The following is a 115,343-nucleotide window of genomic DNA, read 5'->3' as shown; positions in this document are numbered from 1 at the left end:
TCAATCGCTGCACGAGCACCTTTAGTAACACCTAAGCCACGAACAGTGAGTGGACGAGTGATCTCGCCAGACAACATGATTTTTGCTGTCTCAATGTTACGTGAAATAAGGTTCGCGTCTTTAAGTGCATGAATATCGACAACATCACCATTGATGCTATTTAGTTCATGTAAACGTACTTCAGCGTGAACTAAAGATTTACGTGACGTAAAACCAAATTTAGGCAAACGTTGTTTTAAAGGCATTTGACCACCTTCAAAACCTGGACGAACACTACCGCCAGAACGTGACTTCTGACCTTTGTGACCACGACCACCTGTTTTACCTAAGCCAGAACCAATACCACGACCACAGCGTTTCTTGGCTTTCTTAGCACCTGGTGCAGGAGATAAAGTATTTAATTGCATTATTAATCCTCCACCTTGATCATGTAATGTACTTGATTAATCATACCACGTACAGAAGGAGTATCTTCTAACTCAACTGTATGATTGATACGACGTAAACCAAGACCTTTCAATGTCGCTCTATGCTTCGGTAAACGACCGATAGAACTTTTTACTTGAGTTACTTTAACTGTTTTAGCCATGTTCAATTACCCCAAGATATCTGCAACGCTTTTACCACGCTTAGCAGCAACAGCTTCTGGCGATTTCATGTTCGCAAGAGCTGATACCGTAGCGCGTACTACGTTGATTGGGTTAGTAGAACCGTATGCTTTTGACAATACGTTCTGTACACCGGCCACTTCAAGTACTGCACGCATCGCGCCACCGGCGATGATACCTGTACCTTCAGATGCAGGCTGCATGTAAACTTTAGAACCAGAATGACGACCCTTGATAGGATGCTGAAGAGTTGTACCCTTCAAATCAATCGTTACTAAGTTACGACGAGCCTTTTCCATTGCTTTTTGGATTGCAGCAGGCACTTCACGTGCTTTACCGTAGCCAAAACCAACGCGACCGTTACCGTCACCAACTACTGTTAATGCGGTGAAACTGAAAATACGACCACCTTTAACCACTTTTGAAACACGGTTAACGGCGATTAGCTTTTCAGCCATATCACTTTGTTGTGAGTTCTCTTGATTATGATTAGCCATCATCAACCCCTAAAACTGAAGACCAGCTTCACGAGCTGCTTCTGCTAACGCTTTAACGCGACCATGATAACGGAAACCTGAGCGATCAAATGCTACAGACTCAATGCCTTTAGCTTTTGCACGTTCAGCGATTGCTTTACCAACAGCTTCTGCTGCGGCAATGTTACCGGTTTTTTCAACTTGTGCTTTCACTTCTTTATCTAAAGTAGATGCTGTTGCAAGTACTTCAGAACCAGTTGGAGCGATCAATTGCGCGTAAATATGGCGAGGAGTACGGTGAACGACTAAACGATTCGCACCCAGCTCGCTGATCTTAGCACGTGCACGTTTGGCACGGCGTAAACGAGATGTTTTCTTATCCATCGTATTACCCTACTTTTTCTTAGCTTCTTTACGGCGTACATACTCATCGCTATAACGGATACCTTTACCTTTATAAGGCTCTGGTTCACGGTAAGCGCGAATGTTCGCTGCTACTTGACCAACCAACTGTTTGTCAGCGCCTTTCAGCACAACTTCAGTTTGGCTAGGAGTTTCAACAGTGACCCCAGCAGGGATCGCGTGGCTAATCGGGTGTGAAAAACCTAGTGATAAATCTAATGATTTACCCGCAGCTTTTGCACGATAACCAACACCGTTTAAAACTAATGTTTTTGTGAAACCGTTACTAACACCTTCAACCATATTATTGATTAAAGCACGTGCCGTACCGGCTTGAGCCCAAGCTTCTTTGCTTTCTTCAGCAACGCCTGTTTTAACTACATTTTCTTCTTGAGAAACTGCAACTAAACCATTGATTGTGCGAGAAAGCTCACCAACTGGGCCTTTTACTGTAATGTCTTGACCTGATAACGTTACGGTAACGCCAGCAGGAACAGAAACGGGTGCTTTTGCAACACGAGACATAATTAGCTCCTTACGCTACGAAACCGATGATTTCGCCACCTAAACCCGCTGAGCGAGCGGCGCGATCTGTCATCAAACCTTTAGAAGTAGAAACAATAGCAATACCCATGCCTGCTAATACTTTAGGAAGCTCAGTAGCTCCTTTGTATACGCGAAGACCTGGACGTGAAACACGTTTGATTGTCTCAATTACTTCTTTACCTTCAAAATATTTCAATTCAACAGCTAACTCAGGTTTAACATCACCTGATACTGAAAAATCTGAAATATAACCTTCTTCTTTAAGTAAGTTAGCAATTGCAACTTTTAACTTAGAAGATGGCATTGTTACTGCAGTTTTTGTTGCAGCTTGACCGTTGCGGATGCGTGTAAACATGTCCGCGATAGGATCAGTCATCATAACCATTTACTCCCGTGAATTACCAACTAGCTTTCTTAAGACCTGGAACTTCACCACGCATCATGTGCTCACGTAATTTAATACGGCTTAAACCGAATTTACGTAAGTAACCATGAGGACGGCCTGTCACGTTACAACGGTTACGTTGACGTGCTGGGCTTGAATCACGTGGTAAACTTTGAAGTTTCAATACTGCATCCCAACGCTCTTCTTCAGAAGAATTAGCATTTGAGATGATTGCTTTTAATGCCGCACGCTTTTCAGCGTATTGTGCAACTAGTTTAGTGCGTTTTGCTTCACGAGCTTTCATTGACGATTTAGCCATAACTCTACACCTTATTTCTTGAACGGAAAGTTAAAGGCAGTAAGCAAAGCATGACCTTCTTCGTTAGACTGCGCAGTAGTAGTGATAGTGATATCCATACCGCGAATCTTATCGATTTTATCATAATCGATTTCTGGGAAGATTATTTGCTCTTTCACGCCCATGCTGTAATTACCACGGCCATCGAACGATTTAGGGTTCAAGCCACGGAAATCGCGAATACGAGGAACTGAAATAGAGATTAAACGCTCTAAAAATTCCCACATTCTTTCGCCGCGTAGAGTTACTTTTGCGCCAATAGGGTAGCCTTCACGAATCTTAAAGCCAGCAACAGATTTGCGTGCTTTAGTGATCAAAGGCTTTTGACCTGAGATTGCAGTAAGATCATTCGTGGCGTTTTCTAATACTTTTTTATCAGCAATAGCTTCACCAACACCCATGTTAAGGGTGATCTTTTCAATCCGAGGGACTTGCATGACACTTTTGTATTCAAACTTCTTTTGAAGCTCTGCAACAACTGTATCTTTATAAAAATCATGCAGTTTCGCCATCGTTTACTCCAATTATTAAACTAATTCGTTATTAGATTTGAAGAAGCGAACTTTCTTGCCGTCTTCATCTCTAAAACCAACACGATCTGCTTTACCCGTTTTAGGGTTAAGGATCGCTACGTTTGAAACGTGTAAAGGTGCTTCTTTTTCAACAATTCCACCAGGCTGCTGTAACTGAGGTACAGGCTTAGTGTGTTTCTTGATTAAATTAACGCCTTCAACGAATACCTTGCTTTCTTCAACAAGAACTTTAGTAACTTTACCAGTTTTGCCCTTGTCTTTACCTGCAAGTACGATTACTTCATCATCACGACGAATCTTAGATGCCATTATCGTGACTCCTTATAGTACTTCTGGAGCTAATGAAACGATCTTCATGAACTTTTCAGTTCTTAATTCACGTGTCACAGGCCCGAAAATACGAGTACCAATTGGCTGTAAGTTTGCATTAAGCATTACAGCCGCGTTTCCGTCAAAACGAATGGCTGAGCCATCCGGGCGACGAACGCCCTTTTTAGTGCGCACCACTACCGCAGTTAGAACATCACCTTTTTTTACTTTGCCGCGAGGAATTGCTTCCTTCACTGCAACTTTGATGATGTCACCTATGCGTGCATAGCGACGGTGCGAGCCACCAAGGACCTTTATACATTGCACGCGTCGAGCGCCACTGTTATCAGCAACGTCAAGCTGTGTTTGCATTTGGATCATTTACATGTGCTCCGCTATTATCTAATTAAGATAGAAATTCAAGGCCAAAAATTCGACCCGTCACTGCCTTTTTATTCCCACTCACAAGAAGAGGGCGCGAGATTATAACACCAGTAGAAAAAAAGTGGTACTTTATTTAAACAATTTTTTATCGTGTAGCGACTGATTAAGATTAGCTCAAACGATACACTCAAAACGATTTGAAATCCGATGGGGTAATCAAGGATAAGCGCTAGTTAAAATGAGGGGTAAACAAAAACTGAGGTCATGAACTTAATCAATAAAAAACGGCTCCATTAGGAGCCGTTTTCAGAACATTCACACTAAGTGAGAATTAGATCACTTTCGCTTTTTCTACTACATCTACTAATGTCCAAGATTTAGACTTAGAGATAGGAGCACATTCACGAATAGTAACGATATCACCCATTGCACATTGGTTAGTTTCATCGTGTGCTTTCAACTTAGTCGAACGCGACATGAACTTACCATACATAGGATGCTTAACACGACGCTCAATTAATACAGTGATAGACTTATCCATTTTGTCACTGATTACACGACCTTGTAGTGTACGAATTTTATCGCTCATTACTTACCTGCCTTTTCAGCTATGATAGTCTTAACACGCGCAATATTGCGACGTACTGTTCTTAGCAAGTGAGTTTGTGCTAACTGACCTGTGCTTGCTTGCATGCGATAGTTAAACTGTTCGCGCAAAAGCTCAAGTAATTCAGCATTTAACTCTTCAATGCTTTTCTCTTTTAATTCGCTAGCTTTCATTACATCACCGTTCTAGTTACGAAGGCTGTTTTAAACGGAAGTTTAGCGGCAGCTAAAGCAAATGCTTCGCGTGCTAATTCTTCTGATACGCCTTCCATTTCATAAAGAACACGACCTGGTAGAATTTGACATACCCAATATTCTACAGAACCTTTACCTTTACCCATACGAACCTCGAGAGGTTTCTTAGTAATTGGCTTGTCTGGGAATACACGGATCCAAATTTTACCTTGACGCTTAACGTGACGAGTCATCGCACGACGAGCAGCTTCAATTTGACGCGCAGTCATACGACCACGTTCAACTGATTTTAACCCGTAAGTACCGAAGCTAACTGAACTACCTACTTGTGCAAGACCGCGGTTACGCAATTTAAATTGCTTACGGAATTTAGTACGTTTTGGTTGTAACATAACTTATCCCCTACTTGCTCTTGCGGTTGTTTCTTTTCTTAGGCTTAGCCGGTGCTTCTACCTGTGCAGGCATACCACCAATTACTTCACCTTTGAAGATCCAAACTTTGATACCGATAGTACCGTAAGTTGTTTCACCACGCGCAGTTGCGTAGTCAATATCAGCACGTAATGTATGCAAAGGTACACGACCTTCACGATACCATTCAGAACGAGCGATATCAGCGCCGCCTAAACGACCGCTAACTTCAACTTTGATACCTTTAGCACCTAAACGCATAGCATTTTGTACAGCACGCTTCATCGCGCGACGGAACATTACACGACGCTCTAACTGGCTACCAATGCTGTCAGCAACAAGCTGCGCATCCATTTCTGGCTTACGAACTTCAGCGATGTTGATTTGAGCAGGAACACCAGCAATTTTAGATACTTGTAAACGTAATTTTTCTACGTCTTCGCCTTTCTTACCGATAACAACACCTGGACGAGCCGTGTGAATTGTTACGCGGATTGATTTAGCTGGACGTTCAATTACGATTTTTGATAATGACGCACGCTTAAGTTTTTCAGATAAATATGCACGAACTAAATGATCGCCGTGTAAGTTATCTGCAAAATCTTTGCTACTTGCATACCAAGTAGACGCGAAAGGTTTAGTGATACCTAAGCGAATACCATTTGGATGGACTTTTTGACCCATTCTAATATCTCCTAGCTATCAGCTACAATCACAGTAATGTGACTTGTACGCTTAAGGATACGATCCGCGCGACCTTTCGCACGAGGCTTAATACGCTTCATTGTTGGACCATCGTCAACCATAATAGTTTTAACGAATAATTCATCAATATCTGCACCTTCGTTGTGTTCGGCATTAGCGATTGCTGAGTTTAAAACTTTCTTCACTAACACTGCAGCACCTTTGTTGCTGTAGTCTAAGATCTCTAAAGCTTTCTCAACGTTTAAGCCGCGGATTTGATCCACTACTAAACGCGCTTTTTGTGCTGAACCACGGGCAAATTTATGTTTAGCAATAGCTTCCATTTAACTTCCCCTTATCTTTTCGCTTTCTTATCGACGACGTGGCCGCGATAAGTACGAGTTGGTGCAAATTCACCTAATTTGTGACCGATCATTTCTTCGGTAACAAATACAGGAACGTGTTGACGGCCATTATGGACAGCTATGGTCAATCCGATCATATTTGGAATGATCATTGAACGACGGGACCAAGTTTTAATTGGCTTTTTATTCCCGCTTTCCAGAGCTTTCTCTACCTTCGTCAACAAGTGTAGGTCTATAAATGGACCTTTCTTGAGAGAACGTGGCATGGTGATTCCTCTTTAATTAATAAGTACTATTATTTAGTACGACGACGTACGATAAACTTATCAGTACGCTTGTTCTTACGAGTCTTATAACCCTTAGTTGGTACACCCCAAGGAGATACCGGATGACGACCGCCTGAAGTTTTACCTTCACCACCACCGTGTGGGTGATCAACTGGGTTCATGGCAACACCACGAACAGTTGGGCGAACACCACGCCAACGTTGAGCACCAGCTTTACCCAATGAGCGAAGCATGTGTTCTGCGTTACCGATTTCACCTAAAGTAGCACGACAATCTGCTTCGATTTTACGCATTTCGCCAGAGCGAAGACGTAAAGTAACGTAAGCACCGTCTTTAGCAACTAATTGAGCATAAGTACCCGCTGCACGAGCGATTTGAGCACCTTTGCCAGGTTTAAGTTCGATTGCGTGAATAACACTACCTAATGGTGTGTTACGCAATGGTAATGTATTACCTGCTTTGATTGGCGCGTCTACACCAGACTGGATTTTATCACCAGCTTTAAGGCCTTTTGGAGCCAAGATGTAACGACGTTCACCATCTGCATATAATACTAACGCAATGTTAGCACTACGGTTTGGATCATATTCCAAACGCTCTACAGTTGCAGGGATACCATCTTTAGTACGTTTAAAGTCAATTACGCGATAGTGTTGCTTGTGACCACCACCAACGTGACGAACTGTAATACGACCCGTGTTGTTACGACCACCAGACTTAGAGTTTTTCTCTAATAATGGAGCGTAAGGCTTACCTTTGTGCAACTCTGGGTTAACCACTTTAACAACGTGGCGACGACCCGGAGAAGTAGGTTTACATTTTACGATAGCCATTTATACCTTCTCCTATGCTTCTGCGCCAACGAAGTCGATGTCGCTGCCTTCAGCAAGAGTAACGTAGGCTTTTTTCCAATCGCTTCTGCGACCAAAACGAGCACCTGTACGTTTTGTCTTACCTTTAACATTTAATGTGCGAACACCTTCAACTGAAACGTCAAAAAGTTTCTCAACAGCTGCTTTGATTTCAGCTTTAGTAGCATTAGTAGCAACTTTGAAAACAACCGTGTTGTTTGCTTCAGCAGCCATTGTGCTTTTCTCAGAAATGTTCGGTGCCAAAAGCACTTTTAACAAACGTTCTTCGCTTATCATGCTAACATCTCCTCAATTTGCTTAACTGCAGAAGCAGTCATCAATACTTTTTCGAAACCAACTAAGCTTACAGGGTCGATACCCGCTACGTCGCGAACGTCAACTTTGTATAAGTTACGAGCAGATAAGAACAAGTTTTCAGTTACTTCAGGAGTAACAATTAACACGTCTTTAAGCTCTAAACCTTTAAGCTTGGCAACTAATTCTTTAGTTTTTGGCGTTTCAACAGCAAAATCATTTACCACAACTAAGCGTTCTTGACGAACTAACTCAGATAAGATGCTAGCAATAGCACCGCGGTACATTTTACGGTTTACTTTTTGGCTGTGGTCTTGAGGCTTAGCAGCGAATGTTACGCCACCAGTTCTCCAGATTGGTCCACGAGTTGTACCAGCACGTGCACGGCCAGTACCTTTTTGACGCCATGGTTTTGCGCCACCGCCGCTTACTTCTGAACGAGTTTTTTGAGCACGAGTACCTTGACGAGCACCAGCTGCATATGCAACTACTACTTGATGTACTAAAGCTTCATTAAACTCACGTCCAAAAGTTGCTTCGGAAACTTCAAGAGCGCCTGAAGCGTCTTTTAATGCTAATTCCATCACAAATCTCCTGGGCGTTATGCTTTAACAGCTGGTTTAATGATTACGTTGCCGTTGATTGCACCTGGAACTGAACCTTTAATAAGGAGCAAGTTACGTTCTGCATCAACACGAACCAATTCAAGGTTTTGCGTAGTAGTCTTCACAGCACCCATATGACCAGACATTTTTTTGCCTTTGAATACACGACCTGGTGTTTGACACTGGCCGATCGAACCGTTAGAACGGTGAGAAATAGAGTTACCGTGCGTAGCATCTTGCATGCTAAAGTTCCAACGCTTAATACCACCTTGGAAACCTTTACCTTTAGAAGTACCGGTTACGTCTACTAATTTCGTGTCGTTGAATAACTCAACAGTGATTTCACTGCCAGCTTCAAGACCTTCACCTTCATTTTCGTTTAAACGGAATTCCCACAAGCCGCGGCCTGCTTCGATACCTGCTTTCGCGAAATGTCCAGCAGCTGGTTTGTTAACACGGTTAGCTTTTTTGCTTCCCGTAGTAACTTGAAGCGCTGAATAACCATCGTTGTCTACAGTTTTAACCTGAGCAACACGGTTGGCTTCAACTTCTAGGACTGTAACAGGAGTGGAAACGCCATCTTCAGTGAAGATACGAGTCATACCAACTTTACGTCCAACTAGACCTATAGTCATGTTAAAAACCCCCTATTAACCCAAGCTAATTTGAACGTCAACACCAGCTGCTAAGTCTAAACGCATTAATGCGTCAACAGTCTTTTCAGTAGGTTCAACGATATCAATTAAACGCTTGTGAGTACGAATTTCATACTGATCACGCGCATCTTTGTTAACGTGTGGAGAAATCAAAACTGTGAAACGTTCTTTGCGAGTAGGTAATGGAATAGGACCACGAACCTGTGCGCCAGTACGTTTAGCAGTGTCAACGATTTCTGCTGTAGATTGATCAATCAAACGATGATCGAACGCTTTCAAACGAATGCGAATTCTTTGATTTGTCATGAAACAAATCCCCAATTTAAAGAACGAACAAAATACTGCCCATCACCTTTTTATTGAAAAGGGGGGAGTATCGCTATTTACATTCAACCCCCTATCGGGGTTGCTGTGTGAACTAAATTCTATAAAGCAATTTAGCTAAATTCTCGCCGGCTAGGCCGAACGTGAGCGCGTATTATACACGAATATTAAACGCAGACAACCATTTGTTTAAATTGCCCACGTTTATCATTTATGGATACGCGCCTTAATCTTTCTGTAAGTATGTCTACTTTAATTAACCATCTTTATTAGTATATTGATTTCTTGAGTGGATCACCGCGCCCATACGTTCAGCGACTATCCGGGTTAGGCTATCTTGCATTTTGCCTTCTTTACCAATTTCCAATAAATACTCTTTCGTTTCATCCGCTGAGGCTAAATCGAAAGTTAAACTAAAGTCCGTCGTTTGCGGCTTATTCGCTTTACGCTCAACTACGACCACTTTATCTAATGCTAGGCCAGTGCTCTTATAATGTTCCGCTAAGGCTAGTAATAGCTGGTCAAACTCAAACTGCACTTGTTTTGGTAATTTTGCTTGTCCATAAACATTATTTTTTCCATCAGCAGCTGCCAACTGATAAAACGCTTCTGGCACTAATACCGGTACATGCTTTGCCGTCACTGTTTTTTTCTGACCATTTCGTAACACGGTAAATGCAAGCTTTTTACTGTAAGGAATACTTTTTACATACTGATTAAGTAAGCCATATGGATTTTCGCCGTTATTAGCAAGCTCTTTTTCTTCGCCCAACTTAGTTACAATATCGCCCGGTTTAATGTCCAGCGTGCTGGCAATGGAGTTAGGGATGATCATTTTAACGGCAAAGCCATTACTGTTACCTTTATTGGTATCAAACACAATACCGAAATACTGGTTTTCTTTTATCGGAAAAACATTGGTTTTACCATTTTTTTGATGATGCGCAACCTTGTTCATTGTCAGCATCAATTGCTGTTCTAATTCTGCTGGTAAACCTTCAGTTGTGACAAACTTTTTATTTTTATTAGCTTCTATCAACGGGGCTGTATCACAGGTTAATGGCTGCGTTTCATCTTTTTCAATATAAACGCCATTTTGCTCTGAATAACCAATACGGTAATAATGACCCGCTTCGGCATTCAGATGAAACATACGCTGCACTGGCTGAGGTGGATTAGAAATTTGACGACCTCGAGAAATATTTTTGTTATGAACAATATATTCTTCTTTTTTCCATTGATTAAGTACTATGGTATGTTCGCCTACCTCGACTAAGTAATCATATTCGCCGTTTACTACTTTTCTTGACGCTTTTTGTTTCTTATCTGTTAGGACGACAGACTTACCATTACTACCCGCCAATTCTAAAACACTAGCTTCACCATTTAATGTACTAGGAGCAAAGTTAAATACTGCACACTTTTCATCGGCATAACTCGTCCCCATGACTAAACCCGTTGCAAGAAATGCTACGGCTTTCACAATTACTTTATTTTTCATCATAATGTTTCCTTTTTGTTATGAAGTAGTTAAAATTTACACTTCTTCACAGATATGTCAAAAGTTCAGCACAACTAAATGCTAATCAGTCATCACAATCACAGTGAGTAAAAGCAATTAATCATTTGATGTTAATCAAGCACAAAACCGTTCTTCCGAGTATTCTCGCTTTGTGCTCTATTAGCATTTTGCTTTTTACAAATAAAAAAGAGGGTATTTTGAAACATCCTCCGACAAACTTTATGAGGTTTTAAATTAAAAACCTTTACCCATTTTAATCTCTATAGGGATATTGACTTCTCGATTGGCCCACAATAAATAAGCGCTGCTACTTACCGCCCGCTACCAGCTGTACTTATAGGATCTTTTCCTGTGTACTGAGTCCTAGCTCCAACCACTGCTCCCATGCGTTCAGCTGCCATTCGTAAATTACGATTCTGCATTTTCCCTTCCTTACCTATTTTCATTAAATACGCATGCAAGTCACTACGTGAAGCTAGATCCATCGTTAAACTAAAATTCACACCAGTATCTTTTTTTCGCTCTACCACAACTAGATTATCTTCGGTATGCTTTGTCTGTTTATAGTATGCTCCTAATGCCAATAGCAATTGATCAAATTCAAACTGCAATTGTTTAGGTAACGCTGCTTGCCCATAAACTTTGTTGCCACCATCATCATTGATTTGATAAAACGATTCAGGTACTAGTACTGGCTTATGTATAGTTGAAACAGTTTGCTTATTGCCGTTTCTAATCACACTAAATAACAATTCTTTGCTAAAAGGAACGTTTTTAACGTAAGTATTAAGTAAGCGATATGGGTTTTGTGTATCACCAGAGACTTCTTTTTCACCCATAGCGGTCACATAGTCTCCCGCTTTCAAGTTTAGGGTACTGGCTACGGAATTAGGTAAAATCGTTTTGACTAAAAAGCCGTTACTACTACCTTTACTGGTATCAAAGACAATACCGAAATATTGATTCTCTTTAATTGGGAAGACATTGGTGTTGCTGTCTTTTTGGTATTGAGCAACTTTGCTCATTGTTACCATTAATTGAGTCTCTAACTCCGATGGTAATTTATCACTCAATGCAACTCGGTTGCTGGTATTAGCTTCGACTAACGCGACATTATCACAAGCAAGTTCCTGCTCCTGATCACTCTCAATATATATGCCATTCTTGTCAGAATATCCAATGCGATAGGCATGATTAGCCTGTGCATTTAAATGAAGTAAGCGCTGTACTGGTTGAGGAGGGTTGGCGATTTGTCGACCTCGCTGGATATTCTTATTATGGCTGATATAGTCATCTTTTTTCCATTGATTAAGGACAATCGTATGCTCGCCAGCTTCAACATAATAATCATATTCCCCTTTAGCGACTTTTTTATATCCCTTGCTTCGCTTATCCGTTAACAAGACCGACTTACCATTACTACCCGCTAATTCTAATACACTGGCTTTACCTGCTATTTCACCTGGCACAAACTTAAAAACCGCACACTGTTCCTCTGCATAACTTGCAAAAGCAATCATGGCACCTATCGCTATCACTAAAACTTTACTTATTCTGCTATACATTCTAATTTTCCTTTTTACTGATAATAAGACATGGTCAATAGGTTCCACACAAACATAAATCCACACCATCGTTTAATACGTATTGCCGATCATCTGGTGAACTTATTTTTGCTATACGATATATCCAAGCAAGATTATTTATTAGTCGAGTTATTACCAGAGCCAGAATTATTACCCGATCCAGAATTGATAGTTGATGTAGTCGAACGGATATAACTATTATGAGGACTCCTACTATTTTCCCTTCCTCCCCGCATTACTTCACGCTCGAGAAACACTCTAACAATGCTGTCTTTCACAATTCTTGTGCCCTGCTGTTTATGTGCATCTTGAATATATTTTTCAGATTGCAAATCAAGTTTAAGCTCAAAGGCTGATAAGTAATTCGGTTGATAAGTTCCACTTAACTCAACTATTTGACCAGTGCGCTTAACCGAAAGCGACACATCTTGTTGTTCTTGCCAATCTTGTACCTGAGTCAGGAACTTGCTCACGCTATCTGTTAATAATTGCTTATCCGCACCACTGACGATAATGTCTCCAGCTTTTAATCCTAGTTTAGCTAAAGGGCTATTGCTGTCTATCGAACTCACTAACAGCCCCTTACCACTAAGCGCTTTTCCTCTAATTCCCAGGCTTTTACTCGTCTTTTGCTCTCTGTGAAGCCGAATTTGCTCTGCATCGATACCCTGAGATTGATAATAGCGTTGCAACGCTAAAATTTGACGTTCGTAATCAAAAGTTAAATTTGACTCAAGAGCTTTACTGTTAACAATTTTAGCTGATGTTATATCTGTTGAGCTCAAAGAATAACTGCTACCCGGGATAATAGGTAAACGATTCTCTCCAGTTAAACTTAAAGGTAAACCATTTCTAAGTACTTTAAATGTTAATTGCGACTGATAATTTGTGTCTTGCAAGTAATTACTAAACACATCACGTGCAACTCCCTGTCTGGAGTTGATTCGCTCTCCTCCCAATTCAATTAGTAAATCACCAGATTTCAAACCAAGATTTGCCGCTAACGAAAAAGGTAAAATGGATAACACTTTAATTTGTCCGTCTTCAGTATATTCATCATCAATGACGGCACCAAAATAACTATCCATTTTCACCGACATGACATTACTCGGTGCCAAACCATTGGCCCTGTGATACTGGCTCACGCGGGTCATAACATCAGATAGTTCCTGCTCTAACTTTTCTGGCAAAGGATTAGGGTCAAGATAAATCCTATTGACCACTCCTAATAACTTTTCTTTGCTACTGACCGTACAATTTTTTGTTTGCTCACTAACCACTTCAAATACAGGTATTGACGAATTATCAGCTAATGCAATTTTAACTTCCTGATCGGCTGACAACTTCAAATAAGCAATCCCAGATTTTAATCGACTAAGATCGATTTTACGATTTCTAATCTGCGAGTTAAATCGATTCGTTTTAAAATACGACTTTGGATACTGCACAAAAGTAATAGCATGTTCGCCTGGTACAATTTGATAACGAATAGTACCGTTAGCAATTTTCTGTAAATTGCGTTCAAAAGCAACAGGTTTACTATCTACCGCAGCAATATCAATCACATAGTCCTCTGACTGTTTAAACGACAGACTGCCACATTGCTGATTTTCATCCGCGTTTGCCAACGGGCTAAGAACCATAAGAAAAATTGGTGACCATTTAAATACTGAATTCATTTTCATCTTCTCCCGTAGACAATAAATGCTGCTGAATTAGTTCTTTTCGTTTTTGTAAAATGTCTAACTTTTCTTTGGTGGTTGTCGCTTGATATAACTCGCCATCTAAATTTCGTAGTTGCTCGACTAACGCGGCTTGCCGAAAAGTGATCCGTTGCTCAAAATTGACTTTGTCTTCCAGCATCATATTCACTAGTAAGACATCTTCTATTTGCTGCTGTAAGTTGTAATTGCTCCACATTAACCAAGTCACAGCAGCAAAGAATACGGAAGCTGCACTCGAATATAGAAATCGTCTAAACATAGAGTATTTTTTAGCTTTGACATTTCTACTTATATCCTGCCAAACAGCAGCAGGTGGTTGCATTATTTCAATATGTTTCGCGGAAACAGTTAATGCCATTAATTTTGTTCGTTCTGTTGCACATTGAGTGCATTGTTCGATATGTCTTAACTCTAATTCCGTTAAAGACTCTTTTAATCGATCACTATTGATATGCATGACCTTTAACCTCTTGGAATAATCGAATACGTTTTAACGCTCTGGAAACGATAGATTTTGAATAACTTGGTGTTTTTGACACTAAGACCGCTATTTCTTCATGGTTATACTGCTCGACAATAAATAGCCATAAAACTAATCGTTCAACTTCTGTTACTTTCGCTAACAGCGATTCAATTAATTGGCTATCTATCACTTGTTGAGAAATACAAGCACCGACTTCAAAGCCGTCATCAGGCAATTCCCCCATAAATACCATGCGTTTTTCTCGTTTAATAAAATTTAACGTATTGTTAAATGCAATACGTTTAGCCCACGCTATAAATGATTGCTTGTTTTTATAAAATTGCAGTGATTCAAAAATATCGGCAAAGGTATCATGCAATAACTCTTGTGCCGTATCCTGTTGACGGCAGATCTTAAAAATCACGGTATATATTTGTGGAGATATCAATCGATAACAGCGCTCAAAAGCATCGCTTCTTCCTTGCTTCATTTGTTCGACGATACTCTCTTCCCAAATATCCAAAAAACTTTTCCTTTTTTGTTGTTATGTATCTTTAAACAAATAGAGTTAAAAAAGCGTCGCAACTTTTTTAATTTTTTTTAAGAATGATTAGCCTACCATATCAATTCCCCTCAAATAGCAATTTTATTCCCCCAAACTATGTTTGTTTTCGTTAACTTCTGGTATACTCGCGCGGTTTTTATTCACTAACCCTTTAGAGCAATACAATGGCAGATTTAAGCAAATACAGAAATATTGGTATTTTCGCTCACGTTGATGCTGGTAAAACAACGACAACTGAACGAATTTTGAAACTTACAGGTATGATCCATAAAATTGGTGAGGTTCACGATGGTGAGTCAACAACTGACTTCATGGAGCAAGAGGCAGAGCGTGGTATTACTATCCAGTCAGCGGCTGTAACTTGTGAGTGGAAAAAGCACCGTTTTAACGTTATCGACACCCCGGGTCACGTTGACTTCACTGTTGAAGTATACCGTTCATTAAAAGTACTAGATGGTGGTATCGGTGTATTCTGTGGTTCTGGTGGTGTTGAACCGCAATCAGAAACTAACTGGCGCTATGCTAACGAATCTAAAGTAGCTCGTTTAATTTTCGTTAACAAATTAGACCGTTTAGGTGCAAACTTCTTCCGCGTTAAAGATCAAGTTGAGAACGTACTAGGTGCGCGTCCACTTGTTATGACTTTACCAATTGGTGAAGAAGATAACTTCGTTGGTGTTGTCGACGTATTATCGCAAAAAGCTTATGTATGGGATGATTCAGGTCAACCTGAAAACTACGAAATCACTGATATCCCTGCTGACTTAGTAGACCAAGCAGCTGAATACCGTGAACAGTTAATCGAAACTGCTTTAGAAGCAGATGAAGATTTATTAATGGAATACCTAGAAGGTGAGCTTGACCCAACAGAAGAGCAAATCAAAGCATGTATCCGTAAAGGGACTAACGAGTTATTATTCTTCCCAACATACTGTGGTTCTGCATTTAAGAACAAAGGTATGCAACTACTTCTTGATGCTGTTGTTGATTATTTACCTTCACCAACTGAAGTTCCGCCTCAGCCGTTAACTGACGAAGAAGGTGAACCTACTGGTAAATTCGCTATCGTTGATGCTGAAGAACCTTTCCGTGCGCTTGCGTTTAAAATTATGGATGACCGTTTTGGTGCCCTTACTTTCGTACGTATCTACTCAGGTCGTATTAAGAAAGGTGACACAATCCTTAACTCGTTTACTGGTAAAACAGAGCGTGTTGGTCGTATGGTTGAAATGCAAGCAGAAGATCGTACTGAATTGTCAGAAGCACAAGCTGGTGACATCTTAGCTATCGTTGGTATGAAGAACGTACAAACAGGTCACACATTATGTGATCCTAAGAATGAGTGTACTTTAGAAGCCATGGTATTCCCAGAACCAGTAATCTCAATCGCGGTTGCGCCTAAAGATAAAGGTTCTACTGAGAAAATGGGTATTGCTATCGGTAAAATGGTTGCTGAAGATCCAACGTTCCAAGTTGAAACTGACGAAGATTCAGGTGAAACCATTCTTAAAGGTATGGGTGAACTTCACTTAGATATCAAAGTAGATATCTTGAAGCGTACTTACGGTGTAGAACTTGAAGTTGGTAAGCCACAAGTAGCATACCGTGAAACTATCACAGGCGAAATTGAAGACTCTTATACGCATAAGAAACAATCTGGTGGTTCTGGTCAATTTGGTAAAATCGATTACCGCATCAAGCCAGGTGAACCAAACTCAGGTTTCACATTCAAGTCTACAGTTGTTGGTGGTAACGTTCCTAAGGAATTCTTCCCTGCAATCGAGAAAGGCTTCAAAGGCATGATGGACGAAGGTGTTCTTGCTGGCTTCCCGGTATTAGACGTTGAAGTAGAATTATTCGACGGTGGTTTCCACGCAGTGGATTCATCAGCCGTAGCGTTCGAAATCGCAGCGAAAGGTGCATTCCGTCAGTCTATTCCTAAAGCAGGTCCTCAACTAATTGAACCTATCATGAAAGTTGACGTATTCACTCCTGAAGATCACGTTGGTGATGTAATCGGTGATTTGAACCGTCGTCGTGGTATGATCAAAGACCAAGAAGCTGGCACTACTGGTGTTCGCATCAAAGCTGACGTACCACTTTCAGAAATGTTCGGTTACATCGGACACCTACGTACAATGACATCAGGTCGTGGTCAATTCTCTATGGAATTCTCTCACTATAACCCATGTCCACAAAACGTAGCTGAAGAAGTTATTGCTGAAGTTAAAGCACGTAACGAGAAAAAATAATTTCTAACATTTAGTTAGATTATTTCAAAGCCCTGCTAACTAGCGGGGCTTTTTGATCTAGATACACACAATATCACAACAACAACTGTCATCACCTTATACAATTGTCTTACTTTCTCCATAGTATTTGCTATTAATCTCACCCTGCATTCCATTAATCTTATAGCCATTAATTTAACATCTAAATCAGGTAGTATGTTTCTTAAAATACGTCCAAATATAACAACAAATAAGGAAATTCAGATGATAAAATTTTCTAAATTCACTTTAACCATTGCAATGCTATCGGCAGCTACTCTATGTCAAGCAGATAACTTTTCATTCACTAGTCAAGTAAACGACAAATCAGATACACTCGTAGTGTTTCATGGCATCAATGGTGTAAATAAAACCTTTAAAACATTTGATGTAAAAACAAATGGCCAGCTAAGCAAGGCTATGCAGGCAACAGATTTTAAAGGAGACTATGGCAAATTTGTTACAGTAATAGCACCAAATAACATCAACTATCAACGGGTGTTAATCGTTGGTGTTGACAACAATCAGTTATCGAAAAAGCAAATCACTAAACTCGGCGGTAATATTTCCGCACGATTAGAACATAAGCAAATAAAGACCATTACTGTTGCTGCCGATGATTTAGGCCAAAACAATGCCAAAACCAGTGCTTTACTTGCTCATGGCATAAATTTAAGAGCCTACCAATTTGATAAATACCGCAAGGAAAAACGCGTAGAAAAAAACTACCTGTTTGATGTTAATAACGGTAAAACGAGCCAAAATGCTTTTACGCCACTATCGCACATTGCAAGTGGAGTATTTTTTGCTCGCGATCTCACTAATGAAACAGCTACAGAAATGACACCTGTTGAATTTGCCCAAGCAGCACAGTCCTTAAAAAAATTAGGAGTAAAGGTCAAAATACTCACGCCAAAAGAAATTAAGAAGCTCGGTATGGGAGCGTTAGAAGGAGTTGGCCGTGGTAGTAAAGACGGATCTCGACTAGTTATTGCTCATTACAAAAATAGTGACGATGCGCCAATTGCTATCGCTGGTAAAGGCATAACCTTCGACTCAGGCGGTTACAATATTAAAACCAGTAACTCAATTGCTCACATGAAAGTGGATATGGCAGGTGCCGCTGCTGCACTTGGTACCATTAAAGCACTGGCGCTTAGCAAAACAAAAGTAAATGTTGTTGCCGTGATGGGTATGGCCGCCAATATGGTTTCTGAATACTCAATTGCACCTGGTGATGTGTTAACCACTGCCGAAGGCTTAACCGTAGAAATCACCAATACCGATGCTGAAGGGCGACTAGTGCTTTCAGATGCTATGTGGTATGCAAGAAAATATTACAAACCACAGGTCATGGTAGATTTAGCAACTCTGACAGGCTCCAAAATACGGGCAGTAGGAAATGACTATGCAGCAATCTTTTCGGAAAGTGACGAGCTGGTCAGTGAACTTATCAATGCTGGTGAGCAAGTAAACGAAAACCTGTGGCGTCTACCTTTAGGTTATAAAGATAAACTCAACAGTGACATTGCCGATCTTCGTAATACGGGAACAGGTGGACCTGGTGCCACAACAGCAGCAAGTTTCCTACAGCATTTTGCAGGTGATGTAAAATGGGCGCATTTAGATATTGCAGGCAACGCATTAGCCGATTCTGCAAAAGGTGAAGTACCTAAAGGTGGTACGGGTTATGGCGTTCGCTTATTAACCGAATGGATCTTAAGTAACAGATAAACAACTTTTTTATTCTCCTAAAAGAGCACTTCGGTGCTTTTTTTTATCATTAAAAAAAAATATAGTGAAGCTGTCGGGAAATAGTCTCGTTAATCGTCTTATTACTGAGAGCGACCAATTTGCGCTTTATTTATAACACTTAAGGAGTAAAACTATGCAATATCTATGTTTAATTTTTGAATCGGAAGCACTTGCAGCTCAACGTGATGAAAAAGCTAATGAGGCGTTAATCGATGAGTACAGGAAGTTTACTGACGACATCGATACATCAGGTCATCATATTGGAGGTGAAGCATTAATGCCAACTGAGACTGCGACAACAGTTAGGGTACGTAATGGCGAAACAATAACAACCGATGGTCCTTTTGCAGAAACTAAAGAACAGTTAGGTGGCTACTACCTTATTGAAGCGGCCTCTTTGGACGATGCAATCAACATAGCAGCAAAAATCCCCTCAGCAAAAGATGGTTGCGTAGAAGTAAGACCGATCATGAAGTTTGATTAATGCAATCATTCGAAACAATTATTAAAAACGCTTATGGGACCGCATTTGCGGTCCTAAATAAACGTTTTCAAGACATTCAACAGGTTGAAGATGCATTACAATATGCTTGTATGAAGGCTATTAACAATTGGCAAACAGAAAATATTTCAAATGCCAAAGCTTGGCTGATTAAAGTCGCTAGTAATTATATTTTTGATGAACTCAAAAAGCATAAGCCAAAATATATCGAACATCCGGATTTTATTAGCCCTGTTGAGACTGCATATGAATATGAAGATGCAACATTAGGGCTAATATTTACCTGCTGTCATCCAAGTATAACAAAAGAAAATCAAGTAGCGCTTTGTTTAAAGTGGGTCATGGGATTTGACAATAAGAGCATTTCAAGAGCCCTACTGATTAGCGAAAAAACACTAGAGCAACGCATAACTCGCACTAAAAGAAAAATTATTGCGAACAATATCGACTTTATCCTACCTACACAATCACACTTAAGAACACGTCTAGATGCCGTTAACAGAGTGTTATATTTAGTTTTTAACGAGGGGTATTTTGGTAACTCAGGACGTATATTGTTATCGAATACTCTTTGCATGCAAGCTATCTACTTAATGAGACTAATATGTCGAAAATATCGTGGTACTCCCTCTAGCCTTGCACTGTTGTCACTAATGTTATTCATTCAAGCACGAGCGCCAGCTAGAGCCACCGACAAAGTGACCTTGCTCGAGTTCCAAGATCGCACAAAGTGGGACAAGGCAATGATTAGTATAGCCGATATCTTACTGCAAAAATCACTAAAACAAGCCCCCCCTACCAGTTACCATATTCAAGCTGCTATTGCCGGTCTTCATAGTCAAGCAAGTTCCTATCAAAATACTGACTGGCATCAAATATGTTTACTTTACGAAAAATTAATCACCTATGATTACTCTCCCGCAATTACCGTAAACCTCGCCGTTGCCTTAATGCAGAAGAACGATTTGGAACGGGCTAAGATGAAGTTAGATACAGTCGCCGCTTCGTTATCAAACTACCCACCGTATTTTATCACCAGAGCTTTCCTTTTTGAGCGAATGGGATTAGTAAGTGAAGCCAAGGGGCAACTTAAGCATGCTTTTTTGCTAAGTCAAAGTGATGCCGAGAGAAACTTTATTAAAGATAAGTTGATTCAGCTTGCTCTATAATAATAAGTGTGTACAAACTTGGTATTATCAGTATGAGTAGAAAGACGTGAATGACATATGATTAAACTTTTCGCCTTTCAGAAACCTTAGCTAAACTTCAACCTAGTAAAGTGTTAGTACGTTCGCTTCTTAACCGAATGGATTCAAGCTCAAGTAAATCAGTAAATCAGTAAATCAGTTCGACATATTAAACAAAAAGCCTGCAAATTAAGGTTTGCAGGCTTTTTTAAAGAAAATATAACCTAATCTTCTTTAATAATATGAACGTCGCGCTGTGGAAACGGAATAGTAATACCCGCTTTATCAAACGCTACTTTCAGTTGCTCATGGGTTGCAAAATACACTTCCCAATAGTCATCCGACTGACACCAAGGGCGTACAGTAATATCTATTGAGCTGGCACCATGACCTGAAATAAAAACGTCTGCTAATGGTTCTTTTAGCACTTGGTCGTTAGCGTCTAACACCTCTCTGATCACTGATTTTGCCTGTGCAATATCGTCACCATAACTAACCCCAAACTTCATATCGACGCGACGTGTTGGTTCAGCAAAAATATTTTTCACACAGCCATTTGATAATAAGCCATTTGGAATATACACCCGCTGATTATCTAATGTAGTGATCAGGGTATTAAAGATCTGTATCTCTATCACTCGCCCTAAATGACCTTGAGCTTCAATGACATCCCCCACTTTGAAAGGTTTGAAAAACAAAATCAGTACTCCACCGGCAAGGTTCGATAAACTCCCCTGCAATGCTAACCCAACCGCTAAACCAGCGGCACCTAACATAGCAATAAGTGAAGCCGTCTCCACACCAACCATAGAAGCAAAGATAATTAACAAGATAGCTTTTAGTACGATGCCGATAAAACTTAATAGGAAGCGTTGTAAGGTAACTTCAATCTTCGCTCGATCCATTGAGTAATCAATAGCCTTCAATATTCGACCTATAACCCACCAGCCGATAAGCAATACTAGCAGGGCTAAGATAAAGCTCATGCCATATTGCATGGCAAAATCCGTCATAAGTTGAGTGATTTTTTCCAGGTTCATTTGTAGATTCCGTTTAAAATATGCCAGATGAATGGTTAAGCATAAGGAATTATTAGTTTTAAATCTAGTTGCTTAACTGCTATGAACGTTCAGTTTGAAGTTAATTGGTAATCGTCTTCAAATAAAAAAGGCTGAAGTAACCATACTTCAGCCTTTTTTATCACGCTTGAAACTACTACGCTTGCTCTCTGGCAATCGCGCGGTAAGCGATATCAGTTCTATATTCCACACCATTCCAGCTGATTTGCTGAAGTAATTCGTACGCTGCTTTTTGTGCTGCAGTCACTGTTTCACCTAATGCTGTTGCACATAACACACGGCCACCTGAGGTCACTATTTCACCATTTAGTTCTGCAGTACCAGCATGGAAAGTCTTACGATCGGTTAACTGATTTGTTGATAGTCCTGAAATAACTTCGCCCTTTTCATAGCTACCAGGATAACCGCCTGCCGCTAGTACCACACCGACAGCTGCTCGGCTATCAAATTCAATGTTTGTTTGGTCAAGTTCGCCACGACAAGCAGCAAGACACAAATTCACTAAATCAGAATTTAAGCGCATCATAATAGGCTGAGTCTCAGGATCACCAAACCGACAGTTATATTCAATCACTTTTGGCGTACCATCTGACGCAATCATTAAGCCTGCATATAAGAAACCTGTATAAGGCGCTTCTTCTTTGGCCATGCCTTCAACTGTTGGCATGATCACTTCATTCATAATACGATCATGGATTTCAGCCGTTACTACAGGTGCAGGTGAATAAGCCCCCATACCACCAGTATTTGGCCCTTTATCACCATTATAAGCACGCTTATGATCCTGGCTGGTGGCAAATGGTAAAACATTTTTACCATCAACCATAACAATAAAGCTAGCCTCTTCACCTTCAAGAAACTCTTCTATCACTACTCGGTGACCTGCGTCACCAAAAGCGTTACCAGCAAGCATATCTTTAATTGCCTCTTCTGCTTCTTCAAGGGTCATCGCAACAATCACCCCTTTACCCGCAGCAAGACCATCGGCTTTTACCACAATAGGAGCACCTTGCTGACGAACATATGTCAGCGCAGGTTCAATTTCCGTGAAATTAGCATATGCTGCTGTTGGTATATTATGACGAGCCAAAAAGTCTTTAGTGAACGCTTTTGAACCTTCCAGTTGAGCCGCTTTTGCACTCGGACCGAAAATCACTAAATCTTGAGCCTGAAATGCATCAACAACACCATCAACTAATGGTTGCTCTGGACCAACAATAGTTAAAGCAATATCATTGGTTTTGGCAAATTCAACCAGCTTGTCTATTTCACTAACAGAAATGGCAACATTTTCCAATTTAGCTTCCGTCGCCGTACCTGCATTACCCGGTGCAACAAAAACTTTTGCAACTTGTTCTGATTGAGCCGCTTTCCACGCTAACGCATGTTCACGACCACCACTACCAATGACTAAAATGTTCATATTAAATATTTCCTAATAAAGCTTTAACAGGCAGGCTGGGTATCAATAACCGGCCTGCACTATTTGTTATTTTATAAATTTCAAAGTCATGCGATCTGATTCACCAATCGCGAGATATTTTTCTTTATCCTGTTCGCCTAAACGTAATGATGGCGGTAACGTCCACACCCCTTTAGGATGATTAGCATTGTCTTTGGGATTGGCATTAATTTCACTGCTTGCTGCTAACTTAAAGCCAGCTTCTTCTGCATATTTTACCGCTAGCGCCTGAGGAACATAACCACTGCGTTTATTATCTTTCCATGATTGATTTTCTGGCATACGGTGTTCAACCACCCCTAGCACACCACCTTTTTTTAACGCCTTATAAGCATCTTTAAATACTTGTGCCATACCTTCTTCGCCCCAGTTATGGAGGTTACGAAAGGTTAAAACAAGATCAGCACTCTCTGCTGGAGCAAGCTTGCTCGCTTTTTTTGGGATAAAATTAGTGAGCTCTACTTCACTAAAAACCGCATTACTTGCTAGTTTCTTCTCTAAGTTACGACGAGAATTAGAATAATAATTATCTTCGCCAGTGTCAGGATAATGCGCGCCGTAAAGCTTCCCCTTACCTTTTAACGCTGGCGCCAGAATTTCGGTATACCAACCACCACCAGGAGCAATTTCCACTACAGTCATATTTGCATTAAAGCCAAAAAAATTGAGTGTTTCCATTGGATGACGATATTGATCACGGGCCTTGTTAGCGGCGCTGCGATGTTCACCATTAATTGCTTGCTCTAACTGAGAATTATCTGTGCCGGCAAAAGATACCGAAGCAAATGACAAGCTGATAACTGATGCTGTGATGAGTGTTTTTATTGTTTTCATGCTATCTTCCATAAATAATTGACTAAGATTAACTAATTTCGAGGTTATTTATAACAGATTATAAGAACACGCATCGAGGAATATTCATTCACCCTCGACTAAAAATAATTCACTTAGCACTAACAAACACGACCCTTACTCGTTTTCCCACCACATATAATTACTCTATTGCTCTATGTAAAAACAAAGAATAACCAATGATGTATTAATTAGTTTGTTGTTTAAGGTAAATGAACCATTTTCAAGGCAGAAGCGCGGAGGCTAGTTTACTAGCTGAGCACTTCTAACAAAGAAAATAGTTCTATTTAACGACAACAAAGGCTAATTAATGGCGGAAATGGCGCATGCCGGTGAACACCATGGCAATGCCATGTTCGTCGGCTGCTGCGATCACTTCATCATCACGCATTGAACCACCCGGTTGAATCACCGCAGTGATACCAGCTTTCGCTGCTGCATCTAGGCCATCGCGGAACGGGAAGAAGGCATCAGATGCCATAACTGAACCTTTCACTTCAAGGTTTTCATCTGAGGCTTTAATTCCGGCAACTTTTGCCGAATAAACTCGGCTCATTTGACCGGCGCCAACACCAATCGTCATGCTATTTTTAACATACACGATAGCATTTGATTTAACGTATTTAGCGACCTTCCAGCAAAATTTCAAATCGCGCATTTCATCGTCAGTTGGCTGACGTTTAGTCACTACTTTTAGATCGGCATCAGTAACTCGTCCCTGGTCTCTGTCTTGCACTAATAAACCACCGTTTACGCGCTTATAATCGAAACCTGATGTTTGATTATCCCACTGGCCACATTCTAATAAACGAACATTTGGCTTAGCCGCAACAATTTGGGCCGCAGCGTCAGAGATGCTTGGTGCAATAATCACTTCGACAAATTGACGTGAAACAATCGCTTCTGCGGTATCAGCATCTAACTCACGGTTAAAAGCAATAATGCCACCAAAAGCAGAGGTAGGATCGGTTTTATAGGCAAGTTCATACGCGCCTAAAATATTTTCGCTGATCGCTACACCGCAAGGGTTCGCATGTTTAACGATGACACAAGCAGGTTCGTCAAATTCTTTAACACATTCTAACGCAGCATCGGTATCGGCAATATTGTTATAAGATAACGCTTTACCTTGAATCTGGTTTGCCGTAGCAACTGATGCTTCTTCAGGGTTCGCTTCAACATAGAAAGCTGCATCCTGATGTGAGTTTTCACCGTAACGTAAATCTTGTGATTTGATAAACTGGCTATTAAACGTGCGTGGGAATTTATTTTTCTCTTCAAAATTAACCGCTGTGTTCTCTTCACCATGTGCAGACAACATTTGCCCGAAATAATTCGCAATCATACCGTCATAAGCTGCCGTGTGCTCATAAGCCGCAATTGCCAAATCAAAACGGGTATTGTAAGTTAACGAGTCATTATTAACGTTCATTTCCGCCAATACGCGGTCATAATCACCAGCATTAACGATAATTGTGACATCTTTATGGTTTTTCGCCGCTGCTCGTACCATAGTAGGGCCACCGATATCGATATTTTCAATCGCATCTTCTAAAGAACAACCGTCTTTTGCCACTGTATTTGCGAACGGATATAAGTTCACTACCACCATATCAATTGCATCAATGTTATTTTCACTCATTACCGCTTCGTCCATACCACGACGAGCTAAGATGCCACCGTGAATTTTAGGATGAAGGGTTTTGACGCGACCATCCATAATTTCAGGATGACCTGTATGATCAGAGACTTCAGTGACCTGAATGCCGTTATCCGCTAATAATTTAGCCGTGCCACCCGTTGATAAAATATCAACACCTTTTTGAGCTAGGCTGCGGGCAAAATCTACAATACCAGTTTTGTCAGATACACTTAACAGTGCACGTTTGATCGGGCGTGGAGTATCCATTGCTTTATCAGTTACCTTTAGATTTAAAATAATGTCTGGCCTTTGACACTTGTCCTTGGCGAAAAATCCTAATTATACCAATTCGATTAATTTTACTTCCTGACCTTTTGGTCAATTTCGATCTGCTATAAGTAAAAAAGCACCCGAGGGTGCTTTTTTATTGCAGGTTAACCTGCATCATTTTAGTTCATACCATACTTTTTAAGCTTCTTACGTAGCGTACCACGGTTAATGCCTAACAAGTTGGCAGCACGAGTTTGATTGCCACGAGTATATTTCATCACTTCTTCAAGCATTGGCGCTTCGATTTCTGATAATACTAATTCATACATATCATCAACATCGTTGCCGTTTAATTGAGATAAGTAGTTGCTAATTGCGATTTTTGCCTGGCTGCGTAATGGTGATGCCTCAGTTTGAGTTTGCATGTTACCAGTTACGAATGGAGATGAAATATTTTGTTCAAACATAAAGTTCAGACTCTTTCTTAATTTAAATTATCAAAAAACCTAGTTAATGCTTCAAGCTGATCTTGCTCAGACTCTAATGCATTAAAAATAGAACGAAATTGTTTTTCTTGAGCTAGCGTTTGCAAGTACCAAGAAACGTGCTTACGGGCAAATCGAACACCCATAAAGTCACCATAAAATTTGTGTAATTCTTTTACGTGCTCAATAACTATCGAGCGTATCTCTTCCAATGAGGGGGATGCTAATAACTGACCAGTTTCCAGAAAATAATTAATTTCTCTAAAAATCCAAGGACGCCCTTGAGCCCCCCGGCCAACCATAATGGCATCTGCTCCTGTGTATTGAAGAACTTGAGCTGCTTTTTCAGCACTCGTAATATCGCCATTCGCTACGACAGGAATTGAAACCGCTTTTTTAATTGCGCGAATCGTCTCGTATTCCGCTTCACCTTTGTAAAAGTCGCTGCGAGTTCGACCATGCACCACTAAAGACTGAATACCATTCGCTTCGGCAATTTTCGCTATTTCTATACCATTGCGCGAGTTTTCGCACCATCCCGTACGAATTTTTAACGTTACTGGCACTGCAACTTTACTGACAACCGATTGAACAATCTGTTCCACTAAAGCTGGTTCTTTCAGTAACGCCGACCCCGCTAATTTTTTATTTACCTTTTTTGCCGGACAGCCCATATTGATATCGATGATTTGTGCACCATTCTCAACATTTATCTGTGCGGCAAAAGCTAGCTCCTGTGGATCTGATCCGGCAATCTGCACTGAACGGATACCTGCCTGATCACTATGCACTAAACGGCGTTTAGATTTGTCGGTATTCCACACTTTAGGATTCGACGATACCATTTCAGATACCGCTAATCCTGCCCCCATTTGACAACATAATTGTCGAAATGGTTGGTCGGTAATTCCGGCCATTGGGGCAAGCATAGTATTACTTGCTAAAGAATAAGAACCTATCTTCACACTGTTGCTTTTTTGAGCTACCTTTCAAAAGGGCGCTAAGTTTACGCGTTTTTTTTAGGATTGAAAAGCATAGAAATTGAACAAATGTCAGTTTTTTTGCTGATTTTATTATTGACATTTTGCAAACACTTGATGTGCGCATAAATTGTACAATCTCTGCGCTATATATCGGTTATTTTCTTCGACCAGAAAGGCGTACCCACTCCTCCTGCACAGTAACAGGTTCCATCTCACACCAGTTACCGTAAAGCGATTGTAGTTCTTCTGCTTGTGTTTCCAGCACACCGGATAAGGCGAGTAACCCTTTATCACCAACAAAAGCCATTATGGTTGGGGCTAATTCACGTAACGGTCCCGCTAAAATATTGGCAACAACCACATCTGCGGTTAGCTGAGGTTGATCTTTTGGCAGATATAATTCCAACCTATCTTCAACCCCGTTACGTTTGGCATTCTCTTTGCTCGCCTGTAAGGCTTGTGGATCGATATCAATCCCTATAACTTTTTTCGCGCCAAGCTTTAATGCCGCAAGCGATAAAATGCCGGAGCCACAACCAAAATCCACGACAGTTTTATCCGATAAATCTAAACTATCTAACCAGGTTAAACACAAAGCTGTCGTAGGGTGAGTACCTGTGCCAAATGCTAAGCCTGGGTCTAGCATTACGTTAACAGCGTCAGGCTCTGGTACTTCACGCCAGCTTGGACAAATCCAGAGCCGTTGACCAAATTTCATCGGATGAAAATTATCCATCCATTCTCGTTCCCAGTCTTTATCTTCTATCTGTTCAAGCTTGTAGCGCATGTTATCGCCATCCGGATGAATGCTTTTTAAGTACCTTAATACTTTATCCATATCATAACTGGCATCATACAAGCCCATAACAATAGTATTTGACCAATAGATGACCTCATCTCCTGGAAGAGGTTCATAAATGGGCGTATCTTTGGCGTCAATAAAAGTCACGGCTTGTGCACCACAGGCACTTAACCAGTCACTATATTTTTCCGCAGTTTCTTCATCAGCATTTAATCTTAGCTGTATCCAAGGCATGTTCTTTCTCACTCACTATACTTTAGCAGTAGTTTACCTTGTCTATCGGAAAAACTCATTGCTATTTGACGGCGCGCGCGACAAACTTAAACTATCCATGAGTAAGAAGGACGGCTAATATGGCATATCAATATGGTATTAAAGGCTTATTGATTTTAGCCTTATATTGCTCATTTTTCGTTAGTGCACAGCGTTACACCTTTGTTACCGAAGATCTGCCCCCTTTGCAAATTGAAACCAAGGATGGCAAAGCCAGCGGCGCATTAGTCGAACTAATTGAATTACTCATTAATGAAAGCGAAATAAATGGCAAGATTCAATTTTTTCCCTGGGCCAGAAGCTATGAACTGGCACTAGACACTCCCAATATTTTTATTTTTTCAATGTTACGAAGCGCAGAACGGGAAGACAACTTTATCTGGATTGGTAAGATATTTACCATTCGCTCTTACCTCGCGTCGCTAAAATCGAGAACTGATATCAAAATCGATAATATCGAACAGGCAAAGCAGTATTCCGTTGGTTCAATTCGCCACGATTTGGCCGAAAGCTATTTATTAAAGAAAGGATTTAAACCTGGAGAGAACCTTTATATCAGTAGTAAATATCCGGTGTTATGGAGTATGCTCTATAGCGGCAGGACAGATATGGCTTTTACTAACAGTATCGTATGGCAGCATGAAATAACTAAAGCCGGCTTAGATGCCAGTCAACTAAAACTGGTTTATCAAATCCCAGACTTTGCTTCCGATCTCTACTTAGCAGCCAACCGAACAATTGCTCCAGAGGTAATTAATAAGCTCAAAAAAAGCTTGGCACTAATCAAAGCAGATGGCCGATATGATAAGCTATTAGCAAAATGGCATTTACACTAACAGCAAAGCTTAAAATATGAAATATTTCCCTATTTTTCTCACCGCTAACAAACTCAATGTGCTGATCGTAGGTGGAGGTGATGTCGCCGCTCGTAAAATTGAACTGCTATTAAAAACCACTAACATCATCACGGTGATGAGTGAGCAAGTTAATACCAGTGTTGAGCGGCTAATCAATGAACATCAACTCACTTGGTTTAATCATAACTATCAAAACGGCCACTTATCGGCATTTAATTTGGTCATTGCCGCAACAGACGATAATAAAGTCAACGCCGCAATTTCCAAAGAAGCAGAGCAGCACAAAATATTAGTGAACGTGGTCGATCAACCGGAACTGTGTAGCTATATTACTCCCGCAATAATTGATAGATCCCCGATGATCATTGCGATGTCGAGTTCAGGTAGCGCCCCTATTTTATTGCGCATGCTAAGAGAACAAATCGAAAAAGCACTGCCAAATGGTTATGGCAAGCTCGCCGAATTCAGCTATAAATTTCGCGATCATGTCAAAGCGCGGATAAAAACTATCCGAAATCGAAGATCGTTTTGGGAACGAATATTAAGAGGGCCAATAGGCAATGCCATACTAGAGGGCAACAATCAACAGGCGGAGCAGCAACTAATTGCCAGTTTAAAGAGTGAAGTGCCACCACCAATCGGAGAAATTACATTTATCCATACCCTGGATGGCGATCCGGATAAACTGACTTTAGCCGCTCATCGGGAGATGCAATTTGCCGATGCTGTGTTTTATGATAAGCAAGTCAATCAATTATTAATTGAATATATTAGACGCGATGCAGACAAATTCCCTCAGGATATTCCATCTTCAATTTTGATCAATTTTCAGCATGCATTGGAGTTAGCCGAATCGGGCCAAAAAGTCATTTATCTACTGGCAGAGCATCAAGCTTTACCCCACAACTCAGCCCTTGCACTTAGTCATATAACAGTTAAAGAACTGGTAAGCGGAAAATAAACAAAAAAAAGCCTAATTTATGCACAAATTAGGCTTTATACCAATTGAAATAAATATTTAACCCACTTGGTATTAACGTATTCGACGTAAAATGGGGGATTTTACGTGTTTATACCTGGAACAATGTCACAACTAAAAATACTTGAAGGCTTTTTCAACTCTGACTATTAAAGCTGAAAAGAATGGGCTAACCATCAAGTGAGTTCATAGTAATGAAAGAATCCATCACAGTCAACACAAATAAGAATAATTTTTATTTAGATTAAAGTTCTAAACTTACACGGCCTGAATATGAGTTAAATGATTGTCCCATTTTAAATGAGTAAAGCGAGTTTTGAATTCATGCTCTGCCGCATTTAATAAAAATTCATTGGTTAAATACCCTTTACCACTTGAGGCGTATAGCTGATCCGTTTTAGTTAGTCCCGCACCGTCCGCTAATTTATGTTTACTGATAAAACGATTATCAGCTAATGACCATAAGGTGATCAAATCAGCCCGTGGACAACTCACCGCCACTAACTGATTATCATCATCGACACAAATACTGGCAGTATAGTGATTCATCTGTCGCCATAGACTGTCTTCAGCACTAAGTGGTGTTAACTGAGACTCGCCAGAGTGGCTGATAACTAAGGGCACTAAATCAGTTTTTGCTCCCTGATATTGCAAACCGGCAATCACTTTTCCTGACTGACTGACATCCAGGTGCCTGATACTTAACTGCTTATTATCCAGTTGATAACTTTCCAGCACTTTCCCCGATAGTAATGACATATAAGCCAAGTTAGGGTCCATAGTGTCCAGGTTAAGTTTTTGTCTTGGCATATCCGGATGAGTCTTAATGCCCCCATTAGCGATCACTAAAGTTTCATTATCTGGCATCAAGGCAATTTCATGCGGCCCTATACCTCCGGAATAATAACGCGCCAGTTGCTGGTAACTATCAGCATCACGCACTACTATCTGACCTTCCCCGGTGCTGAAATAATTTTCACTGGTTAAAATGACGTGATGCTTCGCCCAATAAACACCATGGCCATAAAAATGGCTATCATTCTCGGGAGTAACTTGCTTAACCACTCTAGCATTAACAAAGTCTACTTCTAAAGCAAACATGCCAGGACGACGAGCAAATACCATGGCGTGACCAGGTTTGTGCGGCAATGCAATAGCGTCATGGCCTCGAGCCGGTAATGCAATTTGATTAATCACATTACCAGCAAGATCAAAGGCAGCAACATAGTGCTGCCCTGCTTTATCACTGCAGGCACTTACAAACCAACTACTCTTTGCTTTAGCACAGCCGAGCAGGCCAAAATTACTGGCAACAAATCCCGCTGCTGCCCCTTGAATAAATAAACGTCTCGAAATAGCCATGTTAAAAACTGTATTTCACTCCTACCATTGCCTGACGAGGTTTGCCTGATCTCGCACCAAATGGGCGACGTGACACCAGTGCCGCTTCATCAGTCACATTATCCAGTTTAAAATACGCTTTTAGCTCAGGGTAAACTTGATACCAGGCAGAAAAATCAAGCTGCTGCAATTGTTCGGTCATCATTCCTTCTAATTCAGTGCCATAACCGGCGGCTTCCGGCATAGCATCCAGGTGTTTAAATAATAAGGCAGCTCGCCAGTTTTCATGCGCCAGCGCAATCTCGATACTCAGTTGATTTTCAGGTAAATATGGCAAAGGGTCTCCCGCTTGCACATGCCCCCACTGTGAGAAATAACTTTGAAATTCGTTTTGAAATTCCGCATCGGTATAGGTATAAGCAATACTAATCGGCATGGTCAAGCTCTGGCTAAGCACAAACTCAGTATTTAGATTAGCTTCAATACCAAACACTTCGACCGCACCACCATTAAATTCCTGATCTAAGGTTTGATCACAACCAGAAGAGAAAGTACAAGTACCTTTCAGGTTTGTATAATCATTAAAAAAACCGATCATCTGCGCTTGCAGGCCATTATCGCTATAGCGTAAACCAAACTCGTAATTCCAGCTTTCTTCCGGATCTATATTGGTTTCCTGACCTGGGCTATTAGGCACATACCCTTTATTAACACCAAACAAAGCACCTAGCTGTTCATTAATACGATAAAACACGCCAAAACCTGGTAACACTACCGTATCTGTTACATCGGTTTCCGTACCTATTAGCTTATCTTTTGCTTCGCCGTTAATATGTTCAACCCGCAAACCAGCAGTGACATTAACATCACCAAAATCTAAGTTAGCATTGATATAACTGGCTATGGCAGTCGCGGTATCTTTATTTTCAATTGCGGTTTGCTGAGCGACTCCTGCCAGCTCTAATTGCTGATTACGCATCAAATACTGATCAGCCCGGTGATGACGGTCAACCTGATCCTGATGAAGTCTCAAACCGATATCCAACGCCAGATCCGCATTTAGCCAGCGACCATCCCAAAGTAATTTTGATTCTATGCCCTGAGAATAATATTGACGATCATTTAAGGTAAAGATCAGGTTTTCCTGCGCTGTTAACGAATCACGCTGCCCGGTTAATACTTCCATAAATAACGCATTTAAACCGGTATCAGGCGAAGATAAAATCGTCTGCATGCTGCGGTTGGTATTAAAGTTATTGAACTTGTCCCAGTCACGGTCAAAATCACGACGATATGCTTGAGTATATATGCTGGTATTACCATCGAGTTCAATATAGTGTGACAGCTGAAACTGATAATGTTCCCAGTCCATTTTATCATTTTGCGAAGCGGCATAGCGGCGATAAGGTGTTTTTTGGAAATCCCCGTCACTAAGGCCAAGGTAACTTTCATGCGACACTTCTTCCGAATAGCCGAGTTTAAACTGCCATAACTGGTAATAATCGCTGTTTTTCGGAGCAAAATTAACTTTCGCTAAAAATTCATTCTTATGAAAGCCGGTATTACCGCCAGTATCCAACTCTTTAAAACCATCTGAATTAATAGTCAACGCTTCGACTAAATAACCGAAAGTACCTAAATCCGTTGCCTGATGATGACCACTGTAATAACCATGCGCTTTTTGATAGTTATCTTCACCATAGGCAAGATCGAGCTGCCCCTGTGCAGGTTCAGCTGTAGACACAATCTGACGCGACAACATATTAATTGCGCCACCAACCGTATTTGGTCCGTATTTGATCGCAGAAGGTCCTTTAAATACTTCTACCTGAGACATTCGTGACATCAGTGGAAAATAATAGGCCGCCGGCGCAGCATAAGGTGCCGGTGCGATCAATATTCCATCTTCCATTAACGCCACTTTGCTACTGCGCTCGGTCGTGGCACCGCGTAACCCTATGTTTGGACGTAAACCATAGCCATCTTCTTCACGTAAATAGACCCCAGGCACAGATTGTAGAACCCGGTGAATATCATCAAATTCAAATTGCTCTAACGCCTGTTGATCAACAATAAACGCCGAACCGGTCGCAGTTTCCAGCTGATTACGCTGTCCAAAAATGCTGATCACTTCTACCTGCTTATCTACTGTTTTTTCATCAGCAGATTTACCGTCAGCATGCTGGTCGGCAAACGCAATAGTGCTAGATGCAGATAATGCCCAAACAAGCGCTTGAGCTAAACTTGAGAACGACTTTTTCACAAGTGTCATAATAAAAATTTCCGTTAAAAATTAACTAAAAGGATTAAATCAATCACCGTCATTAGAGTTAAAACCGATATTGATATCCGTTGCCTGAACAAATTCAGTGGTCACTAAATCACGAAGTTCACGAACGTCCTGTACTAACGCTGTTAAGGTCTCACGAGCCTGCTGCTCATTGAGTAAGTCGGCAAAGTCCCCTTCAAGGCTATTTGCAGTAGCAATAGCATCATCAAGTGCCGCCAGCATGTTAGTTGCTATCGCCTGCTGTTCCAGATGCTCGGTCAAAATATTGTCAAAACCATGACCATTACCAGCATTAAATAGCGCTTTAAATGACAATAAGTTAGCCTGAATACTCGGCAATGCTTGTTCACTTAAAACATATTCGCTAATTTCTGGAATCCCTGGCGCACTGATAGCTAACGGTTTCAAAACTTTTTCATCTTTGACTTTTTCTATTTGTTCGAGCCAGTTAGTCACCAGTTCTTCAACCGCATCCTGATGACCGGTAAAATCACCCGTTCCTGATGAAACTTGCTCAATGTAGTTGCCACCTGTACTCAGCCAGCCCTGATAAACCTCGCTTGAGATATTGAATAAGTTTTCTGAGATGGCGGTCAGTGCCTGACAACGCTTTACCTTATCGCCAGCAGTTAGCAGTGATTGCTCGCCGGTTGAATAAAGCAATAGTTCGAGCGCTGGGATCCCTTGGGCACCTACCGGCTGCCCGGCGACCAGTTCAGCCGTTAATGCATCAGGCTCGAGCAATAGGTTGCCGAGATTACGGGCAACAGCGCCGTTATTATCTGGCCATAGCTGTACTCTGAATAATCGGCTGTTTTCAATAATAGGACCGACCTTAACCCATTGCACCGTTTGCCAGCTTTGGTTGAATTCAGCCCAGGCAGTTTTTACCGATAAAAGATCTGTGCTTGCCGGTGAAGTTAATGCGCAAAATGTCTGGCTAGCATCCACCAATTCTGTTGCTTGTTGTTGCATAGCCAAATAACCGGGCACAATAACATTGGTACTAACGTCTGTCAGCCAGGCAGCAAACTCACTGTCAATAGTCGCTGTAGGTGTTGTTGGGGTAGTAGGTGTGGTCGGTGTTGTTGGACTCGTTCCGCCAGACGAGCCGCCTCCACCACCACAAGCAGTTAATAACGCAGTAACAAGTAAACCATTGAGTACTTTCATTTTAACAGTCATGGAATATCCTATATCGAATTTACAAAACGCACTAATGCCTGGCGCTCTGCTTGATTAAGTTGAATAAAATACTGACGGCTTTGTTCAGCTTCACCGCCATGCCATAAAATTGCTTCGCTAACCGAACGGGCGCGGCCATCGTGTAATAATCTTTGCTCGCCAACAATGTCGGCTTGCAATCCTATGCCCCATAGCGGTGGAGTCCGCCATTCCTGACCAAAGGCATCAAATTCCAACATACCATCAGCTAAATCAGTTCCCATATCATGTAAAGCTAAGTCGGTATATGGCCAGATTTTCTGACCTGCGATAGCCGCATCAGGATAATCCTCTGCAATGTCGTAACTCGGGGTATGACACAAATGGCAACCACTTTGATAAAACAAGGCTCGTCCATGTTGTACTTCTTTTTGTTCGAGATCTCGCGCTGGAGGCACTCCTAGCAAGCGGTTAAAACTTACTACCAAGTTCAGCAATTTGTCCGGAATTTCTACTGAGCTATGTCCGCCTATCTTCGCGGCACGTTGGCAATTAACCTGCTGTTGAGTACAGCTTTCTTCAGTAAACAAGTTATTGGTAATACCGATATCATCACGAAACGCGGCAGCAATTTGCTGTTTAAGAGATGGCTGCTTTGCTTTTAAACCAAAACGTCCAATTAACAGCTCACCGGTTATGACATCTAATACCCGATTATATTTAGCAGAGATACCATCCTTATCACTATCTGCAATATCTTCCTGCTGTAGTAGATCCTGCTCACTGATAGCATCCAGTAGCCCTACACCATAAATATTTGGTGATAAACGTGGCGAAACCGTCACTTGTTCAGGCAAAGGCCCAAACGCCATTTTAGTCAGCTGATAATGAGGTCTGGTTAATTGGTAGTTTTCGCCATCAGCAAAACTTGAACGCTCTACGCTCTCGTCTAACTGTAACCAGGCTTCACCTTGAGGCTTGTGTTGCGCTTCTCCCTGATTAAAACGAATCGCCCTTGGCTGAATTTGCCCACCATAAGCATGGTTATTTGCATAATTGGCAATAGTGGTACTACCAACCCGCAACACCAGTGAAGTAGGCAGTGATTCGCCTGATTGACTCATCTTTCCGCGACTGCCATCACTATGACAGGCAATACAGGAACGGGCATTAAACAACGGCCCTAAGCCATCACGATCTTTAGTCGAACTTGGCGCGATCACCCAGGGGTCACGAAATAATGAAAAACCGGTCCAAAAATCCAGCTGTTGCTGCTTACTGGCCGCTTGCCCCGCAAAAACATAACTACGTTTAGACAAGCGTTTATGGGTCATTTTACCGCCAGGCTGCCACTCAGCCTGAGAAAATTCAGGCACCTCAGTGCGTGAACAGCCACCGGTAAATAAACTCAGCCAGGCTAACAGCCATAAACAACCACTCACTCTCATTGCTTATAAACTTCCCAGGAAAGCAAGTAATTGCTGACGTTCTGTTAATGATAACGCCATAAAAGCTTCTTTACTGGCCTGAGCTTCACCGCCATGCCACAAGATAGCTTCTTCGATGGTGCGTGCCCGGCCATCATGCAGGAAAGTTGATTCAGGATTTACCGTTTGCACTAAACCTAAACCCCATAACGCCGGAGTCTTCCATTCACTACCGGAAGCATCACCTTGAACCAGACCGTCAGCCAAACCTTCACAGCGTTGAACATACAGGCATTGTTCACTATCGTCATGACAAACCTGCTGATCAATCGTCTCCCTGGTAACCTGACAACTTCCGCCCATATCATGCAATAACAAGTCGGTATACGGGAAAATAGTCTGCTCAGACAGCATGGCAATTGGTTCGGCATTGTCTTGCAAACCCGTCAAAGTTAACTGCCCCAAAACACTGCCCGGCGCAATGCCAGTGACATGTCGAGGGGTATGACAACCGACGCAATTACTGGCGAAAAACAATTGGCGGCCGGCCTTGATATCATCTTGCCAGAGATTATTGTCTGCATCATAGCCACGGCGCGCCGGTACCCCTAACACCCGGGTATAAAATTCCACTAATGCAAGTTCGCGATCAGTAAAATCAACCTCTGTACCGACTTTAGATTCCTGCTCCGCAATCATTTGACAGGCAATTTGTTGTTCAGTACAAGGTTCACCAGAAAATACGCTGGTTGAGATACCGATATCACCATTATAGGCACCGGCAGTTTGTTGAAGCACCGTTGGATTTTGCGCCTTATAAGCAAATCGACCAAGCTTCTGCTGACCCGAAACAGCTTCTGTTACCATAGATGCACGGCCAGAAATGCCATCACCATTTGCATCATTTTCATCGGCAAGTTTTAAAATATTCTCGGCAGGGATCTCCGCCAACAGACCAACACCAAAAGCTTGTGGCGCGACACGCGGTGAGAAATGAATATCAGCTTTAAATGGACCAAAACTTAAATCACGAACTTTATAAATTGGTTTTCTCAGTTGATAACCATTGCCATCTGGGTATTTACCCTCAATCATTTGATATTCAACGAATGGAAATGCTTCACCATAAAGTTCAGTACCGTTTACGGAACCATTATGTAGAGATAGACCCGAATCAAAATCTGCTGAAGTAAAGCTTTGTTCAGCAAATGGTTGAATTTGATCGCCATAAACAGGATCTGCTGCGCCAGTGTCATCACCTATTTTAACCAGCATACTTAGCATGGGATCTAAAGGCGTTTTAGGTACTACGCCACGGCCATCATTTTCATGGCACCCCTGACAGGTTCCGGTATTTAGCAATGGGCCAATATCACTGTGTGGTGTACGAAATAAGTGATCACCCGAGGTAAAAAAACCGTCATGCTGAAAGTTATCGGCAATTGCCTGAGGGCGAGTACTGAATGCATCTTTATTAGCTACAAACAAGGTAGCATCACCACCAGCTAAATATTCCTGTTCACTGATTTCATCGGCAACTAATGGCGTCAGGCCACTATGATCTACTATCGGTGTCGGTGTTGGCGGCTCAGTAACTGGCTCAGTCGGCTCAATTGTTTTTCCCCCACCTGACGAACCACCACAAGCCACTAAAAATAAATTTAAACAAACAGCTAAACTCAATGTATTTATACGTTTTTTCACCTTACCACTCACTTTGAATAATTCTCATTTACGATGATAAATAAGCAAAAAATAGGCACTAAGGCCTATTTTTTGTTCATGAAGTATCTATTTAATATTAAATATCTTCTTCAGTATCCTGTCTTAAGTCGTTGGTGCTAACACCTAAGGCATCGATCACTTGCTCGATAACATCAGTTTGCTCTACTAGCGCGTCAATTACAGCGACGACATTTGGCTGATCTATACCTTGTTGAATAAGAACATCGAATGGCGTACCTGTTTTTGCCTTGGTATCGATAACCGCTGCCGCAGCCATGGTTGACTCTAATGCGCCACGTAATTCATTAGCAAGTTCGTGATGACCTTCTTTCACTAATAAATCATGAATCGAAGCCCCTTCAATCACTTCGCCATTGATGCGAACATAAGAGGCGTTATAAGTGTTTTGTACACCCTTAGCGTTTAAGAAAATGTCTCTATGAGTATTATCACTAAAACATGAATGTTCATCTTCCTGCGAGTCAGTCGTTAACGCGATATTGATGCGCTCGCCCGCTAATTCACCAAAACTTAAGCGCCCCATGCCTTCAAGCATTTTTGCTAACGAAACATTACCTCCGGCAATAAAGGCTTGATAATGCTCACCGGCACCCGGTGCCCAGGCGTTTACTACAGGTGTTAAATCCGCAATTAATAGCTCAGTCGCTGCGATCAGATACTGACCTCTACGTTGACAAATTTGTTCATCCGCTGCCATTTGGCCAGAAGTACAACTACCAGGTGTAGTGAAATAATCTGAAACCGGACGCTGACCACCTGATGCATCACGAGGACCAGCACCAGCAAAATCCTGATTTAAATCCTGACCCCATAATAAAAATTCAATTGCATGATAACCGGTAGTGACATTACGCTCGTCTTCACCAAATTCAAAAGTAGAAGTTAATGTCTCGGCATTGATCACCGGAAATTCGGTAATGTTGGCAATAATATTATCAGCTAAAGCATTTGCAGGACTTTCCGGACCGGAATCACCATCAACCACAGGTTCAACATAATCAATGATCGCTTCACCTAGCGGCCAGGCATTTATTTTACCTTCAGGGCCTTCGCCATCTTCAAAAGTGCCATCGGCTTTCAATGCATCGATTGGTCCTTCACGGAAACGATAGACTTCTGTTTGTCCATACGGTTCACGTGCCGCCAGCCAGGCTTGTTTTGCTGCAGTCATAGTTACTTCACTTGGAGCAGCCACTAATTCATTAACCGCATCACGTAAATCCTGCGCACTAATTAGCGCATCAGCATAGGCAGCATAAGCGATATTAGCATTAGTTTTTAAAACATCGTCGCGAGTAACAAAACTGCTAACTCCGTTTGTGCCATTTACGCCAGCAGCACCGGCTTGTCCTGCAGCGCCATCTTCGCCATCATCAACACATGCAGTTAACGACATCGCCATTAGCAATGCAGCGGAAATTTTTGTTACTGAGCTGAACTTCATTGTAAACACCCTAAATTAAATACAAATAAGAATTGGTATCATTAATATTATGGTGTGGATACTAACTAAGTTAAATAACAAGATCAATAAGAATAACAATAATTCTCATTAAGAAAGCGATATTAAGGAAATTTAATGACTATCCAATTGAAAATAGCTCTTAATGGTAAAGGTAGGGCTGTCTTAATAGATCTATTTCTGCAATGAAAACCAATTACAGATAGCAGCTACTAAATTTCCAGCTGCTAATCGCCTGATGCTCACAGCCTCTTGATTATTCGTTGAGCAACAGGAATTACCCCACAATGCAGCACTGGCACATAGAGCTATCGCGATAAAAGAGCTATTTTATTTAGCTTTTAAAACGCCTCTTATGCCAAATACGTTGCCATGCGTGTTTAAAAGGCGAGAAATAAATGTTGATTAGCTTGTCATGCTCAGCGGTTTGTTTACCGATACCGATAGTGAGTTCTTTAACCTGAGAAGCCAAGGTAAAACAACCTGCTATGCGATCCCATATGGATAACGCGGAACCAAAATTTGAATGGCAAAGTCTTGGTTCGTCACTATGATGGATTTGATGCTGCGCCGGACTGATTAGCCAGCGCTCGACTTTATCGCCCCATGACAGCCAGATATGGCTATGACGTAAATTCGAACCCATAATATTAAAGGCAAAGACAAAAATATTAGCGCCGACAATATCAATCATTTTTAATGTTGGACCAAGGAAATAGTAACAAAGACCAACCACAAAGCCCTGAGTTAACGCCATCCGGCAGGCATATAAATAGCTTTCTACCGGATGAGAACGATAAATGGTAAAAGGTGTTAAGACCCGCGCCGAATGATGCACCTTATGAAACTCCCACAATATCGGGATACGATGCAAAATATAGTGTAAATAAAAGCGGGTAAAATCATCAAAAATAAACAAGCACAGTGTAAAAACTATCATCACGGAAGTGGCTGACAGTTGCAGGTACTCTATTTTGCCAAATACAGTTTCCAAAAAGGTTGTTACCCAGATGGCAATCGGTGCCATGGTCAAAATGACCATCGGAAAAAGCGCAGCTTTGATTAGCTTATTGATCACTAACAAGGCGTAATCATTACGGGCAGATTGTGACAGATAGATTTTTTTCGGCATTAAAAATGAGAAAAAGCCGATAGCCGAAGCTGCTTGTTGCTGTTTTTTCGCCTGCAATAAAAACACTGGCACGGCAAGCAAGATGGCAGAAACTAAGTAACCCCAGTAAATGCGCTTATTGGCATCAAACAGGTACTGGGTTAATTCCTGCATATTGGCCGATAGAAAATCAAACACTGTCATTTTACCCGATAAAAACCAACTAATTCGTTAATATTACATCCTCGGCTCTGGCGTCCTGCTTCGCCCTACCTCCTGCATCCATGCAGTCGTATACAGACACGAAATGATGCTCCTGCAATTTCACCATTGCCTGCATGGACGCAGGTACTTAGTTTTTGTCAGGAACAAAAAAACTGACCGTACATCCTATACATATACGCTCCTGTTCGTCCTGAACCCGCGTTATACCGTACATCCTATACATATACGCTCCTGTTCGTCCTGAACCCGCGTTATACCGTACATCCTATACATAAAAAAGGGATAGTGTATTGATCTATCCCTTGTATTTATCCATTAATGTCACTCGCAACTAAAAACTGTACTGATAACCAATAAAGGCTTGCTGTGCTTTGCCTGGTCTAGCACCATAAGGACGGCGACTGATGACTTCCTGTTCATCCATCAAGTTATCAATTTTTAGGTAAAGACTACCATAATCACCTATTTCATAACTGGCAGAAACATCAATCACTGTATGGGCTTCGGCCATTACATCGGAGAGCAAAACATCATCACCCGATGCTTCAAGCATATCATCAACATAACGTACAGTAACGCTCACTTGCCAAGCACTCGCCGCTAACCCAAGATTAAGTGATAACTGATTCTCTGGCTGATAGGGCAAATTATCACCTTTCTCAATAATCCCCCACATTGGAAAATCCGAAGTGAAGGCGCTGGAAAATTCAGATTGAGTATGGGTGTAAGTTAGCGATACTGGCATATCAAACAGGCTATTAAGAGCAAAGCTATGTCCTAGTGTCAGCTCTAAGCCATAAACTACAGCTTTACCACTGTTATACTCTGCATCAAGGTTATCCCCACAACTAGCCGCCGCCGAAAATGAGCAGCTTTCCTTAAGGTTTTTTATATTATTATAAAAAACTACCGCTTCAGCCTGAGTGCCATTATCTTTATAGCGTGCGCCAAGTTCATAATTAACGCTATTTTCTATTTCAACTACCGGATGCTCTTTAGGGCTGGTTGGGATAAAACCTTCATGAACGCCAAAAAACATACCGGCTTTGTCAGAAAACTTATAAAAAGCACTAAAACTCGGTAACCAAATTTTGCTGTGTTTTTCCAGCCAGTCATCTTGTTGCCCTGGCGCTTGATTTTGATATTTTGACTGAAAAAACTCACCACGCACACCCAATGTCATTTCAAGATCATGATAAAATATTTTATCTTTAATAAAGACCGACCAGGCATCTGTTTTCTCTAAATTAGTGGTGGTTGCAATCGTTTCACTGCCATCTGATCGCAACTCAGCACTTTCCATCAAGTAAGCATCTTCGGTATGACGACGCTTAATTTGATCCTGATGGAATCGAACGCCAGCATTGAATTCATGCACCAAGCCGAGAAAGTCATAGTCTAGATATAATTCAGATTGAATCCCCTGAGAATAATACTTGCGATTATTATCACCTAAAATAATTTTCTGATATTCCTTTTCGCTATCGCGAACACCTGTAAGAATTTGATAAAAATCAGTATTGATTTCATCATCAGGATTGGCCAAAATCTCCTGTAAATCACGATGAACTAGACCGTTTTTAAAGCCATTAATTTTATACCAGGAACGTTTAAAATCATTACGATATATCCTGGTAGTAACATCAAACCGCTCATTACCAATAAAGTGCGTCAATTGAACTTGCTGATGTTGCCAATCCATTTTATCTAGCTGGCTGGCAGCATAACGACGATTAGCATTTTGTTGAAAATCTTCATCGGTTAACCCTAAATAAGTTTCATCTGAAATTTCATCAGCGTAAGACCATTTAAGTTCAACTAACTGACTATAACCATTATTCGACAGATCATAATTGAACTTGGTCATCACATCATTTTTATCAAATCCTGTATCACCACCACCATCAAGCTCCTTAAAGCCGTCAGACTGAAGGTGCACCACCTCCACTAAGTAGCCAAATCTACCATTAGTATTACCATAATAACCTTTAGCCTTCTGATAGCCATTACTGCCCAATGAAAAATCAACTTCGCCCTCACTACCATCAGGAATATGTCGGGTAGTCATATTAAGGGCTCCAGCAACAGTATTAGGTCCATACTTTATTGCTGCCGGTCCTTTAAATACTTCCAAGGCGGTCATTTTATTCATCATAGGAAAATAATATGCCGCAGGCGCTGAATATGGTGCAGGACCAATCAAAACACCATCTTCCATCACGGTAATTTTTTTACTACGCTCAGGTGTTGCGCCACGAAAACCAATATTAGGGCGCAGACCAAAACCATCTTCTTCTCTGATATTGACGCCAGGAACGTTATATAACACCCGGTTAATATCATCGAATTTAAACTTTTCCAATTCTGCTTCACCGATTAATGTCGCGGAACCTGATTCAGTCCGTAATTTTTCATCATGGCCAATGATCTGAATACGCTCTAAGTATTCTTTATTCGCCGTATCTATATCACTATCAAGGTTATCTTCGGCAATTGCTCCATTACAAACGCCAGCAATGGCTAATGCCAATAATGATTTGCTTAACTTATAATTCATTAGTCATTATCCCCAGCAGAAGTTTGCGGTAACTCTAATGCTAAGCTGTTGATAAAATCCGTTTTTAGCTTATCTGTCACTTGTTTAATATTTTGGTGTGTTTGTTCAGCTGTTGCAGAATCTGTCACTAATGTTTCCGCTAGTGATGCTTGATAACTCGATGCCTGATTAATAGCGATTTGCACATCAGCAACAATCGCATCCGCAGTATCTTGTGCCTGTTCATCGATAAGGTAATCAACAAAACTAGTGCCAGCATTACCGGTCAGCAACTGATCAAAGCCTTTTAGGTTATTAACAATATGGGTAATCGACTGATGGGCAAAGCCAGACTCAACCGATTCAGGACAAATCACCGAACCACATTCATTTAATATATAACCTAAAGGCTCAGCTAATTTTCCGTCTTTGGTTTTACTATCAAGATAAAACATCGCATCACTGATATGGTTAACCGCATCATGTGGTGTTTCAATATTACTGTTTGCCGTGCCCGCCTGTTTTAGCTGATTAGCATAGCCATCATCTGCCAGCCACAATGCAGTAAGTTCACTAGCGCTATGATGAAGATCAATTGCTACTTCACTGGCAAACTGACAACGAGCAAGCTTACGATAACTTTCCGTTTGATTATTCCAGTTATCCGGCGCGCCCGTTTCACAACTATCCGACAATTCGTCATTAAATAATAAATATTCAAGTGCCGCTAAGCCACGTCGTGTCGCCGTTCTTTTACTAATATCATAAGGCTGACCATTAACTTCGCCGGCTTTAAAAAACACCACATCATAATCAACCGCACATGAATTCACATTTGGCCAAGAGTAAATATTATTTCTCAGCAAGCTATCGTTTTCCAGCAAGGGGCCTAATTGCATCACTTCTGCTTGTTGCCATACTTGCATGGCATCTTGCCATGCCTGCTGTGCAGCAATTTTTTTGCTAGTAAGCTCGGTAGCTTCAATCAAGGCATCGGCATACTGTTCTTCTGCCTGACAATAGCTATCAACTGCAATGCTCTGGCCTTCAGCCTTAACGACAAACTCTTCAAACGTTGGGGTAATGACATTATCAACCAAATTAGTCACTAACTCAGCTTCATTAAAGCTGGTATCTACAGGCGTTGAATTACCATAGCCCTCTCCTGAGTTGCTACTGGTACTTTCTCCACAGGCACTGATAACTAAAGCTAGAGTAACCATAGTGGCTAGCGAACTTTTAGAAAACTTAGCGAACATGATATCCCTTGATTTTATTGTTAACTTAAAACAGTAAAAGCTTGGTACCGAGGTACCAAGCTTTTTCTTTATAATTTTCTTAGTAGCGAAAGAGATTACCAGTTAGTAACATTTTCCGCATCAAAACTATAGGCAGCCGCTATAATATCACGAGCTTGTATCAATTTAGTTTGATATTCATCAACATCTGCTACCGTTAATACTGGCGCGTCGCCAACTAAACCATGCAAAGTTGCAAAGTCTTGATCTGATAACGGCGAGTATGGGTTAAACTGTAACCCTAAAGCAAAACCTTTTAGCTCTGACCAATGTTTAGCCGTATTGCTATAACTAAATTCGTCTGTACCTAATTTTGATAAATCACTGCTCACATCATTGATGTAATGAACAACCGTAGCTGCAACCGCATTTTCCCACGCGTCTATTGCATCTTTAGCATAGCCTTTTAAGGTTTCCATTTGCTCATCAGTTAACGCATGACCAGCATTGTCATTGATCAAGGCACGGCCAGCTAAAAATGCCGACATTGCATCGGTAGTGTAATCGGTTGGATTGGTATTTGACTTAGTCCCACGATCACGTTTTGCGGCATTCACTGAGTTACCAAAATTAAACTCAGCAGTTAAATCAATTTCACCATCGCCATCACTGTCATGCTTGCCATTCCAATCTGCACGGCCATCATCATCAGAGCTCACTTTGCCTGCTAACTCATTATCGTTATATTCTAGATAATCACGGGCAGCTCCAAAATAACCAAAACCTTCGTCAAACTGGTGCTCTAAATTAGTGTATGCTTTGCCAGAAACTGCACCGGTATTATCAGTTAATAAACCTTTGCTGCCTGTTAAATCATTACCATAAACATCAACAGCTTCATGACCAAAATAATCATCAGTGGCTTGTGAATAAGCAACTGACATTAGTAAGAACTTCTGAATTAATTGTTTTAGATCGGTACCGTCAGTATTGATGTAAAACTCGGTAATCGTATCACCGGTATCAGATACACGATTGTTTCCAACAGTTAAGTAATAATCAACGTTATCAGCTAATTGTTCAAAAAACATATCAACTAAGGTTTCTGGTGTAAATGTACCTTGTGTCCCCCAACCAATAAATGCATCACTTGCAACATCTTTATTACCCCAAGCTTTGTGCTGTCCTTTCTCATCGCGACCAGCTATTTTCCCTACCAAATTTTTGTGGCTGCCCGAAATATCTGTAATAAAGCCTTGCTTGGCACCTGAGGTAAAAGTGATCGGGAAGTTATCGTATTGCTCTTCTGTGGTGCGGAAGAATTTGTTTAATCTGTCTAACACATCCTGTTTTGAAGTAATAATATCGTCTTCAACTTCAGTTTTTAAGGTACTGCCGATGTAATTGTTTAACTCGGCAATTAATACGTGACGAGCAATTTGTCCTGAATATGAAACACTTGAACCGTCTTCAAATTTGCTAGCAAAGCTATACGTATCTAGGACATCATTAACGTCAATAGTTAGCTCTTTGGTAAATGACAAACCACCGTTATCAGTCACAGTAACATTCACCTTGTGTGATGTTGCTTGTTCAAAGTTTACTTGTTTTCCTTCGGCTAACATTAGTGTACTGCCATCAACAGTAAATAGCTCACCTTCAACAGTATAAGTGAACGTATCACCACTGTTTGCATCTGTTGCCGAGAATACACCGATTTCAGCACCTGCTACGTTTTCGTCAACACTGTTAGCGCTAATTGAAATATCTGTTGGTGCTGTATTGCTTGGCGTTACCGGAGTATCTTTTTTAGAAGAACCACCACCGCCACATGCGGTTACTGTAAATAAAGTCACTAAGGTTGATGCTAATAAGCTTTTCTTGAATGTCATGCTAAATCCTAACTGGCTTAGTATATTTTTTGTCATAAATTGTGTGTCGGGGATGCTATCACAAACCGACACACTAATACAAATGAGAATGAATGTTATTTATAACAGTGTCACTATTATTTGATCTAAAACAATAATTTAAACATGTGCGTTCAACTCAAGAGATTAAAATGACAGTATTGCTCCCACATTATTAGCTCAGCACCTTGCCAGAACAAAGCTCATTAAAGCCCAGACATTTCACTGCTGGGCATTTAATAGTTTTAAGGTTTATTAATGTAAAATAAGTGACAATTAGCTATGGTGTAATACCAAATTGTTTTTTCAGGCTAGTAACTTTTTTGACGGATGCCGGTTGCTTCATTGTTCTTTGACTTAGCTTACGCTGTGCCAAGGTTTTTTCACCATTAAGCAATAACGCTTCGACATAATTTAAATAGATTTCTTCTTTCACATTCTGCTGATTAACGGCACGCGCCAAGTGCTGCACTGCCTGACCATAATCTTTTTGTGCCAGATAAATACGCCCAGCAGTATCGAGCACATCAGGCATCTCAGGTCGAATCGCTAACGCCCGCTCAGCGTACTCTTGTGCCTTATCAAGCTGCTGACGTTCCAGATAGAAATACGCCAGATTATTTAAGGCAATAAAGTTTTTGCTATTTAAGGTTAACGCATGCTCATAGCTTTTAATCGCGCCATCAACATCATTGGCAATTTGCAACTGTGCATACTGCATTAAACTTTCACCATCGCTAGGATGGTCTTTTACATGCTCGGCTAAAAACTCTCTCGCTTGCTGTTGCTGCCCTAAATTACGTAAACATAGCTGTATTAACCTTACATTACGTGCTGATGGTTGTGCCTGATAAGCCGCTTGCAGATTAGGTAAGGCATCTTTAAATTGCTCGTCCGCCAGTTGCAGTTGACCTTGTAACCCTTTAGCAAACGGTGAAGTCTTTGCTTTATCTTCAAGTGTGGTAAATGAAGCACGCGCTTGCTCAAGTTGCCCTTTAATTAACTGAAAATGAATATTAAATAAACGAACTTCAAGGTTATTTTTATCTTTTTGCAAATAATCACTACTGATCACTAATGCTTTGTCATATTTCCGCTGACTGTTGAGCAGCACCAAATTACTGATCACTGCTTCTTTATTATTTGGCTCAGCTTCCAGCCACTGCTGATTTAAACTAGTCAGCTGATCATATTGTTTCGCTTGATAATATGCCTGGCTGAGCGTTTGCCAGTATATTTGTGGAGCTCCCTCTTTTGGAAAGTCGCTCAGGGTATCTATACTGTCCTGATATTGCTTTTGATAAAGATACGCTTTCGCCAGTAACAACCGTAATGCTTGATTGTCAGGATTTTGTTGCTGCCGAGATTGAATTAACTGAAAAGCTTGTTGCTGGTTGTTATTAGCAACGGCAAAGGCATAGTATTTTACTAAAGCACCGATATGGTTAGGTTTTTCAGCCAAAATATGTTCAATACTTTGTTTGGCACTTGGATAATCTTTTTCAGCAATCGCAAGTTCCGCTAACGCCATATGCGCACCAACATACTTTGGATCTTTCGCTAATATCTGTTGATATTTCTGCTTTGCTAATGCTTTATTCTGTTGATGCACATACACGGTTGCTTCTAACATTAACGCTTGGAGATCACCACTATCATCAGCTTGCCAACGCTTTGCTAGCTCAAGCGCTTTATCATATTGCTTAGTTGATAAATATGCGGTTGCGAGTGTTTGCCGGGTAAAAGCTTGCTGCGGCTTTTTATCTAAAGCTTGCTCTAACTTAGCAATACCAGAAACGTCATTTAATGATAATTTCAATAAGCCTAAACGAGTCAAGTCTGCCGCTGATTCAGCTGTTAGTTCATCAGACTTTTCTAAAATCATTTTTGCTTTATCAACATCGCCACTTTTTATCAGGGCTAGGCCTACCGTTGATAATAAGGCATTGTCTTTATCAGATAAGCCTTCCAATGCTGCCATCGTATCACCGGCTTGTTCACTTAACCCCAACCGTAACTGACTAGCAGCCAGCATACGTAACGCTTCATGATCTGCGGGCAAATCTTGTGCAATCAGAGAAAGATGCTGATGAGCTTGTTCAAAGTCATTCATCTGGTAGGCTGAATAACCAGCGAGTAATCGTAATGCTGGATCGTCTGGCGTAGCAATAATTGCCTTTTCCGTAAACGCCAGCGCACTGGCCATATCTTTGGCATTGTAACGAGCAATACCTTTCAGCTGATTCAATAAACCATTGTTTTCATTAATCGCCAACAGTTTGTCAATTAAAGGTTCGGCTTCTTCAGTGCGATTCAGCTCCACTAATAACCGAGAGGCAACAAACGTCACTTCATTATCTTGAGGGTAATGTGACAAATACGCTAAATAAACGTCTGCTGCTTGAGCTAGTTGCCCGGTCCGAGCAAACAAAATTGCTTGTAATTTTAACGCATCTCCTTGCTTGGGGTGCTCCTTGATAATGGTCGCTAATTGCTCTAGTGCAGCATCCGTTTGCTCTTTTATCACTAATGAATAAACAAAGGCCAATTGTTTAAAAACAGATGCCGTCTCTAATAACTGAATTTCTTCGATTAAGGCATTAACTTTCTCTTGCTGATCCAAGCGAAACATCGCCTGTAGCTTATAAAACGCTACTTCCGCCGATTGCTCTGCCGACAGGCCATCGTCTTTATGTGGTAACTCTAACAGAGCGACATCTGAGCGGGACTTTTGATAAGACTTAGATAATAAAGGCAGTACTTTTGCACTTGGATACTTGAGTTCTAGCGCCTTATTAAATTCTTTTTCGGCACTCTGAAAAGCACTTTGCGCAAGATAAATTTTACCTAATAAAAAACGCGCTTCTGCTAATTCAGGTGATTGTTTAATCGCATTTTTTAACTCTATTGATGCCGCCTGATACTCTTGCTTATCCATTAACTGCTTCGCTGAGTTGAGGTATTCATCACTCGACTTATCGGAGCAGGCAGCAAGTATCACTATACTGATTAACACTAAAACACGAGCTAACATTCCTTTATCCCTTCTTATATTAATAAATTTGCTCTAGGAGTTGTTGAACTTTCAGTTTATAACTCTGGCCTTCCTAGAAAGCTCAGCAACCATTAATAGATAATAACAACTTTTTCTTATTGAGCCTATGTTATCAAGTATTAACTTAAAATTTACAATTTGACCGAAGAAAAAATAGCAAAAAGAAAAGAGAGAGTAATACAGGAAGGTAGGTGATACAGCTTAGTATTATGGCTGTACCACCTCAAAAGTTCGCGCCTTAAGAATAGTACACTTTCGTTGGGATGGTTAACACTTTACTGCCAACACGTTTCAAAGTGTAATAAATCAAGCTAAACAAGCCGATCACTAAAGTAATAACAGTAAGTGAGACCGCTGGCTGACTGGCAAAATTACCCAATTGAAAACTTAAACTTGCCATCAAATACGCCAACGTAAAACTCCATAATGCAGCAAAGCTTGCCCATTTCGTTCCCACTTCATTTTTAATCGCCCCCATAGCAGCAGCACAAGGAGTATACAACAAGATAAATAACAAATAGCTAAAGGCACCTAATTGCCCAGCAAAAGCGAGTTGCATAGTGGTTAAAGTTGATACTGCTACTTGCTGCTCCTGCGCCGCGATCTCAATATTAGAGACATCACCTATGTCAGTACCTAATGGATCATCCGGTTCAATACCCAATAAATTTTCTTTAATACTTGCCGTGGCATCCTGCCAAAGCTCAGACAATGGTGCGAGTTGTGCCTGTCCTGCAGTTTTCGCCGAATATAAACTGTTAAAAGTAGCAACTAATGCTTCTTTGGCAAAGATACCAGTAATAATACCAACACTGGCCTGCCAATTATCTTCTTTAACCCCCATAGGTGCTAATAGCGGTGTTATCACCTGAGCCCCCTGACTCAAAATAGAACTATCAGTATCCTGATGACCAAATTCACCATCAGTTCCAAGAGAATTAAAGAAATTTAAGCAACAAACAACTATAACGATTGTTTTTCCCGCTCCGGTGATAAACGAGCGGGTACGCTGCCATACCCTTTGCAGCAAGTAACCTATTTTTGGCATTTCATACAGTGGTAGTTCCATAATATTATCTGAACTACGCCCCTGTAATACGGTAGCTTTCAATAACAAACCGGTAAACACCGCCGCAGCAATGCCAATAAGATAGAGTACAAAAACAATATTTTGCCCTGACTCAGGAAAAAATGCGGCAGCGAATAAAGCATAAACCGGTAAACGGGCACCGCAAGACATAAACGGAGCCATCATCACTGTGGTAATGCGTTCCCTTTCACTATCTAAAATTCTTGCCGACATTACTGCTGGTACAGTACAACCAAAGCCAACAATTAACGGCACAAACGCTTTCCCTGGCAAACCAACTTTCTGCATTATGCTATCAACAACAAATGCCGCCCGTGCTAAATAACCGCTACTTTCCAATAGCGACAAACCGATAAATAAACTGGCAATAATAGGAATAAAGGTCGCCACCGTTTGAATACCGATGCCAACACCTTCAATTAAGGTCAACAGCCACTGCGGCAGGCCATACTGACTAAGAAACTGCGTTGGGTAATCGACAAAAATCGCGCCAGCCAAAATATCAAAAAAATCAATAAATGCCCCGCCAACATTAATGGCAAACATAAACAATAGATACATCATGCCGAGAAAGACAGGAAAACCCAGTGCCGGATGTAAAATAAAATGATCGATTTTATCACTCAAGCGTAGCGAGCTGCTGTAGCGTAAATTCGCTTGTGCCAGTGCGGCATCAATAAAATGATTACGGATATGCATGATCTGAGTAAGATCTGACTCACACTGACATTTGCCATGCTCTGCTAGTAAACTCTGTTCATATGCCAACAAGGTCAGTGATTGCTCACTTAACTTATCAGCAAGAGCTTTATCCGGCTGTAAAGCGATAGGAGGTTGTGACAAATGTTTTAAATTATTAAGTGCAGCGAAAACATCCGTTATTGTCTGGTTAGCCAGACTATTGGCACGGATCACCGGACAACCTAGCTCTTTAGCAAGTGCGCTAATATCTATGTCTTGTGCTTCTTTACGGTCCGACTTATTTAACACCACCAGCATCGGCAGACCGAGTTCTCTTAATTGAGTCGTTAAATACAATTGCCGCTTAATTTGTGTCGCATCAACAACATTAATTAAATAATCGATCTTATTGTTAGCAAGAAAATCCAAGCTAATTGACAAGTCCTGACTCTGTTGTTCTCGCTTAGCTAATGATGAAATCCCTGGTAAATCTGACAAACGAGCACTTTGGTTAGCAAAGGAGCATTCTCCCTGCTTAACTGAAACCGTGACACCACTCCAGTTACCGGTTTTTTGTTTTTCTCCGGTCAGAGCATTAAAAAGTGTCGTTTTACCGGCATTAGCAAAACCAACTAACGCAAGGTGTAAATTATTCGACATTACACTAATTCCACATTTATTTGCTTAGCAATATCTGCAGGTATACACACTTTCGTACCGTGCAAATAAAATGCTAATGGTCCATTAAAAGGCGCTCGATGAGCTAATGCAACCTCGGAGCTAAGAGAAAAACCTTGTTCAATAAGTTTAGTAGTGAGTTCTATATCAGTAGGCAAAGTCTTAATTCTTGCTTTTTGTGCCGCCTTTAATTGTTGTAACGTCATCTTCACACACCAACAAATAATAATGATTATCATTTATTTTAACGAAATTGATAAAAATCAACAATGATTAATTGCAGGTAATTTGATCTACTTCATATTAATTAATTGTATTGCTAAACAGGCTTTTACGGCTAAGCTTTAATCAGTAATATAGCAATGTTGTCATCTTCAACTAAGTAGGTTAACAAATATGCATGGAAGGCGTTCATTTAACTTGCTGATAATCATTTTATTCTTCTCGTCAACTTGTTTGGCAACGGATACTATTGAACTGACAATAGTGACCGAATACTCTCCTCCGTATCAGGAACTCAGTTCTCAAGGTGTAGTGACAGGCTTTACCACCGAAGTCATTAAAGCAGTGCTTGCTCAAACCCCATTCCACTACCAAATTAACATCTACCCCTGGTCACGTTCATTTATGATGGCAAAAGAACAGCCGAATACTTGCATTTATTCGATGGCGCGTAACCCACAGCGCGAACAGTATTTTCAATGGGTAGCACCGATAGTCACTACTGTTGATTACTTTATCGGCTTATCTGAACGTTCAGACATTAACATTCAAACGATGGCTGATGCCAAAAACTACAATGTGGCTGTGCTAAAAGATGATCGCACTTATGAGATGCTGATTAACCAAGGCTTTATAAAAAATAAGAATTTATACGTCATCAATAATACCTATTCTATGTTAAAGCTACTGCTTATCAGAAAAGACATTGATTTAGTGTTGGCTGATAGCATTAATATTGAATATCGGGCGAAATACCATGATATAGATCCCAGTAAATTTCGCTCTTATTACAGACTCAATCAGCAGCCAATAAACTTATACCTAGCCTGTAGTTTGAACACTCCAAAAGAAATAGTAAAAAAACTAACCAGTGCCATGCAGTTAATAATGCGTAATGGCAGCTATCAGATAATACACAAGCGCTGGCATAAAAATTAATCGCCGAATATAAGTAACTATGACGTAAAAGCTAAAAATATTTTAGCTATAGTGTAATAAAGCATGCACCTGTGCCACTAACTAACCAAATGAATCAGTCAAAATAGAATATCAATGGGAAGCGACTTTTACCTACAATCAATACTGCCCTATGCAGGAATTATCATTAAAATCTGCCGTGCTTATACCAATAACCAGGAAAACTTTGAAGATTACTATCAGGAAGTCTGTTTACAAATTTGGCGCAGCAGAAATAATTTCAATCAGGAATCTGACTGGTCAACCTGGATATATCGTATCGCTTTAAATGTTTGCCTGACCCAATTAAAGCGCCGCAAAAAAGGTGATAAGCAGCTAGTATCAGATGTTCTGCCTGAAGAAGTCATCGACGACAGCAAAGTATTTGTCAGTGACGAAATTAATCAGCTTTATAACGCGATAAAACACTTATCGGAAATCGACAGAGCAGTAATTTTGCTTTACCTCGAAGAAAAAAGCTATGCCGAAATCGCCGATATTATTGGCACTAATAGCAACAACATCGGCGTGCGTATAAAGCGCATTAAGAGCCGGTTAAGTAATTATATTCAGCAGAAGGAATGTTCAGATGACTAAATCCATCGAAACCATGTGGAAACAAGGCTTTATCAATGAGCCACATTTAACAGCACCTAAGATCAATAACTTATATAACCGTAAATCACAAAACATGGTGGATAAACTACAACATATGTTTGCAATTAACATTAAAGCCATTGTCGTTGGCAGCATAATAATGCTGTTAATGATGAGCCTGATAGGTGCGCCCTGGCTTGGCTTATACATCTGTGTGCTACTCGCACCGCTAGTAATGATTGCCAAAAAGGAACTCAACAAATCATACCGCCTATCTAAAGGGCAAAGCAGCTATGATTACCTGATCAACTTTGATCACTGGTTACAAAGTTCAATTGCCAACTATGCACGCTATTACAAAGTTTTTTATCCAATGTTTTTTATCGGTATGGCAACTCAGGCAATCATCAGTAACGCCGGTGGTAAACTTATTTCCCTGTTAGTACAAACGCTGCCAACTAATATTATGTTATTTGGGTTGCCCTATTATCTTGTACTTGCGTTAATATGTTTGCTCTTGGTGATCACTAAATATGCAGAAGCATTTTATCGCTGGGATTTAAACCTGATATATGGTCAGCAGTTTAAAAAGCTAAAAGAACTGATCACGGATATGGAAGAGTTACGAAACGAGCCGCAATAAACCTCGCAGTACCTATCGCCTTATAAATGCACCAAGATAGATTGCTGATCTTTCTTGGTCATTTTACTAACCACTAACAAATAAGAATTATCCATCATTCGTTCCAGCTCCCCCTGAGGGATTGAGCCATCAAGAATCACAGTATTCCATTGCGCCTTATTCATATGATAGCCGGGGAGCACTGATGGAAAAATATCTCTAAGCATCACCGCTTCATCCGGATCGCATTTAAGGTTAATACAATAATGCCCGGCCATTTTACCGTCGGTATCTTTTTCCGACCCTTTACCCAGCGCTAACGTGGCAAACATTTTGTTCTTAACGCGAAATACTTTAACGTCTTCACCGAAGGGAAAATCAAAGCGGGTTTCCGGTTTAGCTAATAAATATTTCTCTGCCGCAAGATAATCCATAAAATATCAATCCTTAATCAACATCAAATTACCGTATTATTGATAGCATTATTTTCTTAAGGTTAGCAATATCAACAGATAAATAAAAAAGCCAGATAGCTAGGCTAACTGGCTTTTCATACATTGCATCAGCTTAGAAACTATAAGTCACTTCCGCCCAGGCACTAACACCTTCCGCTGGTAAACGACTCATTACCGTAATATCGGTTTCCTTTACCCGGTTATAGCCGCCTAAATGACGTTGATAATTTTTATCGAAAATATTATCAACGCCAACACGTAGCGTCAGAGCAGAATTAATAAAATACTGCAGATCTAAGTTGGCAATAGCATAACCCGGAGTCTGCTGTTCATCATTAGTACTGGCAACCTTATCTTGCTCTGTTGCAGCAACAACCGTGGCATTTATCAACCAGTTTTCTGCGCTATAACTAGCAGTGAGATGACCATTTAATGGCGCAACACGATATAAGTTATCACTAATATCCCGACGCTGACCGCGAACATAACTAGCAACACCAGATAATGAAAACTGTTTATTCAGCTGATAACGCCAGTTGACATCTACACCCGATAATTTTGCATCAACATTGGTAAACTTTAGTGGATTATCATCTTCCGCCATCATCTTGGCCATCATCCTTGCTGACATATCCGAGATAGAAAGTGATGTTCCTTGAATATAATCATCAATATTTTGATAGAAAACATGTGGTGCAATCGAAAAATCAGCACTGTGATAATTTAATCCCAAGTCTACTTGATAAGCCGTTTCTTCCTTTAAATTGATATTACCAATATAAGTATTGCCGTCAGCCAAACCACCGGTTGACTCCATCGGCGTCCATAAATAACGTTCCTGATAAGACGGTGCCCGGGTTTTAACCCCAAGCCCTAAATTTACTGACAAGGTTTGTGAAACTTGATGATCGACATTAAATGCAAAATCAAACAAGGTATCAGAAACAGCACGTTCACCATGATTAAAATCATCTCTCAGGTCAATCGCAAGTTCAGCCATCGATGGCATAGACATCATCGCCATAGACGTCGCCACAGGATCAGCATCTGCCGCGATATGTTTGATACGTGCGCCTAACTGCACGCTAGTAGCACCGTATGCTTGCTGCCATTGCGCATAAAGCCCAATGCGATCATCCTCTACCCCATTAAAGTTAACCACTTTAAACATGGTATTATTAGGATTAGTGATCGCAGAGTCATGTTTCGCTAAATAGCCATCGAAACCAAGCTCAAATTCACCAAACAACAGTGTTCGAGATAAAGCAAAGCTAAAATCAATGGTCTTGGCTTTGGCATTATTGCGACGATGTTTCATCGGTTCATCATTAGAACGCATCAAAAAGTTGGTCATACCATGGTCAGCATCAACAAAGCCAATAGTCCATTCACCCTGCCACTGAGCTAGAGCAAACTTACCATCAATACTTGCCCTATGGCTAAAAATATACTCAATATCCATTGGCAATGCCGGTGTGCCGGAATCCTGGGTATCGGTATAGTGATAGCTAAAACCAAGTTCAGAACTATTTTTGTTAAAGCGAATATCGCCACCAAACTGGCGCTTTTGAAATTCTGTTGGGCGAACTTTTAATCCGGCACCACTATCAATATCATTCCCTGATTGCATATTGCCATAGAGCATTAGCCCGAGATCATTCCTACTCAAGTTAATCACAGAAGAGAGCGTATCAGCACTATTATTGGTACGATATCCAGCCTGAATATCACCAACAACAGCTAGTTGATTTTGTGACATCACTTCCGCTTTACGCATATGTACGGCAACCGAACCAGCCAGGGTATCAACACCAGCCGATACTGGTGTAATCCCCCGATATACTGTCATCGAATCAACAATCAGTGGCGTTGAATAACTTAATGGTGTATCCATGGCATTTGGCCCGGCCCCAATAACTGGATGACCGTCTAATGTTGTGGCGATTCTGTCACCATACAATCCACGATACTGAGCAATACCTGTTATCGGGCCATTACCGTTAACATTTGCTCCTGGCACTGACATTAACCAGTTTGCTAAATCAGGCTCACTAGTTTTACCCTGTGCATATTCCTGATAACTGTCTAAACCATGAAGACGTTGATGAGTGATAGTGATCACTTCAAAATCCATCTCAGGCTCTGGCGCATCGTCTGCAAATGCGATCACTGAATGACTCACCAGAGCTAAGGTGACTAATCTAACCGCAAGTGCACAAGGTTTTACTGAAAACGACATATTACCAACTTACTTCAATATTTAAATTGGCTTTATTTTTCATTAAATTGCGAGCATGAACAAAGGAAAATCTTAAATATGCGACAATATGTCGCACCTGTGGCGACATTTAATTGACTTAAATCAAAACTGTCAATTCAAGACAGATTTTCAGCCAGTAGCTGCGGCATTTATCGGCTTTAATTTCGCCGCAACAAAGGCTACCATAACGACCGTTTTATCCTTCTTTAGTACAAATGCTTTGTTACACAGTATTACTGGCATTTATAGGATAAAAGGTGACAATTAATCTAACGGTGGCACAATAGCAGCGCATAGTAAAAAAAGGATAATCGATGAAAGGTTTAATTAGCTTAGTGCTAATCTTAATGAGTAGTATATCTAGTGCCCAACAACAAGCAGAATCCATTTTTAAACAGCTCGCTCCTTCTTTGTATCAAATACGGTTAATAGATAAAGCCAGTGGTGAGAAGTCTTCGATTGGTTCCGGCTTTCAAATTAGTGCCGACGGTTTAATTGCCACCAACTATCACGTAATTTCAAGCTATGCCCGCCACCCGGAAAAATATCGCATTGAATATTTAGATCATATCGGCAACAAAGCAAACCTGAATTTAGAAAGTATAGATGTTATCAATGACTTGGCGCTGGTAAAAAGAGATGTTGAACAAGCTATGCCATTTTTTGCCATCTCAGAAACCGTACCAACCAAAGGGGAAGAGCTTTTTTCCCTCGGTAATCCTCATGATTTAGGTATGATAGTAGTTCCCGGTACTTATAATGGCCTGAAAAAAGAGTCGTTTAACGACCGCATTCACTTTACCGGCTCAGTTAACTCTGGCATGAGCGGCGGCCCGGTAGTCAATAAAGCGACAGAAGTAGTTGGTATTAACGTTGCCACATCCGGCAACCAAATCGGTTTTTTAGTGCCACATGATAAGCTGGTGAACCTGATCCGTAATTATCAGAACGATCAGTCATTAACCATTGACCAACAAATGAATCAGCAACTTAATGACTATCAAGAAAACCTGATCTCCCGATTATTGCAAAGTGACTGGCAGCTTAAAAAATTGGGGGAAGCAATGATCCCAACAATAGATGTCCCCTTTATCCGCTGCTGGGGCGAATCGAATGCTGACAAAACAGATGCCTTAATGATGTTAGCCGTAGCTAATTGCTCATTAGAAGAAGATACCTACATCACCCATAACTTTTTCACCGGTTCATTGGAAATGGAATTTCGCTATTTGCATGCTAAGCAACTCAGTAACATTAAATTCTATCAGTTATTTCAACGACAAATTTCCCGGGTAATGCCAGGTAACAAAGCAGGAAAAGACGACGTCACCGAATTCGCCTGTCAGCATGATATCGTGATGCCTGACAATCAACGCATTAATAATAAAGCCATTTTATGCACCCGCGCCTATAAAGATTTTGCCGGTCTGTATGACATTTTATATTTAGGTATATCTATCGACAGGAACGAACAGGCATTACTGAGCCACTTCACCCTAGCCGGTGTGTCACAAAAAAGTGCTCAGGCTTTTACTAAGCAATTTATGGAGTCGGTCTCATGGAAATAATCATTGAAGAAATCAGCCGTGGCCATAAACTCCTTGGTCGTCATAAATTTGCCCAGCAATCCGTTACCATAGGCCGCGGCTATCACAGCGATATTATATTATCTGATCCCCACGTCTGCGCTGAACATTTAACTATCGACTATGATGGTGAAAATTGGTTGATTAATGATAAGGACAGCATTAATGGTTGTTTTCTTGATGATGGGAAAAAGCCAGCGGATGGTCACATTGTCCACTCAGGAGATGTTATCACCATAGGAAAAAGCCAAATTCGCGTGGTTTTTCCTTATCACCCTGTTGCCACCAGTATTACCCTGAGCCCGTTTGAAAATTTAATTAATCTGGCAAAGCATCCAGTAGTACTAGGCGTTAATATTATGTTTTTCGCTCTGCTAACCGGCTGGTTATTCTTTTTAAGTAACCCAAAAGAAACAAACTTTACCCAGTTATTAGTGCCATCGGTTGGACTAACATTAATGTTTGCTGTCTGGCCGGCATTAGTGTCACTGATTTCTCATTTAACCAAGCATGATGCCCGAATATTCACCCAATTAGGCATTTGTTTTATTTTTTATAACCTGACTTGGCTCAGTGACTTTATTGAAACCTTAGTGCGTTTTAACAGTTCAAGTGCTTCAATTTTACCTTATGTCGTCACGTTACTACCTATCGTTATTGCCTTTTGCCTGTTCTGGCTCAATGCTTATATCGGCTTTCATATGACGAAGAAACGTCGTTTAGTGGTTGCAGTCTGTTTAACCAGCCTATTATTTGGCGGCAGCTTCTTAGTACAACTGAGTAAAAAACCAGAATTTAGTATTCGGCCACAATTTGATGCGACACTGCTAATACCTGATTTGCTCATCGCCAAAAGCACTGATGTTGACAACTTTATCAATAATTCTAATAAACTATTTCAGCAAGTAGATAAAGCCAAACAGGAAAAAGACTAGCCGGTGTGTTCAGAACTGGCAGTAATAAAAAAGGGCGAAACTAGTGACTAGTTTCGCCCTCTTGTTAATCATTATTTTTACGGCTTAGTAATAAAACCGACCGCATCATATACAGAGGTTAATACCTTACTGGCACGCTCAGACGCTTTTTCTGCACCACTACGCATCACTTGTTCCATAAAGGCTCTGTCTTCCCGATACTGGTGGAAACGCTGCTGAATAGGTTCAAGCATAGCAACCACAGCGTCAGCAACATCACCTTTTAAGTGACCATACATTTTATCTTCATACTGAGGTACCAGGTCAGCAACCGATTGCCCTGTGCTACAAGACAATAACGATAAAAGATTAGAAACACCCGGCTTTTCGGCAACATCAAAGTAAATCCGTGCCTGTTCATCAGAATCAGTCACCGCACGCTTAATCTTCTTGATAATTTTCTTCGGCTCTTCTAATAAACCGATAAAGTTTCCAGGGTTAGTATCCGACTTAGACATTTTTTTCAGTGGATCCTGCAAGCTCATAATACGAGCACCGTGCTCTGGGATATGTGGCTCAGGTACAATAAAAATATCACCGTATAAGTTATTAAAACGAGTCGCTATATCACGAGCTAGTTCAAGATGTTGCTTTTGATCATCACCTACCGGCACCTCATTGGCACGATACAAAAGAATATCTGCCGCCATTAATACTGGATAAGTAAATAAACCAGAATTCATATTCGCTTCAGACTTTTTCGACTTATCCTTGTACTGGGTCATACGATTAAGCTCGCCCATCTGGGTATAACAATTAAGTACCCAGCTTAATTGCGCATGCTCAGGAACATGTGACTGAATAAAAATAGTGCTTTGCTCAGGATCTACACCACAAGCCAAGTATAATGCCAAACCATCTAAGGTAGCGTTACGCAATGCTTCAGGCTCAGGACGCACTGTAATGGCATGTTGATCGACCAGCATATAATAACAATTATGACTGGTTTGCATATTTACCCATTGCTTAATTGCACCTAAGTAATTACCTATGGTTAATTCACCTGACGGCTGACAGCCACTTAATACAACAGGTTTTGACATTTCTATTTACCTAATCATCTCTATTTAATAAAAATCGGCTAGCCGATTACTGTTAATTTGATACTTTTGCTAATTCGGCGCGCATAGCATCAATTGCAACTTGATAATTTTCCTGAGAAAAAATCGCCGAACCGGCGACAAACATATCGGCTCCGGCTGCCGCTATTTCAGCAATATTATCCGCTTTAACACCACCATCGACTTCCAAACGAATATCACGACCACTGGCGTCAATTAATTCTCTCACCCGCTTTAGCTTATCTAATGTTGCTGGAATAAAAGACTGCCCACCAAAGCCTGGATTAACCGACATTAATAATACGACATCGAGTTTATCTAAGACAAAATCCAAGTAATGTAAAGACGTTGCAGGATTTAATACCAAGCCCGCTTTACAACCATGATCTTTAATTAATTGAATAGTACGATCCACATGTTCACTGGCTTCCGGATGGAAAGTGATAATATCAGCACCCGCTTTCGCAAAATCAGGAATAATACGATCGACTGGTTTTACCATTAAATGAACATCGATCGGCGCGGTAATCCCATAATCTCGCAACGACTGACACACCATAGGGCCGATGGTTAAATTAGGCACATAATGATTATCCATCACATCAAAGTGAACAACATCTGCTCCAGCTGCTAAGACATTAGCAACATCGTCACCCAGACGAGCAAAGTCTGCAGATAATATTGAAGGAGCAATTAAATATGAAGACATGGTTCTATCCAGCCAAATTAAAAAACTGCGCTACTTTACCTTAAATAGTGTCATTAATCGACCTTGATTAGCTTAGCCGATAGTGATTTTATCACGCACTTTTTTAGCACATACTGAGCATTAGTTGCACCAAGTTAGTACAAAACAAACATCGAGCGTCGAATTAAAAAAATCAAACAAATGCTATTTTGTTGTTTTATATGAAAAATCCTCTAAACTTATGAAATAGTCTTCGATAGGCACTTTATTTGCTGTTTTATCGCTAACAACAATAAACTTAGTGAGTCCAAAATGAAAAAAACACTATTAACCCTCGCACTTTCTTCTACCCTATTAGCAACACCTATGTTTGCTTCTGCCAAGGGAGAGTTATCTGCAAATGTCGCAGCCACCAGTAACTATTTATGGCGTGGCTTAGAACAAACTGGCGGTAAAGCAGCGATATCTGGCGGTATTGATTATGCCGATGAGTCTGGCTTTTATCTCGGCACCTGGGCGTCTAATGCAGATTGGGCGGATGGTATGACCTACGAGCTTGATTTATATGGTGGTTTCGGCGGTTCAATTTCTGAAGATGTTTCTTATGATATCGGCTTTATTTACTACGCTTACCCTGACGAAACTTCTGGAGATGCTGATTTTTCAGAAGTGTATGCCAATTTATCTTTCGGTGCATTAACACTTGGTGTTGCGGTATTAGCGGATGGTGAAGGAGCAGATACAGGAGACTCTATCTATGCATCAGCAGATTATGGCGTTACATTAGCTAACGAAGCGGAGCTTGCCTTTCATCTCGGTTCTTATTCTGGTGACTGGTTAGCGGAAGATTCTGTCGATTACGGCATCAGCTTAAGCAAAAGCGGCTTCACCTTTGGCGCTTCTGCCACCGACCTTGATGGCGCCGCCGGCGATGTCAAAGTTTATGTGTCATATGCGGTTGATATCGCGTTATAGCTTTATTTAGAACTGTCTAAACGCTGATCAAAAAGCATGTGTGACCCACATGCTTTTTGAACTCTGTTAACCGACAAAATGACAATAAGTCACTAGCGCCATACTGCCTAAGGTGAGTGGCCAATAAATCAGTTTAGGGATCAAGTGATCTTGCGCATGAAGCCAGCCGCTTGAATATTCTTTGCCGCGGCTAAAGAAGTAAGTATTACAAATAATACTGATCATTATAAAATACATTAGCAAAAAGAAATATTCGATGTAGACGATACCATCTTCAGCAAACTGTTTACGTAACTGGATATGAGAGAGCATCACGACAAAAAACAATGCCGAAACAATTGATATTATCGCAGTAAAATTAAAACCAAAAGTTTCTCGTTTTACTTGCTCAGCAGTAACCGACATTAACGAGGCAAACAATAATACCGCCACCGTTAATAAAGGGACTAAATGAATAACAAAAGCATTTAAGAACTTTCTTTTCAATACCAGATTAAAACTTAGCTCAGGATAATTTTGCTCATTATATGCCTGATTGAAACCAAATGAAGTATCGTAATGACCGAGCTTATAATCAAAAAAAGTTTCATTAATTTCCCAGTTACCAATCACGATATCAGTATCGATGCCAAATGTATCTCCGGGAGCAGTAGAGTGATAATCATTTAATGCCGGAAGTAGCACGATATTACGATCAAAATGCGCAGGCCATAACTTAATCCAAACAGTTTTATGATCAAGCGGATAGTTTTTATAGCTAAATTTTTGCCTTAAGGTAACATCAAAATACCAGCCCAACACCGTATGTTCGCCCACTTGATGTTGATAGGCTAGTTCAAAGTCGGATGAGCCACCAACCTGCTCTGGAAAAATAAAGTTTGCTTTTGGCTCGGTGGTTTCAAGCTTAGCCGTTAAGTAACGCTGCCAAATATAACCGGTAATTCTGACATCATTTGAACTACTGAATTTAAATGACTGCAGATAAATGCCTGTCGGAATATATTGTAAATTCTGCTCATTTGACAACGATGTTTGGTTAAACTCTTCGACTAAATGCGCTTTTGCCGCATCTTCAGAAAGTAACTGATGTTTATTAGGTTGATAGTGGATATCCACCTGATACCAAATCATGGCAATAACCACTATACATCCCAGAGAAAAAACCGAAGAAAGCCACCACCAGCGAGTAACAAGATTTTTATTAAAAACATTCATAATCAAAAATTGAATTCAATGATTACAATAGCTTACACCAGTTTTGTTAAAAAGTATCAATTGACTGGTGTTTTTGCTACTGTGCTATTTATCAGCAATTAGTGGTTATACCAATTGAATTAAATAACAGGAGAAAGGAATTGAGTCGGATCACAAATACCATTAAAAGTGTTGCCGCCGCCTTTATTGGTGTACAAAGCGATAAAAACCGAGAGCGTGACTTTACTGAGGGTAAATTCAGCCACTTTGTGATTATCGGTCTTATTGGCGTGATATTATTTATCGGCGTGTTAGTCGCCATAGTTTCATTAGTGGTGCAATAGCCAAACCAAGCTAAGGTTGATTAGCGATATAATGCCATAAGCTCAGCGACTTTTTTTCGATTAACCGCTTTTTGACTAATAGTGCGTGCCACTTTAATTGACTTCACCTTACTCGCCCCTTGATAAATTTTACGCGTCCAGATGGTATCGTGATTACTGATCAAAACACTGACTTTATGCTTTTTTACCGCTTCTTCGGCGGCATTCGCTAAGTCCGCCTGTTCATCCAAACCAAAACCGTTCCCGGCATAACTAGTAAAGCTCGCGGTTTTACTTAGCGGCACATACGGTGGATCGCAATAGATAACATCGCCATCCTGCGCGCGATTAAAAGTTTGGCGATAGCCTTCACAAATAAAAATTGCCTTTTGCGCTTTTTCGGCAAAGTACAGTAACTCCTGCTCAGGGAAGTACGGCTTTTTATACTTACCAAAAGGTACATTATAACCACCCGATTTATTGTAACGACATAGACCGTTATAGCCATGGCGATTCAAATACAAAAATAATAATGAACGGTAGTATTTATCGACGCTGGCATTAAACTCAGCACGCAAATGATAATAGGCAGTCGCCTGATTGTTCTCTGGCGTAAATATCCGCTTGGCATCGTCAATAAATTGCTGTGGCTTCATTTGAATGATTTGATAAAGATTAATCAAATCTTTATTGATATCATTTAATAAATAGCTTTGATGATCACTATTTAAAAAAACAGAACCGGCACCAACAAAGGGTTCGATCAGGCGTTCACCTTGCGGCAGCATCTTATTAATAACATCAGATAAACTATACTTACCGCCGGCCCATTTTAAAAATGCACGGTGCTTTTTAACCATCAAGTTTGCAATCCAACTACAGCGACATCACCGCTTATTTTTATGAGTTGGGGATTGTAACTTGATTTTTCTCTGATTGGGAGAGCTGAAACTCGCTGATTTCGCTATTAATAGCAGAAATTGTTTTGATCCAAGGAGATCGTTGTTGGATCCCTAATGGCAGACTATTTAATGCCCGTTCTGCTTGCTCACGAGTTGGATAATACTCGCTAGTAACTATAGTAACTTCAGCATCTGCCAACAATCTTTGATACTGATAGAAGGTTACATTTGAAAACTGCGATATGAACTCGGCTAACACTTGCTCCTGACTAAATGCACCAATTTGAATAGCAAAGCCTTGCTGTTGATCTTGGTAACCTGGTTCAGATTCAGGCTCTGAATTAACATTCGGTTGTGCATTATCACTAACTACTTGCTCAGTAATAGATGTATCTGGCTGTTTAGTTATTGCCTCAACATTAGCTAAAACCGGTTCATGCTGCGATTGCGCCGTTTTTTGTTCTGTTTGTTTTTCCACCGCTTGCTTATCACTATCAGAATCTAACATTATTTTCTGATGTGGTTGCAATGCCCCTAAGATATCTAACGGCATTGCCTTGCTAGGCGCTATAGCTGGAACTAACAAGTCAGTTTCTGTTTGCTGCAATGCCTTATAGATATCATTATTATTAGCCAATAGGTTGTTATCCATAGCAACATCAGTAACAAACTGCGTTCCTTGCTCTTTCACCACTTTTGTTTCAGCTTTAACAAGCACAGAACTATTATCAGTTGCTACCTTGCTAAAACCTAAACTATCTCGTTGATAAAGTGAATAAACGACAGCTGCAGACATTGAACTTAACAGCAGAAAAAATACCAGCCATTTTTTAAACGGCGTGAATGTAAAAAAGTCGCTTTGACCCTTAAACATTTGATCGCTTATTGACACCAACTGACCTGTTTGTGCCGATAAAATGGATAATTTTTTCTGAAATAACCCATAGTTTTGGCTAAGCACCTGACCTACTTGAGAATTGGCCAACATTAACACATTGATTTGATAGTCGGACTTTTTCGCAATTTCTGCTAATTGCGTTAATTCATGACATAACTGCAACGATAAATAATGAGCATTATCGACAACAATAGTCACCGCTTGTTTATCCGCCTTAACCAAATTAATAATACTAACGGCAACCGACTGCTCAGGATCAAATAAAATATTGCCAAATAACTGCTCAATAATACGACAACGAACTTGTAAATCATTGAGTTTAGCAGACATAGTAATATAGGCGGCATTCTGCTCGTTGGATAGATTCGCCAAATATTGGCTACCGACACTTGAGCTTACTGCGATATCGTTATCAACAACTAGAATTGCTTGTTTTGAGAAGCGAAGAATATAATCTACCCGGGCAGTCGCACTGATGGCAGTGACACTTTCGGAGGAAGCTTGATTAGTTATATTTTGCGCCAACGCAGACATGGTTCACCTTTCTGTTTTACAGAATTTGCTGAAGCATGCCCTCACTAATATCATCACGCATTACAGATTGGCCAATAGCCGTCGGGATAATTAAGCGCAACTTTCCGCCTATATTTTTCTTATCTCGACGCATATGTTTAATAAACGCTTCAAAGCCCATATCTTCTGGCGCTTGTAAAGGTAAATTAAATGCTGTCAGCAAATGTTCAATACGACGAAGTTCTGACACTTCCAACAAATTCATTGCTACTGCCAATTTAGCAGCAAGGACCATGCCAGTAGCAACAGCCTCTCCATGGAGCCAATTACCATAGCCTTGTTCTGCTTCAATCGCATGGCCAAAGGTATGGCCTAAGTTCAATAATGCTCGAACGCCAGCTTCAGTTTCATCAGCAGAAACAATATTAGCTTTGCATTGACAGCAACGCTCAATCATTTCAATTAACACGCTAGGGTGAGCCGCCTTGATTAGATCACAGTTATGTTCAAGCCAAACAAAAAATTCACCATCACCTAAAATACCGTATTTAATCACCTCAGCCATACCAGCCGAAAATTCTCTAGCAGGTAAGGTTTGCAAACTATCAATATCAATTAATACCGCTTTGGGCTGATAAAAAGCACCGATCATATTTTTCCCCAGCGGGTGATTAACAGCAGTTTTACCGCCAACCGATGAATCAACCTGAGAAAGTAAGGTGGTTGGAATTTGAATAAAATCAATACCACGTTGATAACACGCGGCCGCAAAACCAGTGATATCACCAATTACCCCACCACCTAAAGCGATCAAGGTACTATCTCTGCCATGGGTGTTAGCCAACAAATGTGACATAATTTTTTCAAAATTAGCAAGATTTTTTTCTGCTTCACCATCAGGTAAAATAATCTCATCAACTTGAAAATCAGTTAATTGACGTTTGACTTTATCGAGATAAAGAGGAGCAACTTGGGTATTAGTGACGATACAAACACGCTTTGCTCGAATATAAGTAGACAGTAAATTACCTTGATTTAGTAATTTACTGTCAATATGGATAGGATAACTGCGCTCACCTAATTCGAGCTTAAGTGTCGCCATAGCTTAAAAATCTAAGCTATCAACAATTTTATTAGCGACAACTTTTGCGCTTTGATCATCGGTTTGAACAATGACATCGGCGACTTCTTCATATAACGGATTTCTTTCTACCGCTAAGTTTTCAAGAACGGTACGCGGCTCTTCAGAAGTTTGCAGTAATGGACGACGACGATCACGTTGTGTTCGGGCGACCTGTTTATCAATAGTTGTTTCTAAATAAACAACAATACCACGAGCTGATAGACGATTACGGATTTGACTGCTAATAACAGAACCACCGCCTGTCGCTAAAACAATGCCTTGTTTTTCAGACAAGTCATTAATAACAGCTTCTTCTCTTTTACGGAAGCCTTCCTCACCTTCAAGATCAAAAACCCAAGCGATATCAGCACCTGTGCGACGCTCTATTTCCTGATCTGAGTCAAAGAACTCTAAATGTAGCTTATCCGCTAATTCTCTACCTATGGTACTTTTGCCTGCGCCCATTGGGCCGACTAGGAAAATGTTACGTTTTTCTGCCATGAGATTAACTTAATACTCGTTTAAATTGCGTTTACAGGTAAGAGGGAACCTCCCTCGAAAATTTTAAGGGCGTAATTATCGCAATTGTTCGGTATAGATTGCAAGTAAGTGATGTACAAAAATACAGCCTAGTTGCAAATAATTTAAAAACGCTCGGTCACAATCCGTGGTGTTACGAAGATCAACAGCTCTTTTTTCTCATTAAAATTACTATTGTTTCTAAATAACCAGCCAAAATATGGAATGTCTCCTAACACAGGTACTTTTGAAACACTATTAATAATCGATTGCTGATAAATACCACCTAACACTATGGTCTCACCGTTATTTACCAGTACCTGAGTGCCGATGCGTTGAGTGTCAATTGCAGGAGCGCTACCACTGGTAACCGTCGACACGGTATCTTGTGTCACCACCAAATCCAAGATAATACGATCATCTGGTGTGATATGAGGTGTTACCGTTAAGCTCAGTACCGCTTTTTTAAACTGAGTCGCCGTTGCACCACTAGATGCTGCTTCTTGATACGGAATTTCAACCCCTTGCTCAATATAAGCTTCTTTCTGGTTCGCAGTAGTGATACGAGGACTGGCGATAATTTCACCCTTATTCTCTTTTTCTAGTGCACTCAATTCAAGATCCAGTATGGTGCCATCCGCCAACCGGGCTATTTGAAATGCAATACTACCTGCTGCACCATTAACCGGAAGATTGACATTCATACCATCAGCAACTTTTGGCACAACACCTTGACCTATATCGGATTCATTATAAGCCCGACTGCCAGTTGCACTACCTGTACCAACAATAGAACCCGAAGTGGCAAATTCACCATCGGTATTAGTAACTCCCCAGCGAATACCTAATTCTTCATTAATATTATCCTTAACAGTCACCATACGAGATTCGATCACTACCTGACGCACTGGGACATCTAGCACATTGATCATACGCTTAATATCTTCAATACTGTCCGCAGTATCTCGGATCAATAAAGTATTGGTACGTTCATCAACACTGACGCTACCACGAGGGGATAAAATAGTATTTTCTTCACTTTTAATCAAAGAAGCGAATTCACTCGCTTTTGCGTAATTAATCTGGACATACTCAGAATACAGTGGCGCTAAGTCTGCCACTTGCTGCTTCGCTTGTAATTCTTTCGCTTCCCGGGCCGCCAGTTCATCACTTGGCGCCACCATTAAGATATTACCTTCCATGCGCTTATCTAGGCCTTTTACTTTCAAGATAATATCTAAAGCCTGATCCCATGGCACACCATCTAAACGCAAAGTGATATTGCCACTTACAGTATCACTGGTAACTAGATTAAAGCCGTTATAGTCAGCGATTATTTGCAACACGGTACGCACCGGAATGTCCTGGAAGTTCAACGAAATAGCACGTCCTGAAAAATCTTCCGCATCGCCTAAATAACCAGGCACAATTTCTTTTTCAGCAACAGTTAAAGAAAAGACATTATTTAGCTGTTGGTGCTCAAAGGTAAACTCGCCATTGATATCAACAACTAATCGAGCATTTCTCCCCTCTTTAAAGGTTTCAATACTTTTAACCAAAGTCCCAAAATCAGAAACATCCAGGGTATATAATAAATCGTCAATAATTTGCGTATTATGAAATTCAATATAAAGCTTACCTAATCGATCACTAACATCAACCGCCACCATGCTATCGTCAAGGTTAACGATAACTTGTCCTTCATTAGCCTGACCTTTACGAAAATCTATCGACGCGATGTTATTAATAAAATTATTATCAGCCGGAGAGAGATTATTTATTGCAGCAGTTGATTCACCGGTATTTAAGGTTAATGAAAATTGATTATCCTTTTGACTAACATCAAAAATAGACAGTTGCCTTAAATTGACGGACGCTTGTACCTTACCCGCTAACTTTTGCACGGTAATATCATGGACTCCAGCATGATCTACTATCGTTTTAACCAGCTGTTGAGAAAATTCCGATGCATCAAATGTAATGTCAATCCGGGCTGGATTCATCGAGGTTTTCACCACAGGCTGCTCAGCGATACTTTCCGACAAGGTAAATACCAATTCAATTTCATCATTCTGAATGGTGTTATAACTAATCGCAGTTAATTCATTACTTTGTGAGCCAAGTGAGAAGAATAAAGCCATTACTCCAAACATCAGTGTATAAGCTTTTCGATAAATAAGATTCTTTTTCATTATATTAAATTGCAACATTACTTCCTTTGCCCCTCTGTATTAGAATCAACCAGAGCGACAACAGTTTCTCGCTCTACCCAACAACCCGCACCATCAGGGATCAACTCTATAACTTTGACATTATTTTGATTTACTTCAGTTATTCTACCATTATACAGGCCTAAATAGTTACCAACAGCAACTCGGTGCAAAGTTGTATCTGAAGCTTCAACTAAGGCCCAGGTAATACCTAATTCACCTAAAGTGCCTTTCATACTAAGATCACTTAAAGAGAATTTTTCTAATGGTTGTTTTCTACGCCGTGGATCCGGACTTAAACAACCTGACATTTGTTGAACTTTTTCTTGTATTGCTTCCGGCCTTGGTGCATCAAACGGGCTTCTCAACGAAGTCACCGAATAATCAAAATGATTAAATTCTGGAATTTTTGGAATGGGCTCTATTTGTTTGGGCGTATTAGCCTGTACTTGCGCAATATGCGCTTGCAGGTCTGAAGTGTCATCAAAGCAACCCGCCAAAGAGAGCGAAATCAATATAACGGCTATTTTCTTCATTGGGTGCTTGCCTCTCGATAACGGTACGTTTTTGCCTCTAACTTAAGGTTTAGCAAGCCATTAGACTCTTTGCTAATAGCAATATCAAAATCATGCAAGGTAACAATACGAGGTAAGCCCGCAATTTTACTGACAAAATTGCCAAATTCATGATAGGTACCTATGACTTCAATATCGATAGGTAACTCAATATAAATTTCCTGAGTAATTTCTGGTTGCCAATTCAACTTAACAAAATCCAATCCACTGGTAGTACCAACAAAGGTAATATCATCCAATAGGCCTGGTGTTTCGTGACTTTCAGGGAGACTTTTAAGTTGTTTAGCAAATAATGTTTCTGCTTCGATCATTTGCTGCTTAAACAGCTCAAGATTAGCCACCACATGATATTTAGTCTGATATTGTTGTTTTAACGTATTTTCTTCCGCGGCAACGGCATCTAAACGAACAATTTTATCACTAATGATCGCTGTATAGCCTAAGCCTAAGACAATAATGGCAGCAAAAGCTGCAAAAACTCCCTTTGCCAGTGGTGGCCAGTTGCCAATATTATTCAGCTCGAGGTTATCAAACTGTGAAAAATCTATGTTCACGGGTTAGCTCCTTGAGTTGTATCATTTTTATCAAGCAAACCTTTGATCCGCACCCGCATTTTAAAATCACTGAGTAATTTACTCTGAGCATCATTAGCAGTAATAGACTCAAGTACAGCGTCTGCAAAAAAATCAGAGGCTTCAATATTGCGAATCATATTAGCTAAGTGATTATTCGACTCACTCTTTCCGATTAACTGCAGATTACTACCGGACTTTTCCATTTTCGTTAAATAGATTCCAGAAGGCACAACCTGAGCAATTTCATCTAATACCTGTGTGCCAACATTTCTACTACGCTGCAGTTGTTCAACTACACTAGTTCGTTTCAATAACTCACTTTTCTTAGCGTTTAATTCCTTAATTTCTTTGATTCTTTCATCAAGCAATTGTATTTCATTTTTTAAGTATTGATTACGGGCGATCTGACCATCGATGCGCATTTGGTAAAACTGGCCAACGAGAAAAACAACAGCCAATGCGCCAAACGCCACTGCTGTCAGCAGGGTAAAGTATTCTCTTTGCTTTGCCTTTTCAGCTTCTTCGCGCCAAGGAAGCAGGTTTATATGTGCCATGATGAAAAACTCCTTAACGCTAAACCTGCCGCTACCATATATTGAGATGCGGTGTTATTCAGTTCTTGTTCATCAATTGCAGAGGAAATTTTCATCGCGGAAAACGGATTAGCAATCACCGTATGAACCCCCAACTCTTCATTTAGTAATTCATGTATTCCTTCAACTTGCGCGCAGCCACCCGAAATAACCAAATAATCGATTTTTTCTTTACCGCTGGACGTTAAAAACATTTGAATCGCCCGACGAATTTGTTGCACTAAAATAGTATGAAATGGCGCTAACACTTCAAAGGTATAATTAGGTGGTAAATCTCCTGCTATTTTGGAAATTTCGGCCTCTTCAAACGACATATTGTAGTAAGAAACAATAGAACGAGTATATTGTTCGCCGCCAAACAATTGATCACGGCTATAAATATTTTCGCCTGCCTGAGTGACCGAAAATAACGTCATTAACGCACCAATATCGACTATTGCCACTATTTTTTCGGCGGCATCATCTGGTAACAAAGGTAAGATCAAATCAAATGAACGACTCAACGCATAAGACTCGACATCAACGACCTTAGTAGTAAAACCTCCAGCTTCTAACGCTGAGACCCGCGCCTCAACCGACTCCGTACGCGCAGCACTCAATAAGACATTAATTTTAGTAGGATCTGATTCATTAACCTCTAAACGTTCAAAATCCAAACTCACTTCATCAAGTGGATAAGGAATTAGGCTATCGGCTTCTATTTCTATTTGGCTCGCCAACTCTTGTTCAGTGAGTGCGACATCCATATAAATGACTTTAGTGATAACGGTTTGACCGGAAACTGCAGCAGCAGCATTTGAAACCGACGAAGTAATCTTACTGCGCAATTTTGCAATTACGTTACCTACAGCTTCAATATCTTGAATTTCTCTGTCGACAATAGCTCCCCGAGGCATGGGTTCAGTAGCCACGGCCTCTAATATATAACCGTCACTACCCTGACTGATAAAAACAGCCTTAGCAGAGTGAGAGCCTATATCTATTCCGACGATTGCAGAGTTTTTAGTGTTCCACAGATTTTTCAGCATAACTTCCCACTAAATCGTTTTATTATAATAATATAGATATAATTTCCATATAAATACATTTATTACATGCTTTTAAAAGATATACTAGTAGTATTGTGGAAATTTTCTAATTTTGTTGAGCAATTAATTTGTTTTCTTTCAAAAAAATTCTAAAAATCGGCGTTGTTATCGTCCTACTTGGTATTTTTGCTTTATTTGCTTTGTACCTTTCAATGCGCAGCGAATTACCTAGCGTTGAATCACTAAAAGATATTCAGTGGCAAACACCAATGAAAATTTACAGTGCTGACGGTCAATTAATGAATCAATTTGGTGAGAAAAAACGAATTCCGCTCTCTTTAGAGCAAATGCCACAGCAACTGATCAATGCCATACTAGCCACCGAAGATGAACGCTTTTATCTTCATTTTGGTGTAGACCCTATAGGCATGATGCGCGCGATATTCGGACAGATTACCGGACAAAATAAAGGTGGTGCCAGTACAATTACCATGCAGGTAGCACGTAATTTCTTTTTAACACGAGAACAAACTTATATTCGTAAGCTAAAAGAAATCTTCACCGCATTTCATATAGAACATTTGTTAACCAAAGATGAAATTCTCGAGCTCTATATGAATAAAATAGAGTTAGGTCATCGTGCTTTTGGTTTTGGTGCCGCCGCTCAGGTTTATTACAACAAAGATGTTAAAGATTTAACACTGGCACAAATGGCCGTGCTGGCAGGATTACCTAAAGCACCTTCCACTATGAACCCTATTAGTCGTCCTGAACGTGCCAAAGCAAGACGAGCAGTGGTTTTACAACGCATGTTAGTAACCAACTATATTACCCGACAACAATACCAACAAGCAGTAAATGCACCGATTACCGCACAAAAACATGGGGCAGTCATAGAACTAGACGCTCCTTATGCCGCAGAAATGGCCCATCAGGAAATGATAGAACGCTATGGTACAGAAAAGGCGTACACTGAGGGCTACAAAGTATTTACGACGGTAACGGCCAAGCTACAAAAAGCGGCCCAGCATTCCGTGATAAACAATCTGCTCGCTTACAGTAAGCGTCACGGTTATCGTGGTCCACAGCAATCACTGCGCACGCCACAAGCAGCAGATGATCAACAAGTGTCAGTTAAGGAATTAGCTCCCCTCAGCCAGCAAGAGATCATTGATGCGCTATCACAGGTAATCGAATATAAACCATTACTGGCGGCAGTCGTCACACAAGTCAATGAGCAGAGTATTGAAATTACGTTAAAAAATAACACTATAGCAAGCATTCCCTGGTCCGGACTTTCCTGGGCGCGAGAGTTTATCAATGATGATAAACAGGGGCCTGAACCACAAGTCGCAAAAGAAATACTCAACTATGGGGATGTCATCTACGTCACTCAACAGCAAGATGGCTATCATTTAAGTCAGCTACCCTCAGCAAGCTCAGCGCTAGTTGCCTTGTCGCCAGACAATGGCGCAATAAAAGCGGTCGTTGGTGGTTTTAGCTTTGAGCAATCACAATTTAACCGGGTCACTCAGGCGAAACGTCAGGTCGGTTCGAATATAAAACCGTTTGTTTATTCTGCGGCGTTAGACAACGGTTTTACCCTTGCCTCATTAGTCAATGATGTCCCTATTAATCAATGGGACCAAAAATCTGGTTTTGTCTGGCGACCGAAAAACTCTCCAGAACAATACAGCGGCGAAATTCGAGTCAAACGTGCCTTAGCACAGTCGAAAAACGTGGTTGCAGTACGATTATTAAGGGCTGTAGGTCTTAATAAACTTATCCCACACTTAGCATCATTCGGCTTTGCACCGGATGAACTACCAAGAGATGAGTCATTAGCACTTGGCTCTGCATCATTCACCCCGTTAGAAGTTGCGGCAGGATTTGCCACCTTTGCCAATGGTGGTTTTCTTATTGAGCCGTTTATTATCGAACGTATTGAGGATTCGTTTGGCAATATTGTTTATCAAGCAAACCCAGCTATCGCTTGCGACGACTGTACCGAGTTTCTGCCAACCGAGGAACTAACGGCATCACTTAATAATCAGGATGAAGACTTTTCATCGATTAATGAAACTAATCAGGAGAATAACAAACCCGCTTTTATTAAAGCGGAGCGCGCAATTAGTGCCTCTAACGCCTTTTTGATCACTCAAGCGCTAAACGAAGTTATTTGGGGAGCAGATTGGTCACAAAAACCTGGCTGGCAAGGAACAGGGTTTCGCGCCAGAAAACTTAATCGCAGAGATATTGCCGGAAAAACCGGAACCACTAATGAAGCAAAAGATGCCTGGTTTTCCGGCTTCAGTCGCCGTTTAGTGGCGACCTCCTGGATAGGATTTGACGACCCATCGCGTAATCTCGGTCGTAGCTCTTATAATAATAACCTGAGCAAAGATCAAATCACTGGCAAAGAGTTTGGTGCTAAATCTGCCCAACCCGCTTGGATTTCATTTATGCGCACAGCTCTTGAAGACTTAGCGGAAGAACCTTTTATTCAACCAAGCGAAATAGTCTCAGTACGTATCGATAAAAAAACCGGTAAATTAACAAGAAAGACCGATCGAAGCAGCACCTTTGAATATTTTATCTTAGGTACAGCTCCTACCGAATATATTAGCAAAGATCATACTCTGGAGATTTTTGATACTAATGAACAAACAGAAGAAATTTTCTAATCTGTATTGATGTAGAAAATTTCTTTCGTTTCGAATGAAATCAGCAAAATATTACCAGTGAAATAGTAAATTCAATCCATTATGTAGTTTTATTCCCAACATTCTAACGAAGGGAGCTAAGTTACACATCGTAAGTAAACTCTAGTCTAGCGCCAATTAGCCTTATTAATTTGTTGAATATTCATTTTTTCCTGACACTATAAATGAAAGTTATAGTGAAAACTTTCAAAACGAAACAATTTTTTCTTTCGTTTTGTTTCAAGATCGCCTAGAATTGCGCCCTAATTTATACCGAGTACACTTAATTTACATTAACGTCATACTTTAGGAGCTAACCCGCTATGACTGTTTTGCAAAAAAACATCGACTTATCACAATACGGCATCAACAACACAACAGAAGTTGTTTATAACCCTTCTTACGATTTGTTATTTGCAGAAGAGACAAAATCAGAACTCTCAGGTTTTGATAAAGGTGTAGTAACTGAACTCGGTGCAGTCTCTGTCGATACTGGTATTTTTACTGGTCGCTCTCCTAAAGATAAATATATTGTTCGTGATGATGTCAGCCGCGATACCGTATGGTGGTCAGATCAAGGGAAAAACGATAATAAACCTATGACACCAGAAACTTGGGACCATTTAAAATCATTAGTAACAGAACAGTTATCAGGACAACGTCTATTCGTTGTGGATACTTTTTGTGGTGCTAATGAGGATACTCGTTTAAAGGTAAGGTTTATTACGGAAGTCGCATGGCAAGCACACTTTGTTAAAAATATGTTCATTCGCCCTACTGACGCAGAATTAGAAAGCTATGAGCCAGATTTCGTAGTAATGAACGGTGCCAAAACCACTAACCCTAACTGGCAAGAACAAGGATTAAACTCAGAAAACTTTGTTGCTTTCAACCTGACAGAAAAAATGCAGTTAATTGGTGGTACCTGGTACGGCGGTGAAATGAAAAAAGGCATGTTCTCTATGATGAACTACCTGTTGCCACTTAAAGGTATAGCCTCTATGCACTGTAGCGCGAATGTAGGTAAAGAAGGCGATGTCGCAATTTTCTTTGGTTTATCTGGTACAGGTAAAACCACGTTATCTACCGACCCTAAGCGTGAATTAATCGGTGATGATGAGCATGGCTGGGATGACAATGGTATATTTAACTTTGAAGGTGGTTGTTACGCAAAAACCATTAATTTAAGTAAAGAAAATGAGCCAGATATTTATAATGCTATCCGCCGTGACGCGCTATTAGAAAATGTCTCTGTTGGTGCTGATGGTAAAATTGATTTTGATGATAACTCAAAAACTGAGAATACTCGTGTTTCTTATCCAATTCATCATATCGATAATATTGTTAAACCGGTATCACGTGCTGGCCATGCCAAAAAAGTGATCTTCTTAACTGCCGATGCATTTGGTGTCTTACCACCAGTATCTAAATTAACGCCAGAGCAAACTGAATACTACTTTTTATCTGGTTTTACTGCTAAGTTAGCAGGTACTGAGCGTGGTATTACAGAGCCAACACCAACATTTTCAAGTTGTTTTGGTGCTGCTTTCCTAAGTTTACACCCAACACAATATGCCGAAGTCCTACGTACCCGCATGCAAGCTGTTGGCGCAGAAGCGTATTTGGTCAATACCGGGTGGAACGGTACTGGCAAACGTATTTCAATTAAAGCAACTCGCGCCATTATTGATGCCATTCTTGATGGTTCTATCGATTCTGCTGACACTGAAGTACTACCGTTATTTAACTTAAACGTACCAACGCAAGTTGCCGGAGTAGAAGACGGAATTTTAGATCCAAGAGATACATACGAGCATAGCGAGCAATGGCATGAAAAAGCGGTCGACTTAGCTAAGCGTTTTATCAATAACTTTGATAAATTTACCGATACCGATAATGGTAAGGCATTAGTAAAAGCTGGACCTTTAGTGTAACCAGCCACACCAACTAAACAAATAAAAAAAACCGAATAGTAAGCTATTCGGTTTTTTTATCTGGGCCATAAATTGCTAATCTAGTTATAGTGATACTGGCAATATCACCTTAGCAGATAAACCGCCAGTTTCACGGTTAGTGAGTAAAATTCGGCCGCCATGCATATCAACAATCCGTTTAATAATCGCTAGCCCTAAGCCACTCCCTTCCGTACCACGCGCTTTATCTCCCTGAGTAAAAGGTTGAAATAAACGCTCAATATCCGCATCTGGGATCCCTGGACCTGAATCAGATACTGCAAAATAGACAAAATGCCCTGACGGTTCCTGGCCTGATTCTATAATAATATCATGCTCACTATAACGTATTGCATTCTGAATCAAATTAGCGACTACCCGTTTAATGGCGACATAACGTAACGGTATTTTAGGAATATCACCAGCAGCCAATACTATATTTCTGCCATTTACCGCCTCTGCATGCACCACTTCTTGTAATAACACATTCAAGTTTGTTAGTTCAGCCTTATCTTTAACATCATGACGAATATAATCAATAAACTGATCTATGATAGTATTCATATCATCGATATCGGCTTCAATTCCTTCTTTTAGAAACTCATCCTGTTGTGACATCATTTCTGTCGCCAGACGAATACGAGTTAATGGTGTCCGTAAATCATGTGAAATTCCTGCCATTAACAAATTCCGGTCATCTTCCAGTTGCTTGATCCCTCTCGACATATGATTAAACGCTTGAGTTACGGCAACAATTTCAGTTGTACCTCGCTCCAGCAAAGGTGCTGGAAACTCCCCTCTACCCACCTCATGAGCTGCCGATTGCAATGCTTTTAACGGGCGATTAAGTTGCCGTACAAACAACCAGCCTCCAATAACACTGAGAGCACCGAGTATCATTAACACAATAATAAGCGGAGTATAGTTAGCTTCTTCTAAACCGGTGAGCGGAATTTTCACCCAATAGTTAGGCGCTTGTGGCGGACGGATCCAAAACAGATACTCATCCCCTTGAGAAATACGAACTTCTGCGGGTCCTCCCAATAACTCCGACATTACTTGAGAGCGAAATTCGTAATATAATGCGTCTTGTAAACCAAGGGGCAGCGCATCTTGTTCGGTATAGACTCCAATACCGGTTTCTCGCTGGAATGCTACTGCCATCGCCGGACTGAGCACCGGCTCTTTGACATCAATAAATACTACCCGTACTTGCTTCGCTAATAGCTGATCAACCTGATGTGAATTAGGCTGAACGATATAGACCATAATCGAGACCAAAGAAACGGCTTGATTGATCAGTAACAGTACACCTATTAGTAGAATAGTTTGCCCAAAAGCACTACGTGGCAGTATTTTCATCTTATCAGCTACTGCTTAAGCAACCGCCTTACCCTCAGGTACAAATACGTAGCCTAATCCCCATACCGTTTGAATATATCTTGGTTTTGCCGGGTCTTCTTCCAGCATTCTTCTTAACCTGGAGACCTGAACATCGATACTACGCTCTAATGCTGAATAGTCTCGGCCACGCGCCAGGTTCATAAGTTTGTCTCTGGATAAAGGCTCTCTCGGGTGAGTGATCAAAGCTTTTAAAACCGCAAACTCGCCACTGGTTAATGGCATATTCACATCACCTTTTAACATCTCACGTGTCGCCAAATTAAGTTGATATTCACCAAACTCAATAATATTCTCTTCCTGAGATGGTGCTCCCGGAGCTTCCTGAACACGTCGTCTTAATACCGCCTTTATCCGTGCCAGAAGTTCACGCGGGTTAAAAGGTTTCGGCATATAATCATCTGCGCCTAATTCTAGACCAATGATACGATCAACTTCATCACCTTTAGCAGTGAGCATAACAATGGGAATATCATTAGAACTCTGACGTAGACGCCGACATATTGATAGGCCGTCTTCACCCGGTAGCATGAGGTCGAGTACCAGTAAGTGAAAATTTTCTCGTTCAAGTAAACGATCCATTTGCTCAGCATTTGATGCACTACGCACCACAAAACCTTGCTCAACTAGGTAGCGTTCAAGTAACGCTCGCAAACGCATATCATCATCAACAACTATGATTTTAGGTGTTTCGTGTCCCATATCTCACCCTTATTACTTATTATTAGCGACAACTATAAATGATTAGTCGTCTATTTAACAAAAATAGTCTGTATAAAGTGTTCGCTATTTGTTACAAATTATTAACAGTTTTAATAATAAAGCTATAGCAGTATACGAAATAATTATAATATCTGCGTATTAAACGACACTAGATTTTAGCTATCAGTATATTTTTAATCACTAATTTTACCTATTAAATTAAATATTTATTTCAATTTATAATATAACCACAAGGATGAAAAATAGTTTTTATTTACGTTATACCAAATACATTAATAGATTAACCATTTCTTTAATCTGATGTAATGAGGATTTAGTGAAATAAATACGAAAATTAGGGTAGAATGCTGTAATGAGGATCTGGATTCATGTTTTTAAGGCACCTCGACGGGTTATTAGTATCGGTCGTAGACGTCAAACTATCAAAGTTAAACGCCAATTAGTGCGCGTTAAAATTGCGCTTAGCCAAGAAAAGGCTGAAACCAAGGAAATGCTTAGTATTTATCGTCGCTATACCTTGCGCCAAGCAACGCCAGAAGAAATGAAGTTAGCCAATCAACAATTCCTCGATGTCCTTAAAGGATTAGGGATCGGGGTTGTTGCCGTCTTACCCTTTGCACCTATTACCATCCCATTGGCAATTAAATTAGGTAAATGGGTAGGCGTTGAGATCCTGCCGAGTTCATTTAATGATGGACAACCAACAAATAAAACTATTTCAAGTAACCAACCGCCTGATCAGTAACACATTGAGTAAAACTTTGTTGCCGTTCCGGTTTAGATAGCTTGGCAATAGCCTGACGCACCAGTTTTTGTTTAACAGCACGATCTTCTGCTGGAAGCTGTTTTAACTGCTCATGAAAACAGCCTATTAAGCCAAAGTTTAACGCGGTATCTGAATTAGGTGCTTCGCCATTTAAACAATCACTCAATCTCAATGCGAGTTCATTTTTATCCATTTGTGTGATCAGGCTGCCAACTTGATATTGCTTTTGATCTTTTTCACGAGCCTTATGACAGGCAAAATACATATCAGCCACCGCCACAATAGGGATCAGCTTTTCATGTTGTGCGCTAAACTTATCTTTTAACCATTGTTGATGCTCAGCTGTCATTTCATCTGCCGATAACGTTATAGACCATCCTAAACTCAATGCCAGCACCAGTTTAAACAACATACAATTTCCCTTGGTTATATCGCTATGCGAACTACGAACATTATAATAGACGATTAGCACCTTAATATGAACAAACAATCTTCGCTAGCATTTAGGTAACCCGGTAACATTTATTAACGAATACAGTAGTCTCATCGTAGAATTTACCTAAAATAAAAACCGCTTAGTAGCCACTAAGCGGTTTTTAACCATTAAAGCTTATGATGTTTCGTTTTTAAACCGTCATTGGTTTAAATGGTAAGTCACGATAGCGTTTACCTGATGCCGCAAACACGGCATTACTCAGTGCCGGAGCAAATGGCGCAACTCCAGGTTCACCTAAGCCGGTAGGTTTATGATCCGATTCAATAATATGAACATTCACTTGAGGCATGTCGCTAATGCGCATCACGGGATAATTATGAAAGTTACTATTAACCACCGCACCATTACGGAAAGTAATTTCAGTGCTTAATGCTAATGACATCCCCATCACCACCGCTCCTTCCATTTGTGCAGTAGCACCATCGCGGTTTAACACCTGGCCGCAATCAATCACCGCATCCACTTGCAGTACTTTAATATTATCTCCATCTGATTCAACTCGTACCGCCATAGCAACATAGCTTCTAAAACTAAAGTGTACCGCTAAGCCAATACCTTGACCTGGCGGTAACTTATCCCGTTCAAACCAGCCTGATTTTTCCGCTGCAACTTGTACCGCATTTTTAGAACGGGCAACCTGTTCAGCCTGAGCTTCATTGCTGTTAGCATCATAAAGCTGATGTAAAAAAGTTAGCGGATCTTTACCCGCTTTATACGCAAGTTCATCGGCAAAAGTACTAAATGAAAAGCCATAAAATATTGCATACACTGCGCGATACCAACCAATACGAGTATGAGCTTTTGCATCGCCAATTTCGCTGCGAAAATTTGGTAAACCAAACGGGTAATCATCTACCGCACTGACATCATTTTTCCTCGGTTTAACCGCACTGGCATCAAAGATAGAAGCGATCGGCGGAAATGCCACCCGATGAAGCCAGCCAGTTACATTACCATCGCTGTCCAGTGAAGCTTCAATATGCTGCGCATTGATAGAGTGGTAATAACCCGTGCGCATATCTTCTTCCCGCGACCAGGTGAGTTGTACTGGCGCACCAATTTTTTGAGAAATAGCCGCCGCTTCTTGGACATAGTCACATTTAAATTTGCGACCAAATGCACCACCAGCCATAGTGACATGTACAGTAATATCTTTCGGATCTCGATCTAAATACTGACCTAGCACTTCCTGAATCGCTTTTGGTGCTTGCGTTGCCGCCCAAACTTCACAGCGATCTTTTTCAACATAAACCACACTGGCATTGGGCTCCATCGGAGAATGTGATAAATGTCCTCCGGTATAGGTTGCACTAATTTTTTGTGCCGCATTAGCAAACGCGTTATTCAAATCACCGCGCTCTGTTGCCACCTCCGCCGGCTGCTCAACATTTTTGATCAGCTGTTGTTTATATTGAGCGGTATCATAGCTAGCATTATCACCAAGCTCCCATTCTATCTTAAGCTTTTTCAATGCTTGTTGCGCCGTCCAGGTGTTATCCGCAACGACCGCGACACCACCGATAGAACCGTAAGGAACCTCAAATCGTGGGATCTCTACGACATCAATAACCCCTTTAGTTGCTAATGCTTCAGTTTTCTCCAGCGATTTCAGCTTACCACCCAGTACAGGACAATGGGTAATAGCCGCATATTTCAAACCTGGAACTTTTGTATCGACTCCATAGATGCGCTCACCAATAACAACCTGTCTTTGATCATGACGAGGCAAAGCCTTACCTATATACTTATATTGAGACTTATCCTTTAACTTCGGCTTTTCCGGTACCGCTTGCATTGCAGCTAGACTTGCCAGCTGGCCATATGATAATTTTTGCCCACTATGTTGATTATAAACCACGTGATCTTTGGCAATACACTGTTCGGGTGAGACTTTCCATACTTTCGCTGCTGCAGCAATTAACATTAATTTAGCAGCTGCTCCCGCTTCCCGCATCGGCTCATACATCCGCAAAATACTGGCGGAACCACCCGTTGCCTGTGGTCCGTATTTTTCATCAGCATCACCTTGTTTGACTGTCACTCGCGCCCAGTCGGCTTCCATTTCATCGGCAACTGCTGCAGGTAAAGCGGTACTAATACCTTGCCCCATTTCACAACGACCGCAGTAAAGTATTAAATCACCGTTTTCTTGTAAGTGAATAAAAGCATTGGGATTAAATGCAGCGTCAGTTTGTTCATCTGCAAACGCTAATGCCGGTACCTGCGTTGCAACACCTAAGACTAATCCTCCAGCAGCAATACCAGAAGACTTAATGAAATCACGACGACTAATATTTTCGACCATCATTATGAAACCTCCCTGGCTAATTCATCCGCAGCTTGTGCAATCGCTTTTTTAATACGTTGATAAGTACCACAGCGACAAATATTACCCTGCATTGCATTATCAATATCATTGCCACTTGGCGTTGGATTCGTGTTCAACAAACTAGCAGCATTCATGATCTGACCGGCCTGACAATAGCCACATTGCGGAACATTATTCTCAAGCCAGGCTTTTTGCAACGGATGATCACCATCATCTGACAAGCCTTCAATTGTCGTAATTGACTTACCAGCTAAGACTCCCACTGGCGTAACACAAGAGCGAGTTGCAACTCCGTCTACGTGAACAGTACATGCTCCACACAAACCCGCGCCACAACCGAACTTAGTACCTGTTTTTTCTAAACGGTCTCGCAAGAACCACAATAACGGCATATCGTTGTCTACATCGATAGCGTATTTCTCACCATTTATAATTATTGATTTATCCATAGTGCCCACTTTTTATCTATTATTATGCCGATCACAGCATATAAGTAATTTTATTTGCATACTGCTCACATACGATTGAAGCGCAATTTCGTGCGATTAACAACCTGAGGTTTATATTTTGTTACACAGAAACAAAAATTCGTCTTAGCAATAGTGAATTTATACTAATAATTGTTTTATTAAGTTTTTCTTAATCTTAGTAGGTTATTGTCACTTTTATAGATACGCCAAGCGCGATACACTCAACTAATACAAAATAATAAAGGTCATCTAATGAAAATAATCTTCCGACTCATTAGTCTTTCTCTCATATGCCTAACGACATTAACAGCTCAGGCAAGCGACGATAAACTCTCTGAGTTTGAAAACTTAGTTAGTAGTCATCAAGGCAAAGTGATATACCTTGACTTCTGGGCGTCCTGGTGTGTTCCTTGTCGTAAATCATTCCCTTGGATGAATGAAATGCAAGCAAAACACAGTAATAACAATTTTACCGTGTTAAGTGTCAACCTCGATACCAATCGCGAATTAGCAGCAAAATTTTTACAACAAACACCAGCACAGTTTCCAATTTTTTACGATCCCAAAGGCAAAGTGGCTAAAGCCTTTAAACTCAAAGGTATGCCGAGTAGTTTTATTATTAATAAGCAAGGAAAAATTGTCAGCCGTCATGTTGGCTTTACTGAACAAAAACAGCTGCAATATCAACAAGAAATTCTCGCCTTAATCGCCGCACAATAGCTAAAACAATAGCCAAAACAATAGGGACGCCCAGTACTAACGTTGTTAGTACTGGCTCTTACAGTTACTTACAAAGTCAGCACAGATATTCAACAGAATATTTTTCGCCCCAAATTATACTAACGTTATCACTTTAACATTTACTATAGGTTTTTAATGAAAAGACTATTATTGCCATTATTATTATTAAGCGGTTGCGCAACACCAGGCGTTGATCGTGCTGAACAAAATCACGTAGTTAAAGAGTTTTATGCCTCAGTACAATCAGTCAAAGCTGTCACCCTGTCTTCTGATGTAAAAACGGGTGTTCTTGTAGGTGCCGGCGTAGGAGTTATCGATGAACTGGATGGTAACTCTGAAGATATGGTTGCTGGCGGTATTGCTGGTGCTTTAGTTGGCGGTTTGTTTACCGCCATTTTTGAGGGTAGTGATGAAGCTTTTGAATACAGCTTACACAATAAGGAACAAGGACAGTTCACGCTAGTGCAAAAAGAGCAAATCACTAAAAACAGCCAATGCGTTAAGGTAAGAGTTGCTAACAAAGCGAGTATTTCCCCGGTAGCTAACAGCTATTGCAACAGTTAATCACAAAATATTTCAAATTAGTACGATAACTGAAGATAGCCGATATCAGTCAGCTATCTTTATTATGACCACCTTTTTTAGCTAGCCAAAAGTGTTATTTATCCGACCATACCGCGAGTTCATTGCCGCTTGGCTCAATAAAATGAAATCGTCGGCCACCTGGAAATGAAAAAATGTCCTTGGCTATGTGACCGCCCGCTTGCTCCACCCGGACCTGAGTCGCCTCCAGCTCTTCACTATAAAGCACTAGCAAAGCGCCACCTGCTGCCACTGTTGAACTTAGTTCAGCGCGATAAAAGCCACCATCTAAGCCCTGATTAGCAAAGGCGGTATAATCTGGACCATAATCTTGAAATTCCCAATCAAATGCTGTCTGAAAAAACTGCTTAGTTTGCTCAATATCCTGAGCGGGAAATTCAACATAATTTAATTTTTCGTTCATTACGCTCTCCTAGTTCCTTGAGTGAACTATTCAAGCATAAACAAAACAAGAGCTAAAGCTAAAAAAAGTAAATCCAAATAAAAATAAAGGGCTCAAATGAGCCCTTTGAAGATACTTATAGTCCACTAATTACTTCAGTAATTTAAGTGCCTTAATACAACGACCTACATTTTGATGACGCGCTTTCACCGGTTTAACCACTTGTGATTTCATATCTTTATAGTCCTCAACAAGTTTTGCTAATTCCGCTTCACTTTCCGCAGTACACTGACTTGGGATCATATTACTGGCAAACTCATCCAGTAAACCTAAATCACTGCCTTGGTTCAGTTTAGGGATCTGCGCCAAAATTTTCTCTTTATATGGCGCTTCCAGCTTGTGCTGCTCGGATGGAAACAACCCCCACATAATAAAGCGTAACGTTGATAATTTAAGGTTATCTGGATTATTCACTAACACATCAAACCATTTAGCTTTCACTTTTTCGTCCGGCTGAATCACTTCAGCATAAATTGCACGCTTAACACCTGAATCAGAGTTATCCTTAACTTTTTCCGCATCCAGTAACGCCTGATAATTACCATGCTGATAACGGTTTAACTGACCAATAAGAGCCCAACGTTTATCCTGGTCTATAGTTAAGCCATCAAATGTTTGCTCGCCATAAAGAATATTAAGCAAATTTTTCAAGTGCTTATCATTTTTACTGATATTTACATAACGGCTATACCATAACTTCTGGAAGTCAGAGCCGGCAGGAGACTGCTCTAATAAATGCAAATACAAATCTTCGACTTCACGATAAATATCGGAATAATCTTTTTGCTTTAAACGGGTCGCTGTCGATAAATATCGTAACGCAGTTGTTAAACTACCGGCAATTTTACGCACCACATTATAGTCTTTTTCACCTTCAATATTATCAATAGCAAAGCGAACAAACTTATCTGCCGCTAAATTTGCATCACGTACACTGTCAGCCAAGCTTTGCCATAGCATTAAACGTGTGGTGGTATTATCAATGGCATTAATATGTTGTTGTAGTGAACCCAATGATTTTTCATCGAGGTCAACCTTAACAAACCCCCAGTCCGCTTCATTCGGATAGACGAGATCCGGACAAGTTTGACCAATAGCATCAGCTACTTGAGTGTTCGCACCTTTATACATCACAGGAATAGCAGCCGTTAATGACATTTTGTCATTGGCATAATTATACAAGCCAACTTGTACCCGCTGTTCACGTAATGTTGGGTAATCTTCAGGCGCAGTTTGGTTAATCGCTAACTCGGTAATTTTACCGTCACTACATTGGTAGTTAACCTTAATGGTGTTCAAGCCTGCATGATAAAGCCAGTCTTGCGTCCATTGTTTCATATCTTTACCGGCAGCTTTACCCAGCTCGCCGATAAAGTCTTCCAGCTCGGTGTTTTTATAAGAAAATTTCTTCAAATAGTTGCTGACACCAACGCGGAAATTTTCTTCACCTAAATAATAAGGTAGCTGTTTTAGTACTGACGCCCCTTTACCATAAGTAATACCATCAAAGTTAGTTAACGCAACGCCGGTAGATTCTACCGGCAATTCGATTGCATGGGTATTAACAGAGTCATCACTACGATAAGCCCATTGTTTGGTGCCCGAATAAAAAACATCCCAGCTGTTTTCAAAATCACTGGCTTTATTAATTTCCAAGTTCGCCATATAGGTAGCGAAACTTTCGTTTAACCATAAACCATTCCACCAGCGCATCGTCACTAAATCACCGAACCACATATGCGCCATTTCATGTGCAATAACATTTGCCAGACGCATTTTAGCCTGAGTCGATTTTTCACCTCGGGCAATAAAGCCTTCGTTGAAGGTAACAGCAGCAACGTTTTCCATTGCTCCCGCATTAAAATCAGGAGCAACAACTTGATCGTATTTACCAAACGGATAGCGTACGCCAAAATATTCATTAAAGAATTTAAAGCTTTGCTTAGTCGGCTTAAACCACTCTTCTGTTTTGACATATTTGGCTAAACTTTGACGAGCAAATAAACGTAAAGGCATGCCTTCAAATTCATCTTCCCACACCGCGTAGTTACCAGCGTGTAATGAGAAAACATAAGAAGAAAACTTAGCCGTTTCCGGAAAATGCCAAACTTTAGTATCACCTTGTTCTTCGATATTGTTTTCGCGTGTTGAAGAAATAATTTGCCAATGAGCAGGAGCAGTAACCTCTAAGGTATAAGTCGCTTTTAAATCCGGCTGATCAAAATGTGGAAACAAGCGGTTAGCATCATAAGGTTCAAAATCAGTGTATAAGTACACTTCACCATTTTCTGGATCAACAAAACGATGCAAACCCGAACCATCGGTTGAATAAGGGCGTTGATAATCAACAACTACTGTGGTTTTACCTGAGGTTAATTCACTGGCAGGAATAGTGATAAACCATTTTTCATAGTTAAAATTAACCGCTTTACCATTCACGGTTACGCTATTAACCGTGCCTTCGTCAAAATCAATAGTGAGATCATTTTGATTGTTTTTTGCTAAATCAAAATGCAATTCAGCAACACCGGAGAAACTTTCGCTTTTATTGTCTAGCGTCACTTGCAAATTATAACTGACGTTACTCACTTGCTGAGCGCGCATTTTTGCATAATCTTCATAAAGCGATTCACTCGCCTGACGTACCATGCTCGTTTGTACTGGTGCTTGTTTGGCTATTTCTGTTGGGGCTGGTGCGACATCAGCACTTTTCTCACAAGCGGTTAACGCAATAGTAGAACTTGCTAACGCGATCACTACCGCTTGGTTGAGTCGGGATTTCACTAATTTCATGACGTATTAACCTTATTATATTTATATCGGTATTATGGTTATAGATGTGACAAATATGTTAACAAACATATATAACATAAGTTTTAATGATCGTCAGAAAAATCTTGGTTATATCCCAGACAATACGATGAAACGTCAAATACATCAGATAAATGAATCGTTAACTTAAAAGAATATTAATTTACTTTTACTTCGTCACTTGCCTATAGTCTTAAGCAAATTCTCAACCTAGTAACTTGCATGTACCGTCACTTCGATTTAGCCAGCCTAGAGCAACAATATTCTCCCAGTAGCTGTATTGATGATATTAATGTTTTTATTGAAAAATATATTCAGCAAAGTCAGCAAGCACTAACGTTAGCGGAGCAAAAGCAAAAAGTGCTAACTAACCTAGCATACGGTAAACAGACTACGCAGACACTGGACCTGTTTTTACCTGATGAGACAGTGACAGCTAAGCAGAAACTACAGATTTTTATTCACGGTGGTTACTGGCAAGAGTTAAGCAAAAATGAATCCTGTTTTGCCGCCAGTAACTTTCAGCAACATGGCTATCATTTTGCTGTACTTAATTACACTTTAGCGCCACAGGCATCCCTTTCGACCATAGTAGAAGAATGTCGCCAGGCGCTAACGTTTTTATATCAGCATGCCGAGCAATATGGGTATAACAAGGATGAAATTTACCTTTCAGGTAGTTCAGCGGGCGGTCATTTAGCCATGATGATGGCATTAACAGACTGGCATGCCTACGATATTCCGCCGAGTTTTATTAAAGGCATTTGTGCTGTGAGTGGTATTTACGATCTAACGCCAATAGCTCAAACTTATATCAATAAGCCACTACAACTAACTGAGAAAGAAATCCAAGATCATAGTCCGTTATTACGAACAATAGACCGAGATTTAATATCGCAATGCCAAATAACGCTCGCTTATGGTGACAATGAAACCGATGAATTTAAACGTCAAAGTCAGGCAATGCAACGCGCTATTGAACAGTTAAACGTCCCCTCAAACTGTCAGGAAATAAGCGGACGCAACCATTTTGATGTGATCTTAGACTTATCAGAATCAGATAGCTGGTTAGCACAACAAGTGTTTAAGCAAATGAGCTAAAGTAAACGCGTTTTGTTACAGTACTGCGCGATAACCTACTGACGGCAAACTTCTAGCACTTGCTCAACAAACAAACCGGATGCCAGTGATATTTCACGCACCTGACTATGCAACTGCTGCAAGGTATTTTTTACTCGCCGCACTTCGCTGTTTCTGATCTTGACACCCGCCAAACAACTCTGAGCGATCGTTAAACCTATAGTATTAATGGCACGTGCGTCTTGCACTACTGGTGTTAAAGAAGACAATTTCGGGTTACGTTTAACCAGCTTCACTACAGCAGGAAAATAACTGTGCCATTGACGCATAATATCAACAACCTGTTGTAAGCCCTGAATATTACCATGTTGAAAATGTTTAAGCTGTTGCTTCATTTGCACCAATTGCAAACTTTCTACCGGCAGAAAATCAACAAATTGATTTAACGACGCACGCTGATGATATAAGCCCTGACGGAATTTTAAATGGTGACGGGTATAATAACTGGCAGGTTCTAATTGTTGCGCCAGCATAAACAATGGCGTGATATCCGTATTCGGAAAGACCAGCGAGTTAAAACCTTTTTGTTGCTGCTTAAGCTGTAATAGCCCGATGCTATCAGCGAATTCGTTGATAGCAACTAAACGTTGATACATGTTATCACTGTTAGTTAAGGATTTTTTTGACCAAAAGCGCTCGGCAATGGCAAACACACGCGGCCATATACGTAAATCAAGGTTATGCTCTGTGACTAATTCCGTCCACAGCGTCGCCTCACCTCCTAAAATATTAGTTGCCTGCTCAGCATTTAATGAAGGTAGTAATTTAACCTCTGCAAAATCAAATTCAGCTAACCTCGTGCCTGTGACCGAGTAATGACTATTACCTATTAACATACGACCAGTTAACAGTTCACCAGCACTTAGTTCAAACTCACCGCGTGTTGGTCCCATCCAGCTATCAAGTGAAAAGTTGATCTGTGATTTTGTTAACGCTAAGCGGCGGTCTAACACCACTTTCTGATAGTGATTATCATTTAATTTAACATAGCCATGAATCAGGTATCCGTTCCGCTTAATAAGCACTAACTTACCCTTAACTTCGCTACCTTTAATCCGTGGCATGCTGAATTGCCAAGCTTCAACCTTATCTTCTGGCAAAGGCGAAACTAGCTGAATATCATGATTAACCGGGTCATTACGATAATGAAAGCTGGTCGGTTGAGGTTGATCGATATAAAAACCTGTCGATAATAAGCCCTGATAACCCGCTTGCGCTATTTCGGTTAACGATTCCATGCCCCGCCAAGACTGCACCATAATATCGCGCGCTAATTTGGGATGAAAAATCTCATCCCAACCCATCATTTTTTTATGGTATTTAGCTAATATCTGCTGAACCTTCTGATTAAAATGAGCCTGTAACTGCGCACTATCAAGTAAGTTATTCGCTTGCATATATTGCTGCACGGCGCTACTTTGCTGCCATTGAACCGGGTTGACTTCATCGCCACCAATATGAAGATACGTATCAGGAAACAAAGCACTAAATTCAGCGACAATCGCCTCAATAAACTGATACGTTTTGGGATTACTGGGATCGAGTAACGGCTCAAACACTCCCCAATTATCTTCCATATGATAGGGTTTATTACGAGTCATTAATTCAGGATAGGCGACAGCAATAGCAGACGCATGACCCGGCAGATCAAATTCAGGCACGACACGTATACCAAGTTCACTGGCATAAGCGACTATCTCTTTAATTTCTTGCTGACTGTAGTAAAGACCGTCCGAGGCTAACTGCTGCAGTTTGGGATAGCTTTTTGATTCCACTCGCCAGCCCTGATCATCGGTCAAGTGCCAATGGAAAACATTTAATTTAGCTGCTGCCATGCCGTTTAATTGTCGCTTAATCGCATCAACGGAAATAAAATGTCTGACACTATCGATTAATAAACCACGCCATGGAAAACGCGGCATATCATTAATAGTGACATAAGGCAGTTTAATGTTGCTGTCATCACGTGCCGACCAAATAAGTTGCTTTAATGTCGCTATCGCTTGCAATGCGCCAAAGTCATTTGCCGCACGAATATGGATGCCATTGTCATCAATTTTTAACAAGTAGCTTTCATCAACACCTAATTGAGGGAGCTGGTAATCAACAGCTTTAGCTAAATTAACGGCTATCACTAACTTCGAATCTGCACTATCGCTAGTATTTGTCGCTGAGGTTAATTCAATACCATAATCGGTTAAAAATGAGTTTAACTGGCGATTAACAAATAACTGTCGCTGCTGGCTCATGCCGGTTATCTTTACTTCAAGCTGTGTCGATAACGAATAATGGCCAGCTGACTGCTGCAACGATAATGGATAAGGCATTAATGCCAGTTGTTCAGCCTTTGCCTGAGTCATCAGACAAAAAGCACCTAAAACTAGCAATATGATAATTCGTTGCAACATAAACACTCTTAACAATGATCTTATTGGCGCTGCTGTGACAAAGGCACCAATAATTAACAATAAAAATTATCGGGCGATAGTAGCAAATCCATCATGAGCAATGCTAGTCAACTGCGCGAAAAAGCCTAATCTTACTTGGACAACTTGATTAACTGCTGCTGTAATATCTTGGCAAATGTTTGTGCCGGTGCTGCTATCAGTGGGTGATTAAGATAAACCAAATGCCAGAACACGGTAAGTCCTTGCTCTGTCAGCGGGATAATTTTTATTTCCTGTTGACTACTATCTAGATAACGATGAATCTGCCGTTTCGAGAAAATGGAAATACCCAAATTTGCCTTCACCAATTCGATGATGGCATCATTAAAACCAACTTGTAATACCTTTTTCGGTAGCACTCCCTGTGGTTTAAATAACAATTCATATTCGCGATCTTTTTCCGGCACGGTGGAATTAGTGACATAAGTTTCACCGGCAAAATCTTCTGCCGTTAAATACCCTTGCTGCGCCTTGGGATGTTCTTTTGCTAAACAAGCTACCAGTTCATCTTCAACCAAACAAATACTACCAAATTGTTTATCGTCCAGCTGCAACTGATGCTCTGCCGTAGAGATCATAGCAATATCAACTTCGTGATTAATTAACGCATTTAACGGCTGCTTTGCTGCCTGAGCACTGATTTCAATTTCAATATGAGCATAGTGCTGATGAAATCCTTTCATCACCTCCGGCAACCACTGAAACGAGGCATAATGAGGTAGCCCTACCCGTAATACTTGCTCAATACCATCAGTTAAACGGCCAATATCATGCTCAGCGCGGGCGAGTTCCTGTAAAATTTTTTGTGCCGAGTAAAGCAAGCGTTTACCAGCATTTGACATAATAATTTTGCGGCCTCGGCGGATAAACAATTGGCTATTAAGCCGACGCTCTGCTTCACGAATGCGATTAGTTAACGCCGGCTGAGTAATGAACAACTCCTGAGCCGCTTCTTTAACCGTTTCGCAACGTTCAAGCGCACAAATCATTTTCAGATGGCTAATCGATAACTGACTTTTACTAATATCCATTTACATTCATTGTATTTGACTGATGTGAAGTTAGTACCTTAACACCAATACATTCATAATTTGAATGTGATCATAAAATATATGCAATTATTGTTATTAATAATAATGTCAGCATAAATAAATTTTCAAACAGCTTTAAAAGCGTTAATTAAGGAATTATGCTACGCAAGTAGCAAATAATAAGACTAAATAACTAAAACCAAATCGGATTTAAATAACAAAAATATGAACTTAAGCATTTTTTTACTGCTCAGCTTAGCGCTGATCACATCAACCGCTTGGGCTGATGAAAATACTAGCGACATTAAATTATACACACTAGATTGCGGCACCATGGCAGTGTCGGATATGAAAGATCTTTCTAACAATGGTAGTTATAACGGCCAGCAAATTGAATTAGCTAACCCTTGCTTTTTAATTCGTCATCCGAAAGGTGATTTACTTTGGGATACAGGATTAACAGATAGTATCGCTGACCATGCTAATGGTGAAACTAGCGGTGTCTGGCATTATCAATTAAAAGATAAATTAGTAGATCAACTTAAACTGCTTAAAATTAGCGCTGACGATATTGAGTATTTAGCACTGTCTCATATCCATCCAGACCATTCTGGCAATGCTAATCACTTTAAAAACTCAACTTTTATTATTAATAAGTTAGAACGCGAATACATGTTTTCTAAGCCAATTAACGCGATTTTCGGCGAGTCCTACTCAGCGTTAAAACAGGCCAATACGATTACTTTTGATGCTGAACATGATGTATTTAACGACGGAACTGTGCTGATTAAAGCCATGCCCGGACATACTCCAGGAAGCTCAGTGCTATTAGTGCACTTGGCAAATAGTGGCAATGTTTTATTAACTGGTGATCTTTATATTCATGCCAGAGGTAGGAAATTAGGCACTATGCATAAATATAATGTCGATAAACAATTAACCAGAGCATCGAGAAAACAGTTCGAAGCACTGGCGAAACAAAAAAATGCTAGGGTCATTATTCAACATGAAAAACAAGACGTTGACCGTTTACCTAAATTGCCTAGCTATCTCGATTAACTGCATTTTCACACTACAGATAAGCATAGATTTATAACTAAAGACTAAGTCATTAGGGGCAACAAGATGCAGCAAACAAAATCCTCATCAAGACTGGAAGCATTCAGTGATGCAATTTGGGGTCTTGCATTAACTTTTTTAGTGATTCGTATCACCGGTTATCAAACAATATAGGTATCCCTATGACAACTAACAATATTTTTCAGGCGATACCCGCAGATCTCAACGATGAATTCTTTGAGCTGTTAGCGGAAAATAAACATGTCAAAATAGAACGAATTGTTTCATTGGGTCATAGTTCACCAGAAACCGGTTGGTATGACCAAGCAAGCAACGAATGGGTCATCGTATTAAAAGGTCAGGCAATTATTAGCTTTGAACAAGAAGAAGACGTTACCTTGGCTTGTGGCGATTACCTCAATATACCCGCTCATAAAAAGCATAAAGTCTCGTGGACCACTTCGGATAGTGAAACCGTGTGGTTGGCAATACATTATTAAGGAAGTTACAAATATGAAAATGAATTATTTTGTCTTTGGCACTAATAACATGGAAAAAGCAGTTAGTTTTTATGATGCTTTTTTTGCCGCAAGCAAAGTCAATAAAGTACATGCACAAGGCCGTATGACACTATGGGCTAATGAAGATTTTATGTTTGCTGTTGCTGAGCCATTTGACGGCAAAGATGCAACCAACGGCAACGGTACTATGCTGGGTCTAAATTTAAACTCGTCAGATGAAGTCAGTCAATTATATCAAAAAGCATTAACTTTAGGTGGCAAAAGTGAAGGAGAACCCGCGATACGCTCAGGTAGGTTTTCTGCTTATGTCAGAGATTTAGATAACAATAAGATTTGTCTGTTTGAATAAAGTTTAGCAGCGCCACAATATCATGATTATTGTGGCGCTCTACTATTTACAAGTGGGTACGCACATCAAACAGTTCGGGGAAGAAGCTAATATCCAACGCTTTCTTCAAGAAGCTGACCCCAGATGAGCCACCCGTCCCCATTTTATTACCAATAATGCGCTGTACGGTATACATGTGCTTAAAGCGCCACTGCTGAAACGCATCTTCAATATCAATCAATTTTTCTGCCAGTTCATACAATTCAAAATGCTGATCAGCATCTTTGTAAATAGCAACCCAAGCAGCTAACACTGAATCATTCTTTTGATACGGCTGAGAAAAGTCACGCGCAAGCACGGCATTATCAATCGCCATACCTTTATCCGCAAGTAAACGGATCACTTCGTCATATAAACTCGGGGCTTCCAATACCTGCTTGAGCTCCTGATAGATAGCATTATTAGATTGATGAACTTCCAGCAAAGAAGCATTTTTGTTGCCTAATAAAAACTCCAGTTTGCGATAACCATATGACTGAAAGCCGGATGAATGTCCTAAGGCATCACGGAATTTCAGATAATCAACTGGCGTTAAAGTGGAAAGAATTTGCCACGACTGAGTGAGCTGATTAAAAATTTGTTTCACCCGGGAAATCACTTTAAAAGCATGACCGAAATCTCCCTGATGGATATTCGCAATCGCTGCTGTTAATTCGTGCCCGGCTAGCTTAAGCCATAATTCACTGGCCTGATGAATAGTAATAAACAGCATTTCATCATGCTGATCCGATAATGGCTTTTGTGCAGATAAAATTTGCTCAAGACATAAGTAATCACCGTACGACATGTCATCGTTAAAATCGGTATGGATCCCCTCTTCCATCGCGCGGTAATTACTGTTATCCGCTTCGTTATGATATGGACATGTCATCACTGATCTCCTAAAGGGGCTAATTTCTGTTGTGCAAGTTGATACATATGCTGGTAAACATAGTCTTGTTGCCAGTCGTTTTCTATATTGGGTAGTCGCATGATTTCTGCCATGATCTCATTTTGGATATCACCACAAGCCAACGCCTTTTTGTATGGCAGCTCTGGAGAAAATGTCACCATCGAATACAAGGGCACCCAAAGCTCTGGGTGCATTTGATGAAACTTCGCTTCAATTTTTTTGCGTAGTAAAAAGCTCGCTTCACCAGATAAGTCACTCATTTCAACAAAGTTACGCTTAGCCAGTTCAATAATAGCGTCACAATTATCTTTGCGCTCCTCCTGATAAGCATCGAGTATTTTCGGCCATTGATGATCATGCAGTTCCACTAATTCTGCCAAGATCCGGCAATCTTCAAAACCACAGTTCATGCCTTGCCCATAAAATGGCACCATAGCATGAGCCGCATCTCCAATAAGCGCCACGCTGTTATTGACCAGCCAGGGATATATATGCACTAAACATAGAGGCGAAGCCGATTTACTTAAAAAATCATTCACCGGATCTTCCAACATTGGCATCGCATCAGAAAAGTAACGCTGAAAAAACGCGTCTACTTGCTGAGCATCTGTTAATGACGAAAAGGAAATCTCCCCTTGATGGTTCATAAACAAAGTACAGGTAAATGAGCCATCGACATTCGGCAAGGCAATCAACATAAAATCTTTACGTGGCCAAATATGCAGCGCATTTTTTTCCAGTTTATGGCTGCCATCTTCACTTGCCGCTATCGTCAGTTCAATATAACTTTGTGGCATATATTCTAAACTATAACTAATTCGCTCTTTTGGTAATTCCTGCATTAAGCGCCGTACTTTAGAAAATGCGCCATCGGCACCAATCACGAGATCACTTTGGTGAATGACTTGATGATGGCCATCAGTAAGGTAAACCGCGGTATTATCTTCAAAGTTGAGTTGATTTAATCGGTGATCAAAATGTATATCGACCTTTTGTTCTTGTTCCGCCAGATCAATTAACTGTTCATTAATGCCGGAACGAGACACCGACCAGATTGCCTGATTGTCTTTACCATAAGGCAACTTGGTTAACTGTCCTTGTTCATCATGCATAATACGGCAATACATAGGAATTGCCTGTTGACGAATTTGTTCATCAATACCGATAGCCTGTAATGCTTTCCAGCCGCGATCAGATAACGCTAAGTTAATCGACTTTCCCTGATAAATATTAGTTTTTCGCGAATCTGGGCGCGATTCAAATAAATCAATGCTATAGCCTTTTTTCGCTAACATCACTGCTAGCAAGGCCCCAACAGGTCCAGCGCCATTTATCGCGATTTTGGCTAATTGTTCACTCATTTTTGCCACCCCGCCAATAAGGTTTTTAACGTTTGACCAAACTGATAAACATCTTCAAAGCTATTGTATAATGGTGTTGGAGCCAAACGCACTACATCCGGTTCTCTAAAATCGGCAATGACACCAGCTTCAGTTAACGCCGAGAAAAAGCGTTTGTCTGTGCCCACTAATTTAACCGATAACTGACAGCCGCGCATACTTGCATCTGATGGCGTAATGATTTCCAGTTGGATATCAGGAAACAGCTCAACGATATCATTAAAGACAAACGCTAAAAATGCCGTTAATTTCAGGCTCTTTTGACGTAGATTTTCAATCCCCACCTGCTGAAAGATATCCAGCGAAGCCTTTAATACTGCCATGCCCATAATTGGCACATTACTTAATTGCCAACCTTCGGCGCCAGTCATAGGATCAAAACTATTTTCCATTAAAAATCGTCGTTCTTTGTTATGACCCCACCAACCCCCAAAACGTGGAATATCGGTATTATCACCATGGCGATCATGAACAAATATCGCGCCGACATTACCCGCACTAGCATTGATGTACTTGTAGGTACACCAAGCAGCAAAGTCGACATTCCAATCATGTAGCTTCACTGGAATGTTACCGGCAGCATGCGCTAGGTCAAAACCGGCAATAGCACCTACGTTATGCGCCGCTTGCGTCAGTTTTTCCATATCAAATAACTGACCGGTAAAATAATTCACGCCACCAAAAAACACTAACGCTAGCTGCTCCTGATGTTCATTGATTGCTGCTAAAATATCCTCTTCACGAATCAAGTGCTCGCCATCGCGTGGAGCAACTTCAATAATCGCCTCATCTGGATCAAAACCATGATGCTTAACCTGAGTTTCTAGTAAATAGCGATCCGAAGGAAACATTTTTGCTTCACTGATAATCTTAAATTTTTCTGTTGTCGGGCGATAAAACGAAACAAATAACAAGTGCAAATTAGTGGTTAATGAATTCATACAGACCACTTCAGATTCATTTGCACCAACCAACTCTGCCATTGCCGGCGTTAAAATTTCATGATAACTGACCCAGGGATTGGTAGCATGAAAGTGACCTTCCACGCCCCATTTTGCCCAGTCATCCAGCTCAGCATTAACATAGTCTTTCGCCGATTTCGGCGCTAAGCCTAATGAGTTACCGGTAAAATATAATACTTGTTTGCCATCAATCACCGGATGGTGAAAACGTTCACGATATTCAGCCAAGGTATCTTGTGCGTCTTGTTGCTTGGCAAAGGCTAAGGAATTTTCAAAGTTCATAATTGTCTCTTAGTAATGCCAACTACACTGGCAAATCAAAAAATTGGTGCGCATTGCTCGCGAGCATCGCTTGTTTATTTTCTTCCGTTAAGTAAGGCGCGGTCTTGATCAGTTGCCCCATTTCCTGCTCGCCCAAAGGGAAAGGATAATCCGTTCCAAACATCAGTTTGCTCACCCCCATCTTTTGCACCAATAGTTGCAAGGCGTCATGGTCAAAAACGGCACTGTCTAAATAAAATCGATCAAGGTAAGAGCTTGGTGGATGTTGTGAATGACCGCGGGCGATATCGCGATGCAACCAGGCATTTTCCAAACGCCCCAATAAAAAGGCAAATGAACCACCACCATGAGCAAAGCATATTTTTAAGTCACGACTGACGCGATCAAAGCCGCCACCTAATATCATAGAAACAATCGACAATTGACTTTCCGCAGGCATGCCAACCGTCCAGCCCATCATGTATTTTTTCGTCCGGTCAGCCGCCATCATGTCCCAAGGGTGGACAAATACTGGGATGTTTTCTGCTGCGCAATGCTGTAAAAACGTCAATACACCTTCGTCATCCATGTTTTTGTCACCAACATGGTTACCGATTTGAATACCTACATGGCCACTGTTGATTGCTCGGCTTGCTTCTTGACACGCAGCATCTATGTCTTGCAAGGGCACCTGTGCCATCGCAAATAGGCGGTTTTGTCCCTGTGCACAAAGTTCTAACGCTGCATCATTGAAAATTTGCGCACAGTATAATGCTTGTTCAACCGGCTTTTCGTAAGCAAATAAAATCGGGGTGGCTGAAATGATTTGATGACTCACCCCCTGTTGATCTAGCTGCTCTAACCTCACTTGCGCATCCCAACAGGCAGAGTAAATCGGGCGAAACTCTTGCTGACCTTTCATCAACATAGCTTTTGCATAACCTTGCTCATTTTTTTCACTCGATAAATGCCTAAGCCAAGGCCAGTCTCCACCACCGAACTTTGCTTCCAGATTTGGCCAGGTTTTTGGAAAAAAATGCGAGTGAATATCAATAATATTCATTAACTGTCACCCTTTTCGTTAAGTGTGACCCAACCTTCTGGTGGCTCTTTACCTGGATGTAATTCACCACAATCAGGACAAGTTCGTGCTTGCTCGCTTTGATAGAAGTTTTGGTAAACAGGAGGCAAATCATCAACGATAGATTTCAACACCACTTCATGACGATGCACTAATCCGCCACAGTTAAAGCAATACCATTCAAAGGCATCTTTTGCTCCGTCGGGACGCTTTGGCTCGATCACTAAGCCAACACTGCCTGCCATTGGACGCTGTGGAGAATGACGAACATGCGCCGGCAAGAAGAAGATATCACCTTCTCGAATGAAGACATCGCGGCATTCGCCATCTTCTATCACTTTCAGCACCATATCGCCTTTAATTTGGTAGAAAAACTCTTCCACAGGATCATCATGAAAATCCGTGCGCTTATTCGGTCCCCCAACAACCATCACCATCATATCGGTGTTTTCCCAGATAATGGCATTACCAACCGGAGGCTTGAGTAAATGTTTGTGTTCTTTAATCCATTGCTGAAAATTAAATGCGGCGAGTTTAGCTTTCATAACGTTTCCTTATCGGCTCTGAGCTAAAGGTTTATAGGCGACAGCTTTACATTCGATCAACAAATGCGGGTGAGGTAATTGATGTACAGCAACCGTAGTGCGCGTTGGGCCATCAAAATCAAAAAACTCACTGTAAACCTGATTGTAGCCTTTAAAATCATTCATATTGACCAGGAAAGTAGAGATCTCTACCAAATCACACAGATCGGCATCCACCGAATGTAAAATATCGCGGATATTTTCAATCACCGCACGGGTTTGCACACCAATATCGAGAGTGGTGGCACCAAACTCATCCACTTCAACACCAGCAAAACTGTTATCAGGTAGGCGGGAACTAGTGCCTGAAATGTAAATAAAATCCCCAGCTCGTTTAACGTGCGGAAACTTGCCTCTGGGAACCGCTTTATCTTTTAAAACTTTGCTTTGCGTATTCATAATATTCCTAATCTATCTTGATACAGATATTGACTGGCTCACTGTAAAAACTGAGCGAATGTTGCCCGCCTTCACGACCAATGCCTGATAACTTTACGCCACCAAACGGCGCTCTAAGATCACGTAAAAACCAGGTATTCACCCAAACCAATCCGACATCAATTTGTGGTGCGACTCGATGTGCTCGTGACAAATTTTCTGTCCATAGCGCGCAGGCTAAACCATATTGCGTGTTATTCACCCGCTCAATCACTTCTTGCTCATCATCAAAAATTGAGACATGACAAATAGGACCGAAAATTTCTTCCTGATTGACACGGTTATCATCACCTAAGCCAGTAATAATGGTAGGTTCAATGTAGCAGCCCTGCGCTCTTTCATCATCGAACGGTGGCACACCACCGCCATAGATAAATTCTGCACCTTGGTCTTTGGCTAATTGATAATAAGACAATACTTTCTGCTGATGAGGTTTCGAAACCAGCGGACCAATAAAAACGTCCTGCTCTTTCGGATAGCCAATTTTGATTGCCTGCGCCGATTTTTTCAGCCCGTCAATAAACTCATCCGCTATCGAACGATGGACAAAGACCTTTTCGGTGCATAAGCACACTTGACCACAGTTGGTAAAGGTAGAACGGGCTACGCCAGCAATCGCTTTTTCAAGATCTGCATCGGCGAATACAACAGCGGAATTTTTACCCCCTAACTCAAAGGAGATAGGTTTAACCGTATCGGCAACAGCCTTCATGATATGCTGCCCAGTAGCGCTGGCTCCGGTAAACGTGACTGCGTCTACCTGCGGATGACAAGTGATCGCATCACCGACATTTTTACCGCGCCCTAGAATAAGGTTAAACACCCCTTTAGGTATACCGACTTCATCCATCACTTGTGCCAGTAAATAGGCGGTTGATGAAGTTTCTTCTGACGGCTTTAAAATAACGCAGTTACCACAAGCCAACGCCGGTGCCACTTTCCAGGTGGCTAACAATAACGGGAGATTCCATGGCGAGATGACCGCTACTACGCCTAATGGTTTGTTAACACTATAATTAAGTGCTTTGTCACCAGTTGGAGTTTCGGTGATAAAAGTTTCGCCGCTATGGTGGCGTGCCATATCGGCAAAGGCTCTGAAGTTAGCGGCACCGCGTGGAATATCTATGGTTTGCACCTGATGCAAAGATTTACCCGTATCGGCAATTTCTGCATCAATGAATTCTTGCTGACGTTCCACCATACGATCTGCTACTCGATGCAATAAGTCACAACGTTGATTAACCGACAGGCGTGACCATTCACCCGTTTGCGCAGTTTTAGCAGCCTTTACTGCCCGGTCGATCTGCTGATGATCTGCCTCGGCAATTTGCCCAATCACCTCGCCATTGACCGGACTGACATTATCAAAATAATGCTCGCTAGAGACAAATTGTCCATCAATATAGCATTCTAACTGGCGCAGCTCTGACATCGAATTTCCTAACCTTATTTATTATTAAGATCATAATTGTAGTAGGAAATTGACTTTACTGATTTTTAAACAATAACAAAAATTCGTTAATTTTAGCCAAAGCATTCATTTTATGAATATATTAATTACTTTTAATGAATTTCACTGTGATGGTGCAAATATAAACTCGCGGCACCAAGAAGTGCAGCATCTGCCAACTCACTTTGGCAAATGGTTAAGTTTTCAATCACCACAGGATAAGGAAAATTTGCTAATTCGCGCCATAGCGCATCGATAAACAAGTGATAGGAGTTGGCAACAGAACCGCCAATGACGATCACTTGCGGGTCAATGACCAATAAAAGATGGCTGATCGCATTCGCTAAGTGCCCAGCAAATTGTTCAAACGCTGCCAGAGCTCGCACATCACCGGCATCCGCACGTTGAGCTAACTCTGCACCAGACACTTGATAATGATCAATAAAATACTGACCAGAACAATAATCATCAATAGTGGCATCCAAGTAACGAATACCACCTACTTCACCTGCACAGCAATTTTGACCTGCGTATAATTGCTGATTAACAAATAAACCACAACCAAAGCCAGTCCCTAAACAGATGCCAGCAACATTCTGATAGTGCTTAGCTGTGCCGTACGCAGACTCCCCTGCAACAAAGCAATTAACATCGTTATTGATATAAACTGGCAATTGATAATGGGCTTGCAACAACGACTTTAATGGGTATTGCTGCCAGGCAGGAATGTTGACAGCATTAAACACTATGCCCTGCTCGATATCGACGATACAGGGCACACCAATTGCTATGGCCTCAGTATCATCTAACTTCACTAAGTCGATACAGTGAATAATAAACGCGAATATCTCTTCAGCCGACGCGTGTGCAGGAAACGGCAATATTTGATTTTGCTGGATCATGCCCCCCTGAAAGCGGCCAAAGTTAATTTTCGTTCCACCAATATCCAAGACGATAATTGAACGGGTATTCATAATCATTTCCAACGTAATAAGGTAAAAATTTGCATAGCTACTCCCTGCCAACAAATGCTTTGGCATATCTCAAGAAGGGAAAAACTCCGTTGTCTGATGCCACTACGAGTACCTATCGGTAACAGACAACGGATATGACTAGTGTAAAGTTAAACTGCGACCGGCTCGTTTATTGTCAGCACTGCGCGCCCTCACTTGTACGGGTAGATTGACCTTAACAGTGTCCTGGTAGCTGTGCCATTGACCATTTGATGTTTGATATTCAAGCGGTAACCCCGGCAATGAACTATTGATATTTAGCTTACCATCGATGATTTTCGCTCCCACCGTAGGAATGCGATAAAATACGCCGGCTTTATCCAGTTTAATCAGCTCTTTTTGCGCCAGCGTATTAGCAAAACGCTGCCATTGCTGATCTCTTTGCCGTTGTAATTCCTCAGTAAATACGCCCGAAATATGAGAATATTTTGCTCCCTGATAGTTGTAAGGCACCTGCCAAGAAGGCGAAGACCAAGCACGTTCAGCTAAGGCAAGCATCCGTGGAAAGATCATATATTCTGCTTGCTGATCACTGCGAACCGTTTCACTCCACAGTTGCCCCTGGATACCCGCAACCCGAAAATTTTTCGGTAGTGGTTGATGCAATATGACTCCTTGTTCGTCTTGTTGCAGCCTATCGTCAATCTCAAAATGTCGACCTAAGGTATCGAGTCTAAACTCTGCATGAATCGGTAAATTATCCGGAATAAAATTAAAAACATTACGGCTATCAATACGACGTGACGCCCAATTATAGCCTCGCTCTTTTGGGTCGACTTCGTATGGAAAATCAAAATAGAAAACATCCGGAACTGATAGCACCACGTCCCAACCACGATGCGCCTGTTCACTCACCATTTGGTGAGCACCACTAGGTAAGGCGCCCCAAATATAGGAATAGACAGCTTTTGGCATATTCTCGACATGAGTTTCACCTAACCCATCATTCCAGCCACCTACTGCAATGCCTTTGTTAACCACCATATGGGCCACGCGTTCAATAAAATGCGCCCCTAAGTGCTTAAACTCACTGACACTATTACTGCTATCATTAACTAACGCTTGGCAGGCCGGAGAATCTACCCAAGCACCCGCCGTTTCGTCAGCACCAATATGATACATTTGTAATGGATGTTGAGCTTGTTGGTGTAAATTGATTAGATCTTCTAACACCCGATCGACGAAGGCATAGGAAGACTCCAAGCAGACGTTAATAGTATTGTCATTATAATTTTGAATCGAGCGATACTGAGTTTTATCATTAAAATCAGATAATAAGTAACGATTTGCTGCCACTTCATTTTCTTGTTTAATCAAACGCTGATAGCGTGCTTCCATTGCTTTAATCGCCGCACGTGAATGACCTGGCATATCAAGAGATGGGATAACCTGGATATGATGGCGGCTAGCATAACGTAAAATATCGATATAATCTTGCGTACTATAAAAACCATCCCTGCCACTGGCCCCCGCACCGCCTAGTTGAGGTTGTAAACATTGCTGATCAGATAAATCCATACAACGTCGGCTGCCAATTTCAGTTAACTCAGGCAGGCTAGGTAGCTCAATTCGCCAACCTTCATCTTCTGCTAAATGCATATGAAGCTTATTGAGCTTGTAAGCTGCCATTTGCTCAATTAAGCGAAAGACCATGGCTTTACTATGAAAATTACGCGCAACATCCAGGTGTTGGCCACGATAGCGATAATTGGGCTGATCAACTATTTTGACACTAGGAATCGTTAATGTTTCTACTGATAGTAAGGCTGTCAGTGTTTGTACACCATAAAAAGCACCGGCACTATCGGCGGCTTCAATAAGAATGTGATTACCCTTTGCCGTCAATTGATAACTCTCTGGCATGGCTAACTTGCTATCTAAGGCAATATTAAACACTATTCCCTCTGCTGACTGCTTTACTCCGAGTGTTGCTAAACGCTCCAGAGCGGCACTAACGTGTTCAGCAGCGACTCCCTGATAACTGACATTAATCCCCTGAGCTAACGAAATAGCTTCAGAAGACAACAATTGACTGTGTTGCGGAGTTGGAATGACTGCCTGAGCTAAATGAGCATCACTTAATTGAGTGTCTATATTATGGTCAAATAACCAAGCGGGGCCAGCATATTGATTAATATCATCCGGACTCGATTTGATCTGTTTCGGTAAATTATCAAATGACGCCACCCACGGCTGTAGTTCCAGTCCTGTTTCTGGGTCGATCTTAGTTTGCGTACTCTTGATCACGGCTGGTGTTAAATTTTTGCTACTAAGCCAATAATTAGGCATCAACTCAGATTCACTGATCACGGTACTAGCAATCCAAAGTGTTACTTTTTGTGGTTCATTCGCTTTAAACCCGGAAAAATTTGCTGTTGGTGTGATTTGATGAATATCGCCATTCAAATGTTTCAGTGAAAGTTGCTGGCCAGAAGCAGCATAAACGGGATAAACCTGAGAGTAATTGATCTGCCAGTTATTCACCAACATATCTGTTGGTGAGGTCAAATAAATTTCAGCACTGAAGCAGTGACTAACAGCTTGACCGTTTTTTTTAGGGCAATCCGTTTCAACATTGCTCAGTGCCTGATAGTTAACGACTAATGAATTCGCTAACTTGTTCAGTTGCCTTTGATCTATCGGTGTTACCCTAGCACCACTGTTGGATTTGTCGTTTGCTGACTCCGACGCCTGCTGACAGGCGATTAAGCCAAAAGCACTAGCCGTTAACCAGATTACACGTAAAAATTTCATCGTCTTTTTATCTCTCTTATTGCTGTTACTGCTGTCTAATTTATTGACCTGATTTAACGGCTTGCTCAGACGAGCCAGAATTAAACAGTTTTATCGTTTTATTAACCACTAGAGGTTTTGCCCAAAAGCCAATAGCGAAGATATAAGCCAAGGTGATATAAACCACCACCATACCAACACGTAAATCTCCGGTGATATCCGCTATGACTCCAATGATCGGCGACGCCAAACCACCACCGACGATCCCCGTACATAAAATGCCAGCAAAAGAACCATGATGTTCAGCCACTGAATTTAATGCCAATGAAAAGATCACAGACCACATTACCGAAAGGAAAAATCCGACTAAAGGAAATGCGACAACCGCTGTTTCCGCACTACCGAATATGGCACAGGTCAAGGCAATAAAAGCGCAACCAGAAAACAATTTCAGTACAATACGACTGTCAAATAGCTTCACTAACACCAAACCTAAAATACAACCTAAGGTCAACATTAACCAAAAATCACTGACAGTACTGGCACCAACGGTAACCGGATCTAAACCATGATAGCGTTCCAAAAATAACGAAATCACGTTAGCCACCCCTTGCTCGGTACCTACATATGCCGCAATAGCGATGAAAAATAAAATTACCGTTTTATTTTTCAACAGCTGACGATAAATTTGCCAGGCTCCAACCGCTTCATCATCATTTAGTTCAACCCGCGGCAACTTAATCAAGGCAATAAACAGCAACATTAGCACTGAAAGTACCGCAAAAATCCAATACATAGACAACCAGCTCATATCTGCTGGCACCATACGATTAAAAAAGCCGATCACGCCAGTTGTAGTTTGTTCAGCCATTGCTTGCACAACATAGCTATAAACCATAGGACTTAAGGTTGCCGCACCACCAAACAACAATTGCGCCATAACAGAATAAAAAGCAAAGTGTTCTTCACCACCGGAAACGCGTAGTAATGGATTAATCGCTACTTGCAACATCGCCATACCGGTACCGATTAAAAACAATGAGCCCATCGCCATAAAGAAACTAGGTATTAAAGCAAACAAAAATGAACCAAGCGCTGCCATGATAAATGCTGCCATCATCACAGTTTTTTCACCATACTTATCGACTAACATACCTGCGGGTACTGACATCACACCATAGGCGGCAAAAAAAGAAAAAGGTAAAAAACCAGCAACCGCAAGGCTGAGTTTAAAATCATTCACCAATGATGGAAATAATGGTCCTAAGATATTAGTGATAAATGAAATGGCAAAAAATGTTATTAAAACCAGGACGACGCCCGTGATATTCGTTTTCATCTATTGATCCCTACAAGATTAAATTTTAATAAATATTTTTCGGTCAAACAGTAGTTTGGAAAACCAGCCAAACAGCACTACATGCATGAGCGCAAAAACAAACGAGGCCAGTTTTTCTGGCATTAAGGCCGCTAAACTATTAAACATCCACTGATTAAGTGGCACGTTAGCAACATCGAACAATGAATAACTGGCGACCCAGAGCCAAGAAAGCACATAAATAAATAACGGATTCGTTCCATATATCAGTAACGGAGTCACTGGCTGTTGTATTTTTTGAATGTCGATAACAAAGACAAATAAAGCAAGAGTTAAACAAGCAAAACCAGCGCTATAAATGACATAAGAACTGGTCCATAACGACTTGTTAATTGGGATAAAACTATCCATTATCAAACCAATAATTAACCCTGCCATAGCTAACACAATAAGCTTAATTAGTGAGGCTTTTTTATCTGTCATCTGGCTGATAAAGCGCGTTACTTCAAAACCAATCAACACACTAACAATTGACGGTAAGGTACTCAGTATTCCTTCCGGATCAAACGCTACCCCTAAGCCTCGATACATATGACTAGCGCCTAACAAATAAAGATCAAGATCTCGCACTAGGTTAGTTTCTAAACGGTAAGCGCCATCACCCGCTAGCATCAGTAATAATGGATAAGCGACTAATATCAGTAACGCTATTACTATGACCTTAGCGCGTTGAAACGATAAAACAATAAAGGCGGCAAAGCCGTATGCGATACCAATACGCTGCAATACCCCCATCACACGCCAGGACTCCATAGGTGCAATAAACGGATAGATATTAAGTAGCAAGCCAATGATAAAAATCAGCCCACTACGCTTAATAATTTTTTTCGCTAATGGCGCTGATAAGGTGAATTGATCTTTCCTAAAGGCAAAGAACATGGCTGAACCAACGATAAACATAAAAAATGGAAAAACCAGATCGGTCGGCGTTACTCCATGCCAGTGTGAATGCAATAATGGCGCATAGACATATGACCAAGACCCTGGCGTATTCACCAAAATCATTAGTGCAATAGTCAATCCTCGAAAAGCGTCTAATGCGACGTAGCGTTGCATTTAAATCCTCACCTGCAAAATTATCGATATGCTAATAATTGATAATGCATTGATTCCGTTTCAATTAGGTGTATTATTCTAACACCTTTATATATTTTTCTATCACTTTATGACAGCGCTGACATCAAGTGATAGTTATGCACGGCATAGAAGATTTTTCATTAACTTACTCACTTAAGTACACATTGATGAAACTAATGTTTGAAAAAATACTGCCAACGGAAAATTCTTCCTGGCGCTACTGGTTATATAAACGCGAAAGTATTGAGTTTAACTGGCATTATCATCCTGAATACGAAATAGCCTTAACCTTAAACAGCCAAGGACAAAGGTATGTTGGTGACAGTATTGAAGATTATCACGAATTCGATATGGCATTCTTAGGCCCACATCTACCTCATACCTGGTGCTCCTCTGCCGAAAAAGAGGGCACGCCACAACAAGTGTATGTCGCCCAAATTCCTGTACCTTGGCTGGAATCATTAGTATTTGGTATGCCCGATTTAGCAGAGTTTAAACCTTTACTGACACAATCCCGTCTCGGGATAAAATTTTCGACCGAAACTGTCAAAAAGTGCGCCAAGGTCTTTAAAAAATTACAACAAGCCACCGCCAGCGAGCGCTTTATCGGCTTAATCACCATATTACAACTGATGAGCAAAGATGATGGCCGCCAAACTTTGGCCAGCCAGGGATATAATATTTCAGTAGCCTCAGATGCTTCGGTCGATAAACTGGACAAAGTGATCCGCTATATATATCAGCATTACAGCGAAAAAATTTCCGCCCAAACAGTCGCTCAACTAATACACATGAGCACCAATCATTTCCATCGCTTTTTTAAGCAACGCACCGAACAAACCTTTACCCAGGTAGTAAATCAGCTAAGAATAAGTAAAGCCTGCTCGCTATTGATTAACTCCAAAATGCCGATCACTACCATCAGTGACAGCTGCGGTTTTCATAATGTGCCTAATTTCAATCGACGATTTTTGCAATTTAAGCAGATGCGCCCAAGCGAGTTTCGCCGAATTTATGCCGGAAAAAGCCAAGTTATTTAATTCGATGAAAAACTAAAAGTAAAATATGATAACTTATCCACAAAAAACCGACATTCCAGAAAATAAACCTTGCAACAGCAACAGCTTCGCCACGCGGCCAAAGCAAGAACCCTAAGAAGCAAGAAAATGCGAAAGCCGTATTTATTGGATTCTTCCTTACTAAGGCCATTTTATTGATAAACATGGTAAATAATGCCAGCACTATCATGCCGTACCAATAAAAGTTCAAATACATTTCAGCAAATATCGAAAATCCATATCCACCACCCCGCTCTGCTATCCAAGGATTAACCTCATTTACCAACCACAAGGCTAAAGAGCCCGCCTTGGCCGGGTGTACATCCCAAAATAAATTAGGAACTATGGTGGTTAAGGCGAGCAACAATGAATCGCCATAGATGAAATCCATTTGACTTGGTACCCGCTGCATGATCCAAATCAGAGGGCTGATACTATCTGACATTTCAGAAATTATTCGATAAAGAGCGCTGCTATTTTCTACATGTTGGGATATGTTTTGTCCAGTTCTTAGTAATGATAAGGCAGGAAATATCACGGTAAAAAGAAATGCAGCGCCGCCATAGACAAGTTTGCGATTAAGCGTTTTTACAGTGCAATCCCACAAACTTAATAAAATAATAAATGGCACCAATGCAACTAATCTCATACCCAACATTAACTTCAAAAAAGCAATGGCAAATGCGACTAAAAAGATTGAATAAATAATGGTTTTATTTTTTCTATAAACAACGACCAGCAAATAAAATGCAGGATAAAGGAAAAAAGACAACACTTTAAACAGACCAGAAACACCATAATTTTGCTGAGAATTAAACAATGCAAAATAACCGCCCGCCATGACTTGGCTAACAATGGCATATAAGTCAATCAAAGTGGCCGGTGCCGAAAAGGTTAAAAAAATAATACCTGTATATTTTGCCGCCGATAACTGCAAAAATGACGGTTGTTTAACTTGAATGACGGTATTGTTAAACGTCAGCAACATTGTGGATGAGATAATCAATAAACCAACATAACCATACTCTATCGCCCTGACAATAACTTGATTATCTGCTTTTGAGAAAAAATTGAAAAAGGCTGCGCCTTGCTCAGAATAAAAAACAAAGAGCACGGATTTTCCCAGATTAAAAATAAACACCATCAAGAAAAATACATATGCCAGTGAAAGAAAGTTTCCACCAATTTTTAGCCAAACAACAGAATGAATAATTAGTAAGGAAAGAATACCTAAGCTTTGAGCAATCAATATAAAGTCAATATCGGTATCAACTACCCATTGACGTAAAAGCATAGTGAAAAGACAAATAGCAAAGTTTAAAATAATCGCTAGGACGAGAATATCTAACCTAGTAGCAGACATCATTATTCACCCAGATAAAGACGTTTTAATTTAATTATATGATTTGGAAAATAAAAATCCGTCCTATGAAAATGAGTCAAATTAACCGTCTTTTTCCGGGCAGAGCTAATTTTAACTAGGTTATTTGCCCACTGGTCCGCCGAATCTTGCAAGGAAAGGTAACTTACTAAATTAGGATCAAATTCTGCTTCTTTAGTAATATTGTCGGCGACTAAAATTGGCACTCCCACTGCTTGTGCTTCAACTACGGTTAACGGTAATCCTTCATAAATTGAAGGAAACGCTATGACATCAAAAATTGACGCCATTACGTCTACCGCATCGTCTCTTGCCCCCAATAAAATGACATCATTAGTCAAACCATATTCAGCAATTTTTTGCTCAACCTGACTTTTTAACTCTCCATCACCAATTAACACAAGTACAGCTTCTGTTTTCGCTTTTAGTTCAATAAAGATATCCAATAAAAAGCCATGATTCTTAGGTTCTGACATTCTACCAATATGACCAAGTACGAGTTTTTCTTCACTAATACCAAGCCTTTGCTTTAGAGTACGATCAATCGACACCTTATCTAAGTGCTTAACACCACAATATAATACAGATAGACGTTCGTCAGAAATTATTCCTGTATGCAATGACTTATGTGCTTCCTGACTAACAGCCACATAACGATTGGCAAATATTTTTACCAAATATTTCATCACCCTAATATAAAGAGCTCTAAAGCCCCTTTTAGGCTCTATGCTGCTTCTATTACTATGCACATGAGAAATTCTTAGTGGTATTTTTGCCAACCAGGCAGCCATTAGCACAACACCGCTAAAATAAAGCACATGACTATGCACTGCCTGGTATGGACCATTTTTCTTTAATAATTGATAAAAATTAAAGACGTATTGGACGGGGTTCTTATGGTTAACAACCGGGAATATATTTACCCCTAATGCTTTAAATTTTTCGTCCAAACAGCCCGCAGCTTTAGTATGGACAACAATATCCATTTCGATATTAGAGTGTCTAAGTTCCTGCGCTAAACCTAAAAGCCAAGATTCAACGCCGCCAAGATCCATCTTTCCAGCAACATGTAATACCTTATGTTTTTTCAAACAACACCAACTCTCGTATTAATTTAGTTAAAAACAACATTGCAATGATAAGCGTTGAGACGATCCCTGAATAAAGGGCCCCTTCCGCGCCGTATAGAGGTATCAAATTCAAACTAACAAGGTAACATATTGGCAATGTAATAAGCATGATAACCATTTGAAAATTAAAACATCCCAGTGAAGTTAAAGAAACCCCCCCGACAGATTGAAAGCCCAAAACCAAATTTAAAACAGCTGCAACTACTAATAAATCAGCTAAATGACCGTATGGTTTACCATAAGCAAACGTCAATACCAGGGTGCCACATACACCCGCTAAAACAATACCTATTCCCCCTATTACAACTGCGATCAAGTAACTCATTTTTATCAGCCGTTTAACTTCTTGTTTCGCTTTTAATTTAAGATTATTAGTAATCAGGGGAGCTATCACTTGAACGACAGACTGTATCACCAAACTTCCTGCGGTAACAAAATAAAATATTGATGCATATTGGCCAACAATATGGTCAGTAGTCACATTTTGCAGCACAAATAATGGAATATTTACTAGTAAAATAACAAATAGCATAGTCATCCCGATAGGAAATGATTTTTTTACAACATTACCAAAATTTTCTGAAAGCTGAGTTGCAACCATTCCAAGTTGACCAACTGAAAATGCTTTGCTGTCAATTAAATAAAAAACCAGTGTTAAAGAAACAAATAACGACGAGCACGCGAAATAAATATTTTCAGTGAAGTAGTACACAGTTAAAAAGAGCAAGGGCGACACAAATGCTCTTATTATTCTCGAAAGGGCGATATGAGTAATTTTATGATTTAGTTGAAAATACCCATGACAAATATCGGAAATATTCTCAATAATTTTAACAATCCCAAGAATGACAATAATGGAAGTGTACTTAGCATCAACAAACAACAAGCAGTAAAAAACTAAACATAAGAATGCAATTAACGTCGTTACAATTCTTATGTAAAATACAACTTGAATCTCTTCATTGGAGGCTTTACTAGACAATAAAAATTGCCTAAGTCCTAATTGCCCTATAGTTAAAAAAACGCCTGCCAGTGCCAGAGAATAAGCATATTTACCAACTGCAGCCGCATTGCCCAAATAATTTAATCCAGAAATAATTATCCATTGAGAGAGAGCAAACATAACGTTTGAAATTAGCATAATACTAATTCCTTTTTTAAGCTTCATTTGCATTTAATGAACAGCCTTGTTTCGCATCAAAAATAACTCAATAATATTGTTAAAGTTTTAATTGTCTTTAGCGCCAAGAGTACATACCATAAAAGCTATAAACAAGTAGTTAATCATGCAATTATTTCCTAGACTGATGTACAAGATGGATTCATCTTCATGAATGTTAATGTCAGCTCTGAATTTCACTAAAAGAATAATTTAATATCTTTCCCGAGAGTTAACATGCAATTAGACGTCGTCATCGAACAGCGCTTTTACCAAACACCAGATGGTAACTATTGGACAGAGAATGCTTTTGCCTATGATTTTTGGACTCGCTACTTAACCGTTTTTCAGCAGGTTAATATAGTCGCTCGGGTGCAGCAGGTAAAACAAGGAAAAGAGAACTGGCATCAGGTGAATGGTGATCGAGTTGAATTTTGCCCCCTGCCTTATTACCTTGGTCTTAAAAGCTTTTTGCTCACTCTGCCAAAATTAATTCACACGCTGGTTGCAAAACGCTATCAAAAGCGCAAGGTGCTCTTTCGTATTCCGGGTGTGTTATCACTGCTGTATCGAGTATTTGCCATGCCGGTAAAAGCAAATTATGGTGCTGAAGTGGTTGGCGATCCGGCAGATACCTTTTCAAATAATGCCAGCTCCAGCCGCCTACGGCCAGTGATTCGCTGGGCTTTTATCAAAATGTTACGCTGGCAATGTCGTCATGCCAGTGCAATATCCTATGTCACAAAAGAAGCATTGCAACGTAAATACCCAGCAAACGAAAACGCATTTCAAACTCATTACTCATCGATTCAACTCAGTGATAGCGATTATTTTCAGCGAACCTCATACTCGTTAAGTAAAGCAATTAAATTACTATGTATTGGTAACCTATCACAGCCATATAAAGGTTGTGACTTTATGTTGCTGTCGGTTGCGCAGATGCAACAGCAAGGATTGAATGTTCACTTAAGCTGGATTGGTGGTGGCCAACTACTCAATTCAATGCGACAATTAGCAGACGATTTAAAAATAAGTCAATATGTTGATTTTATTGGTAATGTCAGCGAACGAGAGCAAATACATCAATATTTAGATAGTCATGACATTTTTATCTTAAGTTCTCGTCAGGAAGGGTTACCACGCGTTGTGATCGAGGCAATGGCGCGTTCACTGATTTGTGTGGCCACTAACGTCGGCGGCGTCAATGAATTATTAGCGCCTGAATATATTATTGAGCGCGACAATATTGCGCAGCTTATAGAAAAAATCACCCAAATTAGTCAGATGAAACAAGCACAGTTAATGTCACTTTCACTACAGAATTACCATAAAGCACTAGATTATGACGACGATATACTGGCAAATAGACGTCTACATATGTATCAATCACTTTTAAGGTAGACGAAGTGAAAGTACTCCATTTACTAAAAACGGCAATTGGCGCCAGTTGGGCTCTGAGACAGACAACTGAGTTAATCAAACTCGGCGTCGAAGTACATATAGTACTTCCTAAAGGCCCTATGGTGGACAAATACCAACAAGCAGGGGTGATTGTTTATCAATTTGATCCGTCATTAGCCATCAGTAAACCTTGGTTAAACATAACGCGTGCTAAAAAACTCAGGGCGTTAGTTAAGCAAATCAAGCCTGATATTATTCACAGCCATTTTGTCGCTACGACTTTATTAATGCGCTTCGCACTAGTTGGCATTGATATTCCACGTATTTTTCATGTACCTGGCCCCTTGCATCTTGAGCACTGGCTGTTTCGACATCTGGATATTTATTCTGCTGGTAAAAATGACCACTGGCTCGCCTCCTGTCTATGGACTGAAAAAAAGTATCAGCAATTAGGTATAAAGCATGAACGGATTGGCCTTGCTTATTACGGCGTTAACGAGCAAGACTTTCAATTTACGTCCAGTGCAGCCAATACCTTAAAAACAGAGTTAGCCATAGACA

The 115,343-nt window shown here is 40.6% G+C and carries 108 protein-coding genes (2 of these 108 only partly in view); 25 read left to right on the top strand and 83 right to left on the bottom strand.

All coding sequences use genetic code 11. The features are described 5' to 3' along the window. From rplO to QQK06_RS11140, 26 genes are all read right to left on the bottom strand, one after another. Positions 1 to 407: the 5' portion of a 50S ribosomal protein L15 gene (gene rplO, locus QQK06_RS11265; RefSeq protein ID WP_284244774.1), read on the bottom strand. The gene continues 28 nt to the left of window position 1, outside the view; the window shows 407 of its 435 coding nt (coding positions 1-407); the start codon lies at positions 405 to 407; its stop codon lies beyond the left edge, outside the window. Positions 408 to 409: 2 nt separating this feature from the next. After that, positions 410 to 589, bottom strand: a complete 180-nt coding sequence (rpmD, locus tag QQK06_RS11260; protein ID WP_074496183.1) for a 50S ribosomal protein L30 — start codon at positions 587 to 589, stop codon at positions 410 to 412. A gap of 6 nt (positions 590 to 595) precedes the next feature. Further along, positions 596 to 1,105 carry a 30S ribosomal protein S5 gene (gene rpsE, locus QQK06_RS11255; protein WP_284244773.1) on the bottom strand — a complete coding sequence of 170 codons (510 nt, stop codon included), beginning with the start codon at positions 1,103 to 1,105 and terminating at the stop codon, positions 596 to 598. 9 nt (positions 1,106 to 1,114) lie between these two features. After that, positions 1,115 to 1,468 (bottom strand): 50S ribosomal protein L18, encoded by a 354-nt coding sequence (gene rplR / locus QQK06_RS11250; protein ID WP_284244772.1) that lies wholly within the window; start codon positions 1,466 to 1,468, stop codon positions 1,115 to 1,117. Between the two features lie 9 nt (positions 1,469 to 1,477). Then, a complete protein-coding gene (gene rplF / locus QQK06_RS11245; RefSeq protein ID WP_284244769.1) occupies positions 1,478 to 2,011 on the bottom strand; it encodes a 50S ribosomal protein L6 in 534 nt (177 codons plus the stop codon). Between the two features lie 10 nt (positions 2,012 to 2,021). Continuing rightward, entirely contained in the window at positions 2,022 to 2,411 is a 390-nt protein-coding gene (rpsH, locus tag QQK06_RS11240) for a 30S ribosomal protein S8 (protein WP_431313645.1), read from the bottom strand. Positions 2,412 to 2,430: 19 nt separating this feature from the next. Then, on the bottom strand, positions 2,431 to 2,736 hold the full coding sequence (rpsN, locus tag QQK06_RS11235) for a 30S ribosomal protein S14 (protein WP_284244767.1): 306 nt from the start codon (positions 2,734 to 2,736) through the stop codon (positions 2,431 to 2,433). 11 nt (positions 2,737 to 2,747) lie between these two features. After that, positions 2,748 to 3,287, bottom strand: a complete 540-nt coding sequence (gene rplE, locus QQK06_RS11230) for a 50S ribosomal protein L5 (RefSeq protein ID WP_284244766.1) — start codon at positions 3,285 to 3,287, stop codon at positions 2,748 to 2,750. Between the two features lie 15 nt (positions 3,288 to 3,302). Further along, positions 3,303 to 3,617: a 50S ribosomal protein L24 gene (gene rplX / locus QQK06_RS11225; RefSeq protein WP_284244764.1), complete on the bottom strand. Its 315-nt coding sequence runs from the start codon at positions 3,615 to 3,617 to the stop codon at positions 3,303 to 3,305. A 12-nt stretch (positions 3,618 to 3,629) separates the two neighbouring features. Beyond that, on the bottom strand, positions 3,630 to 3,998 hold the full coding sequence (gene rplN / locus QQK06_RS11220) for a 50S ribosomal protein L14 (RefSeq protein ID WP_206483187.1): 369 nt from the start codon (positions 3,996 to 3,998) through the stop codon (positions 3,630 to 3,632). A 334-nt stretch (positions 3,999 to 4,332) separates the two neighbouring features. Next, complete coding sequence (gene rpsQ, locus QQK06_RS11215) at positions 4,333 to 4,590, bottom strand: 30S ribosomal protein S17 (protein WP_284244763.1); 258 nt, start codon at positions 4,588 to 4,590, stop codon at positions 4,333 to 4,335. Beyond that, a complete protein-coding gene (rpmC, locus tag QQK06_RS11210; protein ID WP_206483185.1) occupies positions 4,590 to 4,781 on the bottom strand; it encodes a 50S ribosomal protein L29 in 192 nt (63 codons plus the stop codon). The genes rpsQ and rpmC overlap by 1 nt, the downstream gene beginning before the upstream one ends. Next, entirely contained in the window at positions 4,781 to 5,194 is a 414-nt protein-coding gene (rplP, locus tag QQK06_RS11205) for a 50S ribosomal protein L16 (RefSeq protein ID WP_284244762.1), read from the bottom strand. The genes rpmC and rplP overlap by 1 nt, the downstream gene beginning before the upstream one ends. Positions 5,195 to 5,204: 10 nt before the next feature. Next, positions 5,205 to 5,897 (bottom strand): 30S ribosomal protein S3, encoded by a 693-nt coding sequence (gene rpsC / locus QQK06_RS11200; protein ID WP_284244761.1) that lies wholly within the window; start codon positions 5,895 to 5,897, stop codon positions 5,205 to 5,207. 11 nt (positions 5,898 to 5,908) lie between these two features. Beyond that, the gene (gene rplV, locus QQK06_RS11195; protein ID WP_284244760.1) at positions 5,909 to 6,241 is read right to left on the bottom strand and encodes a 50S ribosomal protein L22; all 333 of its coding nucleotides are present in this window, start codon (positions 6,239 to 6,241) and stop codon (positions 5,909 to 5,911) included. 11 nt (positions 6,242 to 6,252) lie between these two features. Continuing rightward, positions 6,253 to 6,528: a 30S ribosomal protein S19 gene (gene rpsS, locus QQK06_RS11190; RefSeq protein WP_284244759.1), complete on the bottom strand. Its 276-nt coding sequence runs from the start codon at positions 6,526 to 6,528 to the stop codon at positions 6,253 to 6,255. A 29-nt stretch (positions 6,529 to 6,557) separates the two neighbouring features. Further along, on the bottom strand, positions 6,558 to 7,382 hold the full coding sequence (gene rplB, locus QQK06_RS11185) for a 50S ribosomal protein L2 (RefSeq protein WP_284244758.1): 825 nt from the start codon (positions 7,380 to 7,382) through the stop codon (positions 6,558 to 6,560). A 12-nt stretch (positions 7,383 to 7,394) separates the two neighbouring features. Further along, positions 7,395 to 7,697, bottom strand: coding sequence for a 50S ribosomal protein L23 (gene rplW, locus QQK06_RS11180; RefSeq protein WP_284244757.1), 303 nt, complete (start codon positions 7,695 to 7,697; stop codon positions 7,395 to 7,397). Next, the gene (gene rplD, locus QQK06_RS11175) at positions 7,694 to 8,299 is read right to left on the bottom strand and encodes a 50S ribosomal protein L4 (RefSeq protein WP_284244756.1); all 606 of its coding nucleotides are present in this window, start codon (positions 8,297 to 8,299) and stop codon (positions 7,694 to 7,696) included. The genes rplW and rplD overlap by 4 nt, the downstream gene beginning before the upstream one ends. A 17-nt stretch (positions 8,300 to 8,316) precedes the next feature. Then, a complete protein-coding gene (gene rplC / locus QQK06_RS11170) occupies positions 8,317 to 8,955 on the bottom strand; it encodes a 50S ribosomal protein L3 (RefSeq protein WP_284244755.1) in 639 nt (212 codons plus the stop codon). 15 nt (positions 8,956 to 8,970) lie between these two features. Next, complete coding sequence (gene rpsJ / locus QQK06_RS11165) at positions 8,971 to 9,282, bottom strand: 30S ribosomal protein S10 (RefSeq protein WP_206483177.1); 312 nt, start codon at positions 9,280 to 9,282, stop codon at positions 8,971 to 8,973. Between the two features lie 274 nt (positions 9,283 to 9,556). Beyond that, the gene (locus QQK06_RS11160) at positions 9,557 to 10,804 is read right to left on the bottom strand and encodes a PDZ domain-containing protein (RefSeq protein WP_284244754.1); all 1,248 of its coding nucleotides are present in this window, start codon (positions 10,802 to 10,804) and stop codon (positions 9,557 to 9,559) included. Positions 10,805 to 11,133: 329 nt separating this feature from the next. Then, positions 11,134 to 12,387 (bottom strand): PDZ domain-containing protein, encoded by a 1,254-nt coding sequence (locus tag QQK06_RS11155; protein WP_284244753.1) that lies wholly within the window; start codon positions 12,385 to 12,387, stop codon positions 11,134 to 11,136. A 134-nt stretch (positions 12,388 to 12,521) separates the two neighbouring features. Continuing rightward, positions 12,522 to 14,087, bottom strand: coding sequence for a PDZ domain-containing protein (locus QQK06_RS11150; RefSeq protein ID WP_284244752.1), 1,566 nt, complete (start codon positions 14,085 to 14,087; stop codon positions 12,522 to 12,524). Continuing rightward, complete coding sequence (locus QQK06_RS11145) at positions 14,071 to 14,589, bottom strand: hypothetical protein (protein ID WP_284244751.1); 519 nt, start codon at positions 14,587 to 14,589, stop codon at positions 14,071 to 14,073. The genes QQK06_RS11150 and QQK06_RS11145 overlap by 17 nt, the downstream gene beginning before the upstream one ends. After that, a complete protein-coding gene (locus tag QQK06_RS11140; RefSeq protein WP_284244750.1) occupies positions 14,576 to 15,118 on the bottom strand; it encodes an RNA polymerase sigma factor in 543 nt (180 codons plus the stop codon). Before QQK06_RS11140 ends, QQK06_RS11145 begins: the two co-directional genes overlap by 14 nt. Before the next feature lie 206 nt (positions 15,119 to 15,324). On the opposite strand from QQK06_RS11140, the gene fusA reads away from it, so the two are divergent. The 4 genes from fusA to QQK06_RS11120 all read left to right on the top strand — a co-directional run bounded on the left by fusA (position 15,325) and on the right by QQK06_RS11120 (position 20,856). Next, the gene (fusA, locus tag QQK06_RS11135; protein WP_284244749.1) at positions 15,325 to 17,412 is read left to right on the top strand and encodes an elongation factor G; all 2,088 of its coding nucleotides are present in this window, start codon (positions 15,325 to 15,327) and stop codon (positions 17,410 to 17,412) included. Between the two features lie 243 nt (positions 17,413 to 17,655). After that, positions 17,656 to 19,164, top strand: a complete 1,509-nt coding sequence (locus QQK06_RS11130) for a leucyl aminopeptidase (RefSeq protein ID WP_284244748.1) — start codon at positions 17,656 to 17,658, stop codon at positions 19,162 to 19,164. Positions 19,165 to 19,318: 154 nt separating this feature from the next. Further along, a complete protein-coding gene (locus tag QQK06_RS11125) occupies positions 19,319 to 19,669 on the top strand; it encodes a YciI family protein (RefSeq protein ID WP_284244747.1) in 351 nt (116 codons plus the stop codon). After that, the gene (locus QQK06_RS11120) at positions 19,669 to 20,856 is read left to right on the top strand and encodes an RNA polymerase sigma factor (RefSeq protein WP_284244746.1); all 1,188 of its coding nucleotides are present in this window, start codon (positions 19,669 to 19,671) and stop codon (positions 20,854 to 20,856) included. The genes QQK06_RS11125 and QQK06_RS11120 overlap by 1 nt, the downstream gene beginning before the upstream one ends. Before the next feature lie 242 nt (positions 20,857 to 21,098). Here the strand turns inward: QQK06_RS11120 and QQK06_RS11115 are convergent, their stop codons facing one another. The 7 genes from QQK06_RS11115 to prmA form a co-directional block, all read right to left on the bottom strand. After that, positions 21,099 to 21,914: a mechanosensitive ion channel family protein gene (locus tag QQK06_RS11115; RefSeq protein ID WP_284244745.1), complete on the bottom strand. Its 816-nt coding sequence runs from the start codon at positions 21,912 to 21,914 to the stop codon at positions 21,099 to 21,101. A gap of 175 nt (positions 21,915 to 22,089) precedes the next feature. Then, the gene (purD, locus tag QQK06_RS11110) at positions 22,090 to 23,376 is read right to left on the bottom strand and encodes a phosphoribosylamine--glycine ligase (protein ID WP_284244744.1); all 1,287 of its coding nucleotides are present in this window, start codon (positions 23,374 to 23,376) and stop codon (positions 22,090 to 22,092) included. Positions 23,377 to 23,442: 66 nt separating this feature from the next. After that, on the bottom strand, positions 23,443 to 24,249 hold the full coding sequence (locus QQK06_RS11105; RefSeq protein WP_284244743.1) for a class I SAM-dependent methyltransferase: 807 nt from the start codon (positions 24,247 to 24,249) through the stop codon (positions 23,443 to 23,445). Between the two features lie 325 nt (positions 24,250 to 24,574). Beyond that, positions 24,575 to 26,176 carry a bifunctional phosphoribosylaminoimidazolecarboxamide formyltransferase/IMP cyclohydrolase gene (purH, locus tag QQK06_RS11100; protein WP_284244742.1) on the bottom strand — a complete coding sequence of 534 codons (1,602 nt, stop codon included), beginning with the start codon at positions 26,174 to 26,176 and terminating at the stop codon, positions 24,575 to 24,577. Between the two features lie 182 nt (positions 26,177 to 26,358). After that, positions 26,359 to 26,646, bottom strand: a complete 288-nt coding sequence (gene fis / locus QQK06_RS11095; protein WP_284244741.1) for a DNA-binding transcriptional regulator Fis — start codon at positions 26,644 to 26,646, stop codon at positions 26,359 to 26,361. Positions 26,647 to 26,663: 17 nt separating this feature from the next. Continuing rightward, positions 26,664 to 27,629: a tRNA dihydrouridine synthase DusB gene (dusB, locus tag QQK06_RS11090; protein ID WP_284244740.1), complete on the bottom strand. Its 966-nt coding sequence runs from the start codon at positions 27,627 to 27,629 to the stop codon at positions 26,664 to 26,666. 172 nt (positions 27,630 to 27,801) lie between these two features. Beyond that, on the bottom strand, positions 27,802 to 28,683 hold the full coding sequence (prmA, locus tag QQK06_RS11085) for a 50S ribosomal protein L11 methyltransferase (RefSeq protein ID WP_284244739.1): 882 nt from the start codon (positions 28,681 to 28,683) through the stop codon (positions 27,802 to 27,804). 119 nt (positions 28,684 to 28,802) lie between these two features. Here prmA and QQK06_RS11080 point away from each other — a divergent pair, with 119 nt between their 5' ends. Both QQK06_RS11080 and QQK06_RS11075 read left to right on the top strand, forming a co-directional pair. Further along, entirely contained in the window at positions 28,803 to 29,558 is a 756-nt protein-coding gene (locus QQK06_RS11080) for a substrate-binding periplasmic protein (protein ID WP_284244738.1), read from the top strand. A gap of 16 nt (positions 29,559 to 29,574) precedes the next feature. After that, positions 29,575 to 30,540 (top strand): siroheme synthase, encoded by a 966-nt coding sequence (locus tag QQK06_RS11075; RefSeq protein ID WP_284244737.1) that lies wholly within the window; start codon positions 29,575 to 29,577, stop codon positions 30,538 to 30,540. A gap of 276 nt (positions 30,541 to 30,816) precedes the next feature. Here QQK06_RS11075 and QQK06_RS11070 read toward each other — a convergent pair whose 3' ends face one another. The 13 genes from QQK06_RS11070 to QQK06_RS11010 form a co-directional block, all read right to left on the bottom strand. Continuing rightward, on the bottom strand, positions 30,817 to 31,920 hold the full coding sequence (locus tag QQK06_RS11070; RefSeq protein WP_284244736.1) for a DUF1513 domain-containing protein: 1,104 nt from the start codon (positions 31,918 to 31,920) through the stop codon (positions 30,817 to 30,819). Between the two features lies 1 nt (position 31,921). Beyond that, positions 31,922 to 34,171: a TonB-dependent receptor family protein gene (locus tag QQK06_RS11065; protein ID WP_284244735.1), complete on the bottom strand. Its 2,250-nt coding sequence runs from the start codon at positions 34,169 to 34,171 to the stop codon at positions 31,922 to 31,924. Between the two features lie 39 nt (positions 34,172 to 34,210). Beyond that, the gene (locus QQK06_RS11060) at positions 34,211 to 35,374 is read right to left on the bottom strand and encodes an imelysin family protein (RefSeq protein ID WP_284244734.1); all 1,164 of its coding nucleotides are present in this window, start codon (positions 35,372 to 35,374) and stop codon (positions 34,211 to 34,213) included. Positions 35,375 to 35,382: 8 nt separating this feature from the next. Then, the gene (locus QQK06_RS11055) at positions 35,383 to 36,801 is read right to left on the bottom strand and encodes a di-heme oxidoreductase family protein (RefSeq protein WP_284244733.1); all 1,419 of its coding nucleotides are present in this window, start codon (positions 36,799 to 36,801) and stop codon (positions 35,383 to 35,385) included. Positions 36,802 to 36,804: 3 nt separating this feature from the next. Beyond that, entirely contained in the window at positions 36,805 to 38,484 is a 1,680-nt protein-coding gene (locus QQK06_RS11050) for a di-heme oxidoreductase family protein (protein ID WP_284244732.1), read from the bottom strand. 97 nt (positions 38,485 to 38,581) lie between these two features. Further along, complete coding sequence (locus QQK06_RS11045) at positions 38,582 to 39,970, bottom strand: imelysin family protein (RefSeq protein ID WP_284244730.1); 1,389 nt, start codon at positions 39,968 to 39,970, stop codon at positions 38,582 to 38,584. Between the two features lie 352 nt (positions 39,971 to 40,322). Continuing rightward, positions 40,323 to 41,297 carry a sterol desaturase family protein gene (locus QQK06_RS11040; RefSeq protein WP_431313660.1) on the bottom strand — a complete coding sequence of 325 codons (975 nt, stop codon included), beginning with the start codon at positions 41,295 to 41,297 and terminating at the stop codon, positions 40,323 to 40,325. A gap of 358 nt (positions 41,298 to 41,655) precedes the next feature. Then, the gene (locus tag QQK06_RS11035; protein WP_284244728.1) at positions 41,656 to 43,881 is read right to left on the bottom strand and encodes a TonB-dependent receptor family protein; all 2,226 of its coding nucleotides are present in this window, start codon (positions 43,879 to 43,881) and stop codon (positions 41,656 to 41,658) included. Further along, on the bottom strand, positions 43,881 to 45,119 hold the full coding sequence (locus QQK06_RS11030; protein WP_284244727.1) for an imelysin family protein: 1,239 nt from the start codon (positions 45,117 to 45,119) through the stop codon (positions 43,881 to 43,883). Before QQK06_RS11030 ends, QQK06_RS11035 begins: the two co-directional genes overlap by 1 nt. 95 nt (positions 45,120 to 45,214) lie before the next feature. Further along, positions 45,215 to 46,990 (bottom strand): DUF4856 domain-containing protein, encoded by a 1,776-nt coding sequence (locus tag QQK06_RS11025; RefSeq protein WP_284244726.1) that lies wholly within the window; start codon positions 46,988 to 46,990, stop codon positions 45,215 to 45,217. A 298-nt stretch (positions 46,991 to 47,288) separates the two neighbouring features. Beyond that, positions 47,289 to 50,042, bottom strand: coding sequence for an XrtA/PEP-CTERM system TPR-repeat protein PrsT (prsT, locus tag QQK06_RS11020; protein ID WP_284244725.1), 2,754 nt, complete (start codon positions 50,040 to 50,042; stop codon positions 47,289 to 47,291). A gap of 259 nt (positions 50,043 to 50,301) precedes the next feature. Further along, positions 50,302 to 52,494: a ferrous iron transport protein B gene (feoB, locus tag QQK06_RS11015; protein WP_284244724.1), complete on the bottom strand. Its 2,193-nt coding sequence runs from the start codon at positions 52,492 to 52,494 to the stop codon at positions 50,302 to 50,304. Continuing rightward, complete coding sequence (locus QQK06_RS11010; RefSeq protein ID WP_284244722.1) at positions 52,494 to 52,718, bottom strand: FeoA family protein; 225 nt, start codon at positions 52,716 to 52,718, stop codon at positions 52,494 to 52,496. Before QQK06_RS11010 ends, feoB begins: the two co-directional genes overlap by 1 nt. 214 nt (positions 52,719 to 52,932) lie before the next feature. Between QQK06_RS11010 and QQK06_RS11005 the strand changes: the two genes are divergently transcribed. From QQK06_RS11005 to QQK06_RS10995, 3 genes are all read left to right on the top strand, one after another. Continuing rightward, positions 52,933 to 53,673, top strand: coding sequence for a substrate-binding periplasmic protein (locus QQK06_RS11005; protein WP_284244721.1), 741 nt, complete (start codon positions 52,933 to 52,935; stop codon positions 53,671 to 53,673). A gap of 114 nt (positions 53,674 to 53,787) precedes the next feature. Continuing rightward, positions 53,788 to 54,288: an RNA polymerase sigma factor gene (locus tag QQK06_RS11000; RefSeq protein ID WP_284244720.1), complete on the top strand. Its 501-nt coding sequence runs from the start codon at positions 53,788 to 53,790 to the stop codon at positions 54,286 to 54,288. Beyond that, on the top strand, positions 54,281 to 54,931 hold the full coding sequence (locus QQK06_RS10995; RefSeq protein WP_284244719.1) for a hypothetical protein: 651 nt from the start codon (positions 54,281 to 54,283) through the stop codon (positions 54,929 to 54,931). The genes QQK06_RS11000 and QQK06_RS10995 overlap by 8 nt, the downstream gene beginning before the upstream one ends. 20 nt (positions 54,932 to 54,951) lie before the next feature. Here the strand turns inward: QQK06_RS10995 and QQK06_RS10990 are convergent, their stop codons facing one another. Beyond that, entirely contained in the window at positions 54,952 to 55,344 is a 393-nt protein-coding gene (locus QQK06_RS10990; RefSeq protein ID WP_284244718.1) for an MmcQ/YjbR family DNA-binding protein, read from the bottom strand. 133 nt (positions 55,345 to 55,477) lie between these two features. Beyond that, positions 55,478 to 57,604 (bottom strand): TonB-dependent receptor plug domain-containing protein, encoded by a 2,127-nt coding sequence (locus QQK06_RS10985; protein ID WP_284244717.1) that lies wholly within the window; start codon positions 57,602 to 57,604, stop codon positions 55,478 to 55,480. Positions 57,605 to 57,939: 335 nt separating this feature from the next. Between QQK06_RS10985 and QQK06_RS10980 the strand changes: the two genes are divergently transcribed. Next, a complete protein-coding gene (locus QQK06_RS10980; RefSeq protein ID WP_284244715.1) occupies positions 57,940 to 59,193 on the top strand; it encodes a S1 family peptidase in 1,254 nt (417 codons plus the stop codon). After that, positions 59,184 to 60,146 (top strand): FHA domain-containing protein, encoded by a 963-nt coding sequence (locus QQK06_RS10975; protein ID WP_284244714.1) that lies wholly within the window; start codon positions 59,184 to 59,186, stop codon positions 60,144 to 60,146. The genes QQK06_RS10980 and QQK06_RS10975 overlap by 10 nt, the downstream gene beginning before the upstream one ends. 77 nt (positions 60,147 to 60,223) lie before the next feature. On the opposite strand, the gene trpS is transcribed toward QQK06_RS10975, so the two are convergent. After that, positions 60,224 to 61,228 carry a tryptophan--tRNA ligase gene (trpS, locus tag QQK06_RS10970; RefSeq protein WP_284244713.1) on the bottom strand — a complete coding sequence of 335 codons (1,005 nt, stop codon included), beginning with the start codon at positions 61,226 to 61,228 and terminating at the stop codon, positions 60,224 to 60,226. Between the two features lie 52 nt (positions 61,229 to 61,280). After that, positions 61,281 to 61,955: a ribulose-phosphate 3-epimerase gene (gene rpe, locus QQK06_RS10965; protein ID WP_284244711.1), complete on the bottom strand. Its 675-nt coding sequence runs from the start codon at positions 61,953 to 61,955 to the stop codon at positions 61,281 to 61,283. 291 nt (positions 61,956 to 62,246) lie between these two features. On the opposite strand from rpe, the gene QQK06_RS10960 reads away from it, so the two are divergent. Next, positions 62,247 to 62,909, top strand: a complete 663-nt coding sequence (locus QQK06_RS10960) for a TorF family putative porin (RefSeq protein WP_284244709.1) — start codon at positions 62,247 to 62,249, stop codon at positions 62,907 to 62,909. Positions 62,910 to 62,975: 66 nt separating this feature from the next. Here the strand turns inward: QQK06_RS10960 and QQK06_RS10955 are convergent, their stop codons facing one another. Further along, a complete protein-coding gene (locus tag QQK06_RS10955) occupies positions 62,976 to 64,124 on the bottom strand; it encodes a hypothetical protein (RefSeq protein ID WP_284244708.1) in 1,149 nt (382 codons plus the stop codon). 140 nt (positions 64,125 to 64,264) lie between these two features. Here QQK06_RS10955 and QQK06_RS10950 point away from each other — a divergent pair, with 140 nt between their 5' ends. Then, positions 64,265 to 64,447, top strand: coding sequence for a DUF2970 domain-containing protein (locus QQK06_RS10950; RefSeq protein ID WP_284244707.1), 183 nt, complete (start codon positions 64,265 to 64,267; stop codon positions 64,445 to 64,447). A gap of 20 nt (positions 64,448 to 64,467) precedes the next feature. Here QQK06_RS10950 and QQK06_RS10945 read toward each other — a convergent pair whose 3' ends face one another. The 9 genes from QQK06_RS10945 to QQK06_RS10905 form a co-directional block, all read right to left on the bottom strand. After that, a complete protein-coding gene (locus QQK06_RS10945) occupies positions 64,468 to 65,286 on the bottom strand; it encodes a Dam family site-specific DNA-(adenine-N6)-methyltransferase (RefSeq protein WP_284244706.1) in 819 nt (272 codons plus the stop codon). 40 nt (positions 65,287 to 65,326) lie between these two features. Beyond that, a complete protein-coding gene (locus tag QQK06_RS10940; protein WP_284244705.1) occupies positions 65,327 to 66,760 on the bottom strand; it encodes an SPOR domain-containing protein in 1,434 nt (477 codons plus the stop codon). Between the two features lie 16 nt (positions 66,761 to 66,776). Then, a complete protein-coding gene (gene aroB / locus QQK06_RS10935) occupies positions 66,777 to 67,841 on the bottom strand; it encodes a 3-dehydroquinate synthase (RefSeq protein WP_284244704.1) in 1,065 nt (354 codons plus the stop codon). 3 nt (positions 67,842 to 67,844) lie between these two features. Beyond that, complete coding sequence (gene aroK / locus QQK06_RS10930; RefSeq protein WP_284244703.1) at positions 67,845 to 68,363, bottom strand: shikimate kinase AroK; 519 nt, start codon at positions 68,361 to 68,363, stop codon at positions 67,845 to 67,847. Between the two features lie 143 nt (positions 68,364 to 68,506). Beyond that, complete coding sequence (locus tag QQK06_RS10925) at positions 68,507 to 70,573, bottom strand: type IV pilus secretin PilQ (protein ID WP_284244702.1); 2,067 nt, start codon at positions 70,571 to 70,573, stop codon at positions 68,507 to 68,509. A 17-nt stretch (positions 70,574 to 70,590) separates the two neighbouring features. Then, positions 70,591 to 71,127: a pilus assembly protein PilP gene (locus QQK06_RS10920; protein WP_284244700.1), complete on the bottom strand. Its 537-nt coding sequence runs from the start codon at positions 71,125 to 71,127 to the stop codon at positions 70,591 to 70,593. After that, positions 71,124 to 71,720: a type IV pilus inner membrane component PilO gene (locus tag QQK06_RS10915; RefSeq protein ID WP_284244699.1), complete on the bottom strand. Its 597-nt coding sequence runs from the start codon at positions 71,718 to 71,720 to the stop codon at positions 71,124 to 71,126. The genes QQK06_RS10920 and QQK06_RS10915 overlap by 4 nt, the downstream gene beginning before the upstream one ends. After that, complete coding sequence (locus QQK06_RS10910) at positions 71,717 to 72,295, bottom strand: PilN domain-containing protein (RefSeq protein ID WP_284244698.1); 579 nt, start codon at positions 72,293 to 72,295, stop codon at positions 71,717 to 71,719. Before QQK06_RS10910 ends, QQK06_RS10915 begins: the two co-directional genes overlap by 4 nt. Then, complete coding sequence (locus tag QQK06_RS10905; protein ID WP_284244696.1) at positions 72,283 to 73,362, bottom strand: pilus assembly protein PilM; 1,080 nt, start codon at positions 73,360 to 73,362, stop codon at positions 72,283 to 72,285. Before QQK06_RS10905 ends, QQK06_RS10910 begins: the two co-directional genes overlap by 13 nt. A 128-nt stretch (positions 73,363 to 73,490) precedes the next feature. Here QQK06_RS10905 and QQK06_RS10900 point away from each other — a divergent pair, with 128 nt between their 5' ends. Together QQK06_RS10900 and pckA are read left to right on the top strand one after the other, a co-directional pair. After that, on the top strand, positions 73,491 to 76,046 hold the full coding sequence (locus QQK06_RS10900) for a penicillin-binding protein 1A (RefSeq protein WP_284244695.1): 2,556 nt from the start codon (positions 73,491 to 73,493) through the stop codon (positions 76,044 to 76,046). A 341-nt stretch (positions 76,047 to 76,387) separates the two neighbouring features. Continuing rightward, positions 76,388 to 77,998 carry a phosphoenolpyruvate carboxykinase (ATP) gene (pckA, locus tag QQK06_RS10895; protein ID WP_284244694.1) on the top strand — a complete coding sequence of 537 codons (1,611 nt, stop codon included), beginning with the start codon at positions 76,388 to 76,390 and terminating at the stop codon, positions 77,996 to 77,998. 84 nt (positions 77,999 to 78,082) lie between these two features. On the opposite strand, the gene envZ is transcribed toward pckA, so the two are convergent. Next, entirely contained in the window at positions 78,083 to 79,378 is a 1,296-nt protein-coding gene (envZ, locus tag QQK06_RS10890) for a two-component system sensor histidine kinase EnvZ (protein WP_284244693.1), read from the bottom strand. 15 nt (positions 79,379 to 79,393) lie between these two features. Continuing rightward, positions 79,394 to 80,119, bottom strand: coding sequence for an osmolarity response regulator transcription factor OmpR (ompR, locus tag QQK06_RS10885; protein ID WP_284244692.1), 726 nt, complete (start codon positions 80,117 to 80,119; stop codon positions 79,394 to 79,396). A 373-nt stretch (positions 80,120 to 80,492) separates the two neighbouring features. Between ompR and QQK06_RS10880 the strand changes: the two genes are divergently transcribed. Beyond that, entirely contained in the window at positions 80,493 to 80,885 is a 393-nt protein-coding gene (locus QQK06_RS10880; RefSeq protein WP_284244691.1) for a hypothetical protein, read from the top strand. On the opposite strand, the gene QQK06_RS10875 is transcribed toward QQK06_RS10880, so the two are convergent. The 3 genes from QQK06_RS10875 to QQK06_RS10865 form a co-directional block, all read right to left on the bottom strand. Beyond that, positions 80,854 to 81,318: a hypothetical protein gene (locus QQK06_RS10875; RefSeq protein ID WP_284244690.1), complete on the bottom strand. Its 465-nt coding sequence runs from the start codon at positions 81,316 to 81,318 to the stop codon at positions 80,854 to 80,856. The genes QQK06_RS10880 and QQK06_RS10875 overlap by 32 nt on opposite strands. A 214-nt stretch (positions 81,319 to 81,532) precedes the next feature. Beyond that, the gene (locus QQK06_RS10870) at positions 81,533 to 83,710 is read right to left on the bottom strand and encodes a xanthine dehydrogenase family protein molybdopterin-binding subunit (protein WP_284244689.1); all 2,178 of its coding nucleotides are present in this window, start codon (positions 83,708 to 83,710) and stop codon (positions 81,533 to 81,535) included. Then, a complete protein-coding gene (locus QQK06_RS10865) occupies positions 83,710 to 84,180 on the bottom strand; it encodes a (2Fe-2S)-binding protein (protein WP_284244688.1) in 471 nt (156 codons plus the stop codon). Before QQK06_RS10865 ends, QQK06_RS10870 begins: the two co-directional genes overlap by 1 nt. A 273-nt stretch (positions 84,181 to 84,453) precedes the next feature. Between QQK06_RS10865 and QQK06_RS10860 the strand changes: the two genes are divergently transcribed. Together QQK06_RS10860 and QQK06_RS10855 are read left to right on the top strand one after the other, a co-directional pair. Further along, positions 84,454 to 84,921 (top strand): TlpA family protein disulfide reductase, encoded by a 468-nt coding sequence (locus tag QQK06_RS10860; RefSeq protein ID WP_284244687.1) that lies wholly within the window; start codon positions 84,454 to 84,456, stop codon positions 84,919 to 84,921. Positions 84,922 to 85,077: 156 nt separating this feature from the next. Next, the gene (locus tag QQK06_RS10855) at positions 85,078 to 85,506 is read left to right on the top strand and encodes a hypothetical protein (RefSeq protein WP_284244686.1); all 429 of its coding nucleotides are present in this window, start codon (positions 85,078 to 85,080) and stop codon (positions 85,504 to 85,506) included. A 94-nt stretch (positions 85,507 to 85,600) separates the two neighbouring features. On the opposite strand, the gene QQK06_RS10850 is transcribed toward QQK06_RS10855, so the two are convergent. Both QQK06_RS10850 and pepN read right to left on the bottom strand, forming a co-directional pair. After that, a complete protein-coding gene (locus QQK06_RS10850) occupies positions 85,601 to 85,948 on the bottom strand; it encodes a VOC family protein (RefSeq protein ID WP_284244685.1) in 348 nt (115 codons plus the stop codon). Positions 85,949 to 86,077: 129 nt separating this feature from the next. Further along, the gene (pepN, locus tag QQK06_RS10845; protein WP_284244684.1) at positions 86,078 to 88,780 is read right to left on the bottom strand and encodes an aminopeptidase N; all 2,703 of its coding nucleotides are present in this window, start codon (positions 88,778 to 88,780) and stop codon (positions 86,078 to 86,080) included. Between the two features lie 240 nt (positions 88,781 to 89,020). Here pepN and QQK06_RS10840 point away from each other — a divergent pair, with 240 nt between their 5' ends. Continuing rightward, the gene (locus QQK06_RS10840; protein WP_284244683.1) at positions 89,021 to 89,899 is read left to right on the top strand and encodes an alpha/beta hydrolase; all 879 of its coding nucleotides are present in this window, start codon (positions 89,021 to 89,023) and stop codon (positions 89,897 to 89,899) included. A gap of 35 nt (positions 89,900 to 89,934) precedes the next feature. Here the strand turns inward: QQK06_RS10840 and QQK06_RS10835 are convergent, their stop codons facing one another. Both QQK06_RS10835 and QQK06_RS10830 read right to left on the bottom strand, forming a co-directional pair. Continuing rightward, a complete protein-coding gene (locus QQK06_RS10835; RefSeq protein WP_284244682.1) occupies positions 89,935 to 92,346 on the bottom strand; it encodes a family 20 glycosylhydrolase in 2,412 nt (803 codons plus the stop codon). A gap of 131 nt (positions 92,347 to 92,477) precedes the next feature. After that, positions 92,478 to 93,416, bottom strand: a complete 939-nt coding sequence (locus tag QQK06_RS10830; RefSeq protein WP_284244681.1) for a LysR family transcriptional regulator — start codon at positions 93,414 to 93,416, stop codon at positions 92,478 to 92,480. A gap of 225 nt (positions 93,417 to 93,641) precedes the next feature. Between QQK06_RS10830 and QQK06_RS10825 the strand changes: the two genes are divergently transcribed. From QQK06_RS10825 to QQK06_RS10815, 3 genes are all read left to right on the top strand, one after another. Beyond that, entirely contained in the window at positions 93,642 to 94,475 is an 834-nt protein-coding gene (locus QQK06_RS10825; RefSeq protein ID WP_284244680.1) for an N-acyl homoserine lactonase family protein, read from the top strand. A 182-nt stretch (positions 94,476 to 94,657) separates the two neighbouring features. Further along, on the top strand, positions 94,658 to 94,975 hold the full coding sequence (locus QQK06_RS10820) for a cupin domain-containing protein (RefSeq protein WP_284244679.1): 318 nt from the start codon (positions 94,658 to 94,660) through the stop codon (positions 94,973 to 94,975). 13 nt (positions 94,976 to 94,988) lie between these two features. Beyond that, positions 94,989 to 95,345 carry a VOC family protein gene (locus QQK06_RS10815; RefSeq protein WP_284244678.1) on the top strand — a complete coding sequence of 119 codons (357 nt, stop codon included), beginning with the start codon at positions 94,989 to 94,991 and terminating at the stop codon, positions 95,343 to 95,345. 46 nt (positions 95,346 to 95,391) lie between these two features. Here the strand turns inward: QQK06_RS10815 and kynA are convergent, their stop codons facing one another. From kynA to QQK06_RS10760, 11 genes are all read right to left on the bottom strand, one after another. Next, positions 95,392 to 96,255: a tryptophan 2,3-dioxygenase gene (gene kynA, locus QQK06_RS10810; RefSeq protein ID WP_284246612.1), complete on the bottom strand. Its 864-nt coding sequence runs from the start codon at positions 96,253 to 96,255 to the stop codon at positions 95,392 to 95,394. Then, a complete protein-coding gene (locus tag QQK06_RS10805; RefSeq protein ID WP_284244676.1) occupies positions 96,255 to 97,637 on the bottom strand; it encodes an FAD-dependent oxidoreductase in 1,383 nt (460 codons plus the stop codon). The genes kynA and QQK06_RS10805 overlap by 1 nt, the downstream gene beginning before the upstream one ends. Continuing rightward, entirely contained in the window at positions 97,634 to 98,920 is a 1,287-nt protein-coding gene (gene kynU, locus QQK06_RS10800) for a kynureninase (RefSeq protein ID WP_284244675.1), read from the bottom strand. Before kynU ends, QQK06_RS10805 begins: the two co-directional genes overlap by 4 nt. A gap of 22 nt (positions 98,921 to 98,942) precedes the next feature. After that, positions 98,943 to 99,962 (bottom strand): amidohydrolase family protein, encoded by a 1,020-nt coding sequence (locus tag QQK06_RS10795; protein ID WP_284244674.1) that lies wholly within the window; start codon positions 99,960 to 99,962, stop codon positions 98,943 to 98,945. Continuing rightward, a complete protein-coding gene (locus QQK06_RS10790; RefSeq protein ID WP_284244673.1) occupies positions 99,962 to 100,525 on the bottom strand; it encodes a 3-hydroxyanthranilate 3,4-dioxygenase in 564 nt (187 codons plus the stop codon). The genes QQK06_RS10795 and QQK06_RS10790 overlap by 1 nt, the downstream gene beginning before the upstream one ends. Positions 100,526 to 100,534: 9 nt before the next feature. Further along, on the bottom strand, positions 100,535 to 100,963 hold the full coding sequence (locus QQK06_RS10785; protein ID WP_284244672.1) for a RidA family protein: 429 nt from the start codon (positions 100,961 to 100,963) through the stop codon (positions 100,535 to 100,537). Between the two features lie 7 nt (positions 100,964 to 100,970). Further along, positions 100,971 to 102,434: a 2-hydroxymuconic semialdehyde dehydrogenase gene (locus tag QQK06_RS10780; RefSeq protein ID WP_284244671.1), complete on the bottom strand. Its 1,464-nt coding sequence runs from the start codon at positions 102,432 to 102,434 to the stop codon at positions 100,971 to 100,973. Between the two features lie 131 nt (positions 102,435 to 102,565). Then, complete coding sequence (locus QQK06_RS10775; protein WP_284244669.1) at positions 102,566 to 103,426, bottom strand: ROK family protein; 861 nt, start codon at positions 103,424 to 103,426, stop codon at positions 102,566 to 102,568. Between the two features lie 138 nt (positions 103,427 to 103,564). Beyond that, positions 103,565 to 106,219, bottom strand: coding sequence for a beta-N-acetylhexosaminidase (locus tag QQK06_RS10770; protein ID WP_284244667.1), 2,655 nt, complete (start codon positions 106,217 to 106,219; stop codon positions 103,565 to 103,567). Between the two features lie 40 nt (positions 106,220 to 106,259). After that, complete coding sequence (locus QQK06_RS10765) at positions 106,260 to 107,537, bottom strand: MFS transporter (RefSeq protein ID WP_284244666.1); 1,278 nt, start codon at positions 107,535 to 107,537, stop codon at positions 106,260 to 106,262. Between the two features lie 18 nt (positions 107,538 to 107,555). Continuing rightward, on the bottom strand, positions 107,556 to 108,632 hold the full coding sequence (locus QQK06_RS10760) for an acyltransferase family protein (RefSeq protein ID WP_284244665.1): 1,077 nt from the start codon (positions 108,630 to 108,632) through the stop codon (positions 107,556 to 107,558). Positions 108,633 to 108,820: 188 nt separating this feature from the next. Here QQK06_RS10760 and QQK06_RS10755 point away from each other — a divergent pair, with 188 nt between their 5' ends. Then, the gene (locus QQK06_RS10755) at positions 108,821 to 109,693 is read left to right on the top strand and encodes an AraC family transcriptional regulator (protein WP_284244664.1); all 873 of its coding nucleotides are present in this window, start codon (positions 108,821 to 108,823) and stop codon (positions 109,691 to 109,693) included. Here QQK06_RS10755 and wzy read toward each other — a convergent pair. Genes wzy through QQK06_RS10740 form a run of 3 tightly spaced genes read right to left on the bottom strand, consistent with a single transcriptional unit; the run spans position 109,686 to position 113,396 of the window. Continuing rightward, positions 109,686 to 111,077 (bottom strand): O-antigen polysaccharide polymerase Wzy, encoded by a 1,392-nt coding sequence (gene wzy / locus QQK06_RS10750; RefSeq protein ID WP_284244662.1) that lies wholly within the window; start codon positions 111,075 to 111,077, stop codon positions 109,686 to 109,688. The genes QQK06_RS10755 and wzy overlap by 8 nt on opposite strands. Continuing rightward, positions 111,077 to 112,183: a glycosyltransferase gene (locus QQK06_RS10745; RefSeq protein ID WP_284244661.1), complete on the bottom strand. Its 1,107-nt coding sequence runs from the start codon at positions 112,181 to 112,183 to the stop codon at positions 111,077 to 111,079. The genes wzy and QQK06_RS10745 overlap by 1 nt, the downstream gene beginning before the upstream one ends. Next, positions 112,170 to 113,396, bottom strand: a complete 1,227-nt coding sequence (locus tag QQK06_RS10740; protein WP_284244660.1) for an oligosaccharide flippase family protein — start codon at positions 113,394 to 113,396, stop codon at positions 112,170 to 112,172. The genes QQK06_RS10745 and QQK06_RS10740 overlap by 14 nt, the downstream gene beginning before the upstream one ends. A 222-nt stretch (positions 113,397 to 113,618) precedes the next feature. Here QQK06_RS10740 and QQK06_RS10735 point away from each other — a divergent pair, with 222 nt between their 5' ends. After that, positions 113,619 to 114,782 carry a glycosyltransferase gene (locus tag QQK06_RS10735; protein ID WP_284244659.1) on the top strand — a complete coding sequence of 388 codons (1,164 nt, stop codon included), beginning with the start codon at positions 113,619 to 113,621 and terminating at the stop codon, positions 114,780 to 114,782. 5 nt (positions 114,783 to 114,787) lie between these two features. Then, positions 114,788 to 115,343: the beginning of a glycosyltransferase family 4 protein gene (locus QQK06_RS10730; protein ID WP_284244658.1), read on the top strand. The gene runs 596 nt beyond the window's last position; the window shows 556 of its 1,152 coding nt (coding positions 1-556); it begins with the start codon at positions 114,788 to 114,790; its stop codon lies off the right edge, out of view.

The organism is Thalassotalea insulae (assembly GCF_030161395.1).
Taxonomy (GTDB): Bacteria; Pseudomonadota; Gammaproteobacteria; order Enterobacterales; family Alteromonadaceae; genus Thalassotalea_E; species Thalassotalea_E insulae.
This window is presented reverse-complemented; position numbering and strand designations above follow the sequence as displayed.

Coding starts and splice junctions, on each gene's coding strand:
- QQK06_RS11115 (WP_284244745.1), bottom strand. CDS start 21,914: ATGAACCTGGAAAAAATCACTCAACTTATGACGGATTTTGCCATGCAA.
- rplE (WP_284244766.1), bottom strand. CDS start 3,287: ATGGCGAAACTGCATGATTTTTATAAAGATACAGTTGTTGCAGAGCTT.
- QQK06_RS10755 (WP_284244664.1), top strand. CDS start 108,821: ATGAAACTAATGTTTGAAAAAATACTGCCAACGGAAAATTCTTCCTGG.
- kynA (WP_284246612.1), bottom strand. CDS start 96,255: ATGACATGTCCATATCATAACGAAGCGGATAACAGTAATTACCGCGCG.
- rpsS (WP_284244759.1), bottom strand. CDS start 6,528: ATGCCACGTTCTCTCAAGAAAGGTCCATTTATAGACCTACACTTGTTG.
- QQK06_RS10740 (WP_284244660.1), bottom strand. CDS start 113,396: ATGCAAATGAAGCTTAAAAAAGGAATTAGTATTATGCTAATTTCAAAC.
- QQK06_RS10780 (WP_284244671.1), bottom strand. CDS start 102,434: ATGTCAGAGCTGCGCCAGTTAGAATGCTATATTGATGGACAATTTGTC.
- QQK06_RS10835 (WP_284244682.1), bottom strand. CDS start 92,346: ATGTTGCAACGAATTATCATATTGCTAGTTTTAGGTGCTTTTTGTCTG.
- QQK06_RS11045 (WP_284244730.1), bottom strand. CDS start 39,970: ATGAAGTTCAGCTCAGTAACAAAAATTTCCGCTGCATTGCTAATGGCG.
- rplC (WP_284244755.1), bottom strand. CDS start 8,955: ATGACTATAGGTCTAGTTGGACGTAAAGTTGGTATGACTCGTATCTTC.
- rplD (WP_284244756.1), bottom strand. CDS start 8,299: ATGGAATTAGCATTAAAAGACGCTTCAGGCGCTCTTGAAGTTTCCGAA.
- QQK06_RS10945 (WP_284244706.1), bottom strand. CDS start 65,286: ATGGTTAAAAAGCACCGTGCATTTTTAAAATGGGCCGGCGGTAAGTAT.
- QQK06_RS11035 (WP_284244728.1), bottom strand. CDS start 43,881: ATGAATTATAAGTTAAGCAAATCATTATTGGCATTAGCCATTGCTGGC.
- kynU (WP_284244675.1), bottom strand. CDS start 98,920: ATGAACTTTGAAAATTCCTTAGCCTTTGCCAAGCAACAAGACGCACAA.
- rpsE (WP_284244773.1), bottom strand. CDS start 1,105: ATGGCTAATCATAATCAAGAGAACTCACAACAAAGTGATATGGCTGAA.
- rpsC (WP_284244761.1), bottom strand. CDS start 5,897: ATGGGTCAAAAAGTCCATCCAAATGGTATTCGCTTAGGTATCACTAAA.
- QQK06_RS10855 (WP_284244686.1), top strand. CDS start 85,078: ATGAAAAGACTATTATTGCCATTATTATTATTAAGCGGTTGCGCAACA.
- QQK06_RS10775 (WP_284244669.1), bottom strand. CDS start 103,426: ATGAATACCCGTTCAATTATCGTCTTGGATATTGGTGGAACGAAAATT.
- QQK06_RS10955 (WP_284244708.1), bottom strand. CDS start 64,124: ATGAATGTTTTTAATAAAAATCTTGTTACTCGCTGGTGGTGGCTTTCT.
- prmA (WP_284244739.1), bottom strand. CDS start 28,683: ATGCCTTGGATACAGCTAAGATTAAATGCTGATGAAGAAACTGCGGAA.
- QQK06_RS11120 (WP_284244746.1), top strand. CDS start 19,669: ATGCAATCATTCGAAACAATTATTAAAAACGCTTATGGGACCGCATTT.
- rpmC (WP_206483185.1), bottom strand. CDS start 4,781: ATGAAAGCTAGCGAATTAAAAGAGAAAAGCATTGAAGAGTTAAATGCT.
- QQK06_RS11000 (WP_284244720.1), top strand. CDS start 53,788: ATGGGAAGCGACTTTTACCTACAATCAATACTGCCCTATGCAGGAATT.
- QQK06_RS10880 (WP_284244691.1), top strand. CDS start 80,493: ATGAGGATCTGGATTCATGTTTTTAAGGCACCTCGACGGGTTATTAGT.
- QQK06_RS11130 (WP_284244748.1), top strand. CDS start 17,656: ATGATAAAATTTTCTAAATTCACTTTAACCATTGCAATGCTATCGGCA.
- QQK06_RS11125 (WP_284244747.1), top strand. CDS start 19,319: ATGCAATATCTATGTTTAATTTTTGAATCGGAAGCACTTGCAGCTCAA.
- QQK06_RS10920 (WP_284244700.1), bottom strand. CDS start 71,127: ATGAAGAAAATAGCCGTTATATTGATTTCGCTCTCTTTGGCGGGTTGC.
- rpe (WP_284244711.1), bottom strand. CDS start 61,955: ATGTCTTCATATTTAATTGCTCCTTCAATATTATCTGCAGACTTTGCT.
- aroB (WP_284244704.1), bottom strand. CDS start 67,841: ATGGCGACACTTAAGCTCGAATTAGGTGAGCGCAGTTATCCTATCCAT.
- QQK06_RS10765 (WP_284244666.1), bottom strand. CDS start 107,537: ATGAAAACGAATATCACGGGCGTCGTCCTGGTTTTAATAACATTTTTT.
- rplW (WP_284244757.1), bottom strand. CDS start 7,697: ATGATAAGCGAAGAACGTTTGTTAAAAGTGCTTTTGGCACCGAACATT.
- QQK06_RS10830 (WP_284244681.1), bottom strand. CDS start 93,416: ATGGATATTAGTAAAAGTCAGTTATCGATTAGCCATCTGAAAATGATT.
- QQK06_RS10995 (WP_284244719.1), top strand. CDS start 54,281: ATGACTAAATCCATCGAAACCATGTGGAAACAAGGCTTTATCAATGAG.
- QQK06_RS10910 (WP_284244698.1), bottom strand. CDS start 72,295: ATGGCACATATAAACCTGCTTCCTTGGCGCGAAGAAGCTGAAAAGGCA.
- fis (WP_284244741.1), bottom strand. CDS start 26,646: ATGTTTGAACAAAATATTTCATCTCCATTCGTAACTGGTAACATGCAA.
- wzy (WP_284244662.1), bottom strand. CDS start 111,077: ATGATGTCTGCTACTAGGTTAGATATTCTCGTCCTAGCGATTATTTTA.
- QQK06_RS10975 (WP_284244714.1), top strand. CDS start 59,184: ATGGAAATAATCATTGAAGAAATCAGCCGTGGCCATAAACTCCTTGGT.
- fusA (WP_284244749.1), top strand. CDS start 15,325: ATGGCAGATTTAAGCAAATACAGAAATATTGGTATTTTCGCTCACGTT.
- QQK06_RS11155 (WP_284244753.1), bottom strand. CDS start 12,387: ATGTATAGCAGAATAAGTAAAGTTTTAGTGATAGCGATAGGTGCCATG.
- QQK06_RS11060 (WP_284244734.1), bottom strand. CDS start 35,374: ATGACTGTTAAAATGAAAGTACTCAATGGTTTACTTGTTACTGCGTTA.
- rpmD (WP_074496183.1), bottom strand. CDS start 589: ATGGCTAAAACAGTTAAAGTAACTCAAGTAAAAAGTTCTATCGGTCGT.
- QQK06_RS11065 (WP_284244735.1), bottom strand. CDS start 34,171: ATGACACTTGTGAAAAAGTCGTTCTCAAGTTTAGCTCAAGCGCTTGTT.
- QQK06_RS11080 (WP_284244738.1), top strand. CDS start 28,803: ATGGCATATCAATATGGTATTAAAGGCTTATTGATTTTAGCCTTATAT.
- prsT (WP_284244725.1), bottom strand. CDS start 50,042: ATGTTAGCTCGTGTTTTAGTGTTAATCAGTATAGTGATACTTGCTGCC.
- QQK06_RS10785 (WP_284244672.1), bottom strand. CDS start 100,963: ATGAATACGCAAAGCAAAGTTTTAAAAGATAAAGCGGTTCCCAGAGGC.
- QQK06_RS10940 (WP_284244705.1), bottom strand. CDS start 66,760: ATGTCTGCGTTGGCGCAAAATATAACTAATCAAGCTTCCTCCGAAAGT.
- rplP (WP_284244762.1), bottom strand. CDS start 5,194: ATGTTACAACCAAAACGTACTAAATTCCGTAAGCAATTTAAATTGCGT.
- envZ (WP_284244693.1), bottom strand. CDS start 79,378: ATGAAAATACTGCCACGTAGTGCTTTTGGGCAAACTATTCTACTAATA.
- QQK06_RS10795 (WP_284244674.1), bottom strand. CDS start 99,962: ATGAATATTATTGATATTCACTCGCATTTTTTTCCAAAAACCTGGCCA.
- QQK06_RS11150 (WP_284244752.1), bottom strand. CDS start 14,087: ATGAATTCAGTATTTAAATGGTCACCAATTTTTCTTATGGTTCTTAGC.
- rpsQ (WP_284244763.1), bottom strand. CDS start 4,590: ATGAGCGATAAAATTCGTACACTACAAGGTCGTGTAATCAGTGACAAA.
- QQK06_RS10875 (WP_284244690.1), bottom strand. CDS start 81,318: ATGTTGTTTAAACTGGTGCTGGCATTGAGTTTAGGATGGTCTATAACG.
- aroK (WP_284244703.1), bottom strand. CDS start 68,363: ATGGCAGAAAAACGTAACATTTTCCTAGTCGGCCCAATGGGCGCAGGC.
- rplB (WP_284244758.1), bottom strand. CDS start 7,382: ATGGCTATCGTAAAATGTAAACCTACTTCTCCGGGTCGTCGCCACGTT.
- QQK06_RS10865 (WP_284244688.1), bottom strand. CDS start 84,180: ATGGATAAATCAATAATTATAAATGGTGAGAAATACGCTATCGATGTA.
- ompR (WP_284244692.1), bottom strand. CDS start 80,119: ATGGGACACGAAACACCTAAAATCATAGTTGTTGATGATGATATGCGT.
- rplX (WP_284244764.1), bottom strand. CDS start 3,617: ATGGCATCTAAGATTCGTCGTGATGATGAAGTAATCGTACTTGCAGGT.
- QQK06_RS10770 (WP_284244667.1), bottom strand. CDS start 106,219: ATGAAATTTTTACGTGTAATCTGGTTAACGGCTAGTGCTTTTGGCTTA.
- QQK06_RS10980 (WP_284244715.1), top strand. CDS start 57,940: ATGAAAGGTTTAATTAGCTTAGTGCTAATCTTAATGAGTAGTATATCT.
- QQK06_RS10925 (WP_284244702.1), bottom strand. CDS start 70,573: ATGAAAAAGAATCTTATTTATCGAAAAGCTTATACACTGATGTTTGGA.
- rpsH (WP_431313645.1), bottom strand. CDS start 2,411: ATGATGACTGATCCTATCGCGGACATGTTTACACGCATCCGCAACGGT.
- QQK06_RS11010 (WP_284244722.1), bottom strand. CDS start 52,718: ATGACGTTACAACAATTAAAGGCGGCACAAAAAGCAAGAATTAAGACT.
- QQK06_RS10805 (WP_284244676.1), bottom strand. CDS start 97,637: ATGAGTGAACAATTAGCCAAAATCGCGATAAATGGCGCTGGACCTGTT.
- QQK06_RS11030 (WP_284244727.1), bottom strand. CDS start 45,119: ATGTTCGCTAAGTTTTCTAAAAGTTCGCTAGCCACTATGGTTACTCTA.
- QQK06_RS11055 (WP_284244733.1), bottom strand. CDS start 36,801: ATGAGAGTGAGTGGTTGTTTATGGCTGTTAGCCTGGCTGAGTTTATTT.
- QQK06_RS10870 (WP_284244689.1), bottom strand. CDS start 83,710: ATGATGGTCGAAAATATTAGTCGTCGTGATTTCATTAAGTCTTCTGGT.
- purH (WP_284244742.1), bottom strand. CDS start 26,176: ATGGATACTCCACGCCCGATCAAACGTGCACTGTTAAGTGTATCTGAC.
- rplR (WP_284244772.1), bottom strand. CDS start 1,468: ATGGATAAGAAAACATCTCGTTTACGCCGTGCCAAACGTGCACGTGCT.
- rplV (WP_284244760.1), bottom strand. CDS start 6,241: ATGGAAGCTATTGCTAAACATAAATTTGCCCGTGGTTCAGCACAAAAA.
- QQK06_RS11025 (WP_284244726.1), bottom strand. CDS start 46,990: ATGACATTCAAGAAAAGCTTATTAGCATCAACCTTAGTGACTTTATTT.
- rplF (WP_284244769.1), bottom strand. CDS start 2,011: ATGTCTCGTGTTGCAAAAGCACCCGTTTCTGTTCCTGCTGGCGTTACC.
- QQK06_RS10815 (WP_284244678.1), top strand. CDS start 94,989: ATGAAAATGAATTATTTTGTCTTTGGCACTAATAACATGGAAAAAGCA.
- QQK06_RS11145 (WP_284244751.1), bottom strand. CDS start 14,589: ATGCATATCAATAGTGATCGATTAAAAGAGTCTTTAACGGAATTAGAG.
- rpsJ (WP_206483177.1), bottom strand. CDS start 9,282: ATGACAAATCAAAGAATTCGCATTCGTTTGAAAGCGTTCGATCATCGT.
- QQK06_RS10735 (WP_284244659.1), top strand. CDS start 113,619: ATGCAATTAGACGTCGTCATCGAACAGCGCTTTTACCAAACACCAGAT.
- rpsN (WP_284244767.1), bottom strand. CDS start 2,736: ATGGCTAAATCGTCAATGAAAGCTCGTGAAGCAAAACGCACTAAACTA.
- QQK06_RS10990 (WP_284244718.1), bottom strand. CDS start 55,344: ATGGATTATCTTGCGGCAGAGAAATATTTATTAGCTAAACCGGAAACC.
- QQK06_RS10825 (WP_284244680.1), top strand. CDS start 93,642: ATGAACTTAAGCATTTTTTTACTGCTCAGCTTAGCGCTGATCACATCA.
- QQK06_RS10820 (WP_284244679.1), top strand. CDS start 94,658: ATGACAACTAACAATATTTTTCAGGCGATACCCGCAGATCTCAACGAT.
- QQK06_RS10790 (WP_284244673.1), bottom strand. CDS start 100,525: ATGAAAGCTAAACTCGCCGCATTTAATTTTCAGCAATGGATTAAAGAA.
- pepN (WP_284244684.1), bottom strand. CDS start 88,780: ATGAAATTAGTGAAATCCCGACTCAACCAAGCGGTAGTGATCGCGTTA.
- QQK06_RS10850 (WP_284244685.1), bottom strand. CDS start 85,948: ATGAACGAAAAATTAAATTATGTTGAATTTCCCGCTCAGGATATTGAG.
- feoB (WP_284244724.1), bottom strand. CDS start 52,494: ATGTCGAATAATTTACACCTTGCGTTAGTTGGTTTTGCTAATGCCGGT.
- QQK06_RS10960 (WP_284244709.1), top strand. CDS start 62,247: ATGAAAAAAACACTATTAACCCTCGCACTTTCTTCTACCCTATTAGCA.
- trpS (WP_284244713.1), bottom strand. CDS start 61,228: ATGTCAAAACCTGTTGTATTAAGTGGCTGTCAGCCGTCAGGTGAATTA.
- QQK06_RS10985 (WP_284244717.1), bottom strand. CDS start 57,604: ATGTCGTTTTCAGTAAAACCTTGTGCACTTGCGGTTAGATTAGTCACC.
- rplN (WP_206483187.1), bottom strand. CDS start 3,998: ATGATCCAAATGCAAACACAGCTTGACGTTGCTGATAACAGTGGCGCT.
- purD (WP_284244744.1), bottom strand. CDS start 23,376: ATGAACATTTTAGTCATTGGTAGTGGTGGTCGTGAACATGCGTTAGCG.
- QQK06_RS11075 (WP_284244737.1), top strand. CDS start 29,575: ATGAAATATTTCCCTATTTTTCTCACCGCTAACAAACTCAATGTGCTG.
- QQK06_RS11105 (WP_284244743.1), bottom strand. CDS start 24,249: ATGAAAACAATAAAAACACTCATCACAGCATCAGTTATCAGCTTGTCA.
- QQK06_RS10860 (WP_284244687.1), top strand. CDS start 84,454: ATGAAAATAATCTTCCGACTCATTAGTCTTTCTCTCATATGCCTAACG.
- QQK06_RS11070 (WP_284244736.1), bottom strand. CDS start 31,920: ATGGCTATTTCGAGACGTTTATTTATTCAAGGGGCAGCAGCGGGATTT.
- QQK06_RS10905 (WP_284244696.1), bottom strand. CDS start 73,362: ATGCTGAAAAATCTGTGGAACACTAAAAACTCTGCAATCGTCGGAATA.
- QQK06_RS10840 (WP_284244683.1), top strand. CDS start 89,021: ATGTACCGTCACTTCGATTTAGCCAGCCTAGAGCAACAATATTCTCCC.
- pckA (WP_284244694.1), top strand. CDS start 76,388: ATGACTGTTTTGCAAAAAAACATCGACTTATCACAATACGGCATCAAC.
- QQK06_RS10760 (WP_284244665.1), bottom strand. CDS start 108,632: ATGCAACGCTACGTCGCATTAGACGCTTTTCGAGGATTGACTATTGCA.
- QQK06_RS11160 (WP_284244754.1), bottom strand. CDS start 10,804: ATGATGAAAAATAAAGTAATTGTGAAAGCCGTAGCATTTCTTGCAACG.